This window comes from Janthinobacterium sp. 13, from assembly GCF_002749695.1.
GTDB classification, from domain to species: Bacteria; Pseudomonadota; Gammaproteobacteria; order Burkholderiales; family Burkholderiaceae_D; genus Janthinobacterium; species Janthinobacterium kumbetense.
Map to the genome: position 1 here is coordinate 4,811,019 of NZ_PEEQ01000001.1, position 114,339 is coordinate 4,925,357.

105 protein-coding genes and 4 tRNA genes (2 of these 109 running past the window's edge) are annotated in these 114,339 nt (G+C 63.7%); 84 read left to right on the plus strand and 25 right to left on the minus strand.

Going from position 1 to position 114,339, the window contains the following annotated elements; genetic code table 11:
- Positions 1–401, minus strand: the start of a protein-coding gene (locus CLU94_RS21105) for a malate dehydrogenase (RefSeq protein WP_034789110.1). The gene continues 589 nt to the left of window position 1, outside the view; the window shows 401 of its 990 coding nt (coding positions 1–401); the start codon lies at positions 399–401; its stop codon lies beyond the left edge, outside the window.
- A gap of 305 nt (positions 402–706) precedes the next feature.
- On the opposite strand from CLU94_RS21105, the gene CLU94_RS21110 reads away from it, so the two are divergent.
- The 9 genes from CLU94_RS21110 to CLU94_RS21150 all read left to right on the plus strand — a co-directional run bounded on the left by CLU94_RS21110 (position 707) and on the right by CLU94_RS21150 (position 8,282).
- Positions 707–1,600, plus strand: coding sequence for a GntR family transcriptional regulator (locus CLU94_RS21110; RefSeq protein WP_099667068.1), 894 nt, complete (start codon positions 707–709; stop codon positions 1,598–1,600).
- A gap of 306 nt (positions 1,601–1,906) precedes the next feature.
- Entirely contained in the window at positions 1,907–2,329 is a 423-nt protein-coding gene (sdhC, locus tag CLU94_RS21115; protein ID WP_034752080.1) for a succinate dehydrogenase, cytochrome b556 subunit, read from the plus strand.
- 2 nt (positions 2,330–2,331) lie between these two features.
- Positions 2,332–2,697: a succinate dehydrogenase, hydrophobic membrane anchor protein gene (gene sdhD, locus CLU94_RS21120; protein WP_034752078.1), complete on the plus strand. Its 366-nt coding sequence runs from the start codon at positions 2,332–2,334 to the stop codon at positions 2,695–2,697.
- 2 nt (positions 2,698–2,699) lie between these two features.
- The gene (sdhA, locus tag CLU94_RS21125) at positions 2,700–4,481 is read left to right on the plus strand and encodes a succinate dehydrogenase flavoprotein subunit (protein ID WP_099667069.1); all 1,782 of its coding nucleotides are present in this window, start codon (positions 2,700–2,702) and stop codon (positions 4,479–4,481) included.
- A gap of 9 nt (positions 4,482–4,490) precedes the next feature.
- Complete coding sequence (locus CLU94_RS21130) at positions 4,491–5,201, plus strand: succinate dehydrogenase iron-sulfur subunit (protein WP_034752075.1); 711 nt, start codon at positions 4,491–4,493, stop codon at positions 5,199–5,201.
- A 117-nt stretch (positions 5,202–5,318) separates the two neighbouring features.
- Positions 5,319–5,600 (plus strand): FAD assembly factor SdhE, encoded by a 282-nt coding sequence (locus tag CLU94_RS21135; RefSeq protein ID WP_034752073.1) that lies wholly within the window; start codon positions 5,319–5,321, stop codon positions 5,598–5,600.
- 122 nt (positions 5,601–5,722) lie between these two features.
- Positions 5,723–7,027 carry a citrate synthase gene (gene gltA, locus CLU94_RS21140; RefSeq protein ID WP_099667070.1) on the plus strand — a complete coding sequence of 435 codons (1,305 nt, stop codon included), beginning with the start codon at positions 5,723–5,725 and terminating at the stop codon, positions 7,025–7,027.
- Positions 7,028–7,172: 145 nt separating this feature from the next.
- On the plus strand, positions 7,173–7,514 hold the full coding sequence (locus CLU94_RS21145) for a winged helix-turn-helix transcriptional regulator (RefSeq protein ID WP_099667071.1): 342 nt from the start codon (positions 7,173–7,175) through the stop codon (positions 7,512–7,514).
- Positions 7,515–7,739: 225 nt separating this feature from the next.
- Entirely contained in the window at positions 7,740–8,282 is a 543-nt protein-coding gene (locus CLU94_RS21150) for an NAD(P)H-dependent oxidoreductase (RefSeq protein WP_099667072.1), read from the plus strand.
- A 16-nt stretch (positions 8,283–8,298) separates the two neighbouring features.
- Here the strand turns inward: CLU94_RS21150 and CLU94_RS21155 are convergent, their stop codons facing one another.
- On the minus strand, positions 8,299–8,763 hold the full coding sequence (locus CLU94_RS21155; RefSeq protein ID WP_099667073.1) for a hypothetical protein: 465 nt from the start codon (positions 8,761–8,763) through the stop codon (positions 8,299–8,301).
- A gap of 116 nt (positions 8,764–8,879) precedes the next feature.
- Between CLU94_RS21155 and CLU94_RS21160 the strand changes: the two genes are divergently transcribed.
- The 20 genes from CLU94_RS21160 to CLU94_RS21255 all read left to right on the plus strand — a co-directional run bounded on the left by CLU94_RS21160 (position 8,880) and on the right by CLU94_RS21255 (position 35,146).
- Positions 8,880–9,854, plus strand: coding sequence for a LysR family transcriptional regulator (locus tag CLU94_RS21160; protein WP_099667074.1), 975 nt, complete (start codon positions 8,880–8,882; stop codon positions 9,852–9,854).
- A gap of 257 nt (positions 9,855–10,111) precedes the next feature.
- Positions 10,112–12,964 (plus strand): 2-oxoglutarate dehydrogenase E1 component, encoded by a 2,853-nt coding sequence (locus CLU94_RS21165; protein ID WP_099667075.1) that lies wholly within the window; start codon positions 10,112–10,114, stop codon positions 12,962–12,964.
- 117 nt (positions 12,965–13,081) lie between these two features.
- A complete protein-coding gene (gene odhB / locus CLU94_RS21170; RefSeq protein ID WP_099667076.1) occupies positions 13,082–14,338 on the plus strand; it encodes a 2-oxoglutarate dehydrogenase complex dihydrolipoyllysine-residue succinyltransferase in 1,257 nt (418 codons plus the stop codon).
- A gap of 94 nt (positions 14,339–14,432) precedes the next feature.
- Positions 14,433–14,810 (plus strand): PspC domain-containing protein, encoded by a 378-nt coding sequence (locus CLU94_RS21175; RefSeq protein ID WP_077407361.1) that lies wholly within the window; start codon positions 14,433–14,435, stop codon positions 14,808–14,810.
- The gene (lpdA, locus tag CLU94_RS21180; protein WP_034752057.1) at positions 14,800–16,230 is read left to right on the plus strand and encodes a dihydrolipoyl dehydrogenase; all 1,431 of its coding nucleotides are present in this window, start codon (positions 14,800–14,802) and stop codon (positions 16,228–16,230) included. The genes CLU94_RS21175 and lpdA overlap by 11 nt, the downstream gene beginning before the upstream one ends.
- A gap of 71 nt (positions 16,231–16,301) precedes the next feature.
- Positions 16,302–17,399, plus strand: coding sequence for a cell division protein ZapE (gene zapE / locus CLU94_RS21185; protein WP_099667077.1), 1,098 nt, complete (start codon positions 16,302–16,304; stop codon positions 17,397–17,399).
- 19 nt (positions 17,400–17,418) lie between these two features.
- Positions 17,419–18,144 (plus strand): hypothetical protein, encoded by a 726-nt coding sequence (locus tag CLU94_RS21190; protein ID WP_251350500.1) that lies wholly within the window; start codon positions 17,419–17,421, stop codon positions 18,142–18,144.
- Between the two features lie 138 nt (positions 18,145–18,282).
- Positions 18,283–18,483, plus strand: a complete 201-nt coding sequence (locus CLU94_RS21195; protein ID WP_034752051.1) for a YdcH family protein — start codon at positions 18,283–18,285, stop codon at positions 18,481–18,483.
- Between the two features lie 61 nt (positions 18,484–18,544).
- Positions 18,545–20,581: an ATP-dependent DNA helicase gene (locus tag CLU94_RS21200; RefSeq protein ID WP_373610259.1), complete on the plus strand. Its 2,037-nt coding sequence runs from the start codon at positions 18,545–18,547 to the stop codon at positions 20,579–20,581.
- 283 nt (positions 20,582–20,864) lie between these two features.
- Entirely contained in the window at positions 20,865–21,470 is a 606-nt protein-coding gene (locus tag CLU94_RS21205) for a toll/interleukin-1 receptor domain-containing protein (protein ID WP_035820738.1), read from the plus strand.
- A gap of 19 nt (positions 21,471–21,489) precedes the next feature.
- On the plus strand, positions 21,490–23,970 hold the full coding sequence (locus tag CLU94_RS21210; protein WP_180278724.1) for a tetratricopeptide repeat protein: 2,481 nt from the start codon (positions 21,490–21,492) through the stop codon (positions 23,968–23,970).
- Positions 23,971–24,064: 94 nt separating this feature from the next.
- Complete coding sequence (gene surE, locus CLU94_RS21215) at positions 24,065–24,802, plus strand: 5'/3'-nucleotidase SurE (protein ID WP_034789072.1); 738 nt, start codon at positions 24,065–24,067, stop codon at positions 24,800–24,802.
- A 22-nt stretch (positions 24,803–24,824) separates the two neighbouring features.
- Positions 24,825–25,715: a protein-L-isoaspartate(D-aspartate) O-methyltransferase gene (locus CLU94_RS21220; protein WP_099667079.1), complete on the plus strand. Its 891-nt coding sequence runs from the start codon at positions 24,825–24,827 to the stop codon at positions 25,713–25,715.
- Positions 25,716–25,757: 42 nt separating this feature from the next.
- The gene (locus CLU94_RS21225; RefSeq protein ID WP_099667080.1) at positions 25,758–26,675 is read left to right on the plus strand and encodes a peptidoglycan DD-metalloendopeptidase family protein; all 918 of its coding nucleotides are present in this window, start codon (positions 25,758–25,760) and stop codon (positions 26,673–26,675) included.
- A gap of 8 nt (positions 26,676–26,683) precedes the next feature.
- The gene (rpoS, locus tag CLU94_RS21230) at positions 26,684–27,715 is read left to right on the plus strand and encodes an RNA polymerase sigma factor RpoS (RefSeq protein ID WP_077407335.1); all 1,032 of its coding nucleotides are present in this window, start codon (positions 26,684–26,686) and stop codon (positions 27,713–27,715) included.
- A 239-nt stretch (positions 27,716–27,954) separates the two neighbouring features.
- Positions 27,955–29,295 (plus strand): 23S rRNA (uracil(1939)-C(5))-methyltransferase RlmD, encoded by a 1,341-nt coding sequence (gene rlmD, locus CLU94_RS21235; protein WP_099667081.1) that lies wholly within the window; start codon positions 27,955–27,957, stop codon positions 29,293–29,295.
- 448 nt (positions 29,296–29,743) lie between these two features.
- Positions 29,744–31,702 carry a glycosyl hydrolase family 18 protein gene (locus CLU94_RS21240; protein WP_306558447.1) on the plus strand — a complete coding sequence of 653 codons (1,959 nt, stop codon included), beginning with the start codon at positions 29,744–29,746 and terminating at the stop codon, positions 31,700–31,702.
- Positions 31,703–31,780: 78 nt separating this feature from the next.
- A complete protein-coding gene (locus CLU94_RS21245) occupies positions 31,781–32,827 on the plus strand; it encodes a cupin-like domain-containing protein (protein ID WP_099667082.1) in 1,047 nt (348 codons plus the stop codon).
- A gap of 299 nt (positions 32,828–33,126) precedes the next feature.
- Positions 33,127–34,272: a cyclopropane fatty acyl phospholipid synthase gene (cfa, locus tag CLU94_RS21250; protein ID WP_099667083.1), complete on the plus strand. Its 1,146-nt coding sequence runs from the start codon at positions 33,127–33,129 to the stop codon at positions 34,270–34,272.
- A gap of 28 nt (positions 34,273–34,300) precedes the next feature.
- Positions 34,301–35,146: a LysR family transcriptional regulator gene (locus tag CLU94_RS21255; RefSeq protein WP_099667084.1), complete on the plus strand. Its 846-nt coding sequence runs from the start codon at positions 34,301–34,303 to the stop codon at positions 35,144–35,146.
- A gap of 63 nt (positions 35,147–35,209) precedes the next feature.
- Here the strand turns inward: CLU94_RS21255 and CLU94_RS21260 are convergent, their stop codons facing one another.
- Positions 35,210–35,896 carry a Bax inhibitor-1/YccA family protein gene (locus tag CLU94_RS21260; RefSeq protein WP_034752039.1) on the minus strand — a complete coding sequence of 229 codons (687 nt, stop codon included), beginning with the start codon at positions 35,894–35,896 and terminating at the stop codon, positions 35,210–35,212.
- A gap of 221 nt (positions 35,897–36,117) precedes the next feature.
- On the opposite strand from CLU94_RS21260, the gene ndk reads away from it, so the two are divergent.
- The 19 genes from ndk (at position 36,118) to CLU94_RS21355 (ending at position 54,845) form a co-directional block, all read left to right on the plus strand.
- The gene (gene ndk / locus CLU94_RS21265; protein WP_034752036.1) at positions 36,118–36,534 is read left to right on the plus strand and encodes a nucleoside-diphosphate kinase; all 417 of its coding nucleotides are present in this window, start codon (positions 36,118–36,120) and stop codon (positions 36,532–36,534) included.
- A gap of 125 nt (positions 36,535–36,659) precedes the next feature.
- On the plus strand, positions 36,660–37,835 hold the full coding sequence (gene rlmN, locus CLU94_RS21270; RefSeq protein WP_034752035.1) for a 23S rRNA (adenine(2503)-C(2))-methyltransferase RlmN: 1,176 nt from the start codon (positions 36,660–36,662) through the stop codon (positions 37,833–37,835).
- A gap of 11 nt (positions 37,836–37,846) precedes the next feature.
- On the plus strand, positions 37,847–38,644 hold the full coding sequence (gene pilW / locus CLU94_RS21275) for a type IV pilus biogenesis/stability protein PilW (protein WP_257218903.1): 798 nt from the start codon (positions 37,847–37,849) through the stop codon (positions 38,642–38,644).
- A 67-nt stretch (positions 38,645–38,711) separates the two neighbouring features.
- On the plus strand, positions 38,712–39,650 hold the full coding sequence (locus CLU94_RS21280) for a helix-turn-helix domain-containing protein (protein ID WP_306558449.1): 939 nt from the start codon (positions 38,712–38,714) through the stop codon (positions 39,648–39,650).
- Positions 39,651–39,688: 38 nt separating this feature from the next.
- Positions 39,689–40,963, plus strand: coding sequence for a flavodoxin-dependent (E)-4-hydroxy-3-methylbut-2-enyl-diphosphate synthase (gene ispG, locus CLU94_RS21285; RefSeq protein ID WP_034789045.1), 1,275 nt, complete (start codon positions 39,689–39,691; stop codon positions 40,961–40,963).
- 69 nt (positions 40,964–41,032) lie between these two features.
- Positions 41,033–42,394, plus strand: a complete 1,362-nt coding sequence (gene hisS / locus CLU94_RS21290) for a histidine--tRNA ligase (protein WP_099667087.1) — start codon at positions 41,033–41,035, stop codon at positions 42,392–42,394.
- Between the two features lie 54 nt (positions 42,395–42,448).
- On the plus strand, positions 42,449–43,117 hold the full coding sequence (locus tag CLU94_RS21295) for a YfgM family protein (protein ID WP_099667088.1): 669 nt from the start codon (positions 42,449–42,451) through the stop codon (positions 43,115–43,117).
- 85 nt (positions 43,118–43,202) lie between these two features.
- A complete protein-coding gene (gene bamB, locus CLU94_RS21300; RefSeq protein ID WP_099667089.1) occupies positions 43,203–44,348 on the plus strand; it encodes an outer membrane protein assembly factor BamB in 1,146 nt (381 codons plus the stop codon).
- Positions 44,349–44,352: 4 nt separating this feature from the next.
- Positions 44,353–45,699: a ribosome biogenesis GTPase Der gene (der, locus tag CLU94_RS21305; protein ID WP_070221915.1), complete on the plus strand. Its 1,347-nt coding sequence runs from the start codon at positions 44,353–44,355 to the stop codon at positions 45,697–45,699.
- Between the two features lie 227 nt (positions 45,700–45,926).
- Positions 45,927–46,163 (plus strand): RNA chaperone Hfq, encoded by a 237-nt coding sequence (gene hfq, locus CLU94_RS21310; RefSeq protein WP_008450615.1) that lies wholly within the window; start codon positions 45,927–45,929, stop codon positions 46,161–46,163.
- Between the two features lie 114 nt (positions 46,164–46,277).
- Entirely contained in the window at positions 46,278–47,501 is a 1,224-nt protein-coding gene (hflX, locus tag CLU94_RS21315) for a GTPase HflX (protein WP_099667090.1), read from the plus strand.
- 2 nt (positions 47,502–47,503) lie between these two features.
- On the plus strand, positions 47,504–48,796 hold the full coding sequence (gene hflK, locus CLU94_RS21320; RefSeq protein ID WP_070254060.1) for an FtsH protease activity modulator HflK: 1,293 nt from the start codon (positions 47,504–47,506) through the stop codon (positions 48,794–48,796).
- Complete coding sequence (hflC, locus tag CLU94_RS21325) at positions 48,796–49,683, plus strand: protease modulator HflC (RefSeq protein ID WP_099667091.1); 888 nt, start codon at positions 48,796–48,798, stop codon at positions 49,681–49,683. Before hflK ends, hflC begins: the two co-directional genes overlap by 1 nt.
- A gap of 270 nt (positions 49,684–49,953) precedes the next feature.
- Positions 49,954–51,114 (plus strand): ATP phosphoribosyltransferase regulatory subunit, encoded by a 1,161-nt coding sequence (locus CLU94_RS21330; RefSeq protein ID WP_099667092.1) that lies wholly within the window; start codon positions 49,954–49,956, stop codon positions 51,112–51,114.
- A 3-nt stretch (positions 51,115–51,117) separates the two neighbouring features.
- Positions 51,118–52,431 (plus strand): adenylosuccinate synthase, encoded by a 1,314-nt coding sequence (locus tag CLU94_RS21335; protein ID WP_099667093.1) that lies wholly within the window; start codon positions 51,118–51,120, stop codon positions 52,429–52,431.
- A 66-nt stretch (positions 52,432–52,497) separates the two neighbouring features.
- Positions 52,498–53,043 (plus strand): phosphoribosyltransferase, encoded by a 546-nt coding sequence (locus CLU94_RS21340; RefSeq protein WP_034752020.1) that lies wholly within the window; start codon positions 52,498–52,500, stop codon positions 53,041–53,043.
- Positions 53,044–53,110: 67 nt separating this feature from the next.
- Positions 53,111–53,620, plus strand: a complete 510-nt coding sequence (locus tag CLU94_RS21345) for a GNAT family N-acetyltransferase (RefSeq protein WP_099667094.1) — start codon at positions 53,111–53,113, stop codon at positions 53,618–53,620.
- Positions 53,617–54,543: a WD40 repeat domain-containing protein gene (locus tag CLU94_RS21350; RefSeq protein WP_143451499.1), complete on the plus strand. Its 927-nt coding sequence runs from the start codon at positions 53,617–53,619 to the stop codon at positions 54,541–54,543. The genes CLU94_RS21345 and CLU94_RS21350 overlap by 4 nt, the downstream gene beginning before the upstream one ends.
- Positions 54,540–54,845, plus strand: a complete 306-nt coding sequence (locus CLU94_RS21355) for an NIPSNAP family protein (protein ID WP_034752016.1) — start codon at positions 54,540–54,542, stop codon at positions 54,843–54,845. The genes CLU94_RS21350 and CLU94_RS21355 overlap by 4 nt, the downstream gene beginning before the upstream one ends.
- Positions 54,846–54,851: 6 nt before the next feature.
- Here CLU94_RS21355 and CLU94_RS21360 read toward each other — a convergent pair whose 3' ends face one another.
- The 4 genes from CLU94_RS21360 to CLU94_RS21375 form a co-directional block, all read right to left on the minus strand.
- On the minus strand, positions 54,852–55,511 hold the full coding sequence (locus CLU94_RS21360; RefSeq protein WP_099667096.1) for a glutathione S-transferase family protein: 660 nt from the start codon (positions 55,509–55,511) through the stop codon (positions 54,852–54,854).
- Positions 55,512–55,630: 119 nt separating this feature from the next.
- Positions 55,631–57,058, minus strand: coding sequence for a Dyp-type peroxidase (locus CLU94_RS21365; RefSeq protein ID WP_099667097.1), 1,428 nt, complete (start codon positions 57,056–57,058; stop codon positions 55,631–55,633).
- Between the two features lie 74 nt (positions 57,059–57,132).
- Entirely contained in the window at positions 57,133–57,597 is a 465-nt protein-coding gene (locus CLU94_RS21370; protein WP_143451500.1) for a hypothetical protein, read from the minus strand.
- Between the two features lie 293 nt (positions 57,598–57,890).
- A complete protein-coding gene (locus CLU94_RS21375) occupies positions 57,891–58,952 on the minus strand; it encodes an AI-2E family transporter (RefSeq protein WP_099667099.1) in 1,062 nt (353 codons plus the stop codon).
- Between the two features lie 199 nt (positions 58,953–59,151).
- Between CLU94_RS21375 and CLU94_RS21380 the strand changes: the two genes are divergently transcribed.
- The gene (locus CLU94_RS21380; RefSeq protein ID WP_099667100.1) at positions 59,152–59,778 is read left to right on the plus strand and encodes a flavin reductase family protein; all 627 of its coding nucleotides are present in this window, start codon (positions 59,152–59,154) and stop codon (positions 59,776–59,778) included.
- A gap of 77 nt (positions 59,779–59,855) precedes the next feature.
- On the opposite strand, the gene uvrB is transcribed toward CLU94_RS21380, so the two are convergent.
- Positions 59,856–61,943: an excinuclease ABC subunit UvrB gene (gene uvrB / locus CLU94_RS21385; protein WP_099667101.1), complete on the minus strand. Its 2,088-nt coding sequence runs from the start codon at positions 61,941–61,943 to the stop codon at positions 59,856–59,858.
- A 112-nt stretch (positions 61,944–62,055) separates the two neighbouring features.
- Between uvrB and CLU94_RS21390 the strand changes: the two genes are divergently transcribed.
- The 6 genes from CLU94_RS21390 (at position 62,056) to CLU94_RS21415 (ending at position 65,202) form a co-directional block, all read left to right on the plus strand.
- The gene (locus CLU94_RS21390; protein WP_180278725.1) at positions 62,056–63,270 is read left to right on the plus strand and encodes an amino acid aminotransferase; all 1,215 of its coding nucleotides are present in this window, start codon (positions 62,056–62,058) and stop codon (positions 63,268–63,270) included.
- Between the two features lie 131 nt (positions 63,271–63,401).
- Positions 63,402–63,477 (plus strand) — tRNA-Asn (locus CLU94_RS21395).
- A 135-nt stretch (positions 63,478–63,612) separates the two neighbouring features.
- Positions 63,613–63,688: transfer RNA gene (locus tag CLU94_RS21400), tRNA-Asn, on the plus strand.
- Positions 63,689–63,811: 123 nt separating this feature from the next.
- Positions 63,812–64,138: a Dabb family protein gene (locus CLU94_RS21405; RefSeq protein WP_099667102.1), complete on the plus strand. Its 327-nt coding sequence runs from the start codon at positions 63,812–63,814 to the stop codon at positions 64,136–64,138.
- Positions 64,139–64,231: 93 nt separating this feature from the next.
- Positions 64,232–64,307, plus strand: a tRNA-Asn gene (locus tag CLU94_RS21410).
- 184 nt (positions 64,308–64,491) lie between these two features.
- Positions 64,492–65,202 (plus strand): alpha/beta hydrolase, encoded by a 711-nt coding sequence (locus CLU94_RS21415; protein ID WP_099667103.1) that lies wholly within the window; start codon positions 64,492–64,494, stop codon positions 65,200–65,202.
- Between the two features lie 63 nt (positions 65,203–65,265).
- Here CLU94_RS21415 and CLU94_RS21420 read toward each other — a convergent pair whose 3' ends face one another.
- From CLU94_RS21420 to CLU94_RS21435, 4 genes are all read right to left on the minus strand, one after another.
- Positions 65,266–66,285: an alpha/beta fold hydrolase gene (locus CLU94_RS21420; protein ID WP_257218906.1), complete on the minus strand. Its 1,020-nt coding sequence runs from the start codon at positions 66,283–66,285 to the stop codon at positions 65,266–65,268.
- Positions 66,286–66,375: 90 nt separating this feature from the next.
- Positions 66,376–67,398 (minus strand): sulfotransferase, encoded by a 1,023-nt coding sequence (locus tag CLU94_RS21425; protein ID WP_099667105.1) that lies wholly within the window; start codon positions 67,396–67,398, stop codon positions 66,376–66,378.
- The gene (locus tag CLU94_RS21430; protein ID WP_099667106.1) at positions 67,395–68,132 is read right to left on the minus strand and encodes an aspartyl/asparaginyl beta-hydroxylase domain-containing protein; all 738 of its coding nucleotides are present in this window, start codon (positions 68,130–68,132) and stop codon (positions 67,395–67,397) included. The genes CLU94_RS21425 and CLU94_RS21430 overlap by 4 nt, the downstream gene beginning before the upstream one ends.
- The gene (locus CLU94_RS21435; protein ID WP_180278726.1) at positions 68,117–68,623 is read right to left on the minus strand and encodes a GNAT family N-acetyltransferase; all 507 of its coding nucleotides are present in this window, start codon (positions 68,621–68,623) and stop codon (positions 68,117–68,119) included. Before CLU94_RS21435 ends, CLU94_RS21430 begins: the two co-directional genes overlap by 16 nt.
- A 147-nt stretch (positions 68,624–68,770) precedes the next feature.
- Here CLU94_RS21435 and CLU94_RS21440 point away from each other — a divergent pair, with 147 nt between their 5' ends.
- The 6 genes from CLU94_RS21440 (at position 68,771) to CLU94_RS21465 (ending at position 75,721) form a co-directional block, all read left to right on the plus strand.
- Positions 68,771–69,787, plus strand: a complete 1,017-nt coding sequence (locus tag CLU94_RS21440; RefSeq protein ID WP_143451501.1) for a hypothetical protein — start codon at positions 68,771–68,773, stop codon at positions 69,785–69,787.
- A gap of 122 nt (positions 69,788–69,909) precedes the next feature.
- Positions 69,910–70,569 carry a sugar dehydrogenase complex small subunit gene (locus CLU94_RS21445; RefSeq protein WP_099667109.1) on the plus strand — a complete coding sequence of 220 codons (660 nt, stop codon included), beginning with the start codon at positions 69,910–69,912 and terminating at the stop codon, positions 70,567–70,569.
- Positions 70,566–72,224, plus strand: coding sequence for a GMC family oxidoreductase (locus tag CLU94_RS21450; RefSeq protein ID WP_099667110.1), 1,659 nt, complete (start codon positions 70,566–70,568; stop codon positions 72,222–72,224). The genes CLU94_RS21445 and CLU94_RS21450 overlap by 4 nt, the downstream gene beginning before the upstream one ends.
- On the plus strand, positions 72,221–73,684 hold the full coding sequence (locus CLU94_RS21455; protein WP_257218907.1) for a c-type cytochrome: 1,464 nt from the start codon (positions 72,221–72,223) through the stop codon (positions 73,682–73,684). The genes CLU94_RS21450 and CLU94_RS21455 overlap by 4 nt, the downstream gene beginning before the upstream one ends.
- A gap of 265 nt (positions 73,685–73,949) precedes the next feature.
- Entirely contained in the window at positions 73,950–74,351 is a 402-nt protein-coding gene (locus CLU94_RS21460; RefSeq protein ID WP_099667111.1) for a GtrA family protein, read from the plus strand.
- Between the two features lie 71 nt (positions 74,352–74,422).
- Positions 74,423–75,721, plus strand: a complete 1,299-nt coding sequence (locus CLU94_RS21465; protein WP_092606241.1) for an NCS2 family permease — start codon at positions 74,423–74,425, stop codon at positions 75,719–75,721.
- Between the two features lie 109 nt (positions 75,722–75,830).
- Here CLU94_RS21465 and CLU94_RS21470 read toward each other — a convergent pair whose 3' ends face one another.
- Positions 75,831–76,538: a GntR family transcriptional regulator gene (locus CLU94_RS21470; protein WP_099667112.1), complete on the minus strand. Its 708-nt coding sequence runs from the start codon at positions 76,536–76,538 to the stop codon at positions 75,831–75,833.
- Positions 76,539–76,807: 269 nt separating this feature from the next.
- On the opposite strand from CLU94_RS21470, the gene CLU94_RS21475 reads away from it, so the two are divergent.
- Positions 76,808–76,883, plus strand: a tRNA-Asn gene (locus CLU94_RS21475).
- A gap of 144 nt (positions 76,884–77,027) precedes the next feature.
- Here CLU94_RS21475 and CLU94_RS21480 read toward each other — a convergent pair.
- The gene (locus CLU94_RS21480) at positions 77,028–77,411 is read right to left on the minus strand and encodes a hypothetical protein (protein WP_251351372.1); all 384 of its coding nucleotides are present in this window, start codon (positions 77,409–77,411) and stop codon (positions 77,028–77,030) included.
- A 337-nt stretch (positions 77,412–77,748) separates the two neighbouring features.
- Here CLU94_RS21480 and CLU94_RS21485 point away from each other — a divergent pair, with 337 nt between their 5' ends.
- Positions 77,749–78,540 carry an alpha/beta fold hydrolase gene (locus CLU94_RS21485; RefSeq protein WP_099667114.1) on the plus strand — a complete coding sequence of 264 codons (792 nt, stop codon included), beginning with the start codon at positions 77,749–77,751 and terminating at the stop codon, positions 78,538–78,540.
- A gap of 5 nt (positions 78,541–78,545) precedes the next feature.
- On the opposite strand, the gene CLU94_RS21490 is transcribed toward CLU94_RS21485, so the two are convergent.
- Positions 78,546–79,247 (minus strand): hypothetical protein, encoded by a 702-nt coding sequence (locus CLU94_RS21490; RefSeq protein ID WP_099667115.1) that lies wholly within the window; start codon positions 79,245–79,247, stop codon positions 78,546–78,548.
- 138 nt (positions 79,248–79,385) lie between these two features.
- Between CLU94_RS21490 and CLU94_RS21495 the strand changes: the two genes are divergently transcribed.
- From CLU94_RS21495 to CLU94_RS21510, 4 genes are all read left to right on the plus strand, one after another.
- Positions 79,386–80,225: a M15 family metallopeptidase gene (locus CLU94_RS21495; RefSeq protein WP_099667116.1), complete on the plus strand. Its 840-nt coding sequence runs from the start codon at positions 79,386–79,388 to the stop codon at positions 80,223–80,225.
- Between the two features lie 217 nt (positions 80,226–80,442).
- Complete coding sequence (gene tssM / locus CLU94_RS21500; RefSeq protein ID WP_099667117.1) at positions 80,443–84,300, plus strand: type VI secretion system membrane subunit TssM; 3,858 nt, start codon at positions 80,443–80,445, stop codon at positions 84,298–84,300.
- On the plus strand, positions 84,297–85,277 hold the full coding sequence (gene tagF / locus CLU94_RS21505; RefSeq protein ID WP_099667118.1) for a type VI secretion system-associated protein TagF: 981 nt from the start codon (positions 84,297–84,299) through the stop codon (positions 85,275–85,277). The genes tssM and tagF overlap by 4 nt, the downstream gene beginning before the upstream one ends.
- A 9-nt stretch (positions 85,278–85,286) precedes the next feature.
- Positions 85,287–86,078: an OmpA family protein gene (locus tag CLU94_RS21510; RefSeq protein WP_099667119.1), complete on the plus strand. Its 792-nt coding sequence runs from the start codon at positions 85,287–85,289 to the stop codon at positions 86,076–86,078.
- 14 nt (positions 86,079–86,092) lie between these two features.
- Here CLU94_RS21510 and icmH read toward each other — a convergent pair whose 3' ends face one another.
- From icmH to tssJ, 3 genes are read right to left on the minus strand one after another with little or no spacing between them, the layout of a single operon-like run.
- Entirely contained in the window at positions 86,093–86,875 is a 783-nt protein-coding gene (gene icmH / locus CLU94_RS21515) for a type IVB secretion system protein IcmH/DotU (protein ID WP_077407211.1), read from the minus strand.
- Positions 86,872–88,242, minus strand: a complete 1,371-nt coding sequence (gene tssK / locus CLU94_RS21520; protein ID WP_099667120.1) for a type VI secretion system baseplate subunit TssK — start codon at positions 88,240–88,242, stop codon at positions 86,872–86,874. The genes icmH and tssK overlap by 4 nt, the downstream gene beginning before the upstream one ends.
- A gap of 47 nt (positions 88,243–88,289) precedes the next feature.
- Positions 88,290–88,898: a type VI secretion system lipoprotein TssJ gene (gene tssJ, locus CLU94_RS21525; protein ID WP_099667121.1), complete on the minus strand. Its 609-nt coding sequence runs from the start codon at positions 88,896–88,898 to the stop codon at positions 88,290–88,292.
- A gap of 278 nt (positions 88,899–89,176) precedes the next feature.
- Between tssJ and CLU94_RS21530 the strand changes: the two genes are divergently transcribed.
- The 12 genes from CLU94_RS21530 to CLU94_RS21585 all read left to right on the plus strand — a co-directional run bounded on the left by CLU94_RS21530 (position 89,177) and on the right by CLU94_RS21585 (position 102,060).
- Positions 89,177–89,764 carry a tetratricopeptide repeat protein gene (locus CLU94_RS21530; RefSeq protein WP_099667122.1) on the plus strand — a complete coding sequence of 196 codons (588 nt, stop codon included), beginning with the start codon at positions 89,177–89,179 and terminating at the stop codon, positions 89,762–89,764.
- A 38-nt stretch (positions 89,765–89,802) separates the two neighbouring features.
- A complete protein-coding gene (tssB, locus tag CLU94_RS21535) occupies positions 89,803–90,312 on the plus strand; it encodes a type VI secretion system contractile sheath small subunit (protein ID WP_099667123.1) in 510 nt (169 codons plus the stop codon).
- 1 nt (position 90,313) lies between these two features.
- Positions 90,314–91,813, plus strand: coding sequence for a type VI secretion system contractile sheath large subunit (gene tssC, locus CLU94_RS21540; RefSeq protein WP_077407195.1), 1,500 nt, complete (start codon positions 90,314–90,316; stop codon positions 91,811–91,813).
- 30 nt (positions 91,814–91,843) lie between these two features.
- Positions 91,844–92,335, plus strand: coding sequence for an Hcp family type VI secretion system effector (locus CLU94_RS21545; RefSeq protein WP_034750126.1), 492 nt, complete (start codon positions 91,844–91,846; stop codon positions 92,333–92,335).
- Positions 92,336–92,400: 65 nt separating this feature from the next.
- Positions 92,401–92,877 (plus strand): type VI secretion system baseplate subunit TssE, encoded by a 477-nt coding sequence (gene tssE, locus CLU94_RS21550; RefSeq protein WP_099667124.1) that lies wholly within the window; start codon positions 92,401–92,403, stop codon positions 92,875–92,877.
- Positions 92,874–95,516, plus strand: coding sequence for a type VI secretion system ATPase TssH (gene tssH, locus CLU94_RS21555; RefSeq protein WP_099667125.1), 2,643 nt, complete (start codon positions 92,874–92,876; stop codon positions 95,514–95,516). The genes tssE and tssH overlap by 4 nt, the downstream gene beginning before the upstream one ends.
- A gap of 29 nt (positions 95,517–95,545) precedes the next feature.
- Complete coding sequence (gene tssA, locus CLU94_RS21560; protein WP_099667126.1) at positions 95,546–96,577, plus strand: type VI secretion system protein TssA; 1,032 nt, start codon at positions 95,546–95,548, stop codon at positions 96,575–96,577.
- A 33-nt stretch (positions 96,578–96,610) separates the two neighbouring features.
- Positions 96,611–97,411 (plus strand): substrate-binding periplasmic protein, encoded by an 801-nt coding sequence (locus CLU94_RS21565; protein ID WP_099667127.1) that lies wholly within the window; start codon positions 96,611–96,613, stop codon positions 97,409–97,411.
- A gap of 34 nt (positions 97,412–97,445) precedes the next feature.
- Positions 97,446–97,958, plus strand: a complete 513-nt coding sequence (locus CLU94_RS21570; RefSeq protein ID WP_099668427.1) for a lipocalin family protein — start codon at positions 97,446–97,448, stop codon at positions 97,956–97,958.
- Positions 97,959–98,222: 264 nt separating this feature from the next.
- Positions 98,223–100,007: a methyl-accepting chemotaxis protein gene (locus CLU94_RS21575; RefSeq protein WP_099667128.1), complete on the plus strand. Its 1,785-nt coding sequence runs from the start codon at positions 98,223–98,225 to the stop codon at positions 100,005–100,007.
- Positions 100,008–100,093: 86 nt separating this feature from the next.
- A complete protein-coding gene (locus CLU94_RS21580) occupies positions 100,094–100,789 on the plus strand; it encodes a tRNA-uridine aminocarboxypropyltransferase (protein WP_099667129.1) in 696 nt (231 codons plus the stop codon).
- 128 nt (positions 100,790–100,917) lie between these two features.
- Entirely contained in the window at positions 100,918–102,060 is a 1,143-nt protein-coding gene (locus CLU94_RS21585) for a PA0069 family radical SAM protein (protein WP_099668428.1), read from the plus strand.
- 208 nt (positions 102,061–102,268) lie between these two features.
- On the opposite strand, the gene CLU94_RS28455 is transcribed toward CLU94_RS21585, so the two are convergent.
- From CLU94_RS28455 to CLU94_RS21615, 7 genes are all read right to left on the minus strand, one after another.
- Positions 102,269–102,445: a hypothetical protein gene (locus CLU94_RS28455; protein WP_158301208.1), complete on the minus strand. Its 177-nt coding sequence runs from the start codon at positions 102,443–102,445 to the stop codon at positions 102,269–102,271.
- A gap of 154 nt (positions 102,446–102,599) precedes the next feature.
- A complete protein-coding gene (locus CLU94_RS21590; protein WP_218965310.1) occupies positions 102,600–104,510 on the minus strand; it encodes a S8 family serine peptidase in 1,911 nt (636 codons plus the stop codon).
- A gap of 295 nt (positions 104,511–104,805) precedes the next feature.
- The gene (locus CLU94_RS21595; protein ID WP_099667131.1) at positions 104,806–105,519 is read right to left on the minus strand and encodes an aspartate/glutamate racemase family protein; all 714 of its coding nucleotides are present in this window, start codon (positions 105,517–105,519) and stop codon (positions 104,806–104,808) included.
- Positions 105,516–106,736 carry a DUF917 domain-containing protein gene (locus tag CLU94_RS21600; protein WP_099667132.1) on the minus strand — a complete coding sequence of 407 codons (1,221 nt, stop codon included), beginning with the start codon at positions 106,734–106,736 and terminating at the stop codon, positions 105,516–105,518. Before CLU94_RS21600 ends, CLU94_RS21595 begins: the two co-directional genes overlap by 4 nt.
- Positions 106,711–109,113, minus strand: coding sequence for a sigma 54-interacting transcriptional regulator (locus CLU94_RS21605; RefSeq protein ID WP_257218919.1), 2,403 nt, complete (start codon positions 109,111–109,113; stop codon positions 106,711–106,713). The genes CLU94_RS21600 and CLU94_RS21605 overlap by 26 nt, the downstream gene beginning before the upstream one ends.
- 212 nt (positions 109,114–109,325) lie before the next feature.
- Positions 109,326–109,910 carry a gamma-glutamylcyclotransferase gene (locus CLU94_RS21610; RefSeq protein ID WP_099668429.1) on the minus strand — a complete coding sequence of 195 codons (585 nt, stop codon included), beginning with the start codon at positions 109,908–109,910 and terminating at the stop codon, positions 109,326–109,328.
- 53 nt (positions 109,911–109,963) lie between these two features.
- The gene (locus tag CLU94_RS21615) at positions 109,964–110,899 is read right to left on the minus strand and encodes a LysR family transcriptional regulator (RefSeq protein WP_099667134.1); all 936 of its coding nucleotides are present in this window, start codon (positions 110,897–110,899) and stop codon (positions 109,964–109,966) included.
- A gap of 118 nt (positions 110,900–111,017) precedes the next feature.
- Between CLU94_RS21615 and CLU94_RS21620 the strand changes: the two genes are divergently transcribed.
- From CLU94_RS21620 to CLU94_RS21640, 5 genes are all read left to right on the plus strand, one after another.
- Complete coding sequence (locus CLU94_RS21620; protein ID WP_092710160.1) at positions 111,018–111,551, plus strand: VOC family protein; 534 nt, start codon at positions 111,018–111,020, stop codon at positions 111,549–111,551.
- Between the two features lie 62 nt (positions 111,552–111,613).
- Complete coding sequence (locus CLU94_RS21625; protein ID WP_099667135.1) at positions 111,614–112,642, plus strand: fumarylacetoacetate hydrolase family protein; 1,029 nt, start codon at positions 111,614–111,616, stop codon at positions 112,640–112,642.
- Between the two features lie 11 nt (positions 112,643–112,653).
- Positions 112,654–113,304 carry a maleylacetoacetate isomerase gene (gene maiA, locus CLU94_RS21630; protein WP_099667136.1) on the plus strand — a complete coding sequence of 217 codons (651 nt, stop codon included), beginning with the start codon at positions 112,654–112,656 and terminating at the stop codon, positions 113,302–113,304.
- Between the two features lie 133 nt (positions 113,305–113,437).
- The gene (locus CLU94_RS21635) at positions 113,438–114,217 is read left to right on the plus strand and encodes a uracil-DNA glycosylase (protein ID WP_099667137.1); all 780 of its coding nucleotides are present in this window, start codon (positions 113,438–113,440) and stop codon (positions 114,215–114,217) included.
- 38 nt (positions 114,218–114,255) lie between these two features.
- Positions 114,256–114,339, plus strand: the start of a protein-coding gene (locus CLU94_RS21640) for an NADAR family protein (RefSeq protein WP_099667138.1). Its footprint extends 468 nt past the window's final position; 84 of the gene's 552 nt are visible here — the first part of the coding sequence; the start codon lies at positions 114,256–114,258; its stop codon lies off the right edge, out of view.

The following is a 114,339-nucleotide window of genomic DNA, read 5'->3' on the forward strand; positions in this document are numbered from 1 at the left end:
TTGCCGACCACCAGTACTTTGACGTTGCGCGAAGCGACGGCGTCGAGCGCCTTGCCTTGCACGGTGAAGATCTGGGCGTTCGCTTCCAGCAGGTCCTTGCGTTCCATGCCTGGGCCGCGTGGACGCGCGCCAACCAGTACGGCCACGTCGACATCCTTGAAGGCGGTCAGCGGATCGGAGTGGGCGGTCATTTCCGTCAGCAGCGGGAACGCGCAGTCGTCGATTTCCATCATCACGCCCTTGAGCGCCTTCTGGGCTTTTTCGTCCGGGATTTCAAGCAGTTGCAAGATGACAGGCTGGTCTTTGCCGAGCATGTCGCCATTGGCGATGCGGAACAACAGGGCGTAGCCGATCTGGCCGGCGGCGCCGGTCACTGCAACACGCATTGGGGTTTTAGCCATGATGAATCTCCAAAAATGGGAAAGAAAACGGGCTTGAAGCTGGGCTTACGCTTATCCGGAAAAACTATAATGATACCAAAACCGGCCCGCGCCACCGAATTGCTGGTGTACGCTGCCGTCACGCTTGTGCTGCACGAGGCCAGAGTGGCTGGCCGACAACATAAAACGCTGGCTCACAAGTTTTATCGAGGGCAGTTTAGGCCTCCGATCTCTATCTGTCAATCATATCTTATGTCTTATATAAGACAGATAACTGCGTGTGTTTTACTGGACGCGGGCAGTGATTTGTGTTGAAATGTCGGACTATGAATTCCGCCTCGTCCAATCTGACCAACAATGCCACTGCTGCAAGCGGGGCGGTCAGTCCGACCGCGGGCACCCCGGCCACGCCTGTTGCCGCAGCGGCCAGCACCGCCGCCACCCCTGTTGCCAGCGTCAATACCACTGCCACCGCCGCCGTGCCAGCGCCTGCCGCGAATGCCTCGCCCACCTTCAGTCCCCTGTACCAGCAGATCAAGGCGCTCATCACGCAGAGCTTGCAATCGGGCGAATGGAAGCCGGGCGAACTGATTCCCAGCGAAGTCGAGCTGGCGGGGCGTTTCAAGGTCAGCCAGGGCACGGTGCGCAAGGCCATCGATGAACTGGCCGCCGAGAATCTCGTCATGCGCCGCCAGGGCAAGGGCACTTTTGTTTCCACCCACCATGAGGCGCGTGCGCATTTCCGCTTCCTGCGCCTGGTGCCGGACGAAGGCGTGCCGCACTATCCCGAAAGCAAGTTTATTGAGGTCAAGCGCGTGCGCGCGCCGGCCGACGTGGCGCGCCTGATGGACCTGAAGTCCGGCGACGCCGTCATCTTCATCAAGCGCGTGCAGTATTTCGACGGCGTGCCGACCATCGTCGAGGAATTGTGGCTGCCCGGCCTGATCTTCAAGGGCCTGACGGCTGAGCGCCTGGTGGAATACAAGGGCCCCATGTACGGCCTGTTCGAAACGGAATTTGGCACGCGCATGATCCGCGCGTCCGAACAGATCCGCGCCGTGTGCGCCGACGCGGGCGCCGCGCAATTGTTAAATATCGACCTCGGCACGCCCTTGCTCAGTTCCGAGCGCGTGTCGTTTACCTACGGCGACAAGCCGGTCGAACTGCGCCGGGGCTTGTACCTGACCAGTCGTCATCATTATCAGAATGAACTCAGCTGAAGCGGCGGGGCGCCCGTGGGCGTCCGAACAAGCAGCAAGGCTGAAGTGCATCGCTTGCAAGATGCCTGCCGCAAGGCGGGCAACGGAGACAACGGAAAGCGCAGCGACAGCATGGCCCGCCCCGGCGGGCCGTGTTTTGCCGGCGATTCTGTAATTAAATTACGTGAACTACGGAAAGTAGCGCGGTATTTTGTAGTAAAAAACCATTTTGGTTATATGTAACAATAGATATTGGTATGGGTTGCGAAAATCGGCGAAAATCGCGGCTTCAATATTTAGTTGAAATTCAAAGGGGAGGTTTTTGTTATGTCTGAAGCCGTAAGAGAAGTACCAAAAAAAGAACGGCCGCAATTCCGTAACATTCATGTTACCGAATTGTCGAACTACCGCATGGCTGTCGGCGCCATCGTCTCGATCCTGCATCGCATCAGCGGTTTCATCATTTTCGCCTTGCTGCCGTGCATCCTGTACATGCTGGAACTGAGCCTGCGTTCCGAAATGTCGTATGCCTACTTCCAGGGCATCGCCTCGCACTGGTTCGTCAAGCTGATCACCCTGGGTCTGGTCTGGGCCTTCCTGCACCACTTCTGCGCCGGCATCCGCCACCTGTTCATGGATGTGCACGTTGCCATCGAAAAAGATTCGGCACGCAAGACCGCGTCCTCCGTGCTGGTCGTGAGCCTGGTGCTGACGGCTTTGGTCGCTTTGAAACTGTTTGGAGTATTTTAAACATGGCAGACAATAATATCGGACCGAAACGCCTCGTCGTCGGTGCCCATTACGGCTTGCGCGACTGGCTGGCGCAACGCGTTACCGCCATCGTCATGGTGGCCTATGTTGCCATCCTGCTTATTTCTTTCCTGACCGGCAGCAACTTCAGCTATGAAGGCTGGGCTGGTCTGTTCGCACAGCAGTGGTTTAAATTGTTCAGCCTGGTGACCTTCGTCGCCCTGTTCTACCACGCATGGGTCGGCGTACGCGACATCTGGATGGACTACGTGAAAAGCGCTGGCCTCCGTCTGACCCTGCAAATTGCCACCATGCTGTGGTTGATCGCTTGTGCCGGCTGGACGGTACAGATACTCTGGAGTGTGTAATCGTGGCAGCATATAAATCTGCAATCCCTACCCGCCGCTTTGATGCGGTAATCGTTGGCGCCGGCGGTTCCGGCATGCGCGCGTCGTTGCAACTGGCTGAAGCCGGTCTGAACGTCGCAGTTCTGTCGAAAGTTTTCCCGACCCGCTCGCACACCGTTGCGGCGCAGGGCGGTATCGGCGCGTCGCTCGGCAACATGGCCGAAGACAACTGGTTCTGGCACATGTTCGACACCGTCAAGGGTGGCGACTATCTGGGTGACCAGGATGCCATCGAATTCATGTGCCGCGAAGCACCGAAAGTCGTGTACGAGCTGGAACACTTCGGCATGCCATTCGACCGTAATCCTGACGGCACCATCTACCAGCGACCATTCGGCGGCCACACGGCCCACTTCGGCGAAAAGCCGGTGCAGCGCGCTTGCGCGGCAGCCGACCGTACCGGTCACGCCCTGTTGCACACCCTGTACCAGCGCAACGTGCGCGCCCGTACGCACTTCTTCGTCGAATGGATGGCGCTCGACCTGATCCGTGACGCCGAAGGCGATGTGATCGGTGTTGTCGCGCTGGAAATGGAAACCGGCGAATGCATGATCCTGGAAGCAAAAACGACGGTCATGGCAACGGGCGGCGCAGGCCGCATCTTCGCCGCGTCGACCAACGCCTTCATCAACACCGGTGACGGCATGGGCATGGCGGCACGCGCCGGCCTGCCGCTGCAGGACATGGAATTCTGGCAGTTCCACCCGACCGGCGTGGCCGGCGCGGGCGTATTGATCACCGAAGGCGTGCGCGGCGAAGGCGGCATCCTGATCAATAGCGAAGGCGAACGCTTCATGGAGCGCTATGCGCCGACCCTGAAGGATCTGGCGCCGCGCGACTTCGTCTCGCGTTCGATGGACCAGGAAATCAAGGAAGGCCGCGGCTGCGGTCCGAACAAGGACCACGTGATGCTGGACCTGCGCCATATCGGCGCCGACACCATCGCCAAGCGCCTGCCGTCGATCCTGGAAATCGGCCACAAGTTCGCCAACGTCGACGCCACCAAGGAACCGATTCCTGTCGTGCCGACGATTCACTACCAGATGGGCGGCATCCCGACGAACATCCACGGCCAGGTCGTCACCCCGACCGGTCCGGATAATTCGGCCAAGGTTGTCAACGGTCTGTACGCGATCGGCGAATGCGCCTGCGTCTCGGTGCACGGCGCCAACCGCCTGGGCACGAACTCGCTGCTCGACCTGGTGGTCTTCGGCCGCGCGGCCGGCAACCACATCGTCAACAGCGGCCTGAAAGCCAAGGAAAACAAGCCTTTGCCAGCCGACGCTGCCGATTTCGCCATGGGCCGCCTGGCGCGCCTGGAAAACTCGACCGGCACGGAAACCGTGCAGGGCGTGGCGAACGACATCCGCGCAACGATGCAGAAGTACTGTGGCGTGTTCCGTACCGACGAGATGCTGAACAAGGGCGTCGAAGAAATCATGAAGCTTGACGAGCGCCGCAAGCACGTCTCCTTCAAGGATAAATCGATGGTCTTCAACACGGCCCGCGTGGAAGCGCTGGAGCTGGACAACCTGATCGAAACGGCGAAAGCGACCATCGTTTCGGCAGCTGCCCGCAAGGAATCGCGCGGCGCCCACGCCCAGGACGACCATCCGCAACGTGACGACGACAACTGGATGAAGCACACTCTGTGGTATTCGGAAGGCAACCGACTGGAATACAAGCCAGTCGTGACCAAGCCGCTGACGGTTGATACCTTCAAACCGAAACCACGTACTTTCTAAGGCTATACCATGGCACGCACTCTCAAATTCAAAATCTACCGCTACGATCCTGACCAGGATGCCAAGCCGTACATGCAAGACCTGACGGTCGAACTGAAAGACACCGACAAGATGCTGCTCGACGCGCTGCAGCGCATCAAGGCGGACGTCGATGACTCGCTGGCCCTGCGCCGCTCGTGCCGCGAAGGCGTGTGCGGTTCGGACGCGATGAACATCAACGGCAAGAACGGCCTGGCATGCACGACCAACCTGAACGAACTGTCGGAGCCTATCGTGCTGCGTCCGTTGCCAGGTCTGCCAGTCATCCGCGACCTGATCGTCGACATGACGCAATTCTTCAAGCAGTACGATTCGATCAAGCCTTTCCTGATCAACGATTCGATCCCGCCTGAAAAAGAGCGCCTGCAGTCGCCGGAACAGCGCGAAGAACTCGATGGCCTGTACGAGTGCATCCTGTGCGCATGCTGCTCCACGTCGTGCCCATCGTTCTGGTGGAATCCGGACAAATTCGTCGGCCCGGCCGGCCTGCTGCAAGCCTACCGCTTCATCGCCGACTCGCGCGACGAAGCCACCGGCGCGCGTCTGGACAACCTGGAAGACCCGTACCGCCTGTTCCGCTGCCATTCGATCATGAACTGCGTCGACGTCTGCCCGAAAGGGTTGAACCCGAACAAGGCGATCGGCAAGATCAAGGAATTGATGGTCCGCCGCGCGATCTGATCACCCTGATCGCGTCCGCCGGGCGCCGTTTGCGGGAAGAGGGTATCCTCTCTTGCCTGCAGGCGGCGCCTGCAAAGCAGCACCGTGCCGCAAGGCACACGTAAAGTGGTAAACCAAATGACAGAATCAATTTTGTCCTCGCATCAGGCCGACCCGGCCAACCGCGCCCGCCTGCGCTGGCGTTCACGCCGTGGCCTGCTGGAAAACGACATTATCCTGACCCGTTTTCTCGATGCGTATGAAACCGAATTGACCGATGAAGAAGTTGACGCGCTGACGCGTTTGCTGGATTTATCGGACAATGCGTTAATGGATCTGGTACTGGCCCGTAAAGAGCCGGAAGGCGAAGTCGATCTGCCGCATGTGCGCGCACTGTTGCAACGACTGCGCATTGCCTAGACGCCTGGGCGATATATTGCAAACGGTGCGAGTGGCGCGCTGTAGCACTGCCGAATTGCGGTGCGAATTGCAGCCAGAATTTTTGATTTTAATTTCGACTCACTCCCGAGAAGGAAGAGCCCATGAATATCTCTGACACAAAAGCTACCCTGTCGTTCTCCGATGGCAGCCCATCGCTTGAATTTCCAATCTACAAAGGCACGGTTGGCCCGGACGTCATCGACATCCGCAAACTGTACGCCGGTAGCGGCAAGTTCACCTACGACCCAGGCTTTATGTCGACGGCCGCCTGCAACTCGTCGATCACCTACATCGACGGCGACAAGGGCGAGCTGCTGTACCGTGGTTACCCGATCGAACAGTTGGCCGTCAACGCCGACTTCATGGAATCGTGCTACCTGCTGCTGAACGGCGAACTGCCGAACGCGGCGCAAAAAGCCAAGTTCGTCGACACCGTCACCAAGCACACGATGGTGCACGAACAGATGCAATTCTTCTTCCGTGGCTTCCGCCGCGACGCGCATCCGATGTCGGTCCTGGTGGGCACCGTCGGCGCGCTGGCATCGTTCTACCATGATTCGCTGGACATCAACGACCCGCGTCACCGCGAAGTGTCGGCCATCCGCCTGATCGCCAAGATGCCAACCCTGGTCGCCATGACCTACAAGTACTCGGTCGGCCAGCCGTTCGTGTACCCACGCAACGACCTGTCGTACAGCGCCAACTTCATGCACATGATGTTCGCCAACCCGTGCGAAGAGTACAAGGTCAACGACGTGCTGGTGCGCGCCCTGGACCGCATCCTGATCCTGCACGCGGACCACGAGCAAAACGCATCGACCTCGACCGTCCGTCTGGCCGGTTCGTCGGGCGCCAACCCGTTCGCCTGTATCGCTGCCGGTATCGCCTGCCTGTGGGGCCCTGCCCACGGCGGCGCCAATGAAGCGGCACTGAACATGCTGAAAGAAATCGGCACCGTCGAGAACATCCCTGCCTTCATCGCGCAAGTCAAGGACAAGAACTCCGGCGTCAAGCTGATGGGCTTTGGCCACCGCGTGTACAAGAACTTCGATCCACGCGCCAAGCTGATGCGTGAAACCTGCTACGAAGTGCTGCAAGAACTGGGTCTGCAAGACGATCCGCTGTTCAAGCTGGCGATGGAACTGGAAAAGATTGCACTGAACGACGAATACTTCGTGTCGCGCAAACTGTACCCGAACGTCGACTTCTACTCGGGCATCGTGCAATCGGCGCTGGGCATCCCCGTGTCGCTGTTCACCGGTATCTTCGCTATGGCCCGTACGATCGGCTGGATCGCCCAGTGGAACGAAATGATCGCCGACCCAGAGCAAAAAATCGGCCGTCCGCGCCAGCTGTTCGTCGGTTCGACCACGCGCGAAGTGCTGCCACTGGACAAGCGCGCTTAAGTTACCGCGTATTGTTCTTGCCGGGCCTTGCGGCCCGGCGCACAAAAGCGAGCCTCGCGGCTCGCTTTTTTTATGCCTGTCCGCACCGCCGGCCGCAAGCCGGGCTGGTATGCTCAGGCCTGGCTTCAACAGAAAACATAACGCGATGAATGACGAAACATGCGCCCCCAGCGGCGTGGCCCTGGGCGATACGGCATTTGGCTACACCTTGTCGCTGATCGGCGGCAAGTACAAGATGCTGATCCTGTATGCGCTGGCGGAAAACACCGTGCTGCGGCATAACGAACTCAAGCGGCACCTCGGCGGCATTGCCTTCAAGACCCTCAGCGTGGTCCTGAAGGAACTCGAAGCCGATGCGCTGATCGTGCGCAAGGAATATCCGCAAGTGCCGCCCAAGGTGGAATATTCCCTCTCAAGCAAGGGTGCCTCGCTGATCCCCGTGCTGCATACCTTGTGCGAATGGGGTGAACGGCACCAGCCTGCCTGATCCGGATACGCCTGGCAAAGGGGATTTCTGCAGTCAAGTAACTTACTTTTTATACTGTATGGGTAGTCAATGTGCGTACTTGTGAAAAGTACTCGACATGGTTATGCTGTTTTTGCCCTTGCGGGCGCGCGGCCATGTGCTGCGCGCCTTGGGGCAGGGTACCGGCTTGCCTGCTTTTCTGTGCATGCGCGTCCGGTGCATCCATCCCATATTCAGGAAAGCAGCATGAAGAAAACCCTCGTTATCGTCTTCCATCCCTCGATCGACACATCGGTCGCCAACAAGCGCTGGCTGCAGGAGCTGGCGCAGCATCCCGAGCGCTACACCCTCCACGATGTGCACCGGGCTTATCCGGATGGAAATATCGATGTGGCGCGCGAGCAGGCGCTGGTGGAGGCGCACGCCAATGTGGTCTTGCAGTTCCCCGTGTACTGGTTCAACTGTCCGCCCTTGCTGAAGCGCTGGCTCGATGAGGTGCTGGCGTATGGCTGGGCCTATGGCACGGGCGGCGACGCCTTCAAGGGCCGCAAGGTGGCGCTGGCCGTCACGGCAGGCATCCGCCAGGAAGACTTCACGCCGGAAGGCAAGTGGAAGGTCACCCTGGCGCAGCTGCTGGCGCCGTTCGATGTCACCCTGGCGTATATCGGCGCCGACAACCGTCGCTTCTTTGCCTTCTATGGTGCGGAAGACGGGCCGAAGGAAGCGGGTTATGCCGGGCGGCTGGCGCGCAGCGCGCAAGAGTATGAGCGCTTCCTGGCCGCCTTGTAAGAGCGCTGGTCCAGCCTCAGTTCAAGGCCGCTTCCAGCAGATGCAGGGCGACCTGCAGGCCCTCCAGCTGCAGGCTGTCGCCCTCATAGGGTTGCGGCAGGACGATGCGGTGCGGCGCATTGTGCTTGAGGATGCCACCCCAGTGGGCGACCCTGGCGCCGGCCTGGCGGCGTATCGCCTCGACCGTGGCGCCGCTGGCGAGGATATGGGCTTGCGGAAAAGCTTGCTGCAGCACGCCCAGACCGAAATAGGCTTGCGGTTCGGCCGCGCTGATATAGATGGTGGTCAGGCGCTTGCCGCTGGCGGCGATGGTGTGCGCTAACTGCGCCGCATCGTCGCGCAGGAACTGGGTATTGACGAGGATGGCATCCGCCACGCCGCTCAGCAGCAGCGAGGTGGACGGTGCGCGGCCCAGCACATCCAACTGGAAGGTCTCCAGCGTGCGGTAGGGGTGAAAGGGGAGGGCGGCGCGTGCAAGCATATTATTCTTTCAATATTAGATACTCTCTCGCATATTATCCTTTCGACCAGGCACGGGAAATAGGGTAGATTGCAATACTTAGTTGCATGAATCGGATGAATCAAGGGAGTACCCGCATGGACCGCATCACCGCCGCACAAGTATTCGTCGCCATCGCCGAGCGTGGCAGCATGGTGGCCGCCAGCGACACGCTCGACATGTCGCGCGCCATGGTGACGCGCTACCTGGCCGAGATGGAGCAGTGGGCGGGGGCGCGCTTGCTGCATCGCACCACGCGCCGTTTGAGCCTGACGGATGCGGGCGAGGCCACCTTGGCGCGCTGCCGGCAGATGCTGGAAGTGGCCGGCGCCATGGCCGTCACCTCGCCCGAGGGCTTCGACACGCCACACGGCTTGCTGCGCATCACCTGCTCGCAATCGCTGGCGCAGACGGCGCTGGCCGGCGCAGTGACCGCTTACCTGCGGCGCTACCCCCGCGCTGCCGTCGACCTGCAGATGGAGAACCGCGCCGTCAACCTGGTGGAGCAGCGCATCGACCTGGCGATCCGCATCACGAACGCGCTCGAGCCGAACCTGATCGCGCGCCAGCTGGCCAGCTGCGCTTCGGTGGTGTGCGCCGCACCATCGTACCTGGCGGCGCACGGCACGCCGCGCCGGGCGGAAGACCTGGCCCTGCACAACTGCCTGACCTACACGTATTTCGGCAAGAGCCTGTGGCAGTTCACGCACGACGGGGAAGCGCTCACTGTCCCCGTCAGCGGCCGCCTGTCGGCGAATGAGTCGCTGGTCCTGCTGGTGGCCACGGTGGCGGGGGCGGGCATCGCCATGCAGCCGCGCTATTCGGCCGCGCCGCTGATCGCCAGCGGGCAGCTGGTGGAACTCCTGCCCGCGTACCAGCCGCAGGACATGGGCATCTACGGCATCTACACCTCGCGGCAGCACATGTCGCCCCTGCTGCGCACCATGCTTGACTTCCTGGTGGAGTGGTTTGCCGGCGATCCCGATTGGCTGGCGGCCATCGCGGCGGCGCCGTTGCCGGGCAGACCAGTTGGACGCAAGCGGCACGCCGGCAGGGCTGCCGATGTGCTGTAAGCGCAACAGTGACAGGCTTGCAAGCCCGGGAAAATCAACAACACAGCTTACATTTGCTTGCCAAATAAAATTCAACTAGCGGTTGTTGCGTTACAATACCGCGTGCTATTCTAAATGACGGTATGCAGAATGCTGGTGCAATAAAAAAGCCCTTCCCCACAACTTGATGTGCAATCCGCTAACCGGTCAGGCCGTGTCGCGGAAGGTTAGATTAACCCGCTAATTCCTCGCGAAGCGCGAAGAAAGGTGAGCAATATATGCAGCAATTAACGACCAACTCCTACCTGTTCGGTGGGAATGCTCCGTACGTGGAAGACCTGTACGAGGCGTATCTGAACAACCCAGGCTCGGTACCCGATAACTGGCGTTCCTACTTCGACGCAATGCAGCACGTGCCTGCCGTCGATGGCACCAACAAGCCTGACGTGGCGCATGCCTCCGTCGTCGCCTCGTTCGCCGAGCGCGCAAAAGCTGGTCCGATCCGCACAGTGACTGCTTCCTTCGATGCTGAAATGGGCCGCAAGCGCGTCGCCGCCACGCAGCTGATCGCCGCTTACCGCTACCTTGGTTCGCACTGGGCCAACCTGGATCCGCTGCAACGCCAGGAACGTCCGATGATCCCTGAGCTCGAGCCGAGCTTCTACGGTTTCACCGATGCGGACATGGACACCGTGTTCAACATCAGCAATACCTATTTTGGCCCCGAGACCGCCACCCTGCGCGATCTGCTGAACTATCTGCGCGATACCTACACGCGCTCGATCGGTGCCGAATTCATGTACATCTCCGACCCGGCCGAAAAGCGCTGGCTGCAAGAGAAACTGGAAGCGATCCGCTCCACCCCGAATTTCACCCCAGAGAAAAAAATCCACATCCTCGACCGCCTGACCGCGGCTGAAGGCCTGGAACGCTATCTGCACACCCGCTACGTGGGCCAGAAGCGCTTCTCCCTGGAAGGCGGCGAAACCTTCATCGCCTCGATGGATGAAACCATCCAGCGCGCCGGCGAAAAAGGCGTGCAGGAAATCGTGATCGGCATGGCCCACCGCGGCCGCCTGAACGTGCTGGTGAACACCCTGGGCAAGGCGCCGCAGGAACTGTTCGAAGAATTCGAAGGCAAGCATGGCGACGACCTGCCTGCCGGCGACGTGAAATACCATCAAGGCTTCTCGTCCGACATCTCCACCGCAGGCGGCCCGGTCCACCTGTCGCTGGCGTTCAACCCGTCGCACCTGGAAATCGTCAACCCTGTGGTCGAAGGTTCCGTCAAGGCCCGCATGGATCGCCGCGGCGACGCGCAGGGCGCGCAAGTGCTGCCTATCCTGGTGCACGGCGATGCCGCTTTCGCCGGCCAGGGCGTGGTCATGGAAACGCTGAATCTGGCGCAAACCCGTGGCTACCATACCGGCGGCACGGTGCATATCGTGATCAACAACCAGATCGGTTTCACCACCTCGGATCCGCGCGATGCCCGCTCGACCCTGTACTGCTCGGACGTCGTCAAGATGATCGAAGCACCGGTCCTGCACATCAACGCCGATGATCCGGAAGCCGTGGTGCTGGCGACGCAGATCGCGCTCGACTACCGCATGGAATTCAAGAAGGACATCGTCCTCGACATCATCTGCTACCGCAAGCTGGGCCACAACGAGCAGGATACGCCGGCACTGACGCAGCCACTGATGTACAAGAAGATCGGCCAGCATCCAGGCACCCGCAAGCTGTACGCGGACAAGCTGGTAGCGCAAGGCGTGATCCCTGCCGATGGCGGCGACAAGATGGTGGCCGCTTTCCGCGACGCCATGGACGCCGGCAAGCATACCGTCGATCCGGTCATCTCGAACTTCAAGAACAAGTACGCCGTCGACTGGCTGCCGTTCCTGAACAAGAAATGGACCGATTCGGCCGACACCGCCGTGCCGATGACGGAACTGAAACGCCTGGCTACCCGCATCACCACCGTGCCGGAAGACTTCAAGGTCCACTCGCTGGTTGAAAAAGTACTGGGCGACCGCGGCACCATGGGCCGTGGCGAAATGAACCTCGACTGGGGCATGGGCGAACACCTGGCCTACGCATCGCTGGTATCGTCCGGCTACGCCATCCGCCTGACGGGCCAGGACGCCGGCCGCGGCACCTTCGTGCACCGCCACGCCGTCCTGCATGACCAGAACCGCGAGCGTTGGGATGCAGGTACCTACATTCCGCTGCAAAACGTGTCGGACAACCAGGCGCCGTTCACCGTCATCGACTCGGTGCTGTCCGAAGAAGCCGTACTGGCCTTCGAATACGGCTACTCGACTGCTGAACCGAACACCCTGACGATCTGGGAAGCCCAGTTCGGCGACTTCGCCAACGGCGCGCAAGTGGTGATCGACCAATTCATCAGCTCCGGCGAAGTGAAGTGGGGCCGCGCTTCCGGCCTGGTCATGATGCTGCCGCACGGTTACGAAGGCCAGGGTCCTGAGCACTCGTCCGCGCGTCCGGAACGCTTCCTGCAGCTGTGCGCAGACAACAACATGCAAGTGGTGCAGCCGACGACGGCTTCGCAGATCTTCCATTTGCTGCGCCGCCAGATGGTCCGTCAGTTCCGCAAGCCGCTGGTCATCCTGACGCCGAAGTCGCTGTTGCGCAACAAGGATGCCGGTTCGCCGCTGACCGACCTGGCCAAGGGTGGTTTCCAGACCGTCATCGGCGAAGTCGACGACAAAATCGACGTCAAGAAAGTCAAGCGCGTGGTCGCCTGCTCGGGCAAGGTCTACTACGACCTGGTCAACGCACGCAAGACCCGCGGCCAGACCGACACGGCCATCGTGCGCCTGGAACAGCTGTATCCGTTCCCGCACAAGTCGTTCGCTGCTGAACTGAAGAAGTTCCCGAACCTGGTCGAAGTCGTCTGGGCGCAGGACGAGCCGCAAAACCAGGGCGCCTGGTTCCAGATCCAGCACAACATCTTCGAAGGCCTGGAATCGGGTCAGCGTCTGGCTTACGCCGGCCGTCCTGCTTCGGCGTCGCCTGCTGTCGGTTACTATGACAAGCACTACGCCCAGCAAAAAGATCTGCTGGAAACGGCATTCTCGAAGCTGAAGGGTTTTATCCTGACCAAGTAAGTGGCAGGATGACGGGTGCCGTGCGTATGCATGGCGCCTGTTCGCATACATCGTGACGGAGCGCCGCCCTTGCTACGCAGGGGCGGCGCCGCAATAACAAAATAAACGGAGTTTTACATGGCACAAATCGAAGTCAAAGTTCCCCAGTTGTCGGAATCGGTTGCAGAAGCGACCCTGCTGGCATGGCACAAGAAAGTCGGCGAAACAGTTGCGCGCGACGAAAACATGATCGATATCGAAACCGATAAAGTGGTGCTGGAACTGCCGGCGCCAGCCGCTGGCGTGATCGTTCAAATTATCAAGGCTGACGGCGCTACCGTCGTCGCCGGCGAAGTCATCGCCATCATCGACACCGACGGCTCGGCCAAGGTCAGCCCGATGGAAGTGTCGGCCGTGCCTGCACCAGCCCTGGCTGCTGCCGCACAAGACGCCGCTACCGCGTCCGCGCCAGCCGCTGCGACCAAAGGCGATGTCGCCATGCCTGCCGCCGCCAAGATCCTGTCCGAAAAAGGCCTGTCCGCTGGCGACGTCGCCGGTTCGGGCAAGGATGGCCGCGTGACCAAGGGCGACGCCCTGGCCGCTTCCGCCAAGCCAGCTGTCGCGCCGCTGGCGCCAGCCGCTGCCAAGCCAGCGCTGCAACAAGTTGCCACGCCGTCGGCCGCCAGCCTGGGCGACCGCCCTGAAGAGCGCGTGCCGATGAGCCGCCTGCGCGCACGTATCGCCGAGCGCCTGCTGCAATCGCAATCGACGAACGCCATCCTGACCACGTTCAATGAAGTGAACATGCAGCCGGTCATCGACCTGCGCAACAAGTACAAGGACAAGTTCGAGAAAGAGCACGGCGTCAAGCTGGGTTTCATGTCCTTCTTCGTCAAGGCCGCCGTCGCCGCCCTGAAAAAATACCCGATCATCAATGCTTCCGTTGACGGCAACGACATCGTCTACCACGGCTACTTCGACATCGGTATCGCCGTCGGTTCGCCACGCGGCCTGGTCGTGCCTATCATCCGCAACGCGGACCAGCTGTCGATCGCCGACATCGAGAAAAAAATCGGTGAATTCGGCGCGAAAGCCAAGGAAGGCAAGCTTACCCTGGACGACCTGACGGGCGGCACGTTCTCGATCTCGAACGGCGGCACCTTCGGCTCCATGCTGTCGACCCCGATCATCAACCCGCCGCAATCGGCCATCCTGGGCGTGCATGCGACCAAGGACCGCGCGGTTGTCGAAAACGGCCAGATCGTGGTACGTCCGATGAACTACCTGGCCATGTCCTACGACCACCGCATCATCGACGGCCGCGAAGCCGTCCTGGGCCTGGTGGCGATGAAAGAAGCGCTGGAAGATCCTGCACGCCTGCTGCTGGACCTGTAAGCACTGTAGTCCCCCGGCGTAGCCGCCGGGGCAATGTAGCTGATACCCCTTGCCAGAAGACGCAGCTGGCTGATCTCAATGAAAGAGGATTCCCATGAACGTCTCTGAAGAAATCAAGCGTCTGCACGAGTTGCACCTGGCAGGTGCCCTGAGCGACGCGGAATTCGCGCAAGCGAAAGCCAAGCTCCTGAGCAATATCAACCTGGACAAGCCGGACAACGCGTCCGGCGCCGCTTCCGGCCCCGCGAACGACCTGGTGCAGGAATTCAACCGCCTGCGCCGGTCGCGCAACGACCGCTGGCTCGGCGGCGTGTGCGGCGGCCTGGGTCGCGCTTCCGGCATGGAAGCGTGGATCTGGCGCCTCGTCTTCGTCCTGTTTACATTGACCTTCGGCTTCGGCGTGGTGATTTACCTTCTATTGTGGATTTTCGTACCAGACGAAGAGATTGGAATAACAAAACATGAGTACTAAACAATTTGACGTAGTTGTCATCGGTGCGGGCCCTGGCGGCTACATCGCCGCCATCCGCGCAGCGCAGCTGGGCTTTTCCGTCGCTTGCGTCGACGAGTGGTCGAACGCCAAGGGCGGCGCCGCGCCTGGCGGTACCTGCACCAACGTCGGCTGTATCCCGTCGAAAGCGCTGCTGCAATCGTCCGAGCATTTCGAACACGCGGGCCACAGCTTCGCCGAGCACGGCATCGACGTCGCCGGCCTGAAGCTGAACCTGGGCCAGATGCTCAAGCGCAAAGACACCGTCGTCAAGCAAAACAACGACGGCATCCTGTACCTGTTCAAGAAGAACAAGATCGCCTTCTTCCACGGCCGTGCCGCTTTCGCTGCCGCCGCCGCTGGCACGTATGACATCAGCGTGACGGGCGAAGCCAACGAAACCCTGACGGCCAAGCACGTGGTCATCGCCACGGGTTCGAACGCGCGCGAACTGCCGGGCGCACCCTTCGACGAGAAACTGATCTTGTCGAACACGGGCGCACTGGCCATCGACGCCGTACCAGCCAAGCTGGGCGTCATCGGTGCCGGCGTGATCGGCCTGGAAATGGGCAGCGTCTGGCGCCGCCTGGGTTCCGACGTCACCGTGCTGGAAGGCCTGCCGGTCTTCCTGGGCGCCGTGGACGAGCAGATCGCCAAGGAAGCGTCGAAGCTGTTCACCAAGCAAGGCTTGAAGATCAACCTCGGTTGCAAGATCGGTGCGATCACGCCAGGCAAGAAAGACGTCACCGTGGAATTCGTGGACGCCAAGGGCGAAGCGCAAAAAGCCGTGTTCGACAAGCTGATCATCTCGATCGGCCGTACGCCGAACACGAATGGCCTGGGTGCCGACAAGGTCGGCCTGCAGCTGGACGAGCGCGGCTTCATCGCCGTCGACGGCGACTGCAAGACCAACCTGCCGAACGTGTGGGCAGTGGGCGACGTCGTGCGCGGCCCGATGCTGGCGCACAAGGCGGAAGAAGAAGGCGTTGCCGTGGCCGAGCGTATCGCTGGCCAGCACGGTCACACCAACTTCAACACGATTCCCTGGGTGATCTACACCTCGCCGGAAATCGCGTGGGTCGGCAAGACCGAGCAAACCCTGAAGGCCGAAGGCATCGCCTACAAGGCCGGTACCTTCCCGTTCATGGCCAACGGCCGTGCGCGCGCGCTGGGCGACACCTCGGGCATGGTGAAATTCCTGGCCGATGCGACGACCGATGAAATCCTCGGCGTGCACATCGTCGGCCCAATGGCGTCCGAACTGATTTCCGAAGCCGTCGTGGCGATGGAATTCAAGGCCTCGGCCGAAGACATCGCGCGCATTTGCCACGCTCACCCATCCCTGTCGGAAGCGACCAAGGAAGCGGCTCTGGCGGTTGACAAGCGCACGTTGAACTTTTAATTGTAGTTAGTCCTACGGGGGCGCTCGCGGATTTTTTTCCGCCGGCGCCCCTGTGCGTTAAAGCGAATCCCATGAACGTAGAAGAGTTTTACCAGCACGCGCTGCAGAAGCGTGATTTCAAGGCCGATGCCGCCCAGCGGCGCGCGGTCGACCGCCTGCAGCTGTGCTATGACGAGTGGGTGGCCTACAAGGGCCAGCGCTCGAGCACCTTCAAGCGCCTGCTGAACCGTCCTGCCGTGCCGAAAGGCGTGTACATGTGGGGTGGGGTGGGGCGCGGCAAATCGTTCCTGATGGACAGTTTTTACTCGGTCGTGCCCCTGGTGCGCAAGACGCGCCTGCACTTCCACGAATTCATGCGCGGCGTGCACCAGCAGCTCGATGAATTGAAAGGCGTGGCCGACCCGCTCGACGAGGTGGCCAAGCGCATCGCCAAGAAGTACCGTTTGATCTGTTTCGATGAATTCCACGTCTCCGACATCGCCGACGCGATGATCCTGTACAACCTGCTGTCGGCCCTGTTCGCCAACGGCGTGTCCTTCATCATGACCTCGAATTACGATCCGGACCTGCTGTATCCGGACGGCTTGCACCGCGACCGCATGCTGCCGACCATCGCGCTGCTGAAAGACAAGCTCGACGTGATGAACGTCGACGCGGGCGTCGATTACCGCGGCCGCGCGCTGGAGCAGGTGGAAAGTTACTACACGCCGCTCGGCGCCGAGACCGACAAGGCTCTGCGCGACGCTTACACGCGCATCGCCGAGACGGCCGACGAAGACGCGCGCATCCGCATCGAGAGCCGCGAAATCCATTGCCTGCGCCGCGCCGGCGGCATCATCTGGTTCGATTTCGCCACCCTGTGCGGCGGTCCCCGCTCGCAAAATGATTACCTGGAAATCGCCAGCCGCTTCCATACGGTGATATTGTCCGGCATACCGGCCATGTCGGCGGCGCAGTCGTCCGAAGCGCGCCGCTTTACCTGGCTGATCGACGTGTTTTATGACCAGAAGGTCAAGCTGATCATGTCGGCCGAAGTGGCGCCTGATGAGCTGTACACGAACGGCATGCTGGCCAACGAGTTTCACCGCACCGTTTCGCGTATCATCGAGATGCAATCGCGCGAATACATGGAAAAAGAACAGCGCGGCGCGGCCGACGCGATCGTTTGAGGCAGGGATAAGGAACATGATGGCAAATACACTATACAAGCTGGGTGCGGCGCTGGGCCTGGTCCTGGCGTTGTCCGCCTGCGCGCACCAGGGTGCCGCGGCGTTGGATGAGGTCGGCGCGCCGCAGGTGCCCGCCACCTTGTCGGTGGACGAGGCGGACGCCAAGCTGAAGCTGGTCGCCAGCGAGCGCGCGGCAGCGGAAAACGAGTTTGCCACGCGCGAACTGGAGTGCTACGACAAGTTTTTCGTGAATAACTGCCTGGACAAGGCCAAGGAAAAGCGCCGCCTGATCCTCGTGCGCCTGCGCGCCGTCGAAGCGGAAGCGAATTACTTCAAGCGCGCCGAGTCCGTGCGTTTGCGCGATATCGACCTGGCCCGGACGCAGGAAAGTGCGCGCCTGGACGCCGAACAGCGTGCCGCGGCCTTGCCCAAGCCCGTGAAAGTGGTCGCGCCCGAGCCGGCGCCGCCCAAGCCGGAAGGCAAGAGCGTGGCCGAGCGCGAGGCTGAGCACGCGGCGAAGGTGGCGAAACAGGCCGCCGCCGACGCTGCCGAGGCCCCGCGCCGCGCCGCCCGCGAAGCAGCCTATTCGAAAAAACAGGCTGACGCCGTGGCGCGCCAGAAACGGGTGGCGCAACGCCTGGCCGAGCGCCAGGCCGAGGCGCAGGCCAAGGCTGCCAAGGCGGCGGCCGCCGCTGCCAGCACGCCGGCCGTTGCTGTACCTGTGCCTGTGCCGCCGGCCAAATAACACTGCCGCGCAGGGGGGAGGCCGGAAAGGGCGTGCCCTAAGCCGCGCGGCAGGTTAAACTACGCCCACTGGCTGCCTGCGTACGCTGCGCGCGCCGGTTTCCCAACACCGTTACCAACACTGCCTGGAACGCAACACATGAGCGATGCACAGCAAATAGAGCGGCGCCTGATTGAACTCAACGTGGAACACCGCGACCTCGATGCCGTCATCGAGTTGCTGATACTCGATGGCCACCATGACGAGCTGCAACTGCGCCGCCTGAAAAAACGCAAATTGCAATTGAAGGATCACATCACCTTGCTGAAAATGCAGTTGGTGCCCGACGTTCCCGCCTGAGGGGCGCCAGCAGCGTCCAGTCCAGCCTTCACCTAAGTATATTTTGACCGATCACAATTTATTGCCCGCAAGCCCAGATGGCCAGCCTGCCGATCTGCCAGCCAGTCTGCCCGCCGAGCTCCAGGCGCCGCCTGGCAAGCACGATGCCGACATCGAGCGCCTGTTTGGCGCCGGCGGCCCGCTCGGTCCGGCCGTGGGCAGCTACAAGCCGCGCCGTTCGCAAACGGAAATGGCGAAAGCCATCGCCAGCGCCATCGACAGCCAGACGACCCTGATCGCCGAGGCGGGCACGGGCACCGGCAAGACCTTCGCCTACCTGGTGCCGGCCCTGATGTGGGGCGGCAAGACCATTGTGTCCACCGGTACCAAAAACTTGCAGGATCAGCTATTCCTGCGCGATATCCCCACCGTGCGCGCCGCGCTGCAGGCGCCCGTGTCCGTCGCCTTGCTGAAGGGCCGCTCGAACTACGTCTGCCACTATCACCTGGAACGCACCCTGCAAAACGGGCGCATGACGTCGCGCGACGACGTGGGCCACCTGCGCGAAATCTCGCGCTTCATCAAGATGACCAGCTCGGGCGACAAGGCCGAGCTGACCAAGGTGCCGGAAAACGCCATGATCTGGAACCTGGTGACGTCCACGCGCGACACCTGCATGGGCGCCGAGTGCCAGTATTACCAGGATTGCTTCGTCATGAAGGCCCGCAAGGAAGCCCAGCAGGCCGACGTGGTGGTGGTCAACCATCACTTGTTCTTTGCCGACGTGGCCCTGAAGGATACGGGCGTGGCGGAATTGCTGCCCTCGGCCAACACCATCATCTTCGATGAGGCGCACCAGTTGCCCGATACGGCCACTTTGTTTTTTGGCAATACGGTGTCGACGTCGCAAATCCTGGAGCTGTGCCGCGACGTGCTGGCCGAGGGCCTCGCGCATGCGCGCGGCATCGACTGGGCCAAGACCGTCACGGTGGTGGAAAAGGCGGCGCGCGACCTGCGCCTGACCTTCCCGCAGGATATCGTGCGCCTGTCCCTGCCGCAGATCGTCCCGTCGAGCGACTTTTTCCCCGCGCTCGACACCCTCAAGGACGAGCTCGATGGCATGGTCGCCGTGCTGGAAACCCAGGCGGAACGGGCGGAAACCCTGGAGCAGTGCCGCGTGCGCGGCGTCGAGCTGGCGCAGCAGCTGAGCGGCTGGAAGTTCGATCCGAAGGCGAAAGTGGCGGCCGGCGAAGAAGCCGTGTTCTGGGTGGAAGCGTTTTCCAGCTCTTTGCAATTGCATAAAACGCCATTGTCGATCGCGCCCATCTTCAACAACCAGCGCGAAGGCACGCCGCGCAGCTGGATTTTCACGTCCGCCACCCTGGCCGTGAAAAACGACTTCAAGCATTTTTCTGAACAGATGGGTTTGACGGGCGAACCGTCGCATACGTGGCCGTCGCCGTTCGACTATGGCGAGCAAGGCTTGCTGTTCGTGCCGCAAAACCTGCCGCAACCGAACTCGCTGGGCTACACGGACGCCGTCATCGACTGCGCCTTGCCCATCATCGAGGCGGCGGGCGGGCGCACTTTCTTCCTGTGCACCACCTTGCGCGCCGTCAAGCGCGCGGCAGAACGCCTGGCCGACGAATTCAAGCAGCGGGGCCTGAACTTCCCCCTGTTCGTGCAGGGAGAAAAGGGCCGTACGGAATTGCTGGACCAGTTCCGCGCGGCCGGCAATGGCGTGCTGATCGGCAGCCAGAGTTTCTGGGAAGGCGTCGACGTGCGCGGCAACGCGCTGTCGCTCGTGATCATCGACAAGCTGCCATTCGCGCCGCCCGACGATCCGGTGCTGGCTGCGCGCATCGAAGTGATGGAAAAGCAGGGCAAGAACGGCTTCATGCACCATTCGCTGCCGGAAGCCATCATCAACCTGAAGCAGGGCGCGGGTCGCTTGATCCGTGACGAGGGCGATCGGGGCGTGCTGATGATCTGCGATCCGCGCCTCATTTCCAAGCCGTACGGCAAGCGCATCTGGCAAAGCCTGCCGCCGTTCAAGCGCACGCGCGACACCGCCGAAGTGGTGGAGTTCTTCCGCAACCTGCCCGCCCGGGGCGCCTAAGTCCTCGCCTAAGTCCTGCCTGCCGGCGCCATCCGCGCGCCGGCGTATTTCCCTTTGTTATCAATCACATGGCGTTTTTCGCGCGGCGCCCGCTTGCGCGCCCGGCATGCCAGGAATCGGCGCGATCGCGCCAGTTTCTGGCATTTTTCCTCATGTCCAGGACGCCAGACACATCTTTGCGCCAGCGCAAACAGGCTTGTTGCCGAGCGGTCTACAGTGAGCTCATGCCTTGCAGGGTCAAGGCGCGGCGATGGCAGGGCCGCACGGGGAACAGGGGGATGCCATGGAGATCCGCTACGGCTGTTTCTTGAGCTACGCGCACGGCCAATATGCGTTCATGAACAAGTTCAAGAATGACCTCATCGAGGCGTTGGCTTGCTATCTGGAACCGCACCTGGACCGCGAGGAAGTCCTGTTCATCGACAGCGAACAGCTGGGCGGCGGCGACGATATCGACTTGCGCGTGGCGCGCGCCATGTGCCAGAGCGTGTGCATGATCGTGCTGTACACGCCCAAATATGAAGCGCACGGCTACACGCGGCGCGAATTTGCCGCCATGCAATTGATCGAGCAGGAGCGGCGCGCCTGGTACGACTTGCCCAGCCACCTGATCATTCCCATCATCATGACGCGCCATCCGGACGGCTTGCCGCCGCAAATCACGGAATCGGGGCTGTACGTGGATTTTTCCGGCTATACCCTGGCCAGCGGCGACCTGAAATCGAATCCGCAATACCTGCCCGACATCGAACGCATCGTGCAGCGCATCGCCACGCATTACCACTTGCTCAAGCGGTCAACACCGCCCGGCCACGATTGCAGCCGTTTCGTGTTGCCCGCTATTCCGCCGGAATGGCGCGCCATTCCGCCTCCCCACTTTCCACGTTAATCACGTAAAAGGTCCTGTCATGGAATGCCAACGCCTCTCCCTGCCGCCTTTGAGCGCCCCTGGCGAAGTCGTCACCTTCTATTCCTACAAGGGCGGTACCGGCCGCACCATGGCCCTGTCGAACATCGCCGTGCTGCTGGCGCGCCGCGAAAACGCCAGCGTGCCCGTGCTGATGCTGGACTGGGACATGGAAGCGCCGGGCCTGCACCATTATTTCGAACAGCACGAGGAGCGACCGGGCGTGCTCGAGTTCTTCGAGGCGTGCCGCCAGCAGCTCGAGCGCATCAGCCTGGAAACGGCGGGCGCGCGCGCCGGCGGGCAGGCCAGGGGCCGGGAAGATGGGGGGCGCGAGGACGCGGCGCTGGCCCAGCGCGTGCTCGACGCCATCGACTGGCAGCAGTACGTGGTGCGCGTCGACCAGGGCAGTCCGCTGTACCTGATGCGCGCGGGGCGCTTCGACGCCAGCTACAGCGAGCGCCTGGCGCAGATGCGCTGGGATCAGCTGTTCGACAGCTGCCCGGCCCTGTTCCGCTGCTTCGCCGACACCCTGGCCCAGCATTTCCGTTACGTGCTGGTCGATTCGCGCACGGGCCGCACGGACAGCGCCGGCATCTGCACCACCTTGCTGCCGAAAAAGCTGGTGGTGGTCTTCACGCCGAACCGGCAAAGCCTGGAAGGCGTCGACGCGCTCGTCACGCGGGCCATCGAATATCGCCGCAGCCATGAAGACGAGCAGCGTCCGCTGCTCGTGTACCCCTTGCCCTCGCGCATAGAAATGGGCGACGGGGCGCAGCGCGCCGAGTGGCGCCGCGGCGATGCGCACAAGGGCATCGCCGGCTTCCAGCCCATGTTCGAGCGCCTGCTGCGCACTTCCTACGGCTTGCCGCAGGTCGCCCTTGACAGTTATTTCGACGAAGTCCAGCTGCAGCAGACGAAAACCTTTGCCTATGGCGAGCAATTGGCCGTGCGCATCGATCAGGGCGGCGACCGCTTTTCCCTCACGCGCACCTTCGAAGCCTTTTTGCACTGGCTGACGGGCGGCTACTTCCCATGGCAATCGAGCCGTGAAATCGCCTTGCTGGGCGCCATCAGCGAAGCGCGCCAGGCCTTGCAGGCCGAACCGGGCCGCGCCGTGGCCCTGCCGCTGGCGCGCGACCTGGCGCGCCTGGGCGAGCTGTACCGCAAGGATGGGCGCAGCGGGCAGGCGCTCGATGCCTTCCGCCAAAGCGTCGAGATCCGCGTGCGCCTGCTGGGCGAGGAGCATCCCGACAGCCTGGCGTGCAAGAGCGGCATGGCGCGCCTGCTGCGCCAGCTGGGCAAGCTCGCGGAAGCCCGCTTCCTGGAAGAGGACGTGCTCGACGTGCGCGAACGCGTGCTGGGCAGCGAACATCCCGACACCCTGGCCGCCCGGGCCTGCCTGGCGAAAACCCTGTTGCTGCAGGGTGAACTGGCGGCGGCGCTGCTGCTGCAGGATACGGTGCTGGCAAGCTACGCGCGCCAGCTGGGCGGCGAGCATCCGCTGACCCTGGAAGCGATGGATGGCCGCGCCGCCACCTTGCTGCGCATGGGCCGGCTGGCGCAGGCGCAGCAAGTGCTGGCCACGGTGGTGGCGGCGCGCGAGCGCCTGTTTGGCGCCGAGCATGGCGATACCTTGCGCAGCAAGCTGGCCCTGGCGCAGGCGCTGGGGCGCGAAGGCGACCTGGAAGGGGCGCGGCGCCTGTTCGCTGCCGTGCTGCAGGCGCAGGAGCGGCGCCTGGGCAGCGACCATGCGGCCACCCTGGCCACGCGCGATTTGCTGGCCGACATCGTCGCCGGGCAGGGCGACTGGGCCGGCGCGCGCCAGTTGCACGAAGACCAGGTGGCGGCGCGCGAGCGCACGCACGGGCTCGATCATCCGGAAACCCTGATGAGCCAGCGCAAGCTGGCCGAGGCACTGCTGCGGCGCGGTGAACTCGATGCGGCGCGCAGCGTGCAGGAGCAGGTGCTGGAAGTGCATGCGCGCCTGCTGGGCGAAGACCACCTCGATACCTTGCACAGCAAGACGCAACTGGCCGGCACCTTGCAGCAGCAGGGCGACAGCGCGGCGGCGCGCCTGCTGGAAGACGCCGTGCTCAGCGGCAGTGACCGGCTCTTGAACGCACCCGTCACGGGACATGCGGACAGCGTGCTGGACGGCGCGCGGCATTTGCAGGAAACCATCCTGGCCGGCCGCGCCAACGGGCACGAAGGGGCCGAGCCGGAGACCCTGGCCAGCATGATCTCTATGCTGCAAGGCATGATCGAGCGCGAACAGTATGCGCAGGCGGGCGAACTGGCCGAACATTTGAAGTCTTGCCTGCTGCGTCCGGGCGTGCCGGGCAAGCTGCGCCGGCGCGGCATGGCGCAGCTGAAAAGAATGTACAAATTGCAAGGCGATTTGAATGCCTTGCTGGCCTTGCAGGAGGATGAAGTGCAGGCGCTGGAAGGGGCCTTGTCCGAGGCGCGCATCGAGCAGCGCTGATGCTGCGCGCCCTGTCCACGCGGCGGCACAAATAATGCTGTCTATCGGCGTGCGGTACGCGCAGTGTTGGCATTGCTTCAGGTAAAATCTCGTTATGAGAATTCTTATCAGTAACGACGACGGCTACCTGGCGCCTGGCTTGGCGGCCCTGGCCGACGCGCTCGCCCCTATTGCCGACATCGTCGTGGTGGCGCCCGACAGCAACCGTTCGGGCGCGTCCAATTCGCTGTCCCTGGACCGGCCCTTGTCCGTGCACAAGGCCGCCAACGGCTTTTATTTTGTCAACGGCACGCCCACCGACTGCGTGCACGTGGCGCTGACGGGCATGCTGATCGAGCGCCCCGACCTGGTGGTCTCCGGCATCAACAACGGCCCCAACATGGGCGACGACACCCTGTATTCGGGTACCGTGGCCGCCGCCACGGAAGGCTATCTGTTCGGCATTCCCGCCATCGCCTTTTCCCAGTCGCAGTTCGGCTGGGCCAACCTGGACGCGGCCGCCCGCGTGGCGAGGGAAATCGTCGAGCGCCAGTTTGATGCCCTGCAGAAACCATATCTGCTGAACGTGAACATCCCCGCCATTCCTTACGAGCAAATGCAAGGCGTGGTGGCCACGCGCCTGGGCAAGCGCCATTCGGCCGAGCCCGTGATCCGCGCGCTCGACCCCCGCGGCCGTGAAATCTTCTGGATCGGCCCCGCCGGCGCCGCCAAGGAAGGCGGTCCGGGCACGGACTTCCATGCTGTTGAACATGGGCAAGTGTCGATCACGCCGCTGCAGATCGACCTGACCCATACCACCCAACTCGATGCACTGGCAAAAGGCCTGGCATGACCGCTCACGATGACCGACAACCATGACCGATAAGCCGCGCACCTTCCCCCTGTCCCTCGATTCGCTGGCCGGCAAGCCCGCCAGGCAGGGCGGGGGGCAGTCGCTGGCCCAGTCCAGGATCGCCACGCCGCAGACGGCCACGCAGAATGCGGCGCAGAGCGCGGCGCGCGGCGTTGCGCAGCCGTATGGCGCGCACGCGGCCATCGCCCCGTCGCGGGCCCAGGCCATCGCCAATGAGCGGGCGCAGCCGGCGGCGGTGTCGCCGCCGCGGCAAAACCCGCTCGTTTCGGAGGCCGTGCGCCGTGCCATGGTGGCGCGCATCGCGAAACAGGGCGTCAAGGACCAGGTGGTGCTGGACGCCATGCAAGCCGTGCCGCGCCACATGTTCATGGACGAGGCGCTGGCGTCGCAGGCGTATATCGACGCCTCGCTGCCCATCGGCCACCACCAGACCATCTCGCAGCCGTACATCGTGGCGCGCATGATCGAAGTGATGCGCCAGGGCGGGGTGTTGCAGCGCGTGCTGGAAATCGGCACGGGCTGCGGTTACCAGGCGGCGGTGCTGTCGCTGGTGGCGAAAGAGGTGTATTCGATCGAGCGCATCCGGCCCCTGCACGAGTTGGCGAAGGCCAATTTGCGCCCGCTGCGCGTGTCGAATCTGCGCTTGCAGTACGGAGATGGTATGCTTGGCCTGCCGCAGGCGGCGCCCTTCGACGGGATCATCCTTGCCGCAGCCGGCCTGGAAGTCCCGCAAGCCCTGCTGGAACAGCTGGCGCCCGGCGGGCGTCTGGTTGCGCCGGTGGGGGCTAAATTGCAACACTTACAACTCATTACCCGGGTGGGGAAGATGGAATGGACTAGCCAAACCCTGGAAGATTGCCATTTCGTACCTTTGCGCCCGGGCACCATATGATCCCCGGATCAGCTAGCAAGCAGGACATATAAATACATGCGAATGATTAAGAAAAGTAACATACTTCTATGTAGCATCACCTTGGCCGCGCTGTTGAGCGGTTGCGGCACGACGGGCGTCCAGGCGCCCGTCGTCGAGCGCCACCCCTCGAGCAGCAGCGCCGCCGCCAGCGATCCGCGCGACCGCGACCCGGCCTATTACACGGTCAAGCGTGGCGACACCCTGTTGCGCATCGCCCTCGAGCACGGGCAGAATTACCGCGACCTGGTGGCCTGGAATGACTTGAGCAACCCGAACGACATCAAGGTCGACCAGGTGCTGCGCGTGTTGCCGCCGAATGGCGACACGGGCGGCGCGCAAACGTCGGCCATCGTCATGCCGCCAGCGACGGAAGTCAAGCCGGCCGCGCCTGCCGTGCCGAAGAAAACGGGGCCGCGCGGCGAGAAGCGCGCGTATTCCGACGCCACCCTGGCGGAATTGCGCGCCGATGGCGGCACGGGCGACGCCAAGCCTGCGCCAGCCCCGGCGGCAGCCGTCGCCGCCGCACCGGCCGCCGCCGCGGCAGCCCCTGCGGCATCGGCGCCTGGCGACGACAAGATCAGCTGGATGTGGCCGTCCGAAGGCAAGGTCATCGGCACTTTCGACGAAGGCAAGAACAAGGGCGTCGATATCGCCGGCAAGGCGGGCCAGCAAGTGGTGGCCGCGGGCGCGGGAAAAGTCATGTATGCCGGGAGCGGAATCCGTGGTTATGGTAATCTTGTCATCGTGAAGCACAGTAATAGTTTATTGTCGGCGTATGCGCATAACCGCAGCATCCTGGTGAAGGAAGGGCAGAACGTCAACAAAGGCCAGGCCATCGCCGAAATGGGCGATTCCGATGCCGACCGCGTGAAGCTGCACTTTGAAATCCGCCAGCAGGGCAAGCCTGTCGACCCTTCGAAATTCCTGCCTAACCGTTAGGTAAAGCAATGACACACGCGCCGCACGACCAGCTGGACGATGACCCGGAACTGCCGGAAGACGGGGCAGACGAAGTCGTGACGGACGATGCCGGCGAACTTGACGGCATCGATGCCGTCGACGCGGGCGAAGGCGGCGAGGTGGCCAGCGTCAGCGTGCTGGTCGAAAGTGTCGATGAATTGAAAAAAGTGCTGGCGGCCGAGTTGTCGACCGATACCACCCAGCACTATCTGAACCAGATCGGCACGCGGCCCCTGCTGACGGCGGCGCAAGAGGTGCATTACGCCACCCTCGCCAAGCAGGGCAATTTCGAAGCCCGGCAAACCATGATCGAGCACAACCTGCGCCTGGTCGTGTCGATCGCCAAGCATTACATCAACCGCGGCGTGGTCTTGCTCGACATGATAGAGGAAGGCAACATCGGCCTGATGCGGGCCATCGACAAGTTCGAGCCCGAGCGCGGTTTCCGTTTCTCTACCTACGCCACCTGGTGGATACGCCAGAGCATCGAGCGCGCCATCATGAACCAGGCGCGCACGGTGCGCCTGCCCGTGCACATGGTGCGCGAACTGAATCAAATTCTGCGCGGCAAGTACCACCTGGAAGCCCAGCACCACGACGGCAAGGATGCCACCGCGGAAGACATCGCCCACCTGGTGGGCCGTCCCGTGGAAGAGGTGCAGGATATCCTGGCCCTGTCCGAGCACGCCACCTCGCTCGACGCGCCGCTCGACAACGACCCGCAATCGTCGCTGATGGACATGTTGCCCGGCGCCAGCGAAGACAGCCCCGACGCGCGCGCGGAACACCATGAAATGACGGTGCTGGTGCGCGACTGGCTGACCAAGCTGCCCGACAAGCAGCGCGTCGTCATCATGCGCCGTTTCGGCCTCGACAACGACGACCCTGCCACCCTGGAAACCCTGGCCGAGGAAATGGGCGTGACGCGCGAGCGGGTGCGCCAGATCCAGCAGGAAGCCTTGATCAAGCTCAAACGGGCGATGGCCGCACGCGGCGTCGTGCGCGACTCCCTGCTGTAGCAAGTCTGATAAAACGCCCATGGCGGCGTTGCATGGCCTCGCCGTACTGGCGTACTGTCTTCGGCCACGCGCCTTGCCCTGCGCATTTTCTCAGGCTTGCTGCCCGGTGCGGGCTTGAGCGGCTTTTGCCTGTCGCGATCTGCTATCATACGCCCCGCTCGCGGCGCCTGACCTTTCCCCCATTCTTTCAAGTTCCAGCGCGGCCCTGCGTCCTGGCCCACTCTTACCTATTGATCGCTATGCAAGAAAATATCATCGAAATCAAATCGCTCGACATGGACGCCCGTGGCGTTGGCCATATTGAGAACGAAGACGGCTCGCCGGGCAAGGTCGTGTTTGTCGAAGGCGCGTTGCCGGGCGAGCGCGTCAGCTTTGTGACGTTCAAGAAAAAGAAGAACTGGGAAATGGCCCGCATGACGGCGCTGCACCGCGAATCGTCGATGCGCGTGACGCCCAAATGCAAGCATTTCGACAATTGCGGCGGCTGCTCGATGCAGCACCTGGAACCGTCGGCGCAGGTGGCGATCAAGCAGCGCGTGCTGGAAGACAACTTGTGGCATATCGGCAAGGTGCGTCCGCAAAGCATCATGCGCCCCATGTATGGCCCGACGTGGGGCTACCGCTACCGCGCGCGCCTGTCCGTGCGCCACGTCAAGAAGAAAGACGCCGTGCTGGTGGGCTTCCATGAAAAGAAATCGGCGTTCGTGGCCGACATGGACAGCTGTGAAATCTTGCCGCCGCACATCTCCGCCATGCTGCTGCCGCTGCGTGGATTGATTGCTTCGCTGTCCATCTTCGACCAGATGCCGCAGATCGAGCTGGCCGTGGGCGAAGACGTCACCGCCATGGTCTTGCGCATCATGGCGCCGTTGACGGCGGATGACGAAACGAAATTGAAGGCCTTTGCCGACGAATACGGCGTGCAATGGTGGCTGCAGGTGAAAGGCCCGGAAACGGCAGTGCCGTTCTATCCGCTGGACAAGCAATTGCACTACCTGCTGCCGGAATTCGGCGTCAAGATGCCGTTCAAGCCCGTCGATTTTACCCAGGTGAACCACCACATCAACCGCGTGCTGGTGTCGAAAGCCCTGCGCCTGCTGGAAGTGCAGCCGACGGACCGCGTGGCCGACCTGTTCTGCGGCCTGGGCAATTTCACCTTGCCGCTGGCCACGCAAGGCAGCGAAGTGGTGGGCATCGAAGGCAGCACCACCCTGACGGAGCGGGCGCTGGAAAACGCGCTGGCCAATGGCCTGGCGGAAAAAACCTCGTTCTCGACGCGCAACCTGTTCGAAGTGACGACGGACGACCTGATCGCGCTGGGCAAGTTCGACCGCATCCTCGTCGACCCGCCGCGCGATGGCGCCATGGCCCTGTGCCAGGCGCTGGTCGGCCTGTCGCAAGTGCGTCCGGACCTGCTGCCGAAACGCATCGTGTATGTGTCGTGCAGCCCGTCCACCCTGGCGCGCGACGCCGGCATCCTGGCGCTGGAAGCCGGCTATGTGCTGAGCAAGGCGGGCGTGGTGAACATGTTCCCGCATACTTCGCACGTCGAATCGATGGCGGTGTTTGATTTGATCTGAGGGCACACCTGATAAAACGTCCATAGCTGCGTTGCCTTGCCCAGCCGTACTATTCGTACTGTCTTCGGCAAGGCGCCTTGCTCTGAACGTTTTTCAGGCGCGCCGAGGCTATTCAGGGCGCTTGCACAAATTCTGCCTTTTCTCCTGACTCCACAGCAATACCACTTACGGCGTGTTATAAAACTGGTCTGTCTTTTCCTGATCCAGCGTCTTTTTTCATCCTTCCTCTGCCGTTTTTTTGCTTGTCCAGTAGGACAACGCGCCGTCCGTCTCCGCCGTGATGCTTTCTTTGTAAAGTGGTATTGCCCACTTTGAGGCCACTTCAAAACCACTTGACCGCCTATTTTTTCAGCAGCATGCTGTTCTTGCAACTGCAAAAAACAAAATCACAGGGTAGCTTTTTCATTGAAGCAGAGTGGTATTTCCGCAAACCTGAACAGGAGACAACGTGGAAAATTTAATACTCAAGAAAACGATCAGGAACATGATGGTATGTCTGGCCAGCGGTGGCGTGCTGGCGGCCTGCGGCGGCGGTGGTGACGCCGGCGCGCCGGCCGGTTCGCAATTGCTGGCGGCCAGCACGGTGGTCGCGTGCGTGCCGTGGCAAGAGGGCGGCACGTATAACGCGGGCACGGTGGTCACCTACCTGGGCGCCAACTACACGGCCCTGGTGACGCAGACCGATCACGTGGGCTCGGGTTGGAACCCCGTCGCCACGCCGAGCCTGTGGAGCGCAGGCGGCACGTGCGATGGCGGCACCACGCCAACTCCTACTCCGACACCAACGCCGACCCCGACGCCCACACCAACGCCGACACCGGCGCCTACGCCAAATCCGACGCCCACCCCGACGCCAACGCCAACCGGCGGCACGTGCGCGCTGGCGTGGGTGGCCGGCACGGCCTACAGCGCGGGCGCCACCGTCAGCTATGCGGGCACGAATTACCGCGCCAATTACTGGACGCAGGGCGATAATCCGTCGACCAGCAGCGGCGCCGCCGGCACGGGCAAGCCATGGACCAGCCTGGAGATCTGCAGCACCACGCCTACCCCGACGCCAACGCCTACTCCGACGCCAACGCCGACACCGACCCCGACGCCAACGCCGACGCCAACGCCGACGCCGACCCCGACGCCAACGGGCCGCGAAGTCGGTTCCTATTTCGCCCAATGGGGCGTGTATGGCCGCGACTATGAAGTGGCGAACGTGCATACCAGCGGCGTGGCCGACAAGTTGACCTTCATCAACTACGCCTTCGGCAATATCTATCCGAAAAACGGCGGCTATGAATGCGCCATGATCACCAAGACGGAGCCGGGCGCGACGAATCCGAATTCGCCGGATGCGGGTACGGGCGGCGATGCCGAGGCCGACTACATCCGCACGCCGAAGCGCACCGTCGATGGCCAGGCCATCCCGTGGGATGCACCGTTGTCGGGCAACTTCCTGCAGTTGAGAAAGCTCAAGGCGGCGCACCCGAACTTGAAACTGTTCATCTCGCTGGGCGGCTGGAGCTGGTCGAAGAACTTCTCCGTCGGTTCCGCCACGGATGCGCTGCGCAAGCAGATGGTGCGCTCGTGCATCGACATCTACATCAAGGGCAACCTGCCGGTGCAGGGCGGCCGTGGCGGCGTGGGCGCGGCGGCGAATATCTTTGACGGCATCGACATCGACTGGGAATATCCGGTCGGCGGCGGCCAGCCGTACAACACGGTCAGCCCGAACGACAAGCGCAATTTCACCTTGCTGATGGCGGAATTCCGCGCCCAGCTTGATGCGCTCGGCGCGGCCAACGGCAAGCGCTACCTGTTGACGGCCGCTGTCGGTGCCGGCAAGGACAAGATCGACAACACGGAACCGGCCCTGTACTCGCAGTACATGGATTGGATCAACCTGATGACCTATGACTTCCACGGCGGCTGGGAAAACAGCACCAACTTCAACGCCCAGCTGTTTGCCGACCCTGCCGATCCGTCGACGGGCATGGCGCGCGAATACGTGGGCGACAAGGCGGTGCAGTACATGATTGCCGCCGGCGTGCCGCGCGACAAGCTGCTGCTGGGTATACCGTTCTATGGCCGCGGCTGGACGGGCGTGGCGCCGGGACCGAATGGCGATGGCCTGTACCAGGCGGCCACGGGCACGGCGCCAGGCACGTACGAGTCGGGCATCGAGGACTATAAAATCCTCGTGGCCAAGGCCGGCACGCGCTACTACCATCCCGTGACCAAGCAGCTGTACCTGTACACGGGGGCGGGCGGCCAGTGGTGGAGCTATGACGATCCGACCGTCATCGGCACCAAGGTGAAATACGTCAAGGACCAGGGCTTGCGCGGCGCGTTCTCGTGGGAACTCGATGGCGACGCGAATGGCGTGCTGGCAACCGAGGTGTGGAAAGTGCGGTAATGTTGATGTAGCGCAAGACGCGGCCGGATAGCCATGCTGTCCGGCCGCTTATTCATATAAAAACACGGGAGGCGGGCGATGGCGGCGGTATCGACATTCGGAGTCAAGCAGAAGCAGCAACAGGAGCAGCAGGAGCTGAGCCGCGAGTGGCGCAGCTGGATCGCGGAAAACCTCATGCTGGGCAGCCATCCGTCGGCGCTGATGCCGGTGCTGCAGCAGGCCGGCATCGCGGAGGCCCTGGCGCGCCGCGAAATCGAGCTGGCGCTGCAGAGTCCCTACCTGGCCGGCGCCGTGCGCCTGTCGAACCGCCTGGCCAAGCGCGACTGGGTGATCGACATCCAGCGCAAGCTGAACCACCTGCGCACCCCCGAGATTCCGCGCCGCGACAAGCTGTCCGCGCAGGAATTCCTGGACGAATACTATTCCACCAACCAGCCCGTCATCATCACGGGCATGATGGACGACTGGCCCGCCATAGCGAAATGGAGTCCCGCGTATTTCCGCGAGCATTACGCGCAGCGCGAAGTGGAAGTGCAGTTCGGCCGCGAAGCGGATGCCCAGTATGAAATGAACAGCGTGGCGCACAAGCGCAAGATGGCGTTCGGCGAATACGCCAGCCTGGTCGAGGCCAGCGGCGCGACCAACGATTTCTACATGACGGCGAATAACAATTCGCAGAACCGCCAAGCCTTGCGCGAGCTGTGGGACGATATCGGCCAGCTTCCCGAATACCTGCGCCAGGATGGCGGCCCCACGGGATTTCTATGGTTTGGTCCGGCCGGCACGGTGACGCCATTCCACCACGACCTGACGAACAACTTCATGGCCCAGGTCAAGGGGCGCAAGCGCCTGCGCATCATGGCCGCCTGCGAGGTGGCGCGCGTGTACAACCAGCGCCACTGCTTTACGCCCGTCGACGGGCGCGACATCGACCTGCGGCGCTATCCGCTGATGGCCGACGTGCAGGTGCGCGAATGCGTGCTGGCGCCGGGCGAGATCCTGTTCCTGCCCGTCGGTTGCTGGCATTTCGTCGAAGCGCTCGACGTATCGATGACGGTGGCGTTTACCAATTTCAAATGGGATAACGATTTTTACAGCAAGTACCCATCGAATCACGACTTTTGATCGTGGCGCCGCATGGCGCGAACCTGCCGCGAACAGCCGCCTTACGTGCGGCTTTTTGCATGTTACGGGGCCATACTTGTATAAAATATTTCCACAAAATAATTGATTCAAATCATTTTGCAGCAATTATTTTGATATGAATGACCATGATGTTTCATTATCCAGATGGCGATGGCGGGCGGATAATTTTATGGCTGGCGTGGCGCCGGGCCGCTGATGGGGTTTGCCGGCGCGCGCCAGCACCGACAACCATCTGGAGGCGGCAGGGCATGAACACGCAGCACACGACACAAGCAGCAATGCAGTTGCAGCAAACACCGAAAATCACCGTGGACACGCGGCTGACGCGCGAAGCGGCCGAATTGCTGGCGAAGGCCGACATCCATTTGAATGGCCGCGCCGCCTGGGACATGCAGCTGCGCAAACCGGGCGTGCCGGAGCGCGCCTTCGCCAGCGGCAACCTGGGCCTGGGTGAAGCGTACATGGACGGCGACTGGGATGCGCAGCAGCTCGATGAATTCTTTTGCCATTTGCTGCGCGCCAGGGTGGCCGACGATGTGCGCCCCATGCGCCTGGCCTTTCACGCGCTGTACGCGCGCCTGTTCAACTTGCAGACGGAGCGCCGCGCCTGGATGGTGGGCAAGGAGCACTATGACCTGGGCAATGCCTTCTATGCGGCCATGCTCGATCCGCGCATGACTTATACGTGCGGCTATTGGAAGGATGCTGGCAACCTGGCCGAGGCGCAGGAAGCGAAGCTTGATTTGATCTGCCGCAAGCTCGGGCTGGAACCGGGCATGCGCGTGCTCGACATCGGCTGCGGCTGGGGCAGTTTCATGCGCTATGCGGCGGAGAAATACCAGGTGCAGTGCGTGGGCGTGACGATCTCGAAGGAGCAGGCCGCGTATGCGCGCGGCATGCCGGGCGGCGAGCGCCTGGACTTCCGCCTGCAGGATTACCGCGACACCGATGAAAAATTCGACCGCATCGTCAGCATCGGCATGTTCGAACACGTGGGCCACAAGAACCACCGCACCTTCATGGAAGTGGCGCACCGCTGCCTGGAAGACGATGGCCTGTTCCTGCTGCACACGATCGGCAAAAATAAACGCCATTCCACGTGCGATCCGTGGATCGACAAATACATCTTCCCGAACGGCGACTTGCCGTCGCTGGGCCAGATCGGCGACGCCATGGACGATTTGTTTGTGGCCGAAGACTTGCACAACTTCGGCGCCGACTATGACAAGACCCTGATGGCCTGGCATGCGAATTTCGAGCAGGCGTGGCCCCGCTTTGCCGCTCAGCTGGGCGAGCGCTTCCACCGCATGTGGTCATACTATCTGCTGTCCTGCGCTGGCGCCTTCCGCGCGCGTGATTTGCAGCTGTGGCAATGGGTCTTGTCGAAACAGGGCGTGCTCGGTGGCTACGAGCGTGTCAGTTGAGATGTGCGGCAACTGATATGATGGATTGATGGATATCAATCAAGCGCGTACCTTCCTGGAAGTGGCTTCCTGCGGCAGCTTCATCATGGCCGCCGAACGCATGCACGTGACGCAGACGGCCGTCAGCGCCCGCATCCGCACCCTGGAGCAGCAGCTGGGGCGCCAATTGTTCGTGCGCAACAAGGCGGGCGCGCGCCTGACGCCGGCCGGCGAGCGCTTCATGCGCCACGCGGCCACCATGGTGCAGGTGTGGGAGCGGGCGCGCCACCAGGTGGCCTTGCCGCCGGGGCGCGACGACGCCGTCAGCATCGGCTGCGAGTTGAGCTTGTGGCAGCCGCTGCTCGGCGACTGGCTGATACGCATGAGCCGCGACTGCCCCGAGATCGCCTTGCGCGCGGAAGTCGACAGTCCCGCGCGCCTGCTCGACGCCGTGCACGACGGCTCGCTCGACCTGGCCGTGCTGTACAACCCGCCCCAGCGCCCGGGCCTGGCCAGCGAATTGCTGGCCGAGGAAAAGCTGGTGATGGTGACCACGCGCGATGACGGCCAGATGCAGGCCGATACGTATGTGTACGTGGACTGGGGCCCCAGTTTCGCCGCCAATCACCAGGCCGCGTATCCGGAGCTGAGCAGCCCGCCCATCTCGATCTCGCTGGGGCCGCTGGCGCTCGTCTACCTGCTGGACGTGGGCGGCGCCAGTTACTTCCGTATCGGCAGCGCGCAACCCTATCTCGATGCGGGCCTCCTGTTTCGCGTGCGCGACGCGCCCGAGTTCTCGCATTCCGCCTACGCCGTGTATGCGGCCCAACGCGACAACCCGACCCTGGACCGCGCCCGCGCCTGCCTGCTGGAGGTGGCGGAAAAGGGCAAGTAGATGCGACAGACGTAAAAAAGCCGACCCGAAGGTCGGCTTTTTGTTCAAGCGCAATGCTTATTCTTAGTCGCGGCTGCCGCCGGCGAAACCCAGGAGCGACAACAGGCTGGTGAAGATGTTGTACACGTCCAGGTAGATGCGCAGGGTGGCCGAGATGTAGTTGGTCTCGCCGCCGTTGATGATTTGCTGCACGTCATACAGGATGTAAGCCGAGAAGATGGCGATGGCGACCATGGAGATCACGATCGACAGTGCCGACAGGCCCAGGAAGATGTTCGCCACCGATGCCAGGATCAGCACGATCACGCCGGCGAACAGCCACTTGCCCATGGCCGAGAAGTCGCGCTTCGAGACCGTGGCGATGGTCGCCATCACGGCCAGGATGGTGGCCGTGCCGCCGAATGCCGTCATGATCAGCATGCCGCCGTTCGAATAGCCCAGGGTACGCGTCAGGATAGGCGTGAGCATCAGGCCCATGAAGAAGGTAAAGCCCAGCAGGACGGCGACGCCCAGGCCCGAGTTCTTGGTCTTTTCAATCGCGTACATGAAGCCGAATGCGACGGCCATGAAGATGATGAAACCCATGCCGCCGGTCAACATCGGCAAATGCATCTGCACGCCGATGAAGGCGCCCAGCACGGTCGGGATCATGGACAGCGCCAGCAGCCAGTAAGTGTTGCGCAAGACCTGATGGCGGACTTGCTGCATGCCCCCCGACAGGTCAAAGGTGCGTTGCATGTTCTGATTCATAGTGCCTCCGTGTTGTCAATTCAAATTACTGCTTTGCCCAAGGATAGCATGAGGGCCGGAATTTGCCAAAAAAGCAGCTTAAGATTTCATTAAACGGGGGCAGGGCGGCAAGATGCCCCCTGCCTGTCTGGGTGATATGGAGTGGAGTATGGTAAAATCAAAGGTTGATTGAGTTATCAATTTACCGTTTTAAACCTTACTTTTTATTGGAGTTTTCACACATGGCAATCGAACGCACCCTGTCGATCATCAAACCAGACGCAGTTGCAAAAAACGTAATCGGTCAAATCTACTCCCGTTTTGAAAACGCTGGCCTGAAAATCGTTGCAGCACGCATGACCCAACTGTCGCGCGAACAAGCTGAAGGCTTCTACGCAGCGCACAAAGAACGCGGCTTCTTCAAGGATCTGGTCGACTTCATGGTTTCCGGTCCAGTCATGATCCAAGCCCTGGAAGGCGAAAACGCCGTTCTGGCCCACCGTGACCTGATGGGCGCGACCGATCCGAAGAAAGCAGAAAAAGGCACGATCCGCGCCGATTTCGCCGATTCGATCGACGCTAACGCCGTACACGGTTCCGACGCTGTCGAAGCTGCTAAAGTGGAAATCGCTTACTTCTTCCCAGAACTGAAGGCTTAATTGCCTTAGATAACGTTATTTCCTGGCGTTATCTGTGAAATAACTTATCACCCCCTGTTCCCGCTGCGCTGTGGAGTTTTCGCTCCGGATGCGCGCGGGGACGGATTTTTAGAATAGACATGATCATGAATACGACGACCCTCACCAACTTGCTGGACCTTGATCCCGCGCAACTCATCGCCTACTGCGCCGAGTTGGGAGAGAAACCGTTTCGTGCGAAACAATTGCAACGTTGGATACACCAGTTCGGCGCTTCCGATTTCGACGCCATGACGGACCTGGCCAAGTCGCTGCGCGACAAGCTGGCCACGCGCGCCGAAGTGCGCGCCCCGGCCATCATCAGCGACCATACGTCGACGGATGGCACGCGCAAGTGGCTGGTCGACGTGGGCAATGGCAATGCCGTGGAAACCGTGTTCATTCCGGAAGAAAACCGCGGCACCCTGTGCATCTCGACCCAGGCCGGCTGCGCCGTGAACTGCCGTTTCTGCTCGACGGGCAAGCAAGGCTTCAACCGCAACCTCAGCGTTGGTGAAATCATCGGCCAGTTGTGGATGGCCGAATTCGAATTGCGCCGCACCAAGGGCATCGAGCCGGGCCCGAAAGGCGAGCGCCAGATCACCAACGTGGTGATGATGGGCATGGGCGAGCCCCTGCTGAACTTTGAACCGACCGTCACGGCCTTGAAATTGATGCTCGACGACAACGCTTACGGCCTGTCGCGCCGCCGCGTGACCCTGTCGACCTCGGGCGTGGTGCCGATGATGGACAAGCTGTCGCAGGAAGTGCCGGTGGCCCTGGCCGTCTCGCTGCACGCCTCGAACGATGCCTTGCGCGACGGTTTGATTCCACTGAACAAGAAATACCCGCTGAAGGAATTGATGGCGGCCTGCAAGCGCTACCTGGAATTCGCCCCGCGCGATTTCATCACCTTCGAATACTGCATGCTGGACGGCGTCAACGACAGCGACGAGCACGCGCGCGAACTGCTGGCGCTGGTGCAAGACCGCGAGTTCGGCGTGAACTGCAAGTTCAACCTGATCCCGTTCAATCCTTTCCCCGAGTCGGGCCTGTTCCGCTCGAAAAACCCGCGCATCAAGGCCTTTGCCCAGGTGCTGATGGATGGCGGCATCATCACCACCGTGCGCAAGACGCGCGGCGACGATATCGATGCGGCCTGCGGCCAGCTGGCCGGCGAAGTCAAGGACCGCACGCGGGTACAGGAACGCATGGAAAAGATGACTGAGTATCAACAGAAATTTGGCGCCAATTTCGGCAAGATCGTGGAAATCCGCTCCTGATGAGGGAAGGCATGGCTTACCAACGCTCGCTCGCTGTGGCCGCTGTTTGCCTGGCCGTGCTGCTGGTCGGCTGTGCTTCCGCTCCCGTCGATGCGGGCGCCGCCTTGCGCCAGGAGGCGCTGGCGAGTACCCGGGAGCGCGCCGCGCTGCGCTTGCAGCTGGCCAGCGCGTATTATGCGCAAGGCCAGCTCGACGTGGCCCTGGCGGAAGCGACGCAAGCCGTGCAACTGGCGCCGGACGATGCGCAAGCCTATGGCGTGCGCGCCCTGATCCTCGCGGCCCAGCGGCAAACTGTGCCTGCTGAGAAAGATTTCCTTTACGCTTTGCGCCTTGCGCCCCACAATCCTGAGTTGAGCAATAATTACGGCCTGTTTTTGTGCCAGACGGGACGCGCCGCGCAATCGCTGGCGTATTTCGATGCGGCCTTGGCCGATGCGGCGTATGTGTCGCCGGAAAAAGCGCTCAACAATGGGGGCGCTTGCAGCCTGGCCCTGAACGATTACCCGCGTGCGGGCGCATATTTGATGCGCGCCGTGCGCATTGCACCGGACGTGGCAGTGACGAACGCCGGCCTGGTGCGCGTGTATTACCAACAGCAAGACTACCGGCAAGCGGCTTATTATTTGCAGCGGCTCGGCAGGATAGCAACAATGGAGAGCCAGACGGCCGATGTGCTGTGGCTCGGGATCAAGGTGCAGCATAAGCTCGGGGATGCGGGTGCGGAAGCTGGCCTGGGGGCGCATTTGCGCAACCACCATTCCAGCTCCCCCGAATATGCTGCTTATCAAAATGGGGCGTTTGATGAGTGAGACAGGGATACCAATGAATTCAGAGTGGGCAGAAACGCCTCAGCAGCAGCCCCAGGGCAATCTTGCGTTGGCAGGCGCACAGTTGAAGGCGCAGCGCGAAGCGCTGGGCTGGCCGGTGGAGCAGGTGGCCGACCAGCTCAAGCTGGCGCCGCGCCAGGTGATCGCGCTGGAAGAGGGCGACATGGCGGCTTTGCCGAACGTGGCCGTGGTGCGCGGTTTCGTGCGCGCCTACGCCAAGGTGGTGCGTCTCGACGCGGCGCCGCTGGTGGCCATGATCGAAGTCCATCCGGCGCCGGCGCAAGACCCGGCCGCGCCCGTGCGGCGCGAGATTTCCGCCACGTTTTCCGAATCGCGCTTCCCGTCGATGACGCAGCGTTCGTCGAACCAGACTCCCCTCTGGATCGCCGGCGCCGTGGCTGTCGTCGTGGCGGCCGCCTTTGGCGCCTATAAGCTCGGTTATGTCCCGGCCAGCCTGCTGTCCGCGCATGTCGAGAAAGAAACGGCGCATGCGGAAGTGGGCCCCGTGGAAACGACCCTGATCAAGCCGGGCCAGGATTTGACGCCCGTGCAGTCGCCGTCCGTGCCCCTGATTTCCGTGCCGCCGCCGCCAGGCAACGATACGCAGACGGGCGCACCGGCCTCCGCCATCGCTTCGGCGCCGGCCGCCGCCGTGCCGCCAGCAGCTGCGCCGGCAACGACGCCAGCCGTGACGCCAGCGGCCACGGCCGCCGTCACGCCGCCGGCGGCTGCCGTTACCGCCGCCGTGGGCGCGAATGCGCTGGTGCTGAAGGTGGAGCAAGATTCCTGGGTGGAAATTCGCCGTCCCGGCACCTCGCCGCTGATTTCGCGCATGGTCAAGGCGGGCAGCACGGAAACGTTTGACATCACCGGTCCGGCCACCTTGGTGGTCGGCAAGCCTGGTGTCGTGCAGGCAACTTTGCGCGGCGCCAAGCTGGACTTGCCGACCGTTGCCGGCGGCACGATTTCCCGTGTCAGCATCAAATAATTGCAGTAATCGTTCACGCAAACTCAGAAGATAATATTATGGCTACCTCGAAAACAGCGATCGGCTCCGGTCCATCCGGCCGGCGCGACAGCCGCAAGGTGCTGATCGCGCATGGTCAGCGCCAGATCTGGGTGGGCGGCGACGCCCCCGTGGTGGTGCAGTCGATGACGAACACGGATACGGCCGACGCCATCGGCACGGCGATCCAGATCAAGGAACTGGCGCGTGCCGGTTCGGAACTGGTGCGCCTGACGGTGGACCGTCCGGAAGCGGCCGCGGCCGTGCCCTACATCCGCGAGCAGCTCGACAAGATGGATATCGACGTGCCGCTGGTGGGCGATTTTCACTATAACGGCCATACCCTGCTCAACGATTACCCCGATTGCGCGCGCGCGCTGTCGAAGTACCGCATCAATCCGGGCAACGTGGGCAAGGGCGCCAAGCGCGACACGCAATTCGCGCAAATGATCGAAGCGGCTTGCCGTTACGACAAGCCGGTGCGCATCGGCGTGAACTGGGGCAGCCTGGACCAGGCCTTGCTGGCGCGCATCATGGATGAAAACGCGGGCCGCGCCGAACCGTGGCCGGCGCAAGCCGTCATGTATGAAGCGCTGGTGACGTCGGCCATTGAAAACGCCGTGCGCGCCGAAGAGCTGGGCCTGGCGCGCGACAAGATCATCCTGTCCTGTAAAGTGTCTGGCGTGCAGGACCTGATCGCCGTGTACCGCGAACTGGCGCAGCGCTGCGACTATCCGCTGCACCTGGGCTTGACGGAAGCGGGCATGGGCAGCAAGGGCATCGTCGCCTCGACGGCGGCCCTGGCCGTGCTGTTGCAAGAGGGCATCGGCGACACCATCCGCATTTCGCTCACCCCGGAACCGGGCGGCGACCGCACGCGTGAAGTCATCGTCGGCCAAGAAATCCTGCAAACCATGGGCTTGCGCAAGTTCGCGCCCATGGTGATCGCCTGTCCCGGTTGCGGTCGCACGACGTCGACCACCTTCCAGGAGCTGGCCGACAACATCCAGACGTATCTGCGCGAGCAGATGCCGGAGTGGAAAAAGTCGTATCCGGGCGTGGAAGCGATGAACGTGGCCGTCATGGGCTGCATCGTCAACGGTCCCGGCGAATCGAAGCATGCGAACATCGGCATCAGCCTGCCCGGCACGGGCGAGTCGCCGGCCGCGCCCGTGTTTGTCGACGGCGAAAAAGTCGTCACCCTGCGCGGCGAACGCATCGTCGAGGAATTCCAGGACATCGTCTTGAATTATGTTAAAAGCCATTATGGCAAGACCGCGCCGGTTGCCGCGTAATCGGTCGGGTAGGTCGGATTAGCGCTACGCGCGTAATTCGGCAATCAAGTTAAAGCAAAGAAGAATACTATGTCCGAAAATAAGAAATTCGATAAAATTACCGCGGTGAAAGGCATGAATGACGTGCTGCCCGCCGACGCCCCGTTGTGGGAATTGTTTGAAAACACGGCGCAATCCGTGCTGCAAAGCTATGGCTTCCAGCAAATCCGCACGCCGATCGTGGAAGAAACGAAATTGTTCGCGCGCGCCATCGGCGCCGTGACCGATATCGTGGAAAAGGAAATGTATTCGTTCACCGATTCGATGAACGGCGACAACCTGACCCTGCGCCCTGAAGGCACGGCCGGGGTGGTGCGCGCCGTGGTGGAGCACAACCTGGTCTACGAAGGCCCGAAACGCCTGTGGTACAAGGGCCAGATGTTCCGCCACGAGCGCCCGCAAAAAGGCCGCTACCGCCAGTTCCACCAGTTCGGCGTGGAAGCCATCGGCTTCACGGGCCCGGATATCGACGCGGAAATCATCATGCTGTCGCGCCGCCTGTGGGATGATCTGGGCCTGGAAGGCATCCGCCTGGAACTGAACTCGATCGGCGACGCGGCCGAGCGCCTGCGCCACCGCGCCGACCTGATCGCCTACCTGGAAAGCCACAGCGAGCTGCTCGACGAAGAAGCCAAGCGCCGCCTGCACAGCAATCCGTTGCGCATCCTCGACACCAAGAACCCTGCCATGCAGGACCTGGTCAATGGCGCGCCGAAGCTGCTGGACTACCTGGGCGAGGAATCGCTGGCCCACTTCCACGGCGTGCAGAAGATCTTGAATCACAACAACATTCCGTTCACCATCAATCCACGCCTGGTGCGCGGCCTCGATTACTACAACCGCACCGTGTTCGAGTGGGTCAGCGACAAGCTGGGCGCGCAAGGCACGGTCTGCGCCGGCGGCCGCTATGATGGCATGGTGGAAATGTTCGGCGGCAAATCGACGCCCGCCGTCGGTTTCGGCATGGGCGTGGAACGCCTGGTGCTGCTGATGAAGGATGCAGCCGAGCCGGAAGCCCCGGCCCAGTGCGACGTCTACCTGGTGCACCAGGGCGAGCAGGCGGGCTTGCAAGCCTTCGTGCTGGCCGAGCGGATTCGCGATGCGGGTCTGGACGTTGTGCTACATTGCGCAGCGAGCAACGGCGGCGGCAGCTTCAAGACGCAAATGAAAAAGGCCGATGCCAGCGGCGCGGCGTTTGCCGTGATCATGGGCGACGATGAAATCGCCAATAACGTCGCGACGGTGAAAGCCATGCGCGAAGCCGATGCCGGTGCGCAACAGAACACGGTGCCGTTCGACGATGTCGTCGACTACGTGGTGGACCAGATCATCGGCGACCACGATTGCGGCCATGACCACGGTCCTGGCGGCCACGTGCATCACCACCATTGATTTGACGCAATACCGTTCTACCCTCGATCAACTACTCATTAAAACTGACGACCCATGGCATACGATCACGAAGAACAAGAACAACTGGCAACCCTCAAGGCCTGGTGGCAGCGCAATGGCAATCTGACCTCCTGGGTCCTGATCGTGGCGCTGGCAGGCTACAGCGGCTGGGCCGGCTGGCAGTACTACCAGCGCACGCAGGCTGCGCAAGCGGGCCAGCTGTACGACGAACTGCAAAACGCCATCGCCGCCAAGGACACGGCCAAGGTGATGCGCGCGGCCGGCGACATGCAATCGCGTTTCAGCGGCACGGCGTATGCACAGATGAGCGCCCTGTCCGCGGCCAAGGTGGCATTCGACGCGAATGACCTGAAAACGGCCAAGACCCAGCTGCAATGGGTGGCCGAGCATGGCACGGAAGAGTACAAATCCATCGCCAAGCTGCGCCTGGCCGGCGTCTTGCTGGACGAAAAAGCCTACGATGAAGCGCTGAAAGTGCTGGCGACGGCTTCCGTGGCGCAATTTGCCGGCGCCGTGGCCGACCGCAAGGGCGACGTCCTCGTGGCGCAAAACAAGCTGGCCGAGGCACGCACGGCTTACCTGGCCGCGCTGGCCGCGACGGACAAGAACAATCCAGGCCGTCAATTGATCCAGGTCAAACTGGAAGCGATCGGCGGTACGGTACCGGAAGACAAGGCCAAGGCTGACAAGGCTGCCGCCTGACAGGAACACTGATGGCGTGGCCGCGCGGCGTTGTGCGCCGCCGGCCTTGCCCTTACAAGTACAAGAAAAAGGTTGGATAACACTTATGCGTGTCACTGAAAAGCTGGTAGCTGCAAGTCTGTTGGCCCTGATGGCCGGTTGCTCGTCCTGGAACCCGTTCGCCTCGAAAGATCCGAAAGTCGAACCGGCCAAGCTGGTCGAGTTAAAATCGAGCATCGCCGTGCGCGACGCCTGGAAGTATTCGATCGGCAAGGCCGGCGTGTACGCGTTTACGCCTGCGCTGGCCGGCAACAGCCTGTACGTGGTCAATGCGGACGGCGCGCTGGCGCGCCTGGATGCGGCCAGCGGCCGTGAAACGTGGCGCATCAAGGCCGGCAGCGACATCACCTCGAGCGCCGGCAGCGATGGCGCGCTGGTGGCCGTGGGCGCCGCCAAGGGCGCCGTACTGGCGTTCGACGCCGATGGCAAGCAACTGTGGAAGGCACAGGCGTCCAGCGAAGTATTGACGGCGCCCGTCGTGGGGCAGGGCGTGGTCGTGGTGCGCAGCGTGGACAACCGCATCGTCGGCTTCGACGCCAAGACGGGCGAGCGCAAGTGGACGGTGCAGCGCGCCACGCCGGCCTTGACCTTGCGCAATGCGCCGGGCATGGTGCTGGGCGGCGCGAATATCTACGTGGCCCAGCCGGGCGGCAAGCTGCTGGCACTGACGGCGGCCACCGGTGTGGTACGCTGGGAGATCGTCGTCAGCGAACCGCGCGGCGCTACCGAACTGGAGCGCGTCTCCGACATCGCCGGCACGCCGGTGGCGTTCGAAGGCGAAGTGTGCGTCGTCACGTACCAGGGCAAGGCAGGCTGCTTCGATGCCGCCACGGGCGTGCCGCGCTGGACCAAGCCGATCTCGTCCGATGTGGGCGTGGCCGTCGACCAGCGTTTCGTGTTTGTTGCCGATGACCAGGGCGCCGTGGTGGCGTTCAGCCGCGAAGGCGGCCAGAGCGCCTGGAAGAATGAGGCGCTGGCGCGCCGCCGCCTGTCGACGCCGGCCTCCTACGGCCGCAGCGTCGCCGTCGGCGACTATCAAGGTTATATCCACTTCCTGTCACGGGAAGATGGCGCATTAATAGGTCGTGTCAGCACCGACGGTAGCCCGATTGTTTCGGCTCCCGTTGTTGCCGGTTCGAATTTGATTTTTCAAACCCAATCAGGGACAGTGACCGCTCTCGCGGTCGAGTAATACAATGAAGCCGGTAATTGCACTAGTAGGTCGACCCAATGTTGGGAAATCGACTTTATTCAATCGTCTGACCCGCTCGCGCGATGCGCTGGTGGCGGATTTGCCTGGGTTGACGCGCGATCGTCACTATGGCGAAGGCCGTGTCGGCGAACGTCCCTTCCTGGTCATCGATACGGGTGGTTTCGAACCCGTCGCCAAGGAAGGCATCATGCACCAGATGGCGCTGCAGACCAAGCAGGCCGTGGCCGAGGCCGACGTGGTGGTGTTCATCGTGGACGGCCGTCAGGGCCTGACCCCGCATGACAAGACCATCGTCGACTTCCTGCGCAAGAGCGGCCGCCCGGTCTTGCTGGTGGTCAACAAAAGCGAAGGCATGCGCTACACGGCCGTCGTGTCCGAATTCTATGAATTGGGCATGGGCGATCCGTATGCGATCTCGTCGGCGCACGGCGACGGCGTCAACGACCTCGTCGAAGTGATGCTGGACCTGGCGTTCGCGCAGCGTCCGGATGAGCCTGAAGAGCTGGAAAAGACCGACCGCGGCATCAAGATCGCCCTCGTCGGCCGTCCGAACGTGGGCAAGTCGACCTTGATCAACACCCTGCTGGGCGAAGAGCGCGTGATCGCCTTCGACATGCCGGGCACGACGCGCGATTCGATCGAAATCCCGTTCGAGCGCGACGGCCAGCAATACACCCTGATCGACACGGCCGGTATCCGCCGCCGCGGCAAGGTGTTTGAAGCGATCGAGAAATTCTCGGTGGTGAAAACCCTGCAGTCGATTTCCGAAGCCAACGTGGTCGTGCTGATGCTTGACGCGCAGCAAGATATTTCCGAGCAGGATGCGCATATCGCCGGCTTTATCCTGGAATCGGGCCGCGCGCTGGTCGTGGCCGTGAATAAATGGGATGGCTTGCAATCGCACCAGCGCGACGAAATCAAGATCGATATCGACCGCAAGCTCGATTTCCTGTCGTTCGCGCAAATGCATTTCATTTCCGCGCTGAAGGGCACCAACATCGGTCCACTGATGAAATCGCTCAACGCCGCGTATGCAGCCGCCATGTGCGACCTGTCGACGCCGAAGCTGACGCGCGCCCTGATCGAGGCCGTGGAGAAGCAGGAACCGCGCCGCAAGGGCTCGATTCGTCCGAAGCTGCGTTATGCCCACCAGGGCGGCATGAACCCGCCTGTGATCGTCATTCACGGCAATGCGCTCGACGCCGTCGGCGACCCATACAAACGCTATCTGGAAAAACATTTCCGCGATACGTTTGCGCTGGTCGGCACGCCGCTGCGTATCGAATTGCGCACGGGTAAAAACCCGTTCGCACGCACGCCAAGCAAGTAAAATTAAGTGCATATTAAGGCGCCGCAGAGATAATGCGGCGCCGACAGCCAATTCAATGGCTTTTGCACGGAAATAATAAAGTGTTAATGCGCCATGCGCGACAGCGATCGCGAAAACAGGTTACAGTAGCTATGACGCATCTTTCTTTCTTTGAAAGGTGTGAGAGCACTTGAAATCAAGCGAGTCGCCTCCAATTCTTACACAACAACATAAACAACGGAGCTGTTATGAGCAACAAAGGGCAACTGTTACAAGACCCATTCCTCAATGCATTACGCAAAGAGCATGTTCCTGTCTCGATCTACCTGGTCAATGGCATTAAATTGCAGGGCCATATCGAATCGTTCGATCAATATGTCGTATTGCTGCGCAATACGGTGACACAGATGGTGTACAAGCATGCCATCTCGACAGTGGTGCCGGCCCGTGCCGTCAATCTCAATATTGAATCTGAAGCGGAGTAAAGCGTTGAGCTTGACGGCCCAGCGCCTTTCACCCTCCATCGCCCCCGTCCGCGCCAGCGGCGCTGATGCGTTTGCATCGGCGTCGGCGTCCGCTACAACTCATCAGTTGCCATCATGCGCGCGGCACTAGTCGGGGTTGACTTCGGTCACAGCGACTTCGCCGCCAGCATGGAGGAACTCATGCTGTTGTCGCGTTCGGCTGGCGCCGACCCGATTTCCACCATCACGGCCAAGCGTTCCAGTCCGGATTCCGCGTATTTCGTCGGCAGCGGCAAGGCCGATGAAATTGGCGACGTCGTCGTCAATGATGGCCTGGAAATCGTCATCTTCAACCATGCCCTCTCGCCAGCACAGCAGCGCAATCTGGAAAAGCGCCTGAATGTGCGCGTGCTCGACCGTACCAGCCTGATCCTCGACATCTTCGCGCAGCGCGCCAAGAGCCACGAGGGCAAGCTGCAAGTCGAACTGGCCCAGTTGCAGCATCTGGCCACGCGCCTGATCCGCGGCTGGACCCACCTTGAGCGGCAAAAGGGCGGTATCGGCTTGCGCGGTCCCGGCGAGACGCAGCTCGAGACCGACCGCCGGCTGATCGGCGACCGCGTCAAGGCCTTGCGCGCGCGCCTGGAAAAGCTGCACAAGCAGCGCGAAACGCAGCGCCGCGCGCGCGGCCGCAATCACACATTTTCCGTGTCCCTGGTCGGCTATACCAATGCCGGCAAGTCGACGCTGTTCAATGCCGTGACCAAGGCCGGCGTGTATGTCGCCGACCAGTTGTTCGCCACCCTCGACACCACCTCGCGCCGGGTTTACCTGGGCCAGGAAGTGGGCAACGTGGTGATCTCCGACACGGTCGGCTTCGTGCGCGAATTGCCGCATCAGCTGGTGGCGGCCTTCCGCGCCACGCTCGAAGAAACCATCCATGCCGATCTGCTGCTGCACGTCGTCGACGCCGCGTCGCCGGTGCGCATGGAGCAGATCGAGCAGGTCAACCTGGTCTTGAAAGAGATCGGCGCCGATCACATTCCGCAAATCCTCGTGTGGAACAAGATCGATGCGGCCGGGCTGGAGCCTTCGGTGGAGCGCGATGAATATGCTACGATCAGTCGCGTGTTCGTCAGTGCGCAGAAGGGCAGCGGGCTCGACCTGCTGCGCGATGCGATTGTCGAGATGGCCAGGAAGGCGCCCGGTTCGGCCCACCTGTACCAGAACGATGAAGCACTGCAGGAAGATCAGTTTGACGGTCAGTACGACCAGCACGATGGCGCCGCCCCGGACCAGGACGAAGAGCCTGGCGAGGACGATAGGATTTCCACCCACTCCCAAGTCGGAACACGATAGTTATGCTTGTCTCCCTACTCAAAAAAACAGGCTTGAAGTTGTCCCTGAACGATCCCCGCTGGGGCAATCGCAAGGACGACGGCAAGAAAGCCCAAGAAGGCAAAAAGCCCGGCGAAGGTCCGCCGGACCTCGATCAGTTGTGGCGCGATTTCAATCAGCGCCTGAACGCCTTTTTCGGACAGAAGAACCGTCCCGACAACGGCGGCAATAACAACGGTGGCGGCGGTGGTCCGCGTCCCGACATGAAGGGTGCCGGCATCACTGCCGGCGTGGTCGGCGTGATCGCCGTCTTCATCTGGCTTGCCAGCGGCGCCTTCATCGTGCAAGAGGGCCAGAACGGCGTCGTGCTCACGTTCGGCAAATACAGCCACACCACGCCGGCCGGTTTCAACTGGCGCTGGCCGTACCCGTTCCAGACCGACGAAACCGTCAACGTGTCGCAGGTGCGCACGGTGGAAGTGGGTTACCGCCAGTCGCTGCGCAACAAGCAGGCCAGCGAATCGCTGATGCTGACGGACGATGAAAACATCATCGACATCCAGTTCGCGGTGCAATACACCCTGAAAGATCCCGTCGCGTGGCTGTTCAACACGCGCGACCAGGAAGACACCCTGCGCCAGGTCGCCGAAACGGCGATCCGCGAAGTGGTCGGCCGCAGCAAGATGGACTTCGTGCTGTATGAAGGCCGCGAAAAAGTGGCTTACGATACGCAGCAGCTGATGCAGCAGATCCTTGACCGCTACAAGGTCGGCGCCGTCATCACCAACGTGACGATGCAGGCCGTGCAGCCGCCGGAGCAGGTGCAAGCCGCCTTCGACGATGCCGTCAAGGCAGGCCAGGACCGTGAACGCCAGAAGAATGAAGGCCAGGCTTACGCCAACGACGTCATTCCAAAAGCCCGCGGCGCCGCATTCCGCCTGATGGAGGAAGCCGCCGCGTACAGCGCGATGGTGACCGAGAACGCCGCCGGTAATGCTTCGCGCTTCAAGCAGGTGCTGGTCGAGTACCAGAAGGCGCCGGTCGTCACGCGCGACCGCATGTACCTCGAGACGATGCAGCAAGTGTTCAGCAGTGCCAGCAAGGTCATGGTCGACGCGAAGACGGGCAGCAATCTGCTGTACCTGCCGCTCGACAAGCTGATCGCCCAGACGGCTGCCACCGATGCCGCTGCCGCCGCCGCCCGTGCTGCCGCGACACCCGCAGCCAACACCGTTTTGCCACAGGAAGCCATGCCGACAGTAGAAGTCAATACGCGCCGCGACAGCCGCTCTTCGCGTGAACGGGAGAGCCGCTAATGAACCGTATCGTAGCCGCCCTGATCGCGGGCTTTATCGCGATCATGCTCTTGTCCTCGACCGTGTTCGTGGTCGACCAGCGTAAGTATGCGGTCGTCTTCGCCCTCGGCGAAGTCAAGGAAGTCATCAGCACGCCGGGCCTGTATTTCAAGCTGCCGCCGCCGTTCCAGAACGTGCTGTACCTGGACAAGCGCATCCTGACCCTGGATACGCCGGAGCCGGAACGCTTCATCACGGCCGAGAAGAAGAACATCCTCGTCGACGCGTATGTGAAATGGCGCATCGCCGATCCACGGCTGTATTTCCGCAGCTTTGGCGGCGATGAAAAGCCGGCCCGCAACCGCATGTCGCAAATCGTCAAGGCGGCGCTGAACGATGAAATCACCAAGCGTACCGTGCGCGAAGTGATCTCGGGCCAGCGCGGCAAGGTGATGGAAGCGATCCTGGCGAAGGTTTCGGCGGAAGCGAAGGCCATCGGCGTGGAAATCGTCGACGTGCGCCTGAAGCGCGTCGACTACGTCGAGCAGATCAACAACTCCGTGTATGAGCGCATGAAGTCCGAGCGCGTGCGCGTGGCCAATGAGCTGCGTTCGACCGGTTCGGCCGACTCCGAAAAAATCCGCGCCGACGCCGACAAGCAGCGCACGGTGATCCTGGCCGAAGCGTATCGCGAAGCCGAGAAGATCCGCGGCGAGGGCGATGCCAAGGCATCGCAGATCTATGCGGAAGCGTTTGGCAAGAATCCGGAGTTCTACAAGTTCTACCGTAGCCTGGAAGCCTACCGCGCCACGTTCAAGGACAAGGGCGACGTGATGGTGGTCGATCCGAGTTCGGAATTCTTCAAGTACTTCAAGGGTGGCGGCGCAGCCGGTCCGGCCAAGAAGTAAGGCAGCATCCAGACTGCTCCCGGCCGCGAGGACGGGGGCGGCAGCAGCGGGGCCGGCGTGAATGCCGGCCCCGTTTTTTTGTGCCCGCCACGCTGTTGCGGGAAGGCGTAAAATGCGGTGTTTTTAGGGCTGTGCGGCAGCGTTTCGGACAACTTATCCCTAAAGGCCCGTGTTTTCGCGTAAAATATCAGGTTCGGCCTCTTGCCTGGCGCGCCCGCCGCTGCCTCGCATGATGCATTTTTTCAACTTTCTTCCGTATCTCGCTCCCTCATGCCGAATTGGCTTTTGCCCGAAAATATTGCCGATGTTCTGCCGTCGGAAGCGCGCAAGATCGAAGAGCTGCGCCGCCTCATGCTGGATAATTTCCGTCTGTACGGATATGAACTGGTCATGCCGCCGCTGCTCGAGTATCTGGAATCGCTGATGACTGGCGCTGGCAAGGATACCGACCTGCGCACGTTCAAACTGGTCGACCAGCTGTCGGGCCGCATGCTCGGCCTGCGCGCCGACATGACGACGCAGGTGGCGCGCATCGATGCCCACCTGCTCAACCGTGCCACCGTCACCCGCCTGTGCTACGCCGGCAGCGTGCTGCATACCCGTCCGTCGGGCCTGCACGCCACCCGCGAACCGCTGCAGATCGGCGCCGAGATCTATGGCCACGCCGGCCTGGAAGCGGATGCCGAGATCCAGGAACTGGCGCTCGCTTCGCTGGCACTGGCCGGTTTCGACGCGGTCCGCCTGGATTTGTCGCACGTCGGCCTGTTGCGCGCTATCATTGCGCAAGACGCCGCTGCCGTGCGCGACGAGGCTGCGCTTTACACCCTGTTGCGCGCGAAAGATGCGCCGGGCTTGCGCGCCCTGACGGCCGGCTACGACGCCGTGACGCGCGATGCGCTGCTGGCCTTGCCGAACCTGTATGGCGATATCGACGTGCTGGCGCGTGCGCGCGAAGTGCTGCCGCCGCTGCCGGGCGTGCTCAAGGCGCTGGCCGAACTGGCCGCGCTGGCCGGTTCCGCCCTGGGCCGCGCCGAAGTGGCGATCGACCTGGCCGACCTGCGCGGCTACCAATATGAAAGCGGCGCGATGTTTGCGCTGTATGTACCTGGCTTGCCGAACGCGGTTGCGCGCGGCGGCCGTTATGACCACGTCGGCGAAGCGTTCGGCCGGGCTCGTCCCGCGACCGGCTTCTCGCTCGATTTGCGCGAACTGGCGCGCCTGTTGCCGACCGCGGAACGGAAGCATTCGATCCGCGCGCCGTGGGGCAGCGCGCCAGAATTGAAGGAAAAAATCGCCGAGTTGCGCAAGGCGGGCGAGGTCGTGATCCAGAGTATGCCGGGTCACAGTAATGAACAAGACGAGTTCGAGTGCGATCGCGTGCTGGTACTTGCCGATAATGGTAGTAGCTGGATTCTTAAAAACTTAGGTTGAGTGATGTCAAAGAAAATTATGGCAAAGAACGTTGTTGTCATCGGCACCCAATGGGGCGATGAAGGTAAAGGCAAGATCGTCGATTGGTTGACCGATCACGCCCAGGGTGTGGTGCGCTTCCAGGGCGGCCACAATGCAGGCCACACGCTGGTCATCGGCGGCGTGAAAACCGCGCTGCAGCTGATCCCGTCGGGCATCATGCGCCCAGGCGTCGCCTGCTACATCGGTAACGGCGTGGTCGTTTCCGTGCCGGACGTGCTGCGCGAAATCGACAAGCTCGAAGCCGTCGGCGTCGAAGTCGCCTCGCGCCTGAAAGTGTCGGACGCCGCACCGGTGATCCTGCCTTACCACTCGGCACTCGACCTGGCCCGCGAAGCGGCGCGCGGCGCGGCCAAGATCGGCACCACGGGCAAGGGCATCGGCCCGGCCTACGAAGACAAGGTGGCGCGCCGCGCCATCCGCGTCGCCGACTTGCTGAACGAAACCCGTTTCGCCGAAAAACTGGCGGAAAACCTCGATTACCACAACTTCGTGCTGGAGCACTACCTGAAGGCTCCGCGCATCGATTACCAGAAGACCCTCGACGACGCGCTGGCCTATGTGCCGCGTCTGCGTCCGATGGTCACCGACGTGTCGAGCGCGCTGTACAAGGCGCACAAGGCCGGCGCGAACCTGCTGTTCGAAGGCGCGCAGGGTTCCCTGCTCGACGTCGACCACGGCACCTATCCGTTCGTCACCTCGTCGAACTGCGTGGCCGGCAATGCCGCCGCCGGTTCGGGCGTCGGTCCTGGCATGCTGCACTACATCATGGGCATCACCAAGGCTTACACGACGCGCGTCGGTTCCGGCCCGTTCCCTTCGGAACTGCCAACGGATGCAGGCGTCGGCCATCACCTGGCGCAGGTCGGCCATGAATTCGGCACCGTGACGGGCCGCGCCCGCCGCTGCGGCTGGTTCGACGCCGCCTTGCTGCGCCGCTCCGTGCAGATCAATGGCGTGACGGGCATGTGCCTGACCAAGCTGGACGTGCTGGACGGTATCGAAACCTTGAAACTGTGCACCGGCTACACCATCGACGGCGTGGCCACGGACATCTTCCCATCGGGCGCCGAAGAAGCCGCCCGCTGCGTACCCGTGTACGAAGAGATGCCCGGCTGGACGGAAAGCACGGTCGGCGCGAAATCGCTGGCGGCTTTGCCAGCGACGGCCCGCGCTTACATCAAGCGCATCGAAGAACTGGTCGGCGTACCGGTGGACATGGTTTCGACCGGTCCCGATCGTGAAGAAACGATCGTGCTGCGCCACCCATTCGAGTAAGCTGCTGGACACAATCCGCCGCAAGGCGGATTTTTTTAATCACGCTAATAATAAGATTTCACTATCATGACTACCCCACAATCGAACGATCAACATCTCTGGGTCAACTGGGAAGAGTATCACCGCCTGATCGAGCGCCTGGCGCTCAAGGTCTACGAATCGGGCTGGAAATTCGACCAGGTATTGTGCCTGGCGCGCGGCGGCGTGCGTCCCGGCGACGTGTTCTCGCGCATTTTTGATTTGCCGCTGGCCATCCTGTCGACCAGCTCCTACCGCGAAGACGCGGGCACGGTGCGCGGCGACCTCGATATCGCCAAGTACATGACCATGACCAAGGGTCCGCTGGCTGGCCGCATCCTGCTGGTCGACGACCTGGCCGATTCCGGCGTCACCCTGGACAAGGTCACGCGTCACCTGAAGGAAAACTTCCCTGACGTGACCGAAGTCAAATCGGCCGTGATCTGGCTGAAAGGCTGCTCCGTCGTGCGTCCCGACTACTTCCTGGACGAACTGCCGCACAATCCGTGGATCCACCAGCCGTTCGAAGACTACGACGGCCTGCGCCCGCACCAGCTGGCGGCGTGGATCAAGAAGGGCGAAGCAGGCAAGTAATTTTGCGTGCACTCTTGCTAAAAAAAGACGATCGTGTATCGTCTTTTTTTTCGTCCAAGGAAATGCCATGACCATCTTGCACACGGCGCGCCTGCGCCTCGAACCCGTCACCGAGAAGCATTACGACGCCATGCACGCCATGAACTCGGATACCGAAGTGATGACGTACCTCAATGCGGGCCAGCCGGAGACGGAGGAACATACACGTGCCGCCGTTGCCCGCATCATGGGGCGCTGGGTCGAGTGGGGCTATTCGTGGTGGGCCTTGATCCGCACCGAAGACGAGGTGCTGGTGGGGCTGGCCTGCCTCCAGCATATCGGCGGCGACAAGGCGCAGCCGCACGAAATCGGCTGGCGCCTGGCGCGGGCCGGCTGGGGCAAGGGCTACGCCAGCGAGGCGGCCAATGCCATCGTCGCGCATGCCTTCGACGTCGTCGGCGCGCCCGAAGTGGTGGCCGTGGCCCACCCGGACAATGCCGCCTCGATCAAGGTCATGACGCGCCTGGGCATGCAGTACGTGGGCATGGAGCGCCACTACGACCTCGATAGCGTCGTGTACCGGCTGGTGCGCCCATGACGGCAAGGCCGAAGCCATTGAAGCTGGGCTGCAGCTACGGCGTGCGCTTTTCGCCCGATGGCACGCGACTGGCCGTGCTGGGACGCGACCTGGTCCTGTGGGACGTGGCGGCGCGCCAGAAGCTGTGGCGCGGCAAATTCATCGCGCACATGTCGGACATGGCTTTTTCGCCCGACGGCAGCCGGCTGGCCATCAAGAGCACGACGGGCCAGATGGTTATGGTGGATGCCCTCGCTGGCCAGTTGCTGCTGAACTTACAGAACAAGAAGGAGGGCGAAGGCTGCGGTCCCGCGTGGTCGCCCTGCGGGCAGTATCTTGCCGACGGCGGCTGGGATGGCCGCCTGCGGGTGCGCGACGCGCAAACGGGCGAGGTGCTCTTCATGCAGGCGCACCCGGGCGAGATGCTGCGCGGCATGTGGGCTATCGATGGCGGCCGGCGTTTGCTGCTCCTGCATGGCGTCAAATCGGTGGAAGAGGGGCAAGTGCAGCCGCCCGACTATTGCAGCGTGTGGGACTGGCCGCTGCAGGCGGGCGCCGGCCGCGTGGTACTGTCGCTGCCGAAGCTGGCGTCGTGCGCGCCGTCGCCCGATGGCATGCTCCTGGCAGTGCTGCATTACGCTGACGGCCAAGAATTTCTGTCCGTGCATGCGCTGGACGATGGCCGCCGGCTGGCCACGGTGGCCGTGGAGGCGGGCGGCGGCACGGGCGATGCCTTGCGCTGGCTGCCCGACGGCGGCGCGCTGGGCCGCATCGGCAAGGGCAAGCTGCTGTTCTACGCCTGGCCGGGTCTCGGCGTGCTTGCCGAACACGCCATTGCCTATCCCTGCGCGCTGGACTTCTTGCCTGGCACGCCACTGGGCGCCATCGGCTCCTGGGAGTCCGGCATGCTGACGGATCTGAATCTTCACAAGGAAACCGCATGATTACCTGTTACCTGCGTTACATCATCGACCCATATAAATTGCGGGAATTCGAAGCCTACGGCAAGCTGTGGATACCGCTCGTCGAACGCTTCGGCGGCCAGCACCACGGCTATTTTTTGCCATCCGAAGGCGCCAGCAACGTGGCGCTGGCCATGTTCTCGTTCCCCAGCCTGGCCCTGTACGAGCAATACCGCAGCGACTCGATGCAGGACGCCGAATGCCAGGCCGCCTTCCGCTATGCGGAAGAGACGCGCTGCATCGTCAGCTACGAGCGCAGTTTTTTCCGCCCCGTGTTTGCCTGAACGGGGTCAGTCGCGCTGCGGCGCGCCCAGGGGGAAGAGGTGGCGGTACGGACGTGCCTCCTCCACCGCGCGGGCGAACGAAGGACGGGCCAGCAGGCGCGCGCGGTAGGCGCGCAGCAGGGGCAGCGTTGCGGGAATCGGCTGCGTCCAGTCCGCATAGAACAGCGCGGGGGCGGCGGCGCAGTCGGCCAGGCTGAAGCGGTCGCCGGCGGCCCACGTCCTGCCGGCCAGGTGCTGTTCCAGCCAGGCGTAGGCAAGGTCCAGCTTTTCGCCGGCAAACGCGCGGCCTTCGCGGGTCTTTGCCGGGTCGCCAGTCAGGGCGGCGCCGACGGCATGCTGCACGGGTGTCATGACGTGCAGGTCGAAGTAGCGGTCGAGAAAACGCACGTCCAGCGCCTGCATCGGGTCGTCCGGCAGCAGGCGCAGCGGGCCGGGATGGGCCAGTTGCAGGTATTCGATGATGATGCTGGTCTCGGCGACGTTGCGCTCGCCGTCCACCAGCAGCGGAAACTTGCGCAGTGGCCAGCGCTCGATCCACTCCTGAAGGTGCTGCGGCATGTCCGGCGCCAGGCAGCGGAAGGCGAACGGGATGGCGTTCTCGTACAGCGCGATGAGTACCTTCTGCGTGTACGAGGAAAAGGGATGGCCGTAGAGGATCAGCGACACGGTGGGAACTCCTGTCATTGTGAAAGGTTGGCAACACGCGCGTGTGCCAACGATAGTGCAATGACAGGATCAATGCAAGCGGTTCGCGCCATTCCCGCTTGCCCGCGTGGCGCGCCCGCCTAGCCGAGGTTCGCCAGGTAGCGCAATCCCGTGATGCTGGGGAAGAAGCAATACACGCCGCCACGCGTGATGACGCTGCGCGAGAAATGCTGCAGTTCGGTATTGCCGCTTCCCTTGGCGCCCACGCCGGGCAAGGTGAAGGAACTGACGGCCGGGTCGTTGATGCCCAGGAACACGTCCTGGCCGCTGATGTTGAACGTGGCATCGCCCGCCTCGGGACCGGCCGGGCCGACGGCCGATTTGACGAAGGCATCGTCATTGTTCCATTGCTTCATCAGGAATTCAAACTGATTGCGCAGGCTGGCATTGATGAAATAGCCGACCAGGCCGCGCTGCTCCGCGATGGGTGCTGCCGGATCGTATTCGCTGCCGTAGGGCATGGCGCGCCGCACGATGCGGTGGTGGCGGGAGGGGGCGCCCACGACGGCTTCGTCGCGCGGATTGTTGCGCCGGATATGCGCGCCGATCGGGCATTTCAGGCCCAGCGTGTCATCGAGGTCCGGCTGCGCATCGACATAGTGAAAGCGGTTCAGGCTGGCGTCCGGCAGCACGGGGCCGGCCTCGTCCGGCCTGAGCACGAGCGGATTGCCGTTGCGCCAGCGCCCGCACATCTTGGCGGCCACCATTTCGGTCGTGAGCCCGGAACTGGCCGCGCCCTGGCTCAGGATGCTGTCGAACAGGGGCACGTCCTGCTCCAGGATGCGGAAGGCTGCATAACTGCCATTGGTGGACAGTTGCGGCGGCTGCACCTGGTAGGTGCCGCCGTTTTCATTCGGATAGCCGAGCAGGAATTCCCCCGTCTTCACGCTGTTGAGCGGGTCAGGGTCGTGTTCGCGCTTGCGCTGCGGGGCGCCATCGACGTCCGGCTGGGCGATGCTGTCGCGGTAGCCGAAATGCACGCGGTTGTCTGGCAGGGCCACGCCGTCGTGCGCATACAGTTCGCGCCAGCCGGCGGCAAAGGCGCGGCGTAGTGTGGCCGAGGTCGCCTGCAGCACTTCCGTCGATTCGCTGACCCACAGGCTCAGCAGCGCATGCACCTGGCCATGCCGGGTAGCCGGCCCCAGGTTGCCGAGCCAGTGCTCGGGGGCGCTGTCGCCCACGTCGCCCACGGCATTGACGCTGGCCGGATCGGCCGCGCCCCGTTGAAATGCCTGGTCAAAGGTGGCCAGGTCGGTCGCGGCAATGCCCAGCGCCGACAGGCCGGGCGCGGTAAAGCTGAGATTCAGGAAGCAGGGCGGCTTGGGGTGGATGTGCCGCGCCGTGGTAATGGACGGCAAGCCGTCGCTGCCGTCGAGCAGGGCCGCGATGGTGCGCCGTGCCTGCGCCGCATCCGTGATGCTGAAGATGAAATGGCGTGCCAGGTTGACGCGGTAGCCGCGCAGGATCGTGCCTTGCACGTCGTCGTAATCGATGGTGGAATCGGCCATGCTGTCTCCGGGGGCTGGGGTTGTGGCTGGCAGGGTGGTGGGGCCGCTTGCGCAGCCCCGGCGTGGCTTTCGGCTCAGGTTCGGAATGCGGCGATGATTTTCTGGACGGTCTGCGGATAGGCGCTGTACAGGCCGTTATTGGGCACGTGCTGCGCGGCGTCGTTGGCCGTGATGAAGGCTTCAAATGCAGCCACATGGTTGGCAACGGGAATCAGCGCCTTGCCGCCCACGACAAATTGCAGCAGCGCGTCGAATACCTCGCCCAGTTCGCCCACGAAATCTTCGATGTAGTCGTTGAAGTTGCCGTCATACTCGGTGATCACGCCGATGACCAGGCTATCGGAAGTGCCCGCCGATTGAATGTTGGGCAGCAGATTGGGCTGGGAGCGGTCAAGCAGGGTGAATCGGGCAAAGTGCACGGTACCGATAGTGGTAAGGGCGGCATTGATCTTCGGTTGGTATTCCAGCAATGTTGCGGCGATGGCGGTCGGATTGGTGCCGGGCAGCGCCGGCATCATTAAGCACAGTGGATTTGCCATGGGAGGCTCCTCATTACGTGGTTGTCGGGACGACCGACACTACGCCGCGGCACCTGCTGCGTCAAAAACTATATTTTTGCATCTGTTGCTAAATACACACTGTTGCATCATGGTAAATGATGGGAAATGCGGTCTCATGTGGATAGTTGCCGAGGCTGGCCAGCGCTGGCGGGCACTCTGCCGCCAGGCTGTTCCTGCCTGTTTCAGGAAGCGCAAGTGGCGCCGCCGGCAAGCCGGCTTCCGTCGCCATTATTTTTGCAGGATGGGGTGCTGACGCTCCCGATTGCCACGCTTCAATCCTCGGCCTGGAATTCGCTGGCCGAGACGAACAGATCCCACGAGGCGATGAACAGGGCCGCCACCACGGGGCCGATGACAAAGCCGTTCAGGCCGAACAGGGCCATGCCGCCCACGGTCGACAGCAGCACCACGTAGTCGGGCATCTTGGTGTCCTTGCCCACCAAAACGGGGCGCAGCACGTTGTCGACCAGGCCGATGACGAAGACGCCGAAGGCGGCCAGGCCCGCGCCTTGCCAGATGGCGCCCGTGGCCAGGAAGTAGACGGCCACGGGCGCCCAGACGAGGGCGGCGCCGACGGCCGGCAGCAGCGACAGGAAGGCCATCAGCACGGCCCACAGCAGGGGCGCGGGCACGTCGAGGAACCAGAATGCCAGGCCGCCGAGGGCGCCCTGGGCAATCGCCACGAGGATGTTGCCCTTCACCGTGGCGCGGATCACCGTGGTGAAATTGGTGAACAGGCGTTGCTTGTATTTGCGGCTCAGCGGCACGGCACCCTTGATGCGGGCCGACAGGGCCGAGCCATCGCGCATCAGGAAAAACAGCAGGTACAGCATGATGCACAGGCTGGTGAGGAATTCGAAGGTGTACAGGCCCACATTGATGGCTTTCACCGCCACCACCTGGCTCACCTGCGTGGCGCCCTCGGCCAGCTTGTCCTGCAGGCTGGCCAGGCTGGTCAGGTTGAAGCGGTCGAGCAAGTTGATCAGCCATTGCGGCAGCACCGCCATGATCTTATCGAAGAACATGGCGACCGTGATTTCCCCCGAACGTACCATTTCCACGACGCTGGCCGCCTGGTTCACCAGCGACACGGAAATGAGCGACAGCGGCAGGATCACGATGACGATGATCAACAGCAAGGTGAGCAGCGACGCCACGCCGGCGCGGCCCCTGGTCTTTCGCAGCAGCCAGCGGTACACGGGCGCGAACAGGATCGCCAGGACGACGCCCCAGAAGATGGCGCCCGCATAGGGCGCCAGTATCCAGCCGAAGCCGATGGTGACGACGCTCAGGAGGAGCAAGAACACTTTCTGGTGCAGCGTGAGTGTAGGCATGGGCGGCGGCGCAATGATCGGGGTTGAGTTGCCCCATCATAAGCGAGGCGTGCTGCGGCGCGCCATACAATTGTCATGCTGCGTGCGCGAACGCACCTGGCGCCGCGGGCTGGCAACGCGGTAGCGGCAATTCCAGTAAGCTGTCGTTCCAGGCGTTCCATCCCGGGCGTCTTGACTTCCTTTGACTGCAGGAGCGCGCGTGCTTGACCCCATTCACTTTTATGAACCCGCACAGGGCCATGGCTTGCCGCATGACCCGTTCAACGCCATCGTGGGGCCGCGGCCCATCGGCTGGATCGCCTCGCGCAGCGGCGAGGGCGTGCTCAACCTGGCGCCGTACAGCTTTTTCAACGCCTTCAATTACCATCCGCCGCTGATCGGATTTTCCAGCATCGGCCGCAAGGATACCTTGCGCAATATCGAACAAACGGGCGAATTCGTGTGGAACCTGGCGACGCGTCCGCTGGCCGAGGCGATGAATGCCAGCTGCGCGCCGGCGCCGCCCGAAGTCGACGAATTCGCGCTGGCCGGCCTGACGCCGGCCGCCTCGCGCCTCGTCAACGTGCCGCGCGTGGCCGAAAGCCCCGTCTCCTTCGAATGCCGGCGCACGCAGATCATCGAACTGCAGGGCGCGAACGGGGACGGGGTCGGCAGCTGGCTGGTGCTGGGGGAAGTGGTGGGCGTGCACATCGCGCGCCACCTGTTGACGGATGGCGTGTACGACACGGCCGCAGCCGCGCCGATATTGCGCGGCGGCGGTCCGGCCGATTATTTCGAGATCGGACCGGACAGCCTGTTCCACATGCGCCGGCCCAGTTATCCCTGAAGGGGCGAGGCGGGGCGCTATTGCGGCATGACGCAATGGCATGCGCGACCGGCCAGCCCCCATGCCTGGCGTGACATTTACTTGCCCAGGATCGACGCCACGTTGTCGGTGCCCGGTGCGCCGAACAGTTGCTGCTTGAGGATGTGCAGCTGGTCGCGCACCTGCGCCGCCTTTTCGAACTCCAGGTTCTTGGCGTGGTCGACCATCAGTTTTTCCAGGCGCTTGATTTCCTTGCTGACCTGCTTTTCGCTCATGGCTTCGAACTTCGCCGCTTCCTGCGCCACTTGCAGGGTTTCGCGCGCTTCCTGCGGGCTGTAGACGCCGTCGATCATTTCGCGGATCGATTTCTTCACGCCGATCGGGATGATGTTGTTGGCCGTATTGAAGGCGATCTGCTTGGCGCGGCGGCGCTCCGTCTCGTCGATGGCGCGGCGCATGGAGTCCGTGATGCGGTCGCCATACAAAATCGCCGTGCCGTTCAGGTTGCGCGCGGCGCGGCCGATGGTCTGGATCAGGCTGCGCTCGGAGCGCAGGAAGCCTTCCTTGTCCGCGTCGAGGATGGCCACCAGCGACACTTCCGGCAAGTCCAGGCCTTCGCGCAGCAGGTTGATCCCCACCAGCACGTCGAAGGTGCCCAGGCGCAGGTCGCGCAGGATTTCCACGCGTTCCACCGTCTCGATGTCGCTGTGCAGGTAGCGCACCTTGATGCCATGGTCGCCCAGGTATTCCGTCAACTGCTCCGACATGCGCTTGGTGAGGGTCGTCACCAGCACGCGCTCGTCCTTCTTGATGCGCTCGACGATTTCCGACATCAGGTCGTCCACCTGGCTGCTGGCGGGGCGCACGATGATCTGCGGGTCGACCAGGCCGGTCGGACGCACCACCTGCTCGACCACCTGGTCGGAATGCGTCTTTTCGTATTCGGCCGGGGTGGCCGAGACGAACACGGTCTGGCGCATCTTTTGTTCGAATTCCTCGAATTTCAAGGGCCGGTTGTCCAGCGCGGACGGCAGGCGGAAGCCGTAGTCGACCAGGTTGGTCTTGCGCGAGCGGTCGCCGTTGTACATGGCGCTCAGCTGGCCCGTCAGCACGTGCGACTCGTCGAGGAACATCAAGGCATCGGGCGGCAGATAATCGACCAGGGTGGGCGGCGGTTCGCCCGGCAGCGCGCCGCTCAAATGGCGCGAATAGTTCTCGATGCCCTTCGTGAAACCGATTTCCGCCATCATTTCCAGGTCGAAGCGCGTGCGCTGTTCCAGCCGCTGCTCCTCGATCAGTTTATTTTCCTTGCGGAAGAACTCGAGGCGCTCGCGCAGCTCGTCCTTGATGGTTTCCACGGCGCGCAGCACGGTGGAGCGGGGCGTCACGTAGTGCGAGCCCGGGTACACGGTGAAGCGGGGGATCTTTTGCCGCACTCTGCCCGTCAGCGGGTCGAACAGCTGGATCGATTCGATCTCGTCGTCGAACATTTCCAGGCGCACGGCCAGCTCCGCATGCTCGGCGGGGAAGATGTCGATGGTGTCGCCGCGCACGCGGAAGGTGCCGCGGCCGAAATCGACTTCGTTGCGCGTGTACTGCATCTGGATCAGGCGCGCGATGACGTCGCGCTGCGCGACCCTGTCCTTGACGCGCAAGGTCAAGATCATCTGGTGGTATTCGTTCGGGTTACCGATACCGTAGATGGCCGAGACGGTGGCGACGATGATGACGTCGCGCCGCTCCATCAGCGACTTGGTGCACGACAGACGCATCTGCTCGATATGTTCGTTGATCGACGAATCCTTTTCGATGAACAGGTCGCGCTGCGGCACATAGGCTTCGGGCTGGTAGTAATCGTAGTAACTGACGAAGTATTCGACCGCGTTTTGCGGGAAAAAGTCGCGGAACTCGCTGTACAGCTGCGCCGCCAGCGTCTTGTTCGGCGCGAAGACGATGGCGGGCCGGCCCATGCGCGCGATGACGTTGGCCATGGTATAGGTCTTGCCCGAACCGGTCACGCCCAGCAGCGTCTGGAAGGCCAGTCCGTCGGCAATCCCCTCGGATAACTGGGCGATCGCCGTGGGCTGATCGCCGGCCGGAGGGAAGGGCTGGTGCAGCTTGAAGGGGGAGTCCGGGAAAGAGATAATTGCGCTTTCCGCCTCGCTGGCGGTAGATAATTCGGGCATGTGAATCAGACCTTTGTTAGAATAGTGCTCTGCTGGCGGCCCTGGCGTTGTATTTTGGGGCGCTGTCTACAACTCCGCTGTGAACCTGCTTCCAATCGAATCCAATCTTATCATGACGAACCCAACTGTTTCTGCCAGTCTGTTTAGCGCCATCGAGATGGCCCCACGCGACCCGATCCTGGGCATCACCGAAGCATTTAACGCGGACCAGAATCCCGCCAAAATCAATCTGGGCGTCGGCGTCTATTATGACGACAACGGCAAAGTGCCTCTGTTAGCTTGCGTACGCAAGGCGGAAGCCATCCTGATCGAACAGGCCGCCCCACGCACCTACCTGCCGATCGAAGGCCTCGCCGCCTACGACAAGGCTGTGCAAGAACTCGTATTTGGCGCCGATAGCGCCGTAATTCAAGAGCGCCGCGCCGTGACCGTGCAAGCCATCGGCGGCACGGGCGCGTTGAAGATCGGTGCCGACTTCCTGCAGCGCTTCGCGCCGGGTGCCCAGGTCTACATCAGCGACCCGAGCTGGGAAAACCACCGCGCGCTGTTCGAGAACGCCGGTTTCGTCGTGAATAACTACACGTATTACGATGCCGCCACCCATGGCGTGAACTTCGACGGCATGCTGGCCAGCCTGAACGCCATGCCAGCCGGTTCCATCGTCGTGCTGCACGCCTGCTGCCACAACCCGACCGGCGCCGACCTGAGCGTGGCCCAGTGGGATCAGATCATCAGCGTGGTGACCTCGCGCGGCCTGGTGCCGTTCCTGGACATGGCCTATCAAGGCTTTGCCAACGGCATCGCCGAAGACGGCGCAGTGGTGCGCCGCTTCGCCGACGCGGGCGGCCCGCTGCTGGTATCGAACTCGTTCTCGAAATCGTTCTCGCTGTACGGCGAGCGCGTGGGCGCCCTGAGCGTCGTCGCCGCCAGCGCCGACGAAGCGGCACGCCTGCTGTCGCAGCTGAAGCGCGTCGTGCGCACCAACTACTCGAACCCGCCGGTACACGGCGGCAAGGTGGTCGCCACCGTCCTGGCCACGCCGGAACTGCGCCAGCTGTGGGAAGAGGAACTGGCCGGCATGCGCGTGCGCATCCGCGAAATGCGCAATGCCTTCGTGGAAAAACTGAAAGCCAAGGCGCCAGGCCACGACTTCGAATTCGTGCGCCAGCAAATCGGCATGTTCTCGTACTCCGGTCTCACCAAGGAGCAGGTGGCGTCGCTGCGCGAGCAGTCGATCTACGCCGTCGACACGGGCCGTATCTGCGTGGCAGCATTGAATTCGCGCAATATCGACATCGTTATTGACGCGATCGCCAAAGTGCTTTAAGATCTTGCTTCTTCGGCGCTGCATGCAAGTGCGGCGCTGATGGCGGTAGAAAGTCGGCGATGGCCGTGTTTGTGAAGATGCAGTATCAGTCTTGCAAATATGGAACAAGCGACATATAATATTGCCTCTTTTCCCTGATAGCTCAGTTGGTAGAGCGACGGACTGTTAATCCGCAGGTCCCTGGTTCGAGTCCAGGTCGGGGAGCCAGAATTCGGAAGGCCACGTTGAAAAACGTGGCCTTTTTTGTTTTTGCGCCGCCGGTGCGCAACTTGATGCAAGATAAGATTTTCCCTATGGAAATCTGGACAGCGCCAAGTTTGGCCTATATAATACGGCCTCTTTTCCCTGATAGCTCAGTTGGTAGAGCGACGGACTGTTAATCCGCAGGTCCCTGGTTCGAGTCCAGGTCGGGGAGCCAGAATTCGGAAGGCCATGTTGAAAAGCATGGCCTTTTTTGTTTTCCGCCGCCGCCAGCGGGGCTTGCCTGTGCGTGATCGCGTTTTGCGCTATCCTGAATGCATCACTTCAGGAGCACCTTCCCATGACTTGTACCTCCGCCTTGCGCCACATCGTCCTGTGCGACTTCCTCGATGGCATCACGTCTGCCAAGCACGCCGAGCTCGTCTACGAGTTTTCCCAGCTGAAACACCGCATTCCCGGCGTGCGGCAATTCGAATGGGGGCCGAACGTCAGCCCGGAAGGCCTCGATGACGGCTTTACCGATTGCTTTACCCTGACCTTCGATGACGCCGCCGCGCGCGACGGGTACCTGACCCATGCGGCCCACCTGGCCTTTGTCGAGCAGCTGAAGCCATGGCTGGGCCGCGTGCTGGTGTTTGACTACTATCCGCAAGAGCAGCCGGGCTAACGGCTGCCAGGCAGGGTAGCGCCGGGGAAATACAGATTTTTCTGGGGGAAATCTGGACATCGTAAAATTTCCCCTATAGAATGCGGCCTCTTTTCCCTGATAGCTCAGTTGGTAGAGCGACGGACTGTTAATCCGCAGGTCCCTGGTTCGAGTCCAGGTCGGGGAGCCAGAACACGCAGTAGCAGAAAGCCCAGCCTTCACCGGTTGGGCTTTTTGCATTTCAGGGCCGGCGCAGACGCCCGTGTCGTCTGCTCTTGATCCACCGCATGGACCGCCAGGCATCTGGCGCTATGCTGGAAGAGACAAGGCGTTGGCGGCTCTGTCATCGCTTGCAATTTCCGGGAGGGGCTGACATGGATGACATCGCGCGCGCCGGACCGGCGACGATCGTGCTCGTGCATGGTGGTTTTGTCGACGGGTCCGGCTGGGAAGGTGTTTACCGGGTACTGCGTGACGAAGGCTGTCACGTTGCCATTGTGCAAAACCCAACGCTATCGCTGGCGGACGACGTGGCCGCGACGGGCCGGGTCATCGCCGCAGTGCCGGGTCCCGTGGTCCTGGTCGGTCATTCGTATGGGGGCGCCGTGGTCACGCAAGCGGGGAACGATCCCAAGGTCAAAGCATTGGTCTACATCGCGGCGTTTGTGCCGGATCAAGGGGAGTCTGTCGATTCCTTGCTGAAGAATGCCCCGCCTGGCGCGCCGGTGCCGCCGATCTTGCCGCCGCACGATGGCTTCCTGCTGCTCGACCAGAAAAAGTTTGCGGCCGCCTTCGCCGCCGATGTCCCCAGGCACAAGGCCAACTTCATGGCGGCATCGCAAGTGCCCTGGGGGATGGCTGCCTTGACGGGCGTGGTCAGCGCGCCAGCGTGGAGGAGCAAGCCCAGCTGGTACTTGGTCGCGACGGGGGACCAGATGATTGCACCGGCGATGCAGCGCCAGATGTCGGAACGGGCGGGCTCGACGGTGGTCGAAGTTGCCGGCAGCCATGCCATTTACATTTCGCAAGCCCACGCGGTGGCGTCGCTGATTAGCAAGGCTGCGGCGAGCATTGCCGGCGACTAGGCCGGCAGTGCGCCGGCCAGCCAGTCGGCCCCCGAAAAGGGCCCCATGTCATGGGGCGTCGGATCAGGGCTTGGCAGTCGCATCCAAGGTCTTGATGATGGCTTCTTGAAATTGCACCGGTTCATCCTGGTGTATCTGATGCCCGGAATGCTCGAAGAAAAACAAGCCCTTCCTTGGTGCCTTCAAGGTGTCGAAATACGCTTGCGTGATCCTGGTCGAGGTCTGGATATCGTTTTTGCCGACGAAGAAATACACGGGGCAGTCAACGCTCTTCAAGGTCTTGGGCAAATCAATGTTCATGACCTCGTTCCAGACGGGCGACCAGGTCTTTGACCATTGCAGAAAACCCGTCTTGAAACCTTCGCTCGTCGCAAATGCCTTGCCATCCTTGTAAAAAAGCCATTTCCTTAAATAGAACATGCTTTCGTCACTTGCAAACGGAAAACTGATGCTGTTCAGCTCCTGGCTGGCGACGGCATTGTCCTTGAAGTGCACTTTCAAGGCTTGCAGCAATTCTTTCTCGCTTTCCAGCTGGCTCACGACCGGATTCGACGCGAAATAGGCATGCAGCAATTCCGGGTGACGCTTGACGATATCAAAGCCCAGGACGTTGCCCCAGGAACTGCCCAGCAAGTATATTTTGTCCTGCTTTAACTCCTTGCGCAGAAATTGGATGACTTGATACGTGTCCTGCTCCATCTGCCCGACGGACGGCTGCGTGGGGGAGGGATTCAGTTTCAAGGTTTTTCCGGCATCCCGCTGGTCCCATTGCACAATCGTAAATCTGCTTTTCAGGAGATTCGTAAAGGCATCCGCCCCCTTGATCATGGAGCTTCCCGGGCCGCCGGATAAAAACAGCAGCACGGGCTTGTTTGCGTCGTCCGTCTTGATTTCCACCACTTGCTTGATGCCGCCAATATCGGGTGTCAGGGTGGTGGTGACTTCCGCGGAAGCGGGTGTCGCTGCCGCCGTGGTTTGCGCCTTGCATGCGTAGAAGGGAATCAGGGCGGTCAAGAGCACTGCCAATGTCATTTTTTTTATCATGGTGTCAGGGTCGGTTTCAGGTTGCTTGCACCGGCGCATTCTGCGCCGTAGTTGAACAGCTAATTTATCGCATGGTTTCCAGTGGGTACGTCGACATGCCTCCTCGTTAAAAAGTTGGGTTTATGAAAATCATTGACCTTGCCCGGCATGCAGCCGCAACGCTTCCAGCGCCAGATAAGCGGCTTGCAATTGCGCGGCGATGGCGGCCAGGCCGCTTGCCGCGGGCGTGGGCGGATCGCCGTGGTAAGCCGTGCCGTACTTCGCATGCACGCCGCCTTGCGCGCGCATCGCTTGCAACTGCGCCGCTGTAGGGGCGATGCCGAAGCGGTCCAATACATCGCTGAAGAGGATGTCGGGCAATTGACTGTAGTTAATTAATTGCAACTGTCCTGCCGCCGCATGGGACCGGGCGGCGTTGAGCAGGCTGGCCAGCACGAGGCCCGTATAGCCATCGAGATCGCCCGGCGCCAGCTGGTGTGCGGGCAGCGGCAGCTGTGCCGGGTGCAGCATGCCGGGCACCATTTGCGGGCCGCGCTGGCGCTGGTGCGAGGCCAGCACGGCCAGCGGTTCGCGGTAGACGAACAGGCAGGGCGTGCCGGGAAACGCTTGCCGCAGCAAGTCCAGGCTGTGGATGTGCCAGCAGTCGAACTTGATGAAGAAGTGCGTCTGTGCGCCGGAACGGCGCTGGCCCAGGGCCAGGATGGCCTGGCGCAGCAGGGCGATGCCGGCCGCCGGGTCGGCGCCGTCGTGATGCAGGCGCAGCAGCGAGTCGATGACGGGCGGCTCGGACATGACGATGCATTGCGGCAAGGACGCCAACAGCTGGCTCAGCAGGGTTGAGCCGCAGCGCGAGACGTGGAAGATGAAGGCGTCGGGCGCCAGGCAATCGCCGAGCGCCGCCAGCGCCGCCAGCGGCGTGCGGCAGACGCGGCGCTCCCCGTGCGGCTGGCGCGCCAGGGTATTGACAAAGAAGGCGTCGCTGAAGGGTGTTTCCCCCAATTCGCGCCAGCACATGGCGGCGTCCGCCCATGTTTCGCCCCGCTCCACGTACAGCGGATACCAGCCGCGCAGGTCCATGCCCTCGTGCCACGGCACCGTCTCGCCCCTGGCCAGCAAGCGTTCCTGCTGGGCCAGGCCCGGCGCGGCGCTCACGGCGCATTCCCGTCGGCCAGGGCGGCCAGCGCGCTGGCCAGCGCCAGGCTGGCGGGCGAGGGCGATAGCCGCAACTGGGCGATGACGGCCCGCACATTGCCATCGTTGATGCTGGGGTCGCCATACTTGTGGGGCGCTTTCGGCACGAAGCCGGCCGAGGCGAACAGCGCTTCGAGCCAGGCATTGCCGATGCAGTCGAGCACGAGGTGGATGCGCGGCGTCGCGCCCCGGTTGTGCACCGCGTGCAGGCAGCTGGCATCCATGTACCAGGCGTGCCCGGCCGTGAAGTGGACGGTCTCGCCATCGATGGTAAACAGCACCTGCGGCGAGGTGTGGATGGGGATATGGATGCGGACGAGGCCATCGGCCAGCGACATGCCGGCGTCGCGGTGCTCGCGGATGAGGGTGCCCGGCGCCAGCGCCATCAGGCGCGCGGCGTGAAGCTCGCATGCGAAGCTGGCAAGCACCTCGCGCAGGCAGGGGCAGCGCGCCAGTTGCGGCGTGGCGGCATAGGCGGGGCCGTTGACGGGCATGATATCGCCGGCTGCTCCGCCTGGCGAGCGCAGCGGTATGCAGCTCCAGCCCGTGTCGTAGGCGCCCGTGTTGAAATGGCTGATCCACTCGCCGGCGGCGAACTGGTCGCTGTCGCCCTGCATGCGCGCCACGTCGAAGCGCAGCGGCAGTTGCAGCCAGGTGCTGGGCGGATTCGGCGCCGGCACTATGGCGCGCTCCATTGCAGTTGCTCCTGCACCTCGTTTTCCCCGCGCAGGCGAAAGCCCAGCCGCTGGTACAGTGCGCGCGCGGCGGCGTTGCCCTTGTTGACGGCAAGGTGGATCCGGCATTGCTCCGCAGCGGCTTGCGCCTGCAGGCCGCGCAGCACGGCGCTGCCGGCGCCCTGGCCTTGCGCGGCGGGCAGGATGGCGATGTCGACCAGGTGCAGCACCTGATTCCGGCGCTCCAGGATCAGGCGGCCGATGGGCGTGTCGCCGTGCTGCAGCACCAGGTACACGGCGTGCGGATACGCCTGGCGATAGCCGTGGCTTTGCATGCGCTGCTGCATGGCGATCAGCTGTTCGATGACGGCGGGCGCGGCCGGCATCTGGCGCAGGTCGTCGCGCGTGGAGCCGTACAGCGCGGCGGCAAAGCCCTCGTCGTCGTCGCGCTGGACGCGCAACTGGTAGGGGGCGGGCAGGCTGGCGAGGGCGGAAAGCGGCAAGGCGTGCATCGGTGCTCCGGTAGGTGGTTGCGATGGCGGCAAATGAGCAGGCATGTATTTATTTGCTATGCTGCCAATTTTTCCGCGTACTTGCAATCATTTCAAGGAGGCCGCCATGCATTCTGTCTTTATCCCGCCTTGCCCGTGGAGTCGCGCGTGAATCCGGCGCGCGCGGAACTGGCCGCCATTGCGGCCGCGCTGTGCGATCCGCAGCGCTCCCTGGCCAGCCTGGTCGGTGAAACGGTGCAGCTGCGCCAGCTCGTCGAGCGCCATTCGCGCCTGCCCATGGACCGGCAGGACGGCTTGCGCGATGGCGAAAGTTTTCTGCCCAGCGGCTGGGCCATCTCGCCCGTGCAGGCGGGACTGTGCGCGCGCGAGCCGTACCGCAGCGCCGCTTTCATCCAGGGCCTGGCGCTGGCCGTGCGCGAGCGCCTGGGGGTGAGCGGCGGGCGGCCCGTGCGGGTGCTGTACGCGGGTTGCGGCCCGTTCGCCCTGCTGGCCTTGCCGGTGATGGCCGTGCTGGATGCGCAGTTGGTGCAGTTTTCCATCCTCGACGTGCATGCCGAGACCCTGGCGTATGCGCGCGACCTGATCGCAGTCCTGGGCCTGGACAGCCACGTCGCCGAGTACCTTTGCGCCGACGCGGCCGCCTGCCGCATTCCTGCCGGCGCCATGCCGGACGTGATCGTCAGCGAAACCATGAATACGGCGCTGGGCAAGGAGCCGCAGGTGGCCATCCTGCGCAACCTGCACGCGCAAGCGCCCGCGGCGACGCTGCTGCCTGCGGCCGTCACCGTGCACCTGGGCCTGGACCGGCGCGCGCCGGATGCGCCGTGCACCGACTGGGGCCGCGTGTTTACCCTCGATGTGGACGCCTTGCGCGCCTGGCAGGATGAAGGGGGCGAGAGCTTGCCGGCCGCCAGCATCCGCCTGCCCGAGGTGCTGGAACAGGCGCCGCGATTGCTGACGCGCATCCGCGTGCATGGCGACATCGTCCTGGGCGACCATGAGTGCAGCCTGAACCTGCCCCTGGCCTTGCCCGGCAAGCCCAGCCTGGCCGGCGGTAGCGTGCTCGACTTCCATTACCGCCTGGGCAACCAGCCGGGACTGGCGTTTTGCCTGCGCAGAATGCCTGAATCCATACCGGAATTGCCCAGGGCAGTGTCTCAGTAGTAGTACTACATTGGCAGACTATTTACTTCTGTAGGATAATATGGAACCGGTTCCATCTATGCGCAAATGCAATGTAGCGCAATCATCGAAGTCAATAAAATAACAAGTCTTGCGGGAGTCTCATGAACCATCCAGGCACTGAACCATCTGCAACATCCGTTTCATCCCTTCCTCGCATCAGCCGCCGCCACGCCCTGATCGGCCTGGCTGCCCTGCTGGCGCAGGCCGGTTTCTGGAGCAATCCCCTGTCCGCCGCCATGTCGGCGCCGGCCAGCGCTCCGGCGCCCGGCCTGGCGTCTGCCACCATGCTGTTCTACGCCTTGTCGCAAACGATCACGGGTCACCGCGACCTGTCCGCCGCGACGGCGGCGCGCATCGAGCAAGCCATGCGCACCAACGTGCCCGGCTTCGCCGACCGCTTGCCGCAACTGGGCGCGCTGCTCGTCACGGGCCAGGAAGCCAAGGCCCTGCTGGCGGCCGCCAGCGCCGCCGATGCGGGTCTGCGCGAGCTGGCCCTGGCCATCGTTGCCGCCTGGTACACGGGCACCGTCGCCGGAAATGCGGCGCAGGGCACGAAGTCCATCGTCGTCGCGTATGCGGAAGCGTTGATGTACCGCACGGTGGCCGATGGCCAGGTCGTGCCCACCTACTGCAATTACGGCCCCCTGTGGTGGCTGAAGGCGCCGCCCGCCGTGGGCGTGTCCGCGCCCGTGGCGCCAAAACCCGTACCGGCCCCGGCCACCACCGGCACTCCCGAAACCAAAGGCAAGCAAGCAAAATGAAATCACCCCAATTCAAGAGTAATGGCGACGTCGTCGCCGATGTCGTCATCGTCGGAACCGGCGTCGTCGGCGCCATGATGGCCGACCAGCTGGCCGCACAGGGTCACTCCGTGATCATGCTGGAAGCGGGCTTGCGCATCGAGCGGGGCCAAGCAGTGGAAAACTGGCGCAACATGCCGTTCGAGAACCGCGTCGGTTCCGACTTCCAGGGCCTGTATCCGCAGGCGGACAACGCGCCCGCGCCGCTGTATTTTCCAAAAAACAACTATGTGGAATTGTCCGGCCCCAGCGGCAGCAGTTTCCAGCAGGGCTACCTGCGCACGGTGGGCGGCACGACCTGGCACTGGGCCGCGTCGTGCTGGCGCCATTTGCCGTCCGACATGCGCATGAAAAGCGATTACGGGGTAGGGCGCGACTGGGCCATCTCCTACGATGAGCTGGAACCGTACTATTGCCGCGCCGAGCAGGAAATGGGCGTGGCCGGCCCCAACGATCCGGCGCTGCAGTCGCCCAGCGAGCGCAGCGCGCCGTATCCGATGGACATGGTGCCCTGGGGCTATGGCGACAAGCGCTTTGCCGAAGTGGTCAACCCGCACGGCTACCGTTCCGTGCCGATTCCGCAAGGCCGCTCGACGCGCCCCTGGCAGGGACGCCCGACTTGCTGCGGCAATAACAATTGCCAGCCGATCTGTCCCATCGGCGCCATGTACAACGGCATCCACCACGTGGAGCGGGCCGAGCTGAAGGGCGCGGGCGTGCTGGCCGAGGCCGTCGTCTACCGCATCGACACGGACCACAACAACCGCGTGACGGCCGTGCACTGGTATGACGCGAAGAAACAGTCGCACATGGCGACCGGCAAGGCCTTCGTGATTGCCTGCAATGGCATCGAAACACCCCGTTTGCTGCTGCTGGCGGCGAACCAGAACAATCCGAACGGCATCGCCAACAGTTCCGACCAGGTGGGCCGCAACATGATGGACCACTCGGGTTTCCACTGTACTTTCCTCGCCAATGAACCGATCTGGACGGGCCGCGGCCCGGCGCAGAGCAGCTGCCTGGTGGGGCCGCGCGACGGCGCCTTCCGCGCGCAGTATTCGGCCAACAAGATGATCTTGAACAATATCACCCGCGTGGGACCTGCTACCCAGCAATCCTTGAAGCTGGGCCTGGTGGGCAAGGACCTCGACGATGAAATCCGCCGCCGCGCCGCGTTCGGCGTCGACCTGTCGATCAGCCTGGAGCCGCTGCCGGAAGCGCATAACCGCTTGACCTTGAGCAAGACGCGCAAGGACCCGCTGGGCCTGGCCTGCCCGGACATCTACTATGACGTGGGCGACTATGTGCGCGATGGCGCGAAGGCCGCGCATGCGCAGCTCGAACATATAGGCAAGCTGTTCGGCGCCGTGGAATTCCATATCACCGACAGCCTGAACGCGAATAACCACATCATGGGCGGCGTCATCATGGGTTCCAATCGCGCCGATTCCGTGGTCGACGGCAATTGCCGCGCCCACGATCACGCCAACCTGTGGCTGCCCGGCGGCGGCGCCATGCCGTCGGCCAGCGTCGTCAACACCACCCTCAGCATGGCCGCACTCGGTTTGCGCGCGGCGGACGACATCGCCCGCACCCTGGCAAGGGAGGCAGCATGATGCGCCGCCTGTCCTTCGCTCTTGGCCTGGCCTTGCTGGCCGGCAGCGCCATCGCTGCCGTGCCTGCCTCGGCGCCGCCCGTCACCCTGACGCCGGACCGTCCCGCCGCGCCCGTGGCCGCCAAGCCCGATGCACGCCTCGAGCGGGGCCGCTACCTGGCCATCGCGGCCGACTGCATGGCTTGCCATACGGCAGCGGGCGGCAAGCCGTACGCGGGCGGCTACGCCATCGATTCGCCCCTGGGCACGATTTACGCGACGAATATCACGCCGTCGAAACAAGGCGGCATCGGCCGCTACACGGAAGCCGACTTTGCGCGCGCGCTGCGCGAAGGCGTGCGCGCCGATGGCAGCCATCTGTATCCGGCCATGCCCTACACCAGCTATGCGCAGCTGACGGATGCGGACGTGGGCGACCTGTATTACTACTTCATGCAGGCCGTTCAACCCGTCGACGCGCCGGCGCGCCAGACGGCCTTGCCATTCCCGTTCAATGTGCGCTTGTCGATGCTGGGCTGGAATACTTTGTTCCTGGACAATAAACGCTTTGTGCCGGACCCAACGAAAAGCGCGCAGATCAACCGCGGCGCCTACCTGGCCGAAGGCCTGGCGCACTGCAGCGCCTGCCATACGCCGCGCAACGCGCTGATGGCGGAAATCGGCAGCCAGACCCTGGCGGGCGCCTCGCTCGGTTCCTGGCATGCGCCGAACATCACGTCCGACAAGGTCAGCGGCATCGGCGCGTGGACGGATGCGGAACTCACGGCTTACCTGAAGACGGGCCACGTGGAAGGCAAGGGGCAGGCGGCGGGGGGCATGGCCGAAGCCATCCAGAACAGCCTGCAGTTTTTGCGCGACGACGACGTGGCCGCCATCGTGGCCTGGCTGCGCACGGTGCCGCCCGTGCGCGCGCCGGGGCAGACGCAAGCTGCCTTCAGCCATGGCAGCGCCGCCAGCGAAGAGCCGCTGCTGCGCGGCATGGCCAGTTCCACCGAGCGCCATTCGCTCAACAGTGGCGCGATCCTGTTTTCCGGCTACTGCGCCAGCTGCCATTCGGCCAGCGGCGCCGGCAGCACGGGCCAGGCCTATCCCGCCCTGTTCAACAACACGGCGACGGGCGGCAGCACGCCGGCCAACCTGGTCTCGGCCATCTTGTTTGGCGTAGAGCGCAAGATCGAAGGGGAAGAGCATGAAGCGTTCATGCCCCGTTTCGACCAGCGTTCGTATGTGCAACCCTTGACGGACGAGCAGATCGCCGCTATCGCCAATTACGTGCTGAAGCAGTATGGCAATCCGGATGTGTCCGTCACGCCCGCGTATGTGGCGCAGGCGCGCAGCGGCGGCGAGAAACCCGTGCTGGCGCGGGCACAACCGTTCATGCTGCCGGGCGGCATCGTGGGAATCTTGCTGTTGATCGCGCTGTTTGTGTGGCTGCGCAGGCGCCGCCAGCGCAAGGAATAAGTACGCCTATCAAAACCTACTGCGCGTCGTAATTTGCGGTCTGTGATGCTCACTGTACCTTCGTACAGTTGCGCTTCTCAACCACAACTTCCTTCCGCTCGCTACGGTTTTGTTAGGCGTTGTAAGTGTCGAAACGGCGGCGAATATGAACGTTGGGCGCAACTTGCAGTAAAATGCAGGCTGAAAAATGGTTACGAGCAATCGTAGCCATTTTTTATTCTGGCCCGATCCCGGCAATTGTTTTCGTCTTATTTGAAAATTGACAATGTCCCATTCCCTGCATCACCAATTTTTGCGTTTCGCCGCCGTCGGCGCTTCCGGCACGGCCGTGCAATACAGCGTGCTGTGGGGCGGCGTGGAATGGGCCGGCATCAATGCCGCCGCCGCGTCCGGCATCGGCTACATCCTCGGTTCCGTCGTCAACTACCTCCTTAATTACTTTTTCACGTTCAAGAGCGACAAGGGCCATGGCGAGGCGGCCAGCAAGTATTTCACCCTGCTGGGCATCGGCTGGTGCATCAATACGGGCCTGATGTGGCTGCTGGTACACCAGCTGGGCTGGTATTACTGGCTGGCGCAGGTGCTGGCGACGGGAATCGGGCTGGTCTGGAATTTCGCGGGCAGCCGCTGGTGGGCCTTCAAGCCGGCGGGCGCAGCGGGAAAGTAGTCATTTCGTCATAAAAAGAGGCGCACTGGCCACACGCAGGCGCCCGGTTTTACCAAAACAAGGGGTTAATCATGCAGTTCCTGGAACGCTATTTCAAACTGAAGGACAACGGAACCAATGTGCGCACGGAGCTGCTGGCCGGCCTGACCACGTTCCTGACGATGGCCTACATCATCTTCGTCAACCCGTCCATCCTTGGCGACGCGGGCATGCCGAAAGACTCCGTTTTTGTTGCCACCTGCCTGGCGGCCGCCATCGGCACCTTGATCATGGGGCTGTACGCGAACTATCCGATCGCGCTGGCGCCGGGCATGGGCTTGAATGCATATTTCTCGTACACGGTGGTCAAGGGCATGGGCATGAGCTGGGAAGTGGCGCTGGGCGCCGTCTTCATTTCCGGCTGCCTGTTCATCCTGGTCAGCCTGTTCAAGGTGCGCGAGATGATCATCAACAGCATCCCGCCCGCGCTGCGCACGGCCATCACCGTCGGTATCGGCCTGTTCCTGGCGATTATTTCCCTGAAAAGCGCCGGCGTGGTGGTGTCGAACCCGGCCACCATCATCGCGCTGGGCGACTTGCACCAGGCGGCGCCCATCCTGGCCATCCTCGGCTTCTTCATCATCGTCGCGCTGGACCGCCTGAAAGTGCCGGGCGCCATCCTGATCGGCATCCTCACCATCACCGTTGCCAGCTTCTTCTTTGGCGGCAACCAGTTCAACGGCATCGTTTCGACGCCGCCCGCCATCGAGCCGACCTTGTTCAAGCTCGACATCATGGGCGCGTTGTCGATCGGCATCGTCAACGTGGTGCTGGTATTTTTCCTGGTGGAATTGTTCGATGCGACGGGCACCCTGATGGGCGTGGCCAACCGTGCCGGCTTGTTAAAAGACGGCAAGATGGAACGCATGAACAAGGCCTTGCTGGCCGACAGCACGGCGATCGCGGCAGGCGCCTGCCTGGGGACGTCCAGCACCACGGCCTTCGTGGAAAGCGCTGCCGGCGTGCAAGCGGGCGGCCGCACGGGCTTGACGGCCGTGGCCGTTGCATTGTTGTTCCTGGGCAGCCTGTTCTTCGCCCCGCTGGCGCACACGGTGCCGCCGTATGCGACGGCGCCGGCGCTGCTGTACGTGGCGTGCCTGATGCTGCGCGAACTGACTTTCATCGACTGGGATGACAGCACGGAAAGCATTCCTGCCGCCATCACGGCCTTGATGATGCCATTTACGTATTCCGTGGCCAGCGGCGTCGCCTTCGGCTTCATCACCTATGCGGTATTGAAACTGTTGACGGGCAAGGGCAAGCAAGTGTCCGTGGTGGCTTACATCATCGCCGCCATCTTCCTGTTCAAGTTTATCTACCTGGGCGAATAGCGGGGAGGGCAGGGCCGGAGCCGCTCGTCCGGTACTGCTATCGAAAAAGCGGCAATCGCAAAAAGGCCGCCCGTGCATCCGCAGGGGCGGCCTTTTTTGATGACGGGGCCTACATCAGCAGCGCGGCCACCAGGTCTTTCCTGTCGTCGCTGGCGCTGCCGTCGAAGCGCAAGGCCGCTTCCACGTGCGACAGGTGCTCGACCATCAGGCGCGCCGCCAGGTCCGCGTCGCCGTTGCGCGCCGCCTCGAGAAAGCGGCCGTGTTCGTCGTACGAGCAGGCGGCGGCGTGGCCGGACTGGTACAGCATGGTGATGAGCGAGCTGCGGCCCACCAGTTCGCGCACGATGTCGCGCAGGACGGCGTTGCCGGCGATATCGGCCAGCAAGACGTGGAAGTCGCCCAGCAGCTGCGAACGCAGCGGCGTCGCTTGCGCCAGCGCCAGGCGTTCCGCCTTCAGGTGGCGCTCCAGCATCCGGTAGTCGGCAGGCTTGGCCCGCGCGACGAATTCGCGCGCCAGGGCCGCTTCGATGACGCGCCGCGCGGCAAAGATGTCGCGCGCCTCCGCCTCGGTCGGCTGGCTGACGAAGGCGCCCTTGTCGGGCACCATGCGGATCAATTTATCTTTTGAAAGAATGAGCAGGGCGGCGCGGATCTTGGTGCGGCTGACGCCATACAGCCGGCACAGCGCCTCTTCGCGCAGCCGGGTGCCGGGCGGCAATTGGCGCGCCACGATGGCGGCCGCCATATGCTCTGCAATTTCCGCCGAGCTGTCGCCGCTGCCGGGTTTGTCCACCAGGGTTGCGCTTGATTCTGTCATGTCGGGTGAGAGCAGTAAGCCAGGGGCAAGGTGAGCTTGCAAGCGCATGTCCGCGCGGCGGCGTGGTTGACGCCCCGTTGCCGGCATGCCGTTGTGCGCCTTCCATATCGGCAAGGCCTGGCTATTCTACTATCTTGCGTGGCACCGCGCAGACGGGCGCAGCCATCCGGCGAGGCTGGCTCGCCGGTAGCCTGTTTTGCTGCTCATGCAGCAACCATGTCGTAACGACTGGACATGGGAAATTTTGACGTATATAATTCGGCCTCCTTTCCCTGATAGCTCAGTTGGTAGAGCGACGGACTGTTAATCCGCAGGTCCCTGGTTCGAGTCCAGGTCGGGGAGCCAGAACAAGCAGCAGCAAAGGGCCACGTGGCAACACGTGGCCCTTTTGTCATGCGCGCACGGTTTCCGTTCACGCTGTCCATGCCGTGTTAGCGGCGTGCGCGACGCCGGCCCGCTGCTGGCAGGGGGCGCGCAGTGTTTCCCGGATCAGGGATCGACAAACACGTCGAAACGCACCTTGAGCGGGCTGCCCCACGAGATTTCCACCCAGGCCCGGAAGCCGCCGTTGTATGGCGCAATGTTGTACACGGCCATGCGGGCGGCGCCAATGAAACGGTCCTGGGCAGTGGCGCCGTATTCGCTGATGTTGAGGAAGACGCGCGAATTGGCTTTCACGTTGGCATTGGCAAAGTTGACCGAAGGATGCACGCCGTTGGCCGTCCACGTGTAGTAGGTGGTGAAGGCGGCGGGGCTCAGGTTCAAGTCCTGCGCGGCCGCGCCTTTGGCGCTTTGGCCTTCCTGTTCCATCGGCAGCTCGGTTTCTTCCAGTGCCAGGTTGCTGCCGGTGCGATGTTCTACTTTCATTTCCATGATGTACTCCTGATCGATAGTTTGGACGCCGCGCCTGTCGTCGTGCGGCAAGACGCCCTATCTGTTGCCGTGACGGCCAGTGTCACGTCCTGGCTGATAAGGTAGCCGCCTGCTCCATGCTGTGGGAGTAAGCTATTCTAGGCAAACGCGCGGGCAAAAAGGGGGCGGCGCCACCGGAAAAACGGCGCTCGCTTGTGCTGGCGCAAACACCTTGCAGGCAGGCGTCAAGATCTTTTCCCGTAGGCTATTTTTACGGGGCGCCACGCATGTCGCGCAGGACAATGGCACAATAGGCCCAGCCGACCTGCCGATGCGGAAACCGTTGCGAGCCTAGCCCATGCCGATACTGAACCTGAGTGCCGAAACCGATATCTATTACGAATTGATCGAAGGCGACCCCGCCAAGCCCTGCCTGGTATTCCTGCACGAGGGACTCGGTTGCTGTGCGATGTGGAAAGATTTCCCCGCGCAGCTATGCCAGGCGACGGGGTGCCGCGGCTTGCTGTACGACCGCCACGGCTATGGCCAGTCGTCGCCGCTGGCGGCGCGCCGGCAGCTCCATTATTTGCACGATTACGCGCTGTGCGAGCTGCCGCAAGTGCTGGCGGCACTGCTGCCGGGACAGGATCATTTTCTCGTCGGCCACTCCGATGGCGGCAGCATCGCCCTGATCTATGCGGCGCAGCAGCCGCCCCGCTTGCGCGGCATCATCACCGAAGCGGCGCACGTGTTTGTCGAGGGCATCACGCTCGAGGGCATCCGCGTGGCGGACGCGGCGTTTGGCGCGGGCAAGCTGCGCGCGCTGGCGAAATACCATGGCGACAAGACGGAGACCATCTTCAAGGCCTGGTCGGATACTTGGCTCAGCTATGGTTTCCAGTTCTGGAACATCGAGTACCTGCTGCCTTCCGTCGAATGCCCGGCGCTGGTGGTGCAGGGCAGCGAGGACCAGTACGGCAGCGCGGCCCAGGTCGACACGATCGTGGCGCAGGCGCTCAACGCCGTGCCCGCCATGGTCGAGCAGTGCGGCCATACGCCGCACCAGGAGCAGCCGCAGGCATTGCTGGCGCTGATGGAAGGCTTTTTGCAAGGCCGCATGGACGCGGCCACGCATCCGAGACACACATGAGTTCCTCAATGGCAGGCGGGATCGCTGTCCCAGCGGCCCGAGCAGATGCGCGAGCGGCACAGCATGCCTTCGATCAAGCCCAGCTGCTTGCAGCGCCGTAACAGTTCCGCCGTTTCCTGTTCCTGCTCCTGCTCCTGCTCCTGTTCCTGTTTCTGCCGGCGCAGCACCACGTCGCGCACGGGTGCCGCCGTGGCTTCTTGCCGGTGCGCGTGGGCCACCATCGCCGTCAGCAAGGCGACGTCGCTGTCGCCGGGCGCGGCAGCCGGCCTCGCTCCTTGTGGCCGCGCGGTCGCCTGGCGCACGGGCGGCGGCTTCTTGCGCGGCGCGTTCGCGGCCGCCGCCTCGGGCAAGGGCGGTGCCGCCGTATTGACGATGGTGGCCGCCTGCGCCGCCTGTGGCAGCACCGTTGGCGCCGGCATTGCGGGCGGCGCCATGGCGGTGGCGGGCGCCGCCGGCCGGGGCCGCGGCAAGACCTCCGTGTCGTAGGCGAACACGGCCGTGATCAGCACCGCCAGGCACAGCGCGCCAACGGCCCCGTGCCGCCAGCCGGGACGCCAGCGCAGGGCCGGCATGGCAGCGGGCGCGGCGACGCCGTGTTCGAGCTGCGACAGGATGCCCTTGCCTTCGATATGCGCGCCAGCCGCGCCGGCCTTGCCCAGCAGGTCGGGACCGCGCGCCTGGCCATCCCCGGTTTTCAGTAAAGACAAAATATCACCTCCGCAGTGGATCAAATTCGACTGACCTTGATGTAAACCGCGCTCATGCGGGCCGCGGACGCCTACGATCTAGCGATACCGCCGGGAAATTGCTGTCCGGCCCAGACTACCCCTGTCACGGAGCGCCCCATGTTCGTCGCCCTGGTCCTGATGTATTTCTTGCTCGCCTGTTTTGCCTGCTGGCTGCTGCTGTTTCCCGGCGGCCGTGCCATCGTGCTGCACACGCTCGTCAACCTGGGCTGGCGCATGCAGCGGCGCGCGCAGCACTTGAAGGGCGGCAGCGGCGCGCAGTGGCAGCGCGTGCAACGCTACACGGGCTCGGGCATGGTGCGCGCCTGGCAACTGCTGTGGCGGCACCGCTGGCTGAGCCTGGCGGGCAGCGTGCTGGTCATCGTGCCGCCGCTACTGGCCTGGCTGTCCAGCGACCGCATCACCCTGCGCGGCTATGCCGACCAACAACACGTCATCAATGACCAGGTCAGCGACTTGCTGAAAGGCGAGCAGCTGGTGCCGCCGCCGGCCTTGCCGCCGCTGCTGTTTTCCACGGCGGAAGTGACGCAGCTGCGCCCGCTGCTGGGCGGCGCCAGCCGCAACTGGCAATTGCTCGACCACGATTACGCGCAGCGCCTGCTGCTGGTCTTCAAGATCATGAAGGACGTGCATGGTTACGACATGGTCTTGCTGGAAGGCTATCGCAGTCCCGCGCGCCAGGACCAACTGGCGGCGGCCGGCCCGAACGTGACGAACGCGAGGGCGTTTCAAAGCTATCACCAGTATGGCCTGGCGGCCGATTGCGCATTCATGCATGAAGGAAAGCTCATCATTTCTGAAAAAAATGCCTGGGCCATGCGCGGCTACCGTCTATATGGCGTGACGGCCGAATCGGTGGGCCTGCGCTGGGGCGGGCGCTGGACCATGATGGACTTCGGCCACACGGAATTGCCGCAACCGCGCGCGCTGGGCAAGTAAGCCGCGCCAGCCATTCTAGCGCCGGGAGGCTGCCGGATTTTCACAGCTGCAAGCTTGCTTGCGCAGCGTCAAGGACACAGCGGCGCCTGCCGCGCGCTGGCGCCTGGTACTTGTCATATGTCAACAAAGGCGCGCCGCATTGCTGTCAGCATGGGCCGACTCCGCCTCGCTGCGCGGCGGCGTTCCTCCTGCTTTGCGACCTCACCCTGGGCTCATCATGCTGCGACGAATCTGGCATTTCCTCACCGACAGCCGCAATCTGACCATCCTTGGCTTCGTGGCGCTGGCCGTGTTCCTGTACCTGGGCGCCGAAGTGCTGGAAGTGGCGCTGATCTGGGCGCTGGCCTTGCTGTTGCTGGCCTTTGTCACCTGGCTGGGCCTGTGGCTGTGGCGCCGGCGCCGCGCGCGGCGCGATGCGCAGGCGCTGGGCCAGGCCATCCTCAACGAGGCCGAGATCGCCGCCGCGCAAGCGGCCTCGGCGTCGACAGCCAGCAGCACGCAGCAGGGCGAACTGGGCGCCGTGCGCACGGGCATGCTGGCCGCCATCGAAACCATCAAGACGTCCAAGCTGGGCATTAAATCGGGCGCCGCCGCTCTGTATGAATTGCCGTGGTACATGATTATCGGCAATCCGGCCGCCGGCAAGAGCAGCGCCATCCTGCATTCGGGACTGCAATTTCCCTTCGCCGACGGCAAGGTCGTGCAAGGCGTGGGCGGCACGCGCAACTGCGACTGGTTTTTCACCACGGACGGCATCGTGCTCGACACGGCGGGACGCTACTCCGTTGTCGACGAGCACCGCGGCGAGTGGTTCGGCTTTCTCGACTTGCTGAAAAAATACCGGCGCAAGGCGCCCATCAACGGCATCCTCATCGCCGTCAGCATCGCCGAACTGCGCGGCGACCCCGATGTCGGCATGCAACTGGCGCGCAGCCTGCGCAAGCGCGTGCAGGATGTCATCGAACGCCTGGAAGTGTTCGCGCCCCTGTACATCGTGTTTACCAAGGCGGACTTGATCGCCGGCTTCACGGAGTTTTTCGCGGATGCCGAACGCAGCGAGCGCGAACGCGTCTGGGGCGCCACCATGCCCTACCAGCGCAAGTTGCCGACGGCCGACCTGCTGGCGTTTTTCGACCAGGGTTTCGATGAATTGCACGACGGCTTGACGGAGCTGAGCCTGGCCAACATGGCGCACCGGCAACGCAAGACGATGGCGCCCGGCGTCTTTACCTTTCCGCTGGAGTTTGCCGCCATTAAGCCTGCCTTGCGCGCCTTCATCGCCACCCTGTTCGAGGAAAACCCGTTCCAGTTCCAGCCCGTGTTCCGCGGCTTTTACTTTACCAGCGCGCTGCAGGAAGGCGAGCCCGTCAGTGCCTCCTCGCAGCAGGTGGCGCGCCGCTTCGACCTGGCTTTCGCGCCAGCCCCGGCCACGGTACCGTCCGGCGCGCGCCAGCATGGCTATTTCCTGCTGGAGCTGTTCCGCAAGGTCATTTTTGCCGACAAGCACCTGGTGGCCAACTATGCCAACCGCGCCAGGCTGCGCTTCAAATATGCCGTGTTCTTTGCCGCCACCGTGTCGCTGGGCGCCTGCCTGGGCGGCTGGAGCTGGTCCTACCTGGGCAACCGGCAACTGGTGGCCAACGTCGAGGCCGATCTGAACAAAGTGGTGAAGCTGCAGGAGCGGCGCCTGGACTTGCAGTCGCGCCTGGAAGCGCTGGAGATCTTGCAGGACCGCATCGAGCAGCTGGAAGCGTACCGCACGCAACGGCCCTGGTCCTTGCGCCTGGGCCTGTACCAGGGAGATTTGCTCGAACGCAAGCTGCGCGAAGAGTACTTTTCCGGCGCGCGCCAGGTCATGCTCACCCCCGTGGCGGGCGCGCTGGAAGCGCTGCTGTTTGAAATGAACGCCAGCGCGGACCAGTTGCAGCCCACGGCGCGCACGCCGCAAACGCCGGCCGCCGCTTCCGTCACGCCTTCCGCCGCGCCGCGCAGCGTGCAGTACCAGGCGGCCAGCGCGACAAACGTGGAAGATGCCTACAATGCGCTGAAAACCTATCTGATGCTGGCCGATAAGTCGCATGCGGAAAGCAGCCACCTGAACGACCAGCTGACGCGCTTCTGGCGCGGCTGGCTGGAGGGCAACCGGGGCGCCATGCCGCGCGAACAGATGATACGCAGCGCCGAGCGGCTGCTGACGTTTTACCTGGCGCAGATCGGCGACCCGTCCTGGCCGCGCATCGAGCAAAAGCTGGCGCTGGTCGACCAGGCGCGCGAAAACCTGCGCCGCGTGGTGCGCGGCATGCCGGCCCGCGAGCGCGTGTATGCGGACGTGAAGGCGCGCGCCTCGACGCGCTTTCCCGGCATGACGGTGGCGCGCATCGTCGGCGAACAGGATCAGTCGCTGCTGGCGGGCAGTTACGCCGTCTCCGGCACCTTTACGCGCCAGGCGTGGGAAAAGTTCGTCGAAGGCGCGTTTCGCGACGCCGCCAACCGCGAGCTGCAAAGCGCCGACTGGGTGCTGAAAAGCGCCTCCACCGACGACCTGACCCTGGAAGGCAGTCCGGAACAGATCGAGAAAAACTTGGTGGCCATGTACAAGGCGGACTACGCGCGCGAGTGGCAAAAATTCGTGCAGGGCGTCGCCGTCGCCGACCTGAAAGGCTTTGACGGCGCCGTGCAGGCGATGAACCGCCTGGGCGACCCGCAGTCGTCGCCGGTCGCCAGGCTGCTGACGACCATTTACGAGGAAACCTCGTGGGACAACCCGGCGCTGCAGAATGCCCAGTTGCGCAAGGCCGAACGGGGCATCATCGCCTGGTTCAAGGAAACCGTGCTGCGCCGCGCGCCGTCGCCGCTGACGGCCAGTCCCGGCATGCATGCGCAGCTCGACCCGGCCCGCCTGGACAAGCCCATGGGACCCGTGGGGCGCGAATTTGCCGGCGTGGGCAAGCTGGTGGCGGCCAGGGACAACAATGCGTCCCTGATGCGCGCCTACCTGGAAGCGCTGTCGAAACTGCGCAGCCGCTTGAACCAGTTGAAGAACCAGGGCGATCCGGGACCGGGCGCGCGCCAGTTCATGCAGCAGACCCTGGAAGGCAGCGGTTCCGAACTGGCCGACGCGCTGAAACTGGTCGACGAGCAGCTGCTCACGGGGATGAGCGACGCGCAAAAGCAGGCGATCCGTCCCATCCTCGTGCGCCCGCTGATGCAGACCTTTGCCGTCATCGTCGCGCCGGCCGAACTCGATATCAACAAGACCTGGGCGGCGCAAGTGTATGAACCGTTCCAGAAATCGCTGGCGAACAAATATCCGTTTGCGCCCACGGCGCGCATCGAGGCGAGCAACCTGGAGATCGGCCAGTTCTTCGGCCCGGAAGGCCTGGTGGCGAAATTCGTCACGACGTCCATGGGACCGCTGGTGGTGCGGCGCGGCGACGTGCTGGCGCCGCGCACCTGGGCCGACATGGGCATCAGCCTGTCGCCGCAGGTGGTGGCGCGTTTTCCCGGCTGGATCGCGCCGCTGGGCGCGGGCGGTATGGCGGCCACGTCGACGGCGGCGCAAACCGTCTTCCAGATCCAGCCGTCGCCCGCGCCGGGCACGCTGGAATACACGGTGGAGATCGACGGTCAGCAGCTACGCTACCGCAACACCCCGGCGCAGTGGACGAACATGGTGCATCCGGGCCCGCAGGGCGCGGCGGGAGGGCAGGGGGCGCGCATCACGGCCGTCACCTTCGACGGGCGCACGGTGGAACTGTTCAACGAGCCGGGCCAGTTCGGCTTGAAGCGCATGATCGATGCGGCGGCCAAGAAGCGCAAGGATGGCGGCGTGTTCGAACTGCGCTGGGCGCGCGGCGAGGTGGCCGTGGCGGTCGACCTGAAAATCACCAGCAGCGCCGAGACGGCGGGCGCCGGCGCGGGCGGGGCTGCGGCGGTGCAGGAGCAGGGTTTTCGCGGCATGCAGCTGCCCGAGACCGTCGTCGGCACGCCCGGCGCTTCCGCCGCGCCCGCGCCCGCGATGGCCGCCGTTGCCGCGGTTGCCGTTGCTGCAGTGGCAGCGGGAGTGGCGCCATGATGCGCGGGCAACAGCAGGTGCGTCTCGGCTACTTTGGCAAGATCCCCGCGCGCGGCGATTTCATCAAGGCTTGCGACAATCACGCGCTGGTGCAGCTGCTCGACGACTGGCTGGCGCAGGTGATGACTGCACTGACGGTGGAGCCGCGCTGGAAGCTCAATTACGACGCCTTGCCGCCGCTGCGCTTTGCCTTCGTCGGCACGCGCAGCCGGCGCGCCATCGCCGGGCGCCTGGAAGCGAGCAGCGACCAGTCGCTGCGACGCTTTCCCTTCATGGCCATGGGCGCGCTGGAAGTCGATGACGCCGAAGCCTTTGTCGCCTGCAGCCCGCTGGTGCTGGCGCCCCTGTGGCAGCGCGTGGAGCAGCTGTCGCAAGGCATCGTGGCCAGCGCCGAACCGTTGCCGGCCCTGCTGGCGCTGGCCGGCAACGTGGTCGACATCGAACCGGCCGCGCCGCGCCACGCGGCGCGCCTGGCCGCTTTTTTGCAGGCGCAGACGCTGCATGGCCTGCAAGCGATGCTGGCTTCGCCCGCGTTTCCCGTGACGGTGCGCGAATTGCTGCTGGGCCTGGGCCTGCTGCTGCGGCCCGTGCGCCAGAGCGGCTTGCCGCGCCTGGAGAAAAGCCTGGTGCTGCCGTTGCCGCAGGACGCGCAGTTGCGCGAACTGGTGGCCAGCTTCTGGCTGCACCTGATCGCGCCCTTCCTGCGCCAGGCCGATTTCGAACTGGCGCTGTTCTTTTCCCACCTCGACGAGGCGCCCGTGCTGGTGATCGGCTTTTGCGGCGCCGACCCGCACGGCTTGCGCGCGCTGATCGATCCGCAGGCCGGCAGCGAACGGCTGATCGTCTTCGACCAGCTCGACTGGGTCGAGGAGCAGCTGGGACACGATGCGGCGCTGCGCCGGTTTTCCGCCTGCCTGCAGCAGGAACAGCTGTCGCTGCGCTCGGCCTGCGCCATGTTTGCCGATACCTTTGCCTGAAGGATTGCGATGAAATCTCCCGTCATTCTCCTGCTGCCGCTGCCGCTGCTGCTTGCCGCCGCCTCTTGCCACGCCCAGGCGCAGGCGCCCCAGACGCCGATGCCGGGGCAGATCCTCGTCACGGGCACCCTGGCCGACGAGGCGGGCAAGGCGGCCGTGCTGGCCCGCCTGCGCGAACTGTATGGCGCCGAGCGCGTGGTCGACCAGATCGCCATCGGCAACGTGGCCGTGCCGGCCAACTGGAACGGCTATGTGCAAAAGCTGATCGCGCCTAACCTGAAGCTCATTTCACGGGGGCAGATCAGCATCGACGGCAACAACGTCAGCGTGCGCGGCGAAGTGGCGAACGAGGCGCAGCGCCAGCAGATCGCCAGCGACATCGCCACCAGCCTCAATCCCACCTACATCGTCAACAATGGCTTGCGGGTCAAGGCGGCCGAGGCCGAGCAAGGCTTGCTCGATGCGGCACTGGACAAGCGCATCATCGAATTCGACAGCGGCAAGGCCTCCATCACGCCGGCCGGCCTGGCCATCCTCGACGAGATGGCGGCCGCCATGCTCAGGCTGCGGGGCCGCAAGGTGGAGGTGATAGGCCACACGGACGACACGGGCCTGCGCGCCAGCAATGTGGCCCTGAGCCAGGCGCGCGCCGAAGCCGTGCGCGCCTACCTGGCCAGCAAGGGCGTCGTGGCCGATACGGTGTTGGTGTCGGGCCAGGGTCCGGACCGTCCCGTGGCCAGCAACGCCACGGCCGATGGCCGGGCGAGAAACCGGCGCATCGAGTTCCGTATTGCGCAATGATCGGCGCGCAAAGATCAGGGTAAGGTGATGGTCAGGTGCGCTGGCCGCGGCGCCAGCTTGACCAGGTCCGCATACGCGGCCAGGGTCGTTTGCGTGCCGCGCGTCAGATGTGTTTTCAGGCCCAGGTAGGCGCAGATGGCCAGCAGGGCGAAAAAGCTCGACAGCGCCCACAGCGGCACGTCGCTGCCGCGTTTGTTGACCACCTGGTCGGGGCGTTCCGCGCGCGGCGCGAAGCCGCGGCTCTTGCCCTTGATGTGGGCGATCTCGTCGCCCAGGCGCGCCGTCAGGTAGCTGAGTTTTTCGCCGCCGTCGATCGCATACTTGCCCTGGAATCCCAGCAACAGGCACATATGGAAGACCTGCAGCGCCTGCACGCGCATGGCGCCCTTGCCGCGCAGGGCGTCGAGGCGGTCGAAAAAATGTTCGCCGGCCAGCTGGTCGCCGAAGATCAGCAGCTGCAGCGGGCGCCGCTCCCACTGCTTGCGCAGCGTGAAGGGTGACGCCAGGATGATTTCATCGACTGCCGCGCAGAACGCATATTTGGCCGCCTCGATGTCGTCGCCGTCGGCGCGGATCTTTTTCGCCTCGCGTTCGAAGTCGTCGAGGAAGGCCGTGATGCGGTCCATGAAGCCTTGCTCGTCGCCGGGCGCCGAACCGTGCTTCAGCATGAACAGCATGTAAAAGCCTTCATGCATCAGGTCCAGCAGGGCGCTGCCGGCATGGCGGGCGCCGGCAGGGGCGGGGCCGCGTGGTCCCAGCAGGGAAGGCGCCGCGCGCCGTTCGATGAGCTGGCTCATGCCGTCACCGCGATCAGTTCCAGCTGCAGGTCGCGTATGCCGGCCGGCACGTACACGGAAATCGATTGCGCCTTGAGCATCTGCTCGTACAGCGCGCCGCGGTTTTCAATCGCAAAATAATAGGTGTCGGGCCGCACGGGGATGGCGGCCGGCACTTGCGGCGCATGCGACAGTTTCAGGCCGGGCATGGCCGTGAGCACGCATTTTTCCACGTCGTCGGGCGCGCCCACCTTCACGCGCAGCGGCACCACGTCGACCAGTTCGATGGCCGGCATGGCGGCGCGGATCGCCAGGTACAAGGTGGTGTGCTGGTCGATCTTGCCCGAATCGAGCTTGCCCAGGTAGTACGACGGCTGTTCTTCCAGCAGGGCGATGGAAAAATACTTCGACGAGATGACGGTGTCGAGCAGTTCGCGGATGATGCCGTCGATGGCGTCGAAGCAGGCGCCCGGCTGCGCGTGGTCGTAGGCGGGCAGGCTGGCCAGCGTGTAATGCTTGGAGTAGCTGAGCAGGCCGCCCGCCAGGCCCAGCAGCGCCTCGTACAGGCGCTCCGGATGCAGGGCCGGATGGCGCACGTAATGCATCAGCGCGGCGGCGGCCGTGCTGACCGTGTGCAGCAGCCAAAACGAGGACACGTCGCCGGAGCGGAACTCGATCACGTTGCGGCTCGGTTCCCGGTGGTGGCCGTGCAGCGCGCTCACCTTCGCCTGCAAGGCGTCGAGCAGGTGTTCCAGCACGCCCCGCAGGCGCGGCGCGCCGGCGATCGCCAGGCTGGGCGCCATGAACGAGGGCACGGGCTCGAAGCCGCCCGACACCGTGCGCCGCAGGGCGATCAGCGGCAGGCAGTCGTAGGAGCCGCGCGCCTCGCTGTCGGGAATCAGGCGCACGCTCTTCTTCAGGTAAGCCACGTCGGCCACGGCGGACTCCGTGAACAGGTCGGGCGTGGCGCGCAGCGCGTGCGCAAAGCGCGTGGCCGCCGGCGTACCCGCCGTTGACGCCTGCGCCGTGTAATTCATGCCTTCGCCGTTGAGGATGGGCAGCGCCGCGTAATACGTCACTTCCTGCACCGCCGGCGGCAGCGCTTCCAGGTCCACGGGCGGGGGCAGGGTATCGCTGCCCGTTGCGCCGTCGCCCAGCGCCTCGAACACTTCGCCGTCGCGGAAGATCGCCGACAGGGCTTGCAGGCGCAAGGTGCCCGTCTTCAGCGCCGCTAGGTCCCACTCCATGTGCGCCACGCCCCACAGGTAGGGATGCAGCGCGCTGGCCGTGTGATGCAGGCGTGCTTCGTGATATTGATCCTGGCGCTGGAAATGCTGCGGCCGCAGGAACAGGCCCTCTCCCCACAAGATTTTCGCTGCCATGCCCATTGCGTTTCTCCTTGAATGTGTGGCGTGCCGCTGCCGCCGCTGCTGCGTTAGCGGCAGCGCAGGGTGGACAGCGGCGCCATGCCGCCGTCCATGCCGGCCACGCTGAGCGCGCAGGCGTGCAGGCCGACGGTGATGCCGCCGCGTTCCGCATCGGCGGCGGCAAAGGTGGCGCGCCAGCGCTGTGCCGCAGGCGCGCGGAACAGGGCCACGACGCCGATGAAATACGCTTCCATGCTGACTTTCTCTTGCATCTCGTAGCGCTGGCCCGGCACCAGCAGCACTTCCTTCACTTCCATCAGGTCGGCGCCCAGCGCCGTCTTTTCGCGCTGCGTGTCGAGGAAGCTGTCGTACGGCGCCTGCTCGAAGGCGGCGCTCTGGCGCAGCTTGTAGATGCGCGCCACCAGCGCCAGCGGCCGGCCGTCGGCATCCGTGTTGAGGCGCTGCGCCGCATGCAGGCGGATGCTGACGTTGCGCGGCGGCTTTTGCGCGTCGGGCAGTTCGGGCGGCGGCTTGGCCGCGCCGGCCATCTGCAGCGCCGCGTTGGCCAGGGTGCCGATGGCGCCGCCCGCGCAGCCGGCCAGCGGCAGCGTCTGCAGCAACAGCAGCAGTAGCGCGGCGGAGCGGGCCAGGCGGCGGAGCGGGGCGTCAAATGGCATGGCTGCTCTTTGCAAAGTGAAGAATGGAAATAAATGTGCTGCAGTCATTTAAACGCATGCAGGGGCGACCTGCTTGCGCTGGCGCAAAATCGGTCAGCGATCAAGACAATTACTGCGCCAGATCAGGTTTCATGTCGCTGTACGCGGCTGTGATGTGGAACTTCTTCTTTGCTGATTAATCTCAATCTGGCAAAAAAATTGGCGATCAATAATGGCCTCCACCAAGGCGCCGCCCATCTTTCCCAGCGGTAGCGTCCTCCACGTGAAGGAATGCCCCGATGAAGCCAGCCACCGTGTTGCCCCGTATTGCCTGCCTCGCCAGCGCCTTGCTGCTGGCCGCCTGCGCCTCGCCGGACCAGCCGGCGCCCAAGAAACCTGCCGCGCCGACCCTGGCGCAAGTGATGGGCGACGCCGATGCGGCGGCGCGCGCCGGCCAGTACGAACGGGCCATGACCCTGCTCAAGGGCGGCGGCAGCAGCTACCCCGCCGACAAGGCGCCGTGGCTGCAAATGGCGCAGATGAAGTTCGACCGCGGCCAGTACGGCGACGCCATCGGCCACGCGCTCGAAGCGCTGGAGCGCGACCCGGACGACAAGGTCGCCAACAGCATCGTCGCCGTCAGCGGCTTGCGCCTGTCCGGCAAGGCGCTGGCCGACCTGTCGCGGCAAAACAATCTGAACGGCTCGCTGCGCTCGGAAGCGCAGGACCTGGCCAAGCTGCTGCGCGCGAGCATCGGCGAAGACGTGCTGGTGCCGCCGGCCAAGCGTCCGCCGGCGGCCGGCAAGCGCGCCGCCGGTTCCGGCACGCCGGCGGCGAAGGGCGCGGCGCAAGGCAGTGCGGCCGACCCGTTCAGCGGCCTGAAATAAGCCGGCATCCCCACCATCCCCTGAGTAAAGGAAGCGACATGCCCAAGTCCGACAGCGTGCAAAAACGCCTGAAGCAGATACGCGCGCCGCGCGTGCAAATGACCTACGACGTCGAAATCGGCGACGCGATTGAAAACAAGGAGCTGCCCTTCGTGGTCGGCGTGCTGGGCGACTTTGGCGGCAATCCGGACAGCGAAAAAAAACGCCTGAAGGACCGCAAGTTCGTCGCCCTCGACCGCGACAACTTCGACGAAGTGCTGGCCGGCGTGGAACCGGTGGCCCGTTTCGCCGTGCCGAACCGCCTCGGCGAGGCGGGCGGCACGTTTGCCGTCGACCTGCACTTCCGCTCGATGGACGACTTCCGCCCGGAATCGGTGGTGCGCCAGGTCGACCCCTTGCGCAAGCTGCTCGAGGCGCGCACCAAGCTGGCCGACTTGCGCAACAAGCTGGCCGGCAACGACAAGCTGGAAGACTTGCTGACGGAAGTGCTGAACAACACGGACAGCCTGGCCACCCTGAAACCGCAGTTCCCAGCGCAGGAGGATTGAGATGAGCGCCCAGGCAGAAGCCCCAGAATCCCTCGCTGTATCCGCACCCGATGCGCCGGCCGCCACCGACTTGCTGGACCAGATCGTCGAGCAAAGCCGCGTCGCCAAGTCCGGCGCCGAACATGCGCGCGCGCGCGACCTGATCTCGGAACTGGTGGCGCAGGTGCTCGACGGCACGGTGCTGATGTCCAGCAGCCTGTCGGCCACGCTGGATGCGCGCGTGGCGGAAATCGACCGCCTGATCTCCGCCCAGCTCAGCGAAATCATGCACGCGGCGCCGTTCCAGCAGCTCGAACAAAGCTGGACGGGGCTGCGCTACCTGGTCGGCAATTCCGATACGGGAACGCGCCTGCAGATCCGCATGTTCAACGCCACCAAGCGCGAACTGGTGAAGGATTTCCAGGCCGCGCTGGAGTTCGACCAGAGCAGCATGTTCAAGAAGGTGTATGAAGAGGAATTCGGCACCTTCGGCGGCGCGCCGTTCGCCGCGCTGCTGGGCGACTTCGCCATCTCGCGCCAGCCGGAAGACATGTATTTCGTCGAACAGATGTCGCACATCGCCGCCGCCGCGCATGCACCGTTCATCGCTTCGGCCGCGCCGGAACTGTTTGGCCTGGAAAGCTACGGCGACCTGGGCAAGCCGCGCGACCTGGCCAAGGTGTTCGACACCATCGAGTACGCGAAATGGAAAGCCTTCCGCGAATCCGAGGATGCGCGCTATGTCGGCCTGACCTTGCCCCGCTTCCTGGGCCGGTTGCCGTTCAATCCCGTCGACGGCACCACGGTGGAAGGTTTCAATTTTGTCGAGGAAGTCGACGGCAGCGACCACCACAAATACCTGTGGTGTAACGCCGCGTATGCGTTCGGCTGCAAGCTGACGCGCGCCTTTGCCGACTACGGCTGGTGCGCCGCCATCCGCGGCGTGGAGGGCGGCGGCCTGGTGGACGACCTGCCGACCCACACCTTCAAGACGGACGAGGGCGACGTGGCCCTGAAATGCCCGGCCGAAGTGGCGATCACCGACCGCCGCGAAAAGGAATTGAGCGACCTGGGTTTCATCTCGCTGGTGCACTGCAAGAACACGGCGTACGCGGCGTTCTTCGGCGCGCAGTCGGCGCAGAAAAGCCGCAAGTACAACAGCGACGCGGCCAATGCGAACGCGGTGCTGTCGTCGCAGCTGCAGTACATCTTTGCCGTCTCGCGCATCGCCCATTACATGAAGGCCATGATGCGCGACAAGATCGGCAGCTTTGCCGCCGCCTCCAACGTGGAGGATTTTTTGAACCGCTGGCTGATGCAGTACGTGCTGCTCGACGATAACGCCAGCCAGGAACAGAAGGCGCAGTTCCCCCTGCGCGAAGCGTCCGTGCAGGTGCATGAAGTGCCGGGCCGGCCCGGCGTGTACCGCGCCGTGTCGTTCCTGCGGCCGCACTTCCAGCTTGATGAATTATCCGTTTCGCTCCGACTGGTCGCGGAGTTGCCGAAGTCGACCAATTCCTGATCCACCCTCTTTCAACCACAGGAGCACACCATGGCAATCGATGTATATCTGCAGATAGACGGCATCAAGGGCGAGTCGACCGATGACAAGCACAAGGACTGGATCGAGTGCAAATCGGTCAGCTGGAGCGTCGAGCAGCCGAAGTCCGCCACCGCGTCGACGGGCGGCGGCCACACGGCCGAACGCTGCGAGCACAAGGACATCGTCATCTCCAAGCTGGCCGACCTGGCCTCGCCGGTGCTGCTGCAGACCTGCTCGGCCGGCAAGACCATCCCCAAGGCGCGCTTCGAATTCATGCGCGCCGACGGCCAGGGCGAGCGCGTCAAGTACTTTGAAATCGAAATCGAGAATGTGCTGATCGGCGCCGTCACGCCGAACGTGGAAGAGGGCGACATCCTCGGTGAACACGTCGGCTTCAAGTTCTCGAAAGTGAAGTGGAAATACACGCAGCAAAAAGTGACGGGTGGCGCCGGCGGCAATACCTCGGGCGGCTGGGACCTGGCCGCGAACCGCGTGGCCTGATCCATCCTCGCGCGGCGCGCGGCGGCCACCTGCGCCCGCGCCGCGCCGACTTTTCAGGAGAGCGCATGGACAGTTATGTACCTGGCCTGTTCGACCGCCTGATGGGCGACGGCGGCGCGGCGGCGGGCGGCGTGGCGCCGCGCCTGTCGCTGGAACAATTGAAGGATGCGGTGGCGCGCGACCTGGAAGAGCTGCTCAATACGCGCGTGGCCCTGCCGCCCGGCGCGCTCGACGCCTATCCGGAATGCGCGGCCTCCATCGTCAACTATGGCCTGATCGATTTCGCCGGCATGTGTTTGTCCAGCAGCGACGACCGCGCCCGCATCTGCGCCGCGCTGAAGGCCGCCATCGAACGCCACGAGCCGCGCCTGCGCAATGTGCGCGCCCGCCTGGAACGGGAAGCGGGCGCCATCAACCGGGTCGGCTTCGTCATCAGCGGCACCCTGGCCGTGAGGTCCGGTGGCGAGACGGTCAATTTCGACGCCGTGCTGCAGCCGTCGTCGCTGCGCTATTCGATCAACCGCAAGGGAGCCGCCGCATGAGCAATAACTTGAAAACCCTGATCGCCAAGCTGAATGACACGGCGCGCACGGCCGCCACCCGCGCCGCCGCCATCTGCGTGGGACTGGGCCAGTATGAAGTCGATATCGAACACCTCTTCCTGGCGCTGCTGGAGCAGGAGCGCAGCGATTTCGTCACCATCGCGCGGCGCAGCGAAATCAGCCTGACGGCGCTGGAAGCGGACCTGCGCCGCGAGATCGGCGGCTTCCGCACGGGCAGCGCACGCACGCCCGTGTTTTCGCCCCACTTGCCGCTGCTGTTCGAACACGCCTGGCTGATCGCCTCGCTGGACACGGCGCAGCCGGGTCCCATCCGCAGCCGCCATCTGCTGTTGGCGCTGCTGACGGAGCCGGAACTGTCTCAGCTCGCCTACCGCGGCTCGAAGCTGTTCGCCCGCTTCAGCGTGGAGCAATTGAAGCACCATCCGGACAAGCTGACGGCCGGCTCAGGCGAGGAGGAAAGCGCGGCGGTGCCGCGGCTTTCCGACACCGGCGACGATCCTGTTGTTAGCCTGGCCAGCAAAACCCCGGCGCTGGACCAGTTCACCACCGACTTGACGCAGCTGGCGCGCGACGGCAAGCTCGATCCCGTGATCGGCCGCGAGGCGGAGATACGCCAGGCCGTCGACATCCTGCTGCGCCGGCGCCAGAACAATCCTATTTTGACGGGCGAGGCGGGCGTGGGCAAGACGGCCGTGGTGGAGGGCCTGGCCCTGCGTATCGCCGCCGGCGACGTGCCCGAGGTGCTGCAGGGCGCGCGCATCCACGCGCTCGACATGGGCTTGCTGCAGGCCGGCGCCAGCGTGAAGGGAGAATTCGAAAGCCGTTTAAAAAATGTCATCGACGAGGTGACGAAAAGCCCGCACCCCGTCATCCTCTTCATCGACGAGGCGCATACGATGATCGGCGCAGGCGGCCAGGCGGGGCAGAACGATGCGGCCAACCTGCTCAAGCCGGCGCTGGCGCGCGGCGCCCTGCGCACCATCGCCGCCACCACCTGGAGCGAGTACAAGAAGTATTTTGAAAAGGATGCGGCGCTGGCGCGGCGCTTCCAGGTGGTGAAGGTGGAAGAGCCCAGCGAAGACATCGCCTGCGCCATGCTGCGCGCCATGGCGCCGCTGATGGAGCGCCATTTCGGCATCCGCGTGCGCGACGCGGCCATCGTCGAGGCGGTCCGCCTGTCGCACCGCTACATCAGCGGGCGCCAGCTGCCCGACAAGGCCATCGGCGTGCTCGATACGGCGTGCGCCAAGGTGGCGCTGGGCCAGCGCGCCACGCCGGCGCAGCTGGAAAACGCGCACCGGCGCCAGGAGCGCGTCGGCGCGGAAATCGCCGCCCTGGCCCGCGAGGCGGCCGATGGCGAAGTGCCCGGCAAAGCCGGCGCCGCGCGCCTGGCGCAGCTGCGGCGCGAGCATGACGACGGGCAGGCGGCGGTTGCGGCGCTGGCGCAGCGTTGGGAGCGCGAAAAGGCGCTGGTGGCGCAGATCGGCGAGCTGCGCGCGCAGCTGCGCGGCGAGCGGCCGGGCGAGATCGGCGCGGCGCGCCTGCTGGCGCTGAAGGACGAGCTGGCGGCCCTGCAGGGCGACGCGCCGCTGTCGCCGCTGGAAGTCGATGCGCAGGTGGTGGCCGGCATCGTCGCCGGCTGGACCGGCATCCCGCTGGGGAAAATGCTCAAGGACGACATCCGCACGGTGCTGACCCTGGACGGCGCGCTGCGCGAACGGGTGCTGGGACAGGACCACGTCATCGAGGCCGTGGCGCAGCGCGTGCGCACGGCGCGCGCCAGCCTGGACGACCCGGACAAGCCGCAAGCCGTGTTCCTGTTCACGGGGCCGTCCGGCACGGGCAAGACGGAAACGGCGCTGGCGCTGGCCGACTTGCTGTATGGCGGCGAGCGCAAGCTCATCAGCATTAACATGAGCGAGTACCAGGAAGCGCACAGCGTGGCCGGCCTGAAAGGCTCGCCGCCCGGCTATGTCGGCTATGGCGAAGGCGGCGTGCTGACGGAAGCCGTGCGGCGCCAGCCCTACAGCGTGGTGCTGCTCGACGAGGCGGAAAAGGCCCATCCCGACGTGCTGGAATTGTTCTTCCAGGTGTTCGACAAGGGCGTGCTCGATGATGCGGAAGGGCGCGAAGTCGATTTTCGCAACACCATCATCATCGCCACCTCGAACCTGGGTTCGGGCGCGATGATGGCCGCTTGCCTGAACCGGGCGTCACAGGACTTGCCCACGCCGGCCGCGCTGGAAGAACTGGTGCGACCGCAGCTGGTGGCGCACTTCAAGCCGGCCTTGCTGGGGCGCCTGAAGGTGCTGCCCTTCTATCCCCTGAATGACGCGGTGCTGGCCGAGATCATCGCCCTGAAGCTGGCGCGCATCGGCGCGCGTATCGCGCGCAACCACCAGGCGCAGTTCAGCCATGACGCGGGCCTGGTCGACGCCGTGCTGGCGCGCTGCACCGAGGTCGATTCGGGCGCGCGCAATGTCGACCAGATACTCAATGGCAGCCTGCTGCCGGCGATCGCCGAAGCGGTGCTGGCGCGCATGGCCGCGGGCGAGCCGGTCGCGTCGATACGCGTCAGCGCGAACAAGCAGGGGCAGTTCAAATACACCATCAAGTAACGTCGTCAAATAACCCCGCGGAGAGCGCCATGTTCAATCTGGAGCAGTTGCTGCACCCCGTCAGCGCCGTCAGCCCCTGCGGCGACGACCTCACCTTCAGCCAGGAGCTCGACGCCATCGCGCGAGCGCGCCAGCACGACGACCCGAGCCTGGACCAGGGCGAGTGGGTGACGGCGCTGAAGGAAGCCGACTGGCCCTTCGTGGCGACGCGCTGCGAACAGCTGATCGCGGCGCGCAGCAAGGATTTGCGCATGGCCGTGTGGCTGGCCGAGGCGCACGCGAAGACGCGCCATTTCCGTGGCCTGGGCGATGGCTACGCGTTGCTGGCCGGCCTGTGCGAACGTTACTGGGATGGCCTGTATCCGCCGGCGGAAGAGGGCGACCAGGAACAGCGCATCGGCAATGTCTTCTGGCTGTTGTCGCGCACGCCGCAACTGCTGCGCGAGATCCCGCTGACCGAAGGCGCCGACGGCCTGTATGCGCTGCAGGATTTCGATGCGGCGCGCCAGCGCGCGGCCGCCAGCGTAGCGCAGGGCGCGGCCGATCAGGGCTGGGGCGACGCGCGCCACGACGAAGCGGCAACCCTGGCGCAGATGGAGGCGGCGCGGCAAAGGAACACGCGCGCCTTTTCCGACGGCTTGCTGGCCGATGCGCAGTACTGCATGCAGTCGCTGCTGGCGTTCGAGCGCAGCGTCGATGCGCGTTTCGGCGCCGACGGTCCGAGTTTCCGCGCCGCGCGCGAAGCGCTGGAAAACGCCATTCATTTCATCGCGCCGCTGTCGCCTGGCGCGGATTTTATCGGTGCCCCGGCCGCCGCCGGCCAGGCCGCCGGCGAGGGCGGCGGCGCCATCGTGCAGCGCCAGCAGGCGCTGGCCCAGCTGCGCCAGGTGGCCGATTTCTTCCGCCGCACGGAGCCGCACAGCCCCGTCGCCTACCTGGCCGAGAAGGCCGCCAGCTGGGGCGAACTGCCGCTGCACCTGTGGCTGCGCGCCGTCGTGAAGGATGCCAATACCCTGGCGCAGCTCGATGACATGCTGGGCACGAACAGTGCAAACGGGTGATGGCGCTGACCCCTTCCATGCTACTCTTCGGGCATGTCCAGAATGCTCATCTTGCCTGCCGCGCTATGCCTGTTCATCGCCGCCGGCGCGCGGGCCGGCACCGCGGTGCCGCTGGTGATTTACGGCGACGACGACTATCCGCCGTACTCCTACGTTGAAAACGGCCAGCTGAAAGGCATTTATACGGAGATCGTGCGCGAAGCGGCGCAATCGATGCCGCAGTATGCGGTGCAGCTGCGTCCCGTGCCCTGGAAACGGGGCTTGCTGATGCTGCAGACGGGCGAGGCGTTTGCCCTGTATCCGCCGTATTCCTGGCGCAGCGAGCGGCCGTATGTGCGCTATTCCGTGCCGCTGCTGATGGAGCAGCTGGTGGTGCTGTGCAACCAGGACATGCTGGCCAGGCGCAAGCTGCGGCAATGGCCCGCCGATTACGGCGGCCTGCACATCGGCGTGAACGCCGGTTTCCTGCCGGGCGACGCGGGATTGATGGCGTCCCTGCGCGCTGAAAAAATCGTGCTCGATCCCGCCAAGGGCACGCGCACGAATTTGCTCAAGCTGATGCGCGGACGCATCGATTGCTATGTCAGCGACCGCCTGTCGGCGCAGTGGGAATTGCAGCGCATCCGGCGCGAGGGACCGCCGGGCACGCCGATGCAGGCAATCGAGGAAACGGCGCAGCTGGCCAGCCAGCAAGGCCACCTGGGTTTTACGGCGCAACGGCCTGCCGCCTATCCCTATCGCGATGACTTTATCGCACAATTCAATGCGGCCATCGTGCGCATGCAAAATAGCGGCGCGATCCGCCGCATCGTCGACCGGGCATTGCAACCCTGACGTTGCCACCCTGATTCACCCGATGGAGAAGACCATGAAAAAATTGCTGTTTCTGAGTGTGCTCGTGCTGGCCGGCTGCGTGGGCCGCCCCGACAATATTGTGCCTGTCGGTCACTTCGACACGACCCGCTATCTGGGCACATGGTATGAGATCGCGCGCCTCGACCATTCGTTCGAGCGGGGCCTGAGCCAGGTGACGGCCGATTACAGCCTGCGCCAGGATGGCGGCCTGAAAGTGCTCAACCGCGGCTACAAGGATGCGGATGCGAAGTGGAAGGAAGCGGAAGGCAAGGCGTATTTCGTGGACAAGAAAGACGCGGGCTACCTGAAAGTGTCGTTTTTCGGCCCCTTCTATGGTTCCTACATCGTCTTCGACCTCGACCAGCAAAATTACAGCTATTCCATGATCAGCGGCCCGGACAAGTCGTACTTCTGGCTGTTGTCGCGCACGCCCACCATGGACCCTGCCTTGCAGCAGCGCCTGATCGAGAAAGCCGGCGGCCTGGGTTTTGACACGTCAAAATTGATCTATGTGAAGCAAAACTGACCTTGCTTGCCTGCCGCCCGTTCGTGGCGGCATAGCGCCTTCTGGTTGTTGCTTTTCTGCATGTTATTTCTTGCAATACCACTCTGATTCACTCACAATCTGCTCCAAAGTAGTGCGCTGCGGCGCGCTGCCATTCCGGTGGCGACGTTCGCGTTGCGCCACCGCTCGTGATTGCCGCACGGCAGATGCCTGCTATATTGGTACGTAGCAGTAGGTCGGTTTCGTGGCGTCTGTGCATCGTTTTCTTCAGATAGGAATCACGCAATGAAAAACCTCAAAATCGGCGTACGTCTCGGTGGCGGTTTTGCCGCCGTCCTGTTCCTGTTGACCAGCCTGACCGTGGTGGGCATCGTGCAGATGCAAAGCGCCAGCAAGGAAACCGATGCGCTCGTCAACGTCAAGGTGCGCAATGAGCGCCTGATCGCCGAGTGGACCAAGGTCATCGAGGTCAACGCGGCGCGCACGGCGGCCGCCTGGAAAGTCAGCGATCCCGAACACCAGAAGCAGTTTGAACAGGAAATGGCGGTCTCGTCTGCACGCGCCACGGAAATCCAGAACGATATCGGCAAGAGCGAGCTGAACACGGACGAGCAGGCGCTGTACCAGGAAGTATTGAGCACGCGCAAGGCCTACACGGAAGTACGCAAGAATGTGTTCAAGGCCAAGAATGCGGGCGACTTGGAACTGGGCAAGCGCCTGTACGAAGGCGACATGGCCGTCAAGCGCGACATCTACCTGGCGTCGCTGAAGAAGCTGGAATTGTTGGAAGCCAAATTGCTCGATGAAACGGCCGCGCAAATCCGTTCGCGCTACGAAAATGGCCGCATGCTGCTGATCTCGCTGGGCGTGGTGGCCATCTTGCTGGGCATCGCCTGCGCCTACTGGATCACGCGCTCGATCACGCGTCCCATCACGCGTGCCGTCGAGGTGGCGGAAGCCGTTTCCGCTGGCGACCTGACCAGCCATATCGTCGTGGAAAGCCGCGATGAGACGGGGCAATTGATGCATGCGCTGAAAAACATGAACGATAAACTGGTGAGTATCGTGGGCCAGGTGCGCGCCGGTACCGAATCGATCAGCACGGCGTCGAGCGAAATTGCCGCCGGTAACCTGGACTTGTCGTCACGCACGGAAGAGCAGGCCAGTTCGCTGGAAGAGACGGCGTCTTCCATGGAAGAGCTGACCTCCACCGTGAAACTCAACGCGGACAATGCGCGCAGCGCCAACCAGCTGGCCATCGACGCCTCGCAGATCGCCAGCAAGGGCGGCGTGGTGGTGTCGGAAGTGGTCAGCACCATGGGCTCGATCAACGATTCCTCGCGCAAGATTGTCGACATCATCAGCGTCATCGACGCCATCGCCTTCCAGACGAATATCCTGGCCCTGAACGCGGCCGTGGAAGCGGCCAGGGCCGGTGAGCAGGGCCGCGGTTTTGCCGTCGTGGCCTCCGAAGTGCGCAACCTGGCGCAGCGTTCCAGCGCGGCGGCCAAGGAAATCAAGGGCTTGATCGACGATTCCGTGCAAAAGGTCGAGGCCGGTTCGCAACTGGTGGACAAGGCGGGCCGCACCATGGACGAGATCGTGCAAAGCATCAGCCACGTGACGCAGATCATGAACCAGATCACCGACGCCAGCGATGAACAGCGCGCCGGCATCGAACAAGTCAACCAGGCCATAGGCCAGATGGACCAGGTGACGCAGCAAAACGCGGCCCTGGTGGAAGAAGCGGCCGCGGCGGCCGAATCCATGCAGGAACAGGCGGCCAGGCTGGCCGAGGTCGTGGGCGTGTTCAAGCTCGATGCGACGCAGCAATATGCTGCCGCCCATAGCAGCCCGTCCGTGACGGCGCCTGCGCCAGTAGCGGCTGCCACGCGAGCTGCCATGCGGCCCGCCACGCAGCCCGCCATGCGACGCGCGCCAGCATCCCGCGCGCCAGCACCCGCCGTGACTGCGACCTCGCCGGACAAGGCGGCGCAAGCGGACGCGGTGCGCGCACGCACGCCGAAGGCGCCGGTGGCCTCGGGCGCCGACGAATGGGAAGAGTTTTAAGCACGGATTCTTAAGCGCAGATTCCCCCTTGGCATGGCGCGGGCGCTACAATCGCGGCTTGAAGACAGCCGCGAACGCGCTCCGCCATGACCACCCGCCGTACCTCCAGCCTTAGCTCAAGCCATCCCGCCAGCCCTGCAGCTGCATCGTCTTCCCTGGCTGAACCGGCCAAACGCGCGCGCTGCCCAGCCTGCCTGCGCGCCGTCTCCAGCTGCATCTGCCGCTGGATCGCTCCCGTTTCCCACGCGGTGGAAGTGCTGATCCTGCAGCATCCGCTGGAAGTGCACAATGCCAAGGGCAGTGCCCGCCTTCTGCACCTGAGCCTGCCGAACAGCCGCATGCTGACGGGCGAGCAGTTTGCCGCCGATACGCTCGCCGAATTGCTAGCCGACAAGCACAACGTGTTGCTGTACCCGGATACGCCCGGCGACCGTTCGCTGGGCATCGCCCCGCCGCCGGCGCTCGACCCAGCCAGCTTGCTCGATCTTGCCCGAGTGCGGCTGGTGGTGCTGGACGCCACCTGGCGCAAGAGCCGCAAGATGCTGTATCTGAATCCCCCGTTGCAACAGCTGCCGCGCCTGCCCCTGCGCGATACGCCCGCATCCCATTACCTGATCCGCAAGGCGCACGCGCCAGACCAGTTATCGACCCTGGAAGCGACGTGCTATGCCCTGATGCAGTTGGAGCAGGACGCGGCCCGCTTCGTTCCCCTGATCGCGGCATTTGACGGCTTTGTCGCACAGCAGTTGAGCTATGTCATGCCGCACGGTGAAAAAGCTTGAAACGGCATCACGCCAGCCCTTGATCTTGACCGCACAGCGGCATAGTATACTGTACGCATATACAGTTGATGGGGCCGTTCATGAAAGCAATCATTCCAGAGCACGATGACAGCTTCGCCGGGCAAGCCATGTTGCCGCCGCAATCGCTGAAAGCCCACAAGGGCCGCGGCGCCGTGTCGAACCTGCAAGGGCGCTACGAGGTGCACGCGCGCGGCGGTTTCGATGATGGCTGGGGCGTGGGCGGCCTGGATGAGGCGGCCGGGGAGGCGGCGCCTCCCACCTGGAAGACGCAGGTCAGCGACGAGCAGGCGCGCACCATTCTCACGCGCAACGCTTCGCCCGACTTGCCGTTCAATGTTTCCTTGAATCCGTATCGGGGTTGCGAACACGGCTGCATTTATTGCTTTGCCCGCCCCACGCACAGCTATCTGGGCCTGTCGCCTGGCCTGGACTTCGAAAGCCGCATCTATGCCAAGGTGAACGCCCCCGAACTCTTGCGCCGCGAACTGGCCAAGCCCTCCTATGTGCCCGAACCGATCGCCCTGGGCGTGAACACGGATGCGTATCAGCCGTGCGAGCGCGAACGGCAACTGACGCGGCGCGTGCTGGAAGTGCTGCACGAATGCGACCATCCCGTGGCGCTGATCACGAAATCGTCGCTGATCGAGCGCGATATCGACATTCTGGCGCCGATGGCGGCCAGGCGCCTGGCTGCCGTGGCCGTCACTGTCACCACGCTCGACCCGGCCATCGCGCGCACCCTGGAACCGCGCGCGGCCGCTCCGGCGCGGCGGCTGCGCACCATCCGCACCCTGACGGAGGCGGGCATCCCCGTGGGCGTGAGCATCGCGCCCATCATCCCGTTCGTGACGGAACCGGAAATCGAGCAGCTGCTCGAAGCCGTGCGCGACGCGGGCGCCATCCACGCCCATTACGTGGTGCTGCGCCTGCCGTGGGAAGTGAGCCCGCTGTTCCAGCAATGGCTGGAAGCGCACTTCCCGGAACGGGCCCAGCGCGTGATGAACCGGGTGCGCGAAATGCGTGGCGGCAAGGATTACGACAGCGCGTTCGGCGCGCGCATGCGGGGCGAAGGCGTGTGGGCTGACCTCATCCGCCAGCGCTTTGAAAAGGCCGTGCACCGGCTGGGCTTGCACGGCAAGGGCGGCCGCTTCAAGCAGCTCGATTGCACGCAGTTCCGCCGGCCGCTGGTGGTGCCGCCGCTGGGCGCAAAAGTAAAAAAAGGCAATGCGGGGCAGCTGGATTTGTTTTAGCGCAAGCAGTGCGGGGCGCGCGCTTGTGCGTTGACACGGGCACGCGCAAAGGCATGCGCGCTGCGCGAAACAGGCGGGCTTGGTGGCGAGTCGCATCGCCGTCCTGCGTCCGTCGTGGGTGATGCCGGCAGGGGGAGCGGGCGACGAGAAACTCATCGCCCGCAGGCATGCCGGGCTTAGCCGGAACGGCTCGATCTTGCTGGCTTGATCAGCAAACGGTGGCGTTGCAAGCCATCAGGCAGAGTTGCTGTGCGGTGCCGCTCAAGGCGCCGCAAGCCGCTTTGCACAGGGTGCAGGTAATGCCGGAAGGGGCGACACCCTGGCTGATGGCGGAGATGCTGGGGCTGCGTTGTACGGCTTTGGCTTGCAATGGCAGATTGTTCATTTTAAAACTCCTTGTGGTGGTGCCGCCGCGGGCAACGGCAATGGGTGTGCGTACCGAAGTACGGTGCTGATCGTTTCCCGCCAACGACCGTATGCTGAAGCGCGTGCACGCATCGCTGCGCCCACGAGCCCCGACAATTCAAATGCTGTTGACGTCAGCGTTGCGACCAGTAGCGCACTGCGCCGACGCTGACCGGTATCACATCGCTGACGTCGACGGCGAAGCGGGCGACCGTGTTGGCTACCTGCAGGTTTTCCGGGTTGAAGAAGGTCATGATGATGTCGTAGCACTCGGAGCCCGGGCGGCACACGGGACTCTGTTGCACGACGATGGTATCGAGCTGCATGCCCGTGGTCTTGGCCAGCATTTCCGCCGCTTGCATGGCATTCGTGGCCGAGAAGTTGAGCGCGCGGTCCATGCCCGTGACGCCCAGGTTGCGGAAGTCGTAATAGATGCGGTTCAGGAAGTTTTCCAGGCGCGCGCCTGTGTTGCTGCTGTTGATGTCCAGGCTGTCCTGCACCGCCATCAGGCTGTCGATCAACTGCGGCACATTCCAGCTGAACATGCCCCGGATGGCCGGCTGGATCACGGGAACGACCTGGCCGGACATCAGCCTGGCGGCGCCCGAGATTACGCCGGGAAACGAATTCATGACGACCAGGCCATCGATGGTGCCGACATAGGCCTCGAACAGCAGTTCATAGGTCATGTCGGCATACGGACCGACGGGGACGACCGCGTAAATCGGCGTGGCGTCCAGGTTGACGGTCCAGGTCAGCGATTGGCGGAAATATGGCTTCGCGCGCAGGAATTCGATCAATTGCTGCGGATCGCTCGGATTGTTCCTGTCCGATGGCATGGCCTGGACGAAGGAATCGCGGCGCGCTTCGCTGCCGAAGTCGACGCCCAGGTTGCCCAGCGCATACACCAGGGTCGGGCCCTTGGCGCTGCCGCCGCAGCCGCAATCGGAGGCATCGATGCCGGAAGCGGCGATGCCTTGCCGCGTCGCGCCGGAAGGGCCCGCAAGGTTGGCCAGGGAGGGGGTTTCCAGCATGGGAATGCTGAGCGGATGCGCCTGCGCGGAAGTGTCGGCATTGGCTGGGCTCGCTTCAATCACAGTATCGTCTGACATTTCAATTTTCCCTTTTAATAATAGTTGAGTGGCGCCCGGCACATTCAATGTCCCAGTCAGGAGGCGGCGACAGTCTAGCTCGCCATTGGTGTTGCAACGCGTTGCGCTTTGCAGCAATGCGCTGCAAACTCCACGAGGGTCAGGACGATCCCCATGTTGGTGTTGCCGGCATAGCAGCAAGGCTGCGATGGCCGAGACGATCGGGGTGGCAAAGCTGGTGCCACTGCTGAGCCGCACGCGCCCTGCGGGCGCGGCGCCGAGGATGTCGGTGCCGGGCGCCATGATGCCGCGCGCGCGATAGGCTTCGCCCCAGTTGCTGTTGGGCATGGGCGCGCCTTGCCGGTCCAGTGCGCCGACGACCAGCGTGTATTTGATGGAGGCGGGGATGTGCAGGCAATCGCAGCCGTCGTTGCCTGCCGCGGCGACCAGCAGGACGTTGCGTTCATGGCACAGCTGTATGGCTTTTTGCAGCAGGCCGTCGGCGGCGCCGCTGTCGGACAGTTCGCCGCCGCTGACATTGATGATGTGCGCGCCGTGCTCGACGGCCTGGGTGATGGCGCGGGCCAGGTCGAGCTGCGTGCATTGCGTCAGTGCGCCGTCGGCGCGGTCGGCAAAGATGGGCAGGATCAAGCCCCGACAATGGGGAGCCAGGCCCGTGACGGGACTGCCCGGCTGGCCAAAGATGATGCTGGCGACATGGGTGCCGTGTTGCGATGCCCGGCCGCTGCCGCTGGCACCCGTGGCGAGCGTGTCGAGCAGTTGCAGCCTGGCGCCGGCAAAGCAGGGGTGGCTGGTGTCGACGGGACCGTCGAGCACGGCGATGCAGATGTCGGCACAGCCGGTGTTGCCATCTTGCAAGGCCGCCAGGCCGTGCAGCAAGCCATGATTGGCCAGGCTGTCGTGGGTGGTGGATACTTCCATGGTCGTTGGCACGCGGTGCTCCTTGCTGGGTCCTGGAGGGCGGGTGGCGCACCGCTTGAGGTGCTCCGCCCGCCTGCTGCGGCGCCTGCTGCTCCAGCGCCGATAGCATGATCTTTAGCAAGGGGTGTGCCAGAAGGCCAAGTGCTTGATTTTCAAGGGATGGGGCGGATTTGCATTGTCGTGCTGCAATAATGTTGGCGGATATCGTCCACCCTTGTTGAGCGGGATGGACGAAAACGGCAGGCGGCAAGGACGGGGAGGGGGCGCCCGGGACACGGCATGGCGTGTCCCAGGCGCGTGCGGCGGTTCAGCTATCCTTGCTGTAGCAGGCGCGGCTGGGCCGCAGGCGCATGCGCACGAGGGACACCAGGAAGCTGAAGCCTGCCTGGTTCGGATCGATGACCGGGACATAGGTGTGCAGCGCGTCTTCCAGCAGCGCGCTGACGCGCGCGGCGACGCCGACAAAGCCTGTGCAGCCCAGCAGGATGGACTGGGCGCCGTCTTCCTGTATGGCCCGCATGGCGGCCTTGAAGGTTTTTTCGACCACCGCGTCCAGCTTGCCGAGGTCGGCGACGGGACAGTCGATGGAGCGGATGGAGGCAAAGCTGTCCTGCAAGCCGTAGGCCTGCATGTGACCCTGCTGCATGGCGAGCGTGCTGGGCAGTATCGTCATGATCGACAGGCGCTGGCTGAGGGCCAGCGCGGTAAAGGCGGCGGGCGGGAAGCCGCCGAGGATGGGGATGTCGATCACTTCGCGCGCTGCCTCCACGCCGCACATGTCGAAGTCGCTGAGCCAGATGCCGTCATAGCCTTCGCGTTCGATTTCCCTGGCCAGCTGCACCACCGGATAGCCGTTTTGCAGCCAGTCGACGCGGTATTCGATGCAGTCGTTCCCAGTAGAAATATTGCGCACGGACACTTCGACATCGGGCGGCATCACGGGCTCGATGGCGTCGAGCAGGCGCTGGTTGTAGATGGACGTGGCCACCGGCGCCACGATGCAGATGCGCAGCGGCTTCATGCGGCGCTCCCTGCCGCTGCGCCGGCGTTGCCAGTGAGCGGCACGTAGGGTCCCAGGTAGCCGATGGCGTTGATCAGTTGCATGAAGCTGTCGAGTATCAGGCCGTCCCGTTCCCGCAATGCCGGATGGGCTTGCAGGCCCAGCAGCGTCACCTTGCGCTGCATCAAGGCCGGGTTGAGCGTGCCGTCCGGCAGCAGCAAGTCGCCATTCGAATACACGGCCTGGCCATCGCCCTCGACAAAGTAACTGATGGTGTCGGGCGCCATGCAGAGGGGCGTGCTGCGGCTGCTGTCCCAGGCCAGCAGCGATTCGTTCTGGTACAGGACCGTGCAGAGCCGCTCACCCGCGCGGATGGTGATCTTGCCCAGGTCGAAGCCATTGCGCGAGTCGACTTCGGCGGCGACGAACGTGCCCTGTGGAAACAATGGCCAGGCGCGCATGTCGCATTGCCGCGCAAGATAATCGACCACTTCCTCCGCGCTGCGCAAGCGTCCTGCCTGCAGTTCGCGGCCCAGGCGCAGCGCGCGTCCCAGGGTGCCGCGCACGGGCAGCGCCCGGGCCAGCTCCGCCGGCGCCATGATCCACATGGCCAGGCCGCCGAACTGCTTGAAATCGGCCTGCGAAACGATGGGGCGCATCATCTGGTCGATGATCGTTGCCACGTCTTGCTGGTGGGCATGGGCGCCGTTCACGCCCTGGCTGGGCTGGACGTCGAGTTCCACGCGCAGCCCCGCCTGGCTGACGAGGAAGGCGGGGCGCGGATTGACGTGCGCGGCCGCATACGTCAGCTGGGGCAGCGAGGGAACGGCGCGGCCGGCCCCGTCGGCGTCGATCACGGCCAGGCCCAGGCGGGCGGCGACCAGGCAGGCGACGAGAAACCCCAGCGCGCCGCTCTCGGGCGGCGCCAGGTAGGCCAAGGTGCGATTTTCCAGCGCCAGGCGCTCCCTGACGGCGAGCACGGCGTCGACGGGACCCTGCGGAAAATGGGCGCCATTGATCGCCACGGGCGAACCCAGGTAAGCCACCATGACCGTTTCGCCAGCGGTGGCTTCGTCGACGCTGACCACGCGCACCTGGGCGTCCGGATAATAATCGCCGGCGTGGAACTGGGCCAGCAGGCTGCGCGCGGAAGCGAGCGTGCCGCCGCCACCGCTGCCGAAGAAGCAGGCGCCCAGCAACAGCGATTCAAGGTCATCGTGGTTCAGCACATAGCTCATGTTGCGGGTCCTCAGGTTGGCATGGCATGGAAATGGTTTGCGCCAGGACGGCCTGCAACTGCAGCGCCTGGGCAAACCGGGGAAAAGCCGTGTCGCGTTCCACGCCGCGCAAGGCGCGCGTGAGGTGATCGAGTGCTTCGTGCCGGCGGCCGCGCTGCAGCAGCAGTTGCGCCAGTCGGGTCGCCACCAGCAGGCTGCCGGCCGCGGCGCCCAGCGCCTTGGCGGTCGACAGCGCACTGCCCAGTTCGCGTTCCGCGTTGTCCAGGTCGCCCACCGCGATCCACGTCCGGGCATGCATGTCGAGCAATTCGACCAGGTAGGCCCGTTCGCCATGTTCCAGCGCCAGTTCGATGGCGCCGTGCAGCAGTTGCCGGGCTTGCGATGGCTGGCCTGCCGACAGCAGCAGTTCGCCCCGCTTCCAGGCCTGGAATGAATGGAAGAGCATGCCGCCTTCGCACAGCATGTATTGCTGGTAGCCGTCGGCGATGCGCTGTTCGGTCTGCGTATGGATGTTGCCTGTTGCCAATGCGCAGGCATGGAATATCTGCCCCACCCCCAGGTAGAATTGATAGCCGTATTCGCTGGCGACGGTTTGCAGGTCCGCCGCCAGGCTTGCCAGCCGGACCCAGTCCTCGAACATGCAGGCCAGCCACGCGGCGCCTTGCAGCGCGATGGCGCGATGGAAGGGGTGCGGGTTGTCGGCGCCGCCGCGCAACGCCAGGTGTTCCATCACCGTGCGCGCGCGGCGGAAGGCGCCGCTCTGGAAGCAGGACAGGCCTTCGAAAGTGCTCGACAGCGCGGCGATGTCCAGGCCCTGTCCCCCCGTGTCGGCCGCTGCCGCGCCGCACAGCAGGTGCCCGCGCGCCAGGCAGGCCAGCGTCTCGCGGTAGTCGCCGAGCCAGAACAGCGTGTTGGCCAGGGCCAGGTGGGCCTGCGACAGCAAATCCGTGTCGCCTATCGCTTGCGCCCGCTGCAGCATGTCTTGCGCCGTTGCCCGCGCCGCCACCAGGTCCAGCGCCATCAGCTGCGAGCTCCAGATGCCGAACCGCAGGGCGGTGATTTCCACCTCGTCGCCCAGCGCCGCCGCTTCCTGCAATGCCTGCTGGTAGCAGGCGAGCGCTTCGGCGCTTTGCCAGCCGCTGATGCCGCGGTGCGAAATCGCCAGCCAGCGGTGCAGGTCGCAGCTCAGGCGGCGCGCGGTGCAGGGATGCGCATCGGCGGCCAGCAAGGTGAGGCCGCGGCGCAACACTTCGATGGCCTCCTTGAAGCGGGCCGCCTCGATCAGCGCGCGTCCTTCCAGCAGGCAGACGCGGGCGAAATTGCTGCGCTCCTCGTCGCCATGCACGCGGCGTTCGATGACCTTGCGGTTGATGCCCAGGTGGCGGGCCGCGGTCGTCTTGTTGCCATCGGCAAGGCGCATCGCATAGTCGATCAGCAATTGTTCGGCGGCCGCCAGCTTGTCGTCTCCGTCCAGCCGCATGAGGGCTTCCGCCAGCAGCGTGTGATCGGCGTCCTGCGGCTTGCCCGCCGACAGGAAGGCTTCCAGGCTGTGGGCATCGATCAGCGCCGATTCGGCCAGTATCGACAGCCGCTCCACCAGGTTGCGCAGTTCGCGGATATGCCCGGGCCAGGCATGCCGGCCCAGGCGTTCCATGGCGGTGGCGGTAAAGCGGATGGGGCGCTTTTGCTGCCCGGCAAAGTGCGCGGCGAGGGCGGCGACGTCGCCGCGGCGCTGGTCCAGGCCCGGCACGTCGAGTTTCAATACCGCCAGCCGGTAATACAAGTCTTCGCGGAAACGGCCCGCCTGCACCATCGCGGCCAGGTCGCAATGGGTGGCGGCCACGATGCGGCCGTTGAACGGCTGCGTATCGCCGCCGCCCAGCGGCCGGAAACAGCGCGATTCGAGCACGCGCAGCAGCTTGCTCTGTACCGCCAGCGGCAATTCGCCGATTTCATCGAGAAACAGCGTGCCTTGCCCCGCCTGGGCGAAAAAACCGGCGCGGCTGCTCAGCGCTCCCGTAAACGCCCCCTTGGTATGGCCGAAGAGTTCGGCGTCGATCAGGTGTTCCGGCAAGGCGCCGCAGTTGAGATCGACAAAGGGCGCGCCGGGATCGCCGCTTTGCCGGTGCACGAGCTGGGCGATGATTTCCTTGCCGGAACCGGTGGGACCGCTGATGAGCACCGTGCAGCGGGTCGGCGCCACGGCGTCGACCATGCGCAGCAGGCGCTGGAAGATGGGGGAGCTGCCAATGACGTTCAGCCCGCCCCCGAGGCTGGCGCGGTGTAGGGGGGCTTGCACAGGAGCAATGGTGCCCGTCCCGGGCAGAACGTAATGCGGCTGCCTGCCATGCTGTTGCAGCATAGACCTGTCGGACATGGTCGTCTCGCTCCGATGAATTCGCTCCGATCGTGCAGGGCCATCATTTTTGTTTTGCCCTGCTGCCTCCTGACGCGTGCCATTGCCCTACTCGGGCATAAAGGAATCGCGCGTTCCGATTATGGGCGTTAATGAAACGGCGATAGTCGCCAATTGTCACAATAAAAAGATTTTCATCGCTTGCATCATGCAAGCCGGCGGCCCGCCGCAGCTCACTGCGCGGCAGGCGGCGCATCCTTCAATTGCGCCAGATGTTGCTCGATGGCAAAGACGTGCGGATCGCTCTTGCCCAGTTCGCGCAGGGCGCTGGCCAGATGCAGCAGGTAGTCGCTGTTCGGGCCGCTGGGGCCGCTTGATCGGGCGATCTGGCGCGCGATGTCCAGTTCCGGCGCGGCGCCGAGGAAGGCGGCATTTTCCTCGTTGGCGATGTACACCAGGCCTTCGGCCTTGCTGCCATCGTCGAAGGTGATCTCGGTGGCCAGGCGCAGGTAGCCGTTCTTTTCGCGGTGGTCGAGGTGGGCGAAGACTTCGGGCGTGATCAGGTAGGCCATGCCGTCGCACACGGCGCCCGCCTGCGGCACGATGGTGGCGACCCGGCCCGGCGCCATCGGCGTGCCCCGGTGGTCGTGCGAACCTTGCCAGAAGCGCCGCGTCCAGCCTTCGATGCTGGCGGGCCGCCGTTCGATATACGGAAAATCGGCCTTGTAGATCAGCGAGCCATAGCCGAACAGCCAGACCTGCGCATGGCCGTCGAATGTGGTCATGCGCTGGTTGATGGCGATGGTGGCGGCGTCGATGGCGGACAGGTCGGGCTGGGTCATGGTGCTGGCGGTGAGGGGGCGATGCGCGATTATAAAACGGCGCCAGCCGGGCCGCCCGCTCCCACGTTCCATTCGTGCGTCTCGACAAAGCGGAACAGGAAGGCCATGAAGCTTTCGGCCGCCGGCGACAGCGAACGGCCCGTCTTCGTGTAGACGAAAAAGCGCCGCGTCAGTTCCGGTTCGTGCAGGGCGCGCATGTGCAAATTGTATAGTTTGACCATCGGTTCCGCGTACGGCAGGCAGACCGTGATGCCCAGGTTGGCGCTGACCATGGCCAGCGCCGTCGTCATGAAGGTCACTTCATTGTAGGGATTGAGCGACAGCTCGCGAAACGCGCCGTGCATGTCGCGCAGCAGGCGCTCCGTGAACTGGCCCTGCAGCGAAATGAACGGGTAGTCGCCCACGTCGGCCCAGATGACGCGCTCTTTCTGCCGCAGCGGATGCTGCTCGGGGTAGACCAGCACGAAGGGCATTTCGAACAGCACCTGCGCGGCGATTTCCGCCGTCGGATCGCGCTCGGGGCCGATGCCGAAATCGACTTCGCCGCTGAACACGCGCGCCGAGACATTCTCCACGGGGCAGTCGACCAGGCGCAGCTGCACGTCCGGGTGTGCCTGGCGGTAGGCGGCGATCACTTCCGGCAGCAGGGTGCACGCCATCATCTGCGGCGCGGCGATGCGCACCATGCCCGTTTTCAGGGCCTTGCGCTGGGCGATGCCGGCCATGGCGCCGTCGAGGTCCTCGATCATCTTCTCGAACAGCGGATACAGCTCGCGGCCGATTTCCGACAGCTGCGTCTTGCGCGTGCTGCGCTCGACCACGCGCACGCCCAGCACGCTTTCCAGTTCCTTGATCAAGCCGCTCAAGGCGGACTGCGTCACGTGCAGGTATTCTGCGGCCAGGGTAAAACTGCCCGTCTTGGCCAGCGCCACGAAGGCGCGCATCTGTCGCAGGCTGGGACTCATAAGATAATCCGATAAATCGATGGTTAAAAATTGTTTGTATGATAGCTGTAACTGGATTCTAATGGTGAAAAGCTGAAAAACATCGCGCCCAGGGCGCCATCCATCGGAGACAGACCGCATGAAAATCAAGCAGATCCACCACGTCGCCTACCGCTGCATCGACGCGAAGAAAACCGTCGAGTGGTACGTCAAGCATTTGAACATGAATTTCGTCCTCGCCATCGCCGAAGACCTGGTGCCGTCGACCAAGGCGCCGGACCCGTACATGCATGTGTTCCTCGACGCGGGCCAGGGCAATGTGCTGGCCTTCTTCGAACTGCCGACGCAGCCGCCGATGGACCGCGACCGCAATACCCCGGCCTGGGTGCAGCACCTGGCGCTGGAAGTGGGCAGCATGGAAGAACTGCTGGCCGCCAAGGAGCGCCTGGTGGCCGGCGGCATCGAGGTGCTGGGTCCCGTCAACCACGCCATCTTCCAGTCGATCTATTTCTTCGATCCGAACGGCCACCGCCTGGAGCTGGCGGCCAACGTGGGCACGCCGGAAATGATGGCCAAACTGGACGCCGTCAAATGGGAAATGCTGGAAGAATGGTCGCAGACGCGCCGTGCGCCCAAGCACGCCGCCTGGATGCACGCGCCGGCCGACGCCTGAACGCAGCAGATTGACTGCTGCAGACCGACACTCTCTGACCAATACACCGAACCAGGAATACCATGAAACTCGCAACCCTGAAAAACGGCAGCCGCGACGGCGCCTTGATCCTCGTCAGCCGCGACCTGCGCCAGTACCAGCGCGTGGCCGCCATCGCCCCCACCCTGCAGGCGGCGCTCGACAACTGGGACGCCGTCGCGCCCAAGCTGGAACAGGCGTACGCCAACCTGAACGCGGGCCAGGCGCCGGACGCGCAGCCGTTTGATGCCAATCAGTGCCACTCGCCGCTGCCGCGCGCCTACCAGTGGGCCGACGGTTCCGCCTACATCAACCACGTGGAGCTGGTGCGCAAGGCGCGCAACGCGGAAGTGCCGGCCTCGTTCTACACGGACCCGCTGATGTACCAGGGCGGCTCGGACAGCTTCATCGGCCCGCGTGACCCCGTCTTCGCCCTGTCGGAAGAGTGGGGCATCGACCTGGAAGCGGAAGTGGCGGTGATCACGGGCGACGTGGCCATGGGCGCCGGCGTGGATGATGCGGCGAAGGCGATTCGCCTGGTCATGCTGGTCAACGACGTCTCGCTGCGCAACCTGATCCCGGGCGAACTGGCGAAAGGCTTCGGGTTCTTCCAGTCGAAGGCGGCCAGCGCGTTTTCGCCCGTCGCCGTCACGCCCGATGAACTGGGCGCGGCCTGGGCGGACAGCAAGCTGCATTTGCCGCTGCTGGTGGACCTGAACGACAAGCCGTTCGGCAAGCCGAATGCGGGCGAAGACATGACCTTCAATTTTGCGCAACTGGTCGCCCATGCGGCGAAGACGCGCGAACTGGGCGCCGGCACCATCGTTGGCTCGGGCACCGTGTCGAACAAGCAGGGCAACCTGTTTGGCTCCAGCATCGAGAATGGCGGCGTCGGTTACTGCTGCCTGGCCGAAGTGCGCATGTATGAAACCATCGAACACGGCGCGCCAAAGACGGCGTACCTGAAGTTCGGCGATACGGTGCGCATCGAGATGCGCGACGCGGCCGGCGCCAGCATCTTCGGCAGCATCGAGCAGACCGTGGCCCTGTACGCTGGCGCCACGCGCGCCTGAGGAGGCCGCCCGTGAAGCTGTACACCTATTTTCGCAGTTCGGCCGCCTACCGCGTGCGCATCGCCTTGCATCTCAAGGGCATCGCTTACGACAGCATCCCCGTGCATCTGCTGCAGGATGGCGGCCAGCAGCTGCTGCCCGCCTACCGCGCCGTCAACCCGTCGGCGCTGGTGCCGGCCCTCGACGACGACGGCGCCATCCTGACGCAGTCGCTGGCCATGCTCGAGTATCTGGAAGAGACGCGTCCTGGCGTGCCCTTGCTGCCGGCGGACCCGCTGGAACGGGCGCGCGTGCGCGCGCTGGCGCTGGCCATCGCTTGCGACGCCCATCCGCTGACGAATCTGCGCGTCCTGAAATACCTGAAAACCACCCTGGGGCTGTCGGACGAGGTCAAGCAGGAGTGGTATCGCCACTGGATGGCCGAGGGGCTGGCGGCCGTGGAAGCGCTGCTGGCGCAGGGCGATCCTGCCGGCACGGGCCTGTTCTGCCATGGCGACAGCCCGACGATGGCCGATTGCTGCCTGGTGCCGCAGGTGTTCAATGCGCTGCGCTTCGCCATCGACCTGGCGCCGTATCCGCGCGTGGCGCGCATCCATGCGCATTGCGCCGGCTTGCCAGCCTTTATTGCGGCGCACCCGTCGCAGCAGCCTGACGCCGAATAGCAACACACGGCGCGGTGCGGGAAGCCCCGTCTGGCAACAGGCGGGGTTTTTTTATGCGTGCTTGATTTTGATCAGTCAATGCCATCTTGCCGGTGCGCTACAATTTGCGTTTGCCCAAATACTTCACGTGCTCATGACCGCAACAACCGTTCCTGCCAGCATCACCGATGCCCTGTCCCTGGCGCATGCTTCCTGGCGTCCCATTCTGCTGCGCGGCTTGCAGGCCGTGATGGCGGCCGATCCCGCCTACCTGCCGGCGCTGGCCGCCGACGATTACCTGCCCACGCAGGGCCGCTTGTTCGCCGCCTTTGCCTTGCCGCTGGCGCAGGTGCGCTACGTGCTGGTGGGCGAGGGGCCGTATCCGCGCGCCGACAGCGCCACGGGCGTGTGCTTCATGGATGGCGCCGTCGGCAGCCTGTGGTCGGCCACGGGCCTGTCGAAACCCGTCAACCGCGCCACGTCCTTGCGCAACTTCATGAAGATGCTGCTGGTGGCCGGTGGCCAGCTGCAGGGCGGCGATACGTCCGGTGCGGCCATGGCGCCCGTGGCGGCCGCCGCGCTGCAAGCCGACAGCGGCGTGATCCAGACCCTGCCCGACTTGCAGTGCAAGATGACGCAGCAGGGCTTTTTGCTGCTGAACGCGGCGCTGGTGTTCCGTTCCCACGTGCCGCCCGTGCAGGATGCGCGCGGCTGGCTGCCTTTCCTGCAAGTGGTGCTGGAAGCGCTGGCGCAGCAGGGCGGGGCGGTGCAGCCGCAACTGGTGCTGTGGGGCAAGATCGCCGAGCTGATCAAACGTCTGCCGGTGGCGGCATCCTTGCCGCAGGTGACGGCGGAACATCCGTATAATCTGTCCTTTATCGGCAATCGTGACATGCAGGCCTTGTTTGGCCCGATGCAACTATTGCGTGCTTGAGCTTGAATCATCGCCTGTCTGGCGGAAGTGCGGGGAATATGCAAATCAGTAACGTGGAAGAATTGAAGGCGTGGATCGCGGCGGGCGGCGTGCCCGACTATCTGTATTTCTGGGGGCACACG

Bases quoted from the DNA above. Each gene is read 5' to 3' on its own strand.
- CLU94_RS21110 (WP_099667068.1), top strand. From the start codon at position 707: ATGAATTCCGCCTCGTCCAATCTGACCAACAATGCCACTGCTGCAAGC.
- sdhC (WP_034752080.1), top strand. From the start codon at position 1,907: ATGTCTGAAGCCGTAAGAGAAGTACCAAAAAAAGAACGGCCGCAATTC.
- sdhD (WP_034752078.1), top strand. From the start codon at position 2,332: ATGGCAGACAATAATATCGGACCGAAACGCCTCGTCGTCGGTGCCCAT.
- CLU94_RS21130 (WP_034752075.1), top strand. From the start codon at position 4,491: ATGGCACGCACTCTCAAATTCAAAATCTACCGCTACGATCCTGACCAG.
- CLU94_RS21135 (WP_034752073.1), top strand. From the start codon at position 5,319: ATGACAGAATCAATTTTGTCCTCGCATCAGGCCGACCCGGCCAACCGC.
- gltA (WP_099667070.1), top strand. From the start codon at position 5,723: ATGAATATCTCTGACACAAAAGCTACCCTGTCGTTCTCCGATGGCAGC.
- CLU94_RS21145 (WP_099667071.1), top strand. From the start codon at position 7,173: ATGAATGACGAAACATGCGCCCCCAGCGGCGTGGCCCTGGGCGATACG.
- CLU94_RS21150 (WP_099667072.1), top strand. From the start codon at position 7,740: ATGAAGAAAACCCTCGTTATCGTCTTCCATCCCTCGATCGACACATCG.
- CLU94_RS21155 (WP_099667073.1), bottom strand. From the start codon at position 8,763: ATGCTTGCACGCGCCGCCCTCCCCTTTCACCCCTACCGCACGCTGGAG.
- CLU94_RS21160 (WP_099667074.1), top strand. From the start codon at position 8,880: ATGGACCGCATCACCGCCGCACAAGTATTCGTCGCCATCGCCGAGCGT.
- CLU94_RS21165 (WP_099667075.1), top strand. From the start codon at position 10,112: ATGCAGCAATTAACGACCAACTCCTACCTGTTCGGTGGGAATGCTCCG.
- odhB (WP_099667076.1), top strand. From the start codon at position 13,082: ATGGCACAAATCGAAGTCAAAGTTCCCCAGTTGTCGGAATCGGTTGCA.
- CLU94_RS21175 (WP_077407361.1), top strand. From the start codon at position 14,433: ATGAACGTCTCTGAAGAAATCAAGCGTCTGCACGAGTTGCACCTGGCA.
- lpdA (WP_034752057.1), top strand. From the start codon at position 14,800: ATGAGTACTAAACAATTTGACGTAGTTGTCATCGGTGCGGGCCCTGGC.
- zapE (WP_099667077.1), top strand. From the start codon at position 16,302: ATGAACGTAGAAGAGTTTTACCAGCACGCGCTGCAGAAGCGTGATTTC.
- CLU94_RS21190 (WP_251350500.1), top strand. From the start codon at position 17,419: ATGGCAAATACACTATACAAGCTGGGTGCGGCGCTGGGCCTGGTCCTG.
- CLU94_RS21195 (WP_034752051.1), top strand. From the start codon at position 18,283: ATGAGCGATGCACAGCAAATAGAGCGGCGCCTGATTGAACTCAACGTG.
- CLU94_RS21205 (WP_035820738.1), top strand. From the start codon at position 20,865: ATGGAGATCCGCTACGGCTGTTTCTTGAGCTACGCGCACGGCCAATAT.
- CLU94_RS21210 (WP_180278724.1), top strand. From the start codon at position 21,490: ATGGAATGCCAACGCCTCTCCCTGCCGCCTTTGAGCGCCCCTGGCGAA.
- surE (WP_034789072.1), top strand. From the start codon at position 24,065: ATGAGAATTCTTATCAGTAACGACGACGGCTACCTGGCGCCTGGCTTG.
- CLU94_RS21220 (WP_099667079.1), top strand. From the start codon at position 24,825: ATGACCGATAAGCCGCGCACCTTCCCCCTGTCCCTCGATTCGCTGGCC.
- CLU94_RS21225 (WP_099667080.1), top strand. From the start codon at position 25,758: ATGATTAAGAAAAGTAACATACTTCTATGTAGCATCACCTTGGCCGCG.
- rpoS (WP_077407335.1), top strand. From the start codon at position 26,684: ATGACACACGCGCCGCACGACCAGCTGGACGATGACCCGGAACTGCCG.
- rlmD (WP_099667081.1), top strand. From the start codon at position 27,955: ATGCAAGAAAATATCATCGAAATCAAATCGCTCGACATGGACGCCCGT.
- CLU94_RS21245 (WP_099667082.1), top strand. From the start codon at position 31,781: ATGGCGGCGGTATCGACATTCGGAGTCAAGCAGAAGCAGCAACAGGAG.
- cfa (WP_099667083.1), top strand. From the start codon at position 33,127: ATGCAGTTGCAGCAAACACCGAAAATCACCGTGGACACGCGGCTGACG.
- CLU94_RS21255 (WP_099667084.1), top strand. From the start codon at position 34,301: ATGGATATCAATCAAGCGCGTACCTTCCTGGAAGTGGCTTCCTGCGGC.
- CLU94_RS21260 (WP_034752039.1), bottom strand. From the start codon at position 35,896: ATGAATCAGAACATGCAACGCACCTTTGACCTGTCGGGGGGCATGCAG.
- ndk (WP_034752036.1), top strand. From the start codon at position 36,118: ATGGCAATCGAACGCACCCTGTCGATCATCAAACCAGACGCAGTTGCA.
- rlmN (WP_034752035.1), top strand. From the start codon at position 36,660: ATGAATACGACGACCCTCACCAACTTGCTGGACCTTGATCCCGCGCAA.
- pilW (WP_257218903.1), top strand. From the start codon at position 37,847: ATGGCTTACCAACGCTCGCTCGCTGTGGCCGCTGTTTGCCTGGCCGTG.
- ispG (WP_034789045.1), top strand. From the start codon at position 39,689: ATGGCTACCTCGAAAACAGCGATCGGCTCCGGTCCATCCGGCCGGCGC.
- hisS (WP_099667087.1), top strand. From the start codon at position 41,033: ATGTCCGAAAATAAGAAATTCGATAAAATTACCGCGGTGAAAGGCATG.
- CLU94_RS21295 (WP_099667088.1), top strand. From the start codon at position 42,449: ATGGCATACGATCACGAAGAACAAGAACAACTGGCAACCCTCAAGGCC.
- bamB (WP_099667089.1), top strand. From the start codon at position 43,203: ATGCGTGTCACTGAAAAGCTGGTAGCTGCAAGTCTGTTGGCCCTGATG.
- der (WP_070221915.1), top strand. From the start codon at position 44,353: ATGAAGCCGGTAATTGCACTAGTAGGTCGACCCAATGTTGGGAAATCG.
- hfq (WP_008450615.1), top strand. From the start codon at position 45,927: ATGAGCAACAAAGGGCAACTGTTACAAGACCCATTCCTCAATGCATTA.
- hflX (WP_099667090.1), top strand. From the start codon at position 46,278: ATGCGCGCGGCACTAGTCGGGGTTGACTTCGGTCACAGCGACTTCGCC.
- hflK (WP_070254060.1), top strand. From the start codon at position 47,504: ATGCTTGTCTCCCTACTCAAAAAAACAGGCTTGAAGTTGTCCCTGAAC.
- hflC (WP_099667091.1), top strand. From the start codon at position 48,796: ATGAACCGTATCGTAGCCGCCCTGATCGCGGGCTTTATCGCGATCATG.
- CLU94_RS21330 (WP_099667092.1), top strand. From the start codon at position 49,954: ATGCCGAATTGGCTTTTGCCCGAAAATATTGCCGATGTTCTGCCGTCG.
- CLU94_RS21335 (WP_099667093.1), top strand. From the start codon at position 51,118: ATGTCAAAGAAAATTATGGCAAAGAACGTTGTTGTCATCGGCACCCAA.
- CLU94_RS21340 (WP_034752020.1), top strand. From the start codon at position 52,498: ATGACTACCCCACAATCGAACGATCAACATCTCTGGGTCAACTGGGAA.
- CLU94_RS21345 (WP_099667094.1), top strand. From the start codon at position 53,111: ATGACCATCTTGCACACGGCGCGCCTGCGCCTCGAACCCGTCACCGAG.
- CLU94_RS21350 (WP_143451499.1), top strand. From the start codon at position 53,617: ATGACGGCAAGGCCGAAGCCATTGAAGCTGGGCTGCAGCTACGGCGTG.
- CLU94_RS21355 (WP_034752016.1), top strand. From the start codon at position 54,540: ATGATTACCTGTTACCTGCGTTACATCATCGACCCATATAAATTGCGG.
- CLU94_RS21365 (WP_099667097.1), bottom strand. From the start codon at position 57,058: ATGGCCGATTCCACCATCGATTACGACGACGTGCAAGGCACGATCCTG.
- CLU94_RS21370 (WP_143451500.1), bottom strand. From the start codon at position 57,597: ATGGCAAATCCACTGTGCTTAATGATGCCGGCGCTGCCCGGCACCAAT.
- CLU94_RS21375 (WP_099667099.1), bottom strand. From the start codon at position 58,952: ATGCCTACACTCACGCTGCACCAGAAAGTGTTCTTGCTCCTCCTGAGC.
- uvrB (WP_099667101.1), bottom strand. From the start codon at position 61,943: ATGCCCGAATTATCTACCGCCAGCGAGGCGGAAAGCGCAATTATCTCT.
- CLU94_RS21390 (WP_180278725.1), top strand. From the start codon at position 62,056: ATGACGAACCCAACTGTTTCTGCCAGTCTGTTTAGCGCCATCGAGATG.
- CLU94_RS21405 (WP_099667102.1), top strand. From the start codon at position 63,812: ATGACTTGTACCTCCGCCTTGCGCCACATCGTCCTGTGCGACTTCCTC.
- CLU94_RS21415 (WP_099667103.1), top strand. From the start codon at position 64,492: ATGGATGACATCGCGCGCGCCGGACCGGCGACGATCGTGCTCGTGCAT.
- CLU94_RS21420 (WP_257218906.1), bottom strand. From the start codon at position 66,285: ATGCGCCGGTGCAAGCAACCTGAAACCGACCCTGACACCATGATAAAA.
- CLU94_RS21430 (WP_099667106.1), bottom strand. From the start codon at position 68,132: ATGGAGCGCGCCATAGTGCCGGCGCCGAATCCGCCCAGCACCTGGCTG.
- CLU94_RS21435 (WP_180278726.1), bottom strand. From the start codon at position 68,623: ATGCACGCCTTGCCGCTTTCCGCCCTCGCCAGCCTGCCCGCCCCCTAC.
- CLU94_RS21445 (WP_099667109.1), top strand. From the start codon at position 69,910: ATGAACCATCCAGGCACTGAACCATCTGCAACATCCGTTTCATCCCTT.
- CLU94_RS21450 (WP_099667110.1), top strand. From the start codon at position 70,566: ATGAAATCACCCCAATTCAAGAGTAATGGCGACGTCGTCGCCGATGTC.
- CLU94_RS21455 (WP_257218907.1), top strand. From the start codon at position 72,221: ATGATGCGCCGCCTGTCCTTCGCTCTTGGCCTGGCCTTGCTGGCCGGC.
- CLU94_RS21460 (WP_099667111.1), top strand. From the start codon at position 73,950: ATGTCCCATTCCCTGCATCACCAATTTTTGCGTTTCGCCGCCGTCGGC.
- CLU94_RS21465 (WP_092606241.1), top strand. From the start codon at position 74,423: ATGCAGTTCCTGGAACGCTATTTCAAACTGAAGGACAACGGAACCAAT.
- CLU94_RS21470 (WP_099667112.1), bottom strand. From the start codon at position 76,538: ATGACAGAATCAAGCGCAACCCTGGTGGACAAACCCGGCAGCGGCGAC.
- CLU94_RS21480 (WP_251351372.1), bottom strand. From the start codon at position 77,411: ATGGAAATGAAAGTAGAACATCGCACCGGCAGCAACCTGGCACTGGAA.
- CLU94_RS21485 (WP_099667114.1), top strand. From the start codon at position 77,749: ATGCCGATACTGAACCTGAGTGCCGAAACCGATATCTATTACGAATTG.
- CLU94_RS21495 (WP_099667116.1), top strand. From the start codon at position 79,386: ATGTTCGTCGCCCTGGTCCTGATGTATTTCTTGCTCGCCTGTTTTGCC.
- tssM (WP_099667117.1), top strand. From the start codon at position 80,443: ATGCTGCGACGAATCTGGCATTTCCTCACCGACAGCCGCAATCTGACC.
- tagF (WP_099667118.1), top strand. From the start codon at position 84,297: ATGATGCGCGGGCAACAGCAGGTGCGTCTCGGCTACTTTGGCAAGATC.
- CLU94_RS21510 (WP_099667119.1), top strand. From the start codon at position 85,287: ATGAAATCTCCCGTCATTCTCCTGCTGCCGCTGCCGCTGCTGCTTGCC.
- icmH (WP_077407211.1), bottom strand. From the start codon at position 86,875: ATGAGCCAGCTCATCGAACGGCGCGCGGCGCCTTCCCTGCTGGGACCA.
- tssK (WP_099667120.1), bottom strand. From the start codon at position 88,242: ATGGGCATGGCAGCGAAAATCTTGTGGGGAGAGGGCCTGTTCCTGCGG.
- tssJ (WP_099667121.1), bottom strand. From the start codon at position 88,898: ATGCCATTTGACGCCCCGCTCCGCCGCCTGGCCCGCTCCGCCGCGCTA.
- CLU94_RS21530 (WP_099667122.1), top strand. From the start codon at position 89,177: ATGAAGCCAGCCACCGTGTTGCCCCGTATTGCCTGCCTCGCCAGCGCC.
- tssB (WP_099667123.1), top strand. From the start codon at position 89,803: ATGCCCAAGTCCGACAGCGTGCAAAAACGCCTGAAGCAGATACGCGCG.
- tssC (WP_077407195.1), top strand. From the start codon at position 90,314: ATGAGCGCCCAGGCAGAAGCCCCAGAATCCCTCGCTGTATCCGCACCC.
- CLU94_RS21545 (WP_034750126.1), top strand. From the start codon at position 91,844: ATGGCAATCGATGTATATCTGCAGATAGACGGCATCAAGGGCGAGTCG.
- tssE (WP_099667124.1), top strand. From the start codon at position 92,401: ATGGACAGTTATGTACCTGGCCTGTTCGACCGCCTGATGGGCGACGGC.
- tssH (WP_099667125.1), top strand. From the start codon at position 92,874: ATGAGCAATAACTTGAAAACCCTGATCGCCAAGCTGAATGACACGGCG.
- tssA (WP_099667126.1), top strand. From the start codon at position 95,546: ATGTTCAATCTGGAGCAGTTGCTGCACCCCGTCAGCGCCGTCAGCCCC.
- CLU94_RS21565 (WP_099667127.1), top strand. From the start codon at position 96,611: ATGTCCAGAATGCTCATCTTGCCTGCCGCGCTATGCCTGTTCATCGCC.
- CLU94_RS21570 (WP_099668427.1), top strand. From the start codon at position 97,446: ATGAAAAAATTGCTGTTTCTGAGTGTGCTCGTGCTGGCCGGCTGCGTG.
- CLU94_RS21575 (WP_099667128.1), top strand. From the start codon at position 98,223: ATGAAAAACCTCAAAATCGGCGTACGTCTCGGTGGCGGTTTTGCCGCC.
- CLU94_RS21580 (WP_099667129.1), top strand. From the start codon at position 100,094: ATGACCACCCGCCGTACCTCCAGCCTTAGCTCAAGCCATCCCGCCAGC.
- CLU94_RS21585 (WP_099668428.1), top strand. From the start codon at position 100,918: ATGTTGCCGCCGCAATCGCTGAAAGCCCACAAGGGCCGCGGCGCCGTG.
- CLU94_RS28455 (WP_158301208.1), bottom strand. From the start codon at position 102,445: ATGAACAATCTGCCATTGCAAGCCAAAGCCGTACAACGCAGCCCCAGC.
- CLU94_RS21595 (WP_099667131.1), bottom strand. From the start codon at position 105,519: ATGAAGCCGCTGCGCATCTGCATCGTGGCGCCGGTGGCCACGTCCATC.
- CLU94_RS21600 (WP_099667132.1), bottom strand. From the start codon at position 106,736: ATGAGCTATGTGCTGAACCACGATGACCTTGAATCGCTGTTGCTGGGC.
- CLU94_RS21605 (WP_257218919.1), bottom strand. From the start codon at position 109,113: ATGTCCGACAGGTCTATGCTGCAACAGCATGGCAGGCAGCCGCATTAC.
- CLU94_RS21615 (WP_099667134.1), bottom strand. From the start codon at position 110,899: ATGAGTCCCAGCCTGCGACAGATGCGCGCCTTCGTGGCGCTGGCCAAG.
- CLU94_RS21620 (WP_092710160.1), top strand. From the start codon at position 111,018: ATGAAAATCAAGCAGATCCACCACGTCGCCTACCGCTGCATCGACGCG.
- CLU94_RS21625 (WP_099667135.1), top strand. From the start codon at position 111,614: ATGAAACTCGCAACCCTGAAAAACGGCAGCCGCGACGGCGCCTTGATC.
- CLU94_RS21635 (WP_099667137.1), top strand. From the start codon at position 113,438: ATGACCGCAACAACCGTTCCTGCCAGCATCACCGATGCCCTGTCCCTG.